The following is a 111,601-nucleotide window of genomic DNA, read 5'->3' as shown; positions in this document are numbered from 1 at the left end:
CCATCGTCCTCATTGCACTTGGTGCAATATTGGCCTTCGCCGTCGCGGATAATCTGGTGAACTTCATCGACCTCACCCTCGTGGGTTACATCCTGATGGGAGTCGGCGTTCTGGGGCTCATCATCTCGCTCCTCATGAACGCGCCGCGCAACCAGAAGCGGGTCAGCGAGTCGCGTACCGTCCAGGATCCCAACACCGGCGAGCGGATCACCCGAAACGAGACCCGCGACGGCGGGATCTGACCCAGCCTTCCTCTTGGACTGACCCGCAGTCCAGACACCTGAGAAGCCACCCGCGCCCCAGCGCCGGTGGCTTCTTCTTTTTTCTCCGTTTTTCGTTGACAACCAAACATAAACACAGATATAGTCACTGAAACGGAAATGGTTGTGACGATAGTCACCCAGCGAGGAGGGCCAGTGTTCGCCGAGGAACGCTACAACAGGATTGCCGCGCTGGTTGCGTCCGAGGGCCGGGTCACTGTGGCCCAGCTGGCAGCTCGATTCAACATCACCAAGGAAACCGTCCGGCGTGATCTCGCACTGCTGGAGCAGGACGGGCTCCTGCGTCGGGTGCACGGCGGTGCCGTTCCCGCGGCGAGCGCGAGCACCACCGAGCTGAGCCTCACAAGCCGTGAAGGCCGCAATCAGGCAGAGAAGACGCGAATCGCCAAAGCCGCGCTGGCGATGGTTCCCGCCGAAGGGTCAATCGTGCTGGACGGCGGCACCACCACGAGCGCCCTCGCTGCGCTCCTGGTGCAGGAGGCGGCGGATCAGCTTCTCGTCATTACCCACTCCGTGCCGGTTGCCTCCACGCTCATCGGCTCGGCCCTTCAGCTCGAATTCATCGGTGGCCGGGTCCGCGGCCTGACCAGCGCCTGCGTCGGCAGCGGCACTGTCGCACGGTACAGCGGATTCCGCCCGGACGTCGTTTTCATCGGAACCAATGGAGTGCACCCGGAATTCGGGCTCAGCACTCCCGACCCGGAGGAGGCCTCAGTGAAGGCTGCAATCGTTCGATCAGCGCGCCGCGTCGTCGTACTGGCGGACGCGTCAAAACTGAACGCAGAGACGCTCGTCGGGTTCGCTGAACTCAGCGAGATAGACGCCCTCGTCACCGACGTCCAGCCGGACGCCGGACTCACCCGCGCCCTCGCCGAGGCGGACGTCGAGCTGGTGGTCGCATGATCATCACGCTCACGGCCAATCCCAGCCTGGACCGCACCATCGAGCTCGCCGCTCCCCTCGCCCGCGGCGCGGTGCAGCGTGCAACGGCCAACCGCCAGGAATCCGGCGGCAAGGGGGTCAACGTCTGCCGGGCACTGTCCGCAGGCGGCGCCGAGGCCCTCGCAATCCTTCCCGGCCGCGAGGATGATCCGGTTCTCACCGGCCTCCGATCCGCGCAGGTCCCCTACCGCAACCTGTCCATCGCGGCGGCACTGCGCAGCAACGTCACCCTGACTGAGCCTGATGGCACCACCACCAAGATCAATGAACCCGGTCCGGCACTGAACCAGCGCGAAGCCGACGCCCTCATTGACCTGGTGGTGGAACTGTCGACAGGCGCACAGTGGCTGGTTCTCGCAGGATCCCTTCCACCGGGCCTTGCATCCGACTATTACGCTGCAGTCGTTCGCGCAGTAAGGGACCGCCACGGCGACCGCGCTCCGCTGATCGCACTGGACGCATCCGAAGCGGCGCTCATCGCGGCGATCGACGGCAACGCCGCTCCGGACCTCCTCAAACCGAACGCCGAGGAACTCTCCCAGCTCACCGGGCTTGGAGTGGGAGACAGTCTCGAAGACCAGGAGGACCTTGCGGTGGAAGCAGCCACGCGACTGCTTGCCCGCGGCGTCCGCACCGTCCTTGCAACCCTCGGCTCCAAGGGCGCACTGCTGGTCACAGCCGACGGCGCGTGGCACGCACAGCATCCACCCATCACCGCGATCTCCACCGTCGGCGCCGGAGACTCCGCGCTTGCCGGCTACCTCCTGGCGCATACCCGAGGCGCCAGTGCCCCCGACTGCCTCCGTCAGGCGGTGGCCCATGGCTCAGCCGCTGCGTCCCTACCGGGATCCACAGTGCCGGCAATGCACCAGACCACACCGGACGCCGTCACAGTCCAGGCGATTGTCACAGCCCACACCTCCCCCAATCACCCATAACCTCCAAAGGAAATCCCATGTCCGCAATGATTACGCCCGAACTTGTCGTCCTCGACACGTCGCTGGGCAACGACCGAGCCGACGTCATCCGGCGGCTAGCCGAACTTGTGGTGGCGCAGGGTCGCGCCGACCAGGTGGAAGGGCTCTTCGCTGATGCACTGGCCCGCGAGGAGAAGACAGCCACCGGGATTCCGGGTGGAATCGCCATCCCGCACTGCCGGTCCACCGCCGTTCTTGAACCGACCCTGGCGATGGCGCGCCTCGAGCCGAAGGTGGACTTCGGCGCCAAGGACGGCCCGGCAGACCTGGTGTTCTTCATCGCGGCTCCGGAAGGCGCCGATCAGCAGCACCTCAAGCTCCTGTCGAAGCTCGCCCGCTCCCTGATCAAGAAGGACTTCACCGCCGCGTTGCGCTCCGCATCCACCGAGCAGGAGGTCGTGGCCCTGGTGGAGGAAGCACTCGAAGCCGCTCCTGCCAGGAAAGAAGGCGGCGCTACTGCCGTGAACCCTGAGTCCGCGGACCCGGGAACCACCACGCCTCCCGACGCGGCACGGACAAAGCGGCTGGTAGCCGTGACAGCGTGCCCCACCGGCATTGCCCACACCTACATGGCAGCGGACTCCCTGGTCGCGGCTGCGAAGGAACGCGGTATCGACCTGCAGGTCGAGACGCAGGGTTCCTCAGCATCCACTCCCCTCGACCCGTCAGTGATCGCTGCTGCGGACGCGGTGATCTTCGCCGTCGACGTCGACGTCCGCGACAAGCACCGCTTCGCCGGCAAGCCGGTCATCAATGCGCCGGTCAAGCGCGGTATCGACGAGCCCGGAGTCATGGTCGAGGAAGCGCTTGCGGCGGCGGACAACCCCAACGCCCGCCGCGTCGCTGACTCCTCCATGCCGGGCTCCGATGACGACGGCCCACGCGAAGGAGTCGGTGGACAGTTGAAGCGTGCGCTGCTCACCGGCGTCAGCTACATGATTCCGTTTGTTGCAGGCGGCGGGCTCCTCATCGCTCTGGGCTTCCTCCTCGGCGGTTATGACATCACCGGCTTCGCTGACGACATGGTGGTCAACAACAGCCTCTGGAACCTCCCCACCGAGTTCCCCGAGACAGCGCAGGGCGCTCTGGGCGCGTACCTCGGTGCGGTGTTCTTCAAGATCGGCTCCCTGTCGATGGGCTTCCTGGTTCCCGCCCTTGCCGGCTATATCGCCTATGCGCTCGCTGATCGTCCCGGTATTGCTCCGGGCTTCGTTGCCGGTGCTGTTGCAGGCTTCATGGGTGCCGGGTTCCTGGGCGCGATCGTCGGCGGCCTCCTGGCCGGCTACGTCGCCATGAAGATCGGCAAGCTGGCAGTTCCCCGCTGGCTGCGAGGCCTGATGCCGGTGGTCATCATTCCGCTGGTGGCCTCCATCGTGGCCTCCGGGCTGATGATCCTGGTCCTCGGTGGCCCGATCGCCGCCCTCACCGTTGCGCTCAACGACTGGCTGTCCGGGCTGACCGGCACCGGCGCTGTTCTCCTCGGCATCATCCTCGGACTCATGATGGCAATTGACCTGGGCGGCCCCATCAACAAGGTCGCCTACGCCTTCGCCGTGGCCGGCCTCGGTGCCGGCGCCATCGACAACCAGGCTCCGTGGCAGATCATGGCAGCCGTCATGGCCGCCGGCATGGTCCCGCCGCTGGCGATGGCCCTGGCAACCGTGATCGACCGTCGCCGCTTCTCCCTTGCAGAGCGCGAGAACGGCAAGGCTGCGTGGCTCCTCGGTTCGGCATTCATCTCCGAAGGCGCCATCCCGTTCGCTGCGGCTGATCCGCTGCGCGTCATTCCCGCAGGGATGCTGGGATCCGCGGTCACCGGCGCGATGATCATGGGTACCGGCGTCACCTCCCAGGCACCGCACGGTGGAATCTTTGTATTCTTTGCGATCGGTAATGTCGCTATGTTTGTTCTATCGATCCTCGTGGGCATGGTCATCTCAGCCCTTGCCGTGGTGGCCCTGAAGCGGTTCGCCGTGCGCAAGCCGGCCCCGGCCGCTGCCTCCGAGTCGGTTGCCGTCTAGTCCCTGACTGAGGAGTTGGACCATTGAGCACCTTCACCGGCGTAGGAGTGAGCCCCGGCAGGATCATTGGACCGGTGCAGCAGATGCCGCGCCCGGTGGCAGAACCATCCGCCGGGGAGAAATGGTCCAACACCACGGTCGATGATGAGACGGCCCGGCTGAAGACTGCAGCGAAAAAAGTCCAGGCCGAGCTCCAGCGACGCGCCGACTCCGCAACCGGAGACGCGAAGGCAATCCTTGAGGCTACGGCCATGATGGCGGCGGACCCCATGCTCCTGAAGTCTGCGAACGCGCTCATTGTGGCCGGCACCTCGGCCGAGCGCGCGGTGTGGGAGGCCGGCGCCCAGGTCGCAGACATGCTGAGAGGCCTCGGCGGTTACATGGCCGAGCGCACGCAGGACGTCCTGGACGTCCGTTCGCGGGTCGTCGCCGAGCTGCGGGGACTGCCCGCGCCCGGTATCCCGACAGCCGACCATCCGTTCGTCCTTGCGGCGGAGGATCTGGCCCCGGCCGATACCGCCACGCTCAACCCGGAGCTGGTCATCGCTTTGATCACCAGCTCCGGGGGCCCCCAGTCCCACACGGCGATCCTCGCTCGTGCGCTGGGGCTGCCCGCCGTCGTCGCCGCCCGGGGCGTCGAGGATATCGACGACGGGACTGAAGTGTTTGTCGACGGAGCAGCCGGAACCGTACTCACCGGACCTGGCGACGCCGAACGGACGGCAGCGGCCATCTGGACGGAGCAGGCACGCTCGCTCGGTACCTACAGCGGAACCTGCACGACGACGGACGGGCACCGGGTGCCGCTCCTCGCCAACGTGGGGTCCGGTGCCGACGCCCGCAAAGCAGCCGAGGCAGGAGCTGAGGGCGTCGGACTTCTGCGCACCGAGTTCTGCTTCCTCGACCGCGAGACCGAGCCGACGGTGGCCGAGCAGTCGGTGGCCTACCGCCAGGTCTTTGACGCGTTTCCCGCCGGCAAGGTAGTGGTTCGCACGCTCGACGCCGGCGCAGACAAGCCCCTGCCTTTCCTTACTGACGCCTCGGAACCGAACCCGGCGCTCGGTGTTCGCGGCTACCGCACCGAGCTCTCGACGCCCGGTGTGCTGGACCGTCAGCTGAAGGCAATCAGCGAAGCAGCCGACGGCGCAACCACGGATATCTGGGTCATGGCACCGATGATCTCCACCGCGCAGGAGGCCCAGCACTTCGCTGAATCGTGCGCAGCAGCGGGGTTGAAGGTGCCCGGCGTCATGGTGGAGGTGCCGTCCGCAGCCCTGACGGCAGGGGCAATCCTGCAGCGTGTGGACTTCGCGTCAATCGGAACCAATGACCTCACGCAGTACGTCATGGCGGCAGACCGCCAGCTCGGACCTCTGGCCGCCCTCAACGACCCCTGGCAGCCGGCTGTCCTGCAGCTGATTCGGCATACGGTGGCCGGCGCCGAGGCTGCCCGTGGGAGTGAATCCTCGAGCAAGGAACTCAACAGTGACAACGGCAAGTCTGTGGGCGTATGCGGCGAGGCGGCCGCCGATCCGGCCCTCGCCGTCGTGCTGGTGGGTCTGGGCGTCACTTCGCTGTCCATGAGTTCACGGGCGCTGGCCGCCGTGGCCGCCGTGATCGGTTCGGTGTCCCTCACCGAAGCACAGGGGCTGGCACAACAGGCTCTGGCGGCACCCACCGCGCTCGAGGCACGCGCAGCTGTGCGTGCCGGTTTGCCGATCCTCGGAACCCTGGGCCTGTAGGCTCGCACAAAAGCAACCGGAAGGAAGATCATGATCGAACGCAAAGCAACCGTAGCCAGCCGGGTGGGGCTCCACGCCCGGCCAGCCGCCATCTTCGCCGAAGCGGCGGGAGAACTCCCGGCTGAAATCACTATTGCCCTGGAGGGGAGCCCGGCGGACGAAGCCCTGGACGCATCAAGCATCCTGTCGCTGATGAGCCTGGGCGCCGAGCACGGCAACGTTGTGGTGCTCCGCTCCGAGGACGACGGCGCGGGGGACGCACTCGACTCGCTGGTCCGTATCCTCGAAACCGATCACGACGCCTGACAGCGGGCTTTCAGGCGGGGATGACCCCGCCTGAAAATGAAATAGGTGCGTCCACCCGTTCTAATGGACGCACCTATTGCTGTGTAACCCGTTGACCCCCCACGGACACCGGGAGTTACATAATCATAATTTTGACACACCATGATGAAAACGTGAACAGTGTGAGCGATATTGGTCGAAATAATCCGGCGAAGAGACTAAAGGTCGATCAGTTACGCCGGTGTTCCTTTGCCAGGAAGTTGGCGGACCGGTCGCGGACGGCACGCCTGCGGGACAGCCAGATCATGGTGAGGCCGGTAGTGACGAGGACAATTGCACCGAACGGCAGAATGAGGTCCGCCGCCCCGGTCCTGACCCCGGTGAACTTGAGGACGGTATGGGCCAGCACCATCGCGAATCCGCATGCCATGAACGCCGCGGCAACACGGTGGAAAGCACGTGCCGACGTGTCCCGCGCGCTTGCGATCGCCGGGCCAAGCAGGCAGGCGCCGACAAACGCCGGGTAAATTCTCCCCAGATGCGAGTACCAGTGCACGGTGGGTTGGTCCGCGTATTCCCGCAGCCCCGTTGAGGATTCTGGAAGATCACTCAATCCGAACAAAATCACCGTAGCCAAAACCGTTAGGCCCAGTACAGCAGTACCCAGTGGCCCGCTGATGAGCCTCAGCGCCCGTTCAGAGCTGAACGCAGCCGCGCCACGCAGCCCCAGGAGCAGCATGATGGCGTACAGGCTGAACCGGATGAGGAGATTGGCAAGATTGGCGCCGCCGAGCAAGCCGTCCACAAAGAGGTAAATTGGCGACAGGCTCAGGCCCACGGCCACGCACAGCAGCACCAGCACGGCGAAGACGCTCCGTCCTTTGCCCCGTATGGCGTCAGGGAGGCGTGTAGCCGCGAAGATCACGCACAGCGCCAGCGCCAGCCACTGGATAAATGTTCCGACGCTCATCCGAGGTTCTCCCATAAGGTCTGGTCACGAGTGTTGTCCTGCTCCTGTTTGCGGAGCCGCTTGCCCAGCCCGTCAAGACGGTCCCGCGCTATCAGGATGAGTCTTGAATCCGGCAGGGAGCTCAGCACCTGCTCACGGCCGTCGCCTGCCCAGCCGCCTTCCTGCGGGGTGAGCAGCCCGGTGACAACCAGGCCGTTCGCGAGCGAAACCCCGGACACCCTGGCAACTTCGACGCACAACTGGGTGCTCAACCGACCGGCACTGAGTTGCGCCGAAAGGTTCTGCGGAGCAATCCCGGTGCGCGCCGTCAGCGCCTGGCGGAGTTCACCGTCGTCGACCGAATCGAACCACGAGCGCACGGAATAGCGGTGAGGCAGGGGTGCGAGCTGGAAACTCAGCGGACCGCCCACCCAATCGGTTTCCTCACTGCGCCCGAGGATCAACCGCAGCAGGTCCATCGAGGAAACCTGGCTGAGATATTCCCCGGAAGTCGGGGGCAGGAGCCCTTCCGCGAGATCCCGGTAACCGTCGAACCCGCTCAGTGCCTGAACCGGCGGAACCCCATAGGCGCGGGCGATACTGATGACCGTCTCGATTGAAACTTTGCCGCGAACCAGCTGCTGCGCGAGGGTGGACCGTTTGATGTCCGCTTTCCGGCAGAGATCGGAAACGGTCGCTTCCGGAGCTATCTGGGTACGCCACAGCTGGAATGCTTTAGCTGTGACTGTCATCATCACCCTTCAGGCGGATTCGACTGGACTTTTTACCCCTACTGTGAAGTATAGTTGGAGAGCTGGCTCCCCATTCTGCGATTCCCCCATACGCAGAACGCGGAGCCAGTTTCACTTTAACCTCCCCTGGGACGCATCAGCTAAGGCTGCCGCCCTACCAGCGCACCTTCTTCTCCCGCTTTCCCTGCCGGTTGCTGGCATGAACGGATTTGTTCCTGCGCCCCGTGCTGTGTGCGCTGTCCAGCTCCCCAAAGGCAGGGTTCTTCCGGGCCAGCGCATCGCGCGCACGAGGATCGTCCACCAGTTTCTTTGCAGCGTCTTCGGTGAGGTGTACGTTGAGCGGCTGTTGGTCTTCTTGCTGGGTCATGGCTCTCCTTCAATGGCTTCGACCGGCTGGGCCACTCACCTACAGGCAACGACGACGGCGCTTGCCGGCCGCTGCTGCTCTGCCGATTCCGTAGGGGATCCTGATGCACTGACCGACCGGTCCGGGCAAACCCCGAACCGTATGTCACACAGGAGAAGTGGAAACAAACATGGAGGCGAAGGCCTCAACACGGTCTTTTTTCGAATGGTTCTGTTGTTGTTTGGACGGGTGCGCCAAGCACCCGGCCGGCACAATTACTCGAAAATTATTGTTCCCATGCGTTTCAACCTACACGAGCATCCGGAGCCTTGGCCAGAGGACCGGCACTTTTTGGTCCAGCGGGCAGCGGCCACTTACCCCGGCGCAGCAGAACTAGTAGATTTCCAACAGAGGGCCAGGGAGGCACAATGGGCGAGAACACGCCGAACATCGACAATCGGTACAGTTCCATCTATCAGCGGGGCGGCGGCGCATCGTCAGCCTCCCAGGGCGGCCGCTGGTCCTCACCGAAGGAAGCGCCGCAGCGCCCGGCAGTAGCCGAGGAGGCGCCCGCACCGTCCTCGCCCGACGAGCCTGCGAATGTCGTTGAGGTCATGCCGACAGGAGCGGTCCGGCCGGATACCGGGCCGGCGGATAAGTGGATCAACCCATTCGTGCTGGTGCTCTGGCTGCTCGGGGCAGCAGTGCTTGCGCTGGGGTTGTGGGCGGTGTTTGCACCCCTCCAGGTCGACCAAACAGCGATCAACGGGCCATTCCCGCAGTGGATCTTCATCATCAGCCAGTCGGCTGGCGGGATCGTTGTCAGCGGCAGCATCCTGCTCGCCACGGCAGGCGCGCTCAGCGCGGTCTTCTGGGACCGGCGGCGCCGGCACACATCCAATCAGCGGGAATGACTGGGTTTTCCGCAGTTTCCGACAACTTCGGCTGAAACGATCGGGTCAGCGCTTCTTGACGTCGACATCGACGTACACCAGCCGGTGGTCGCTCGTGGGGAAGGGGAAAATGCCCGTGAGCTCTGAACCGGGCGTCCCTGCCCGCGGCCAGAAGATGCCGGCGCCGCGCACCTTGAGGGACTTGGACGGCAGCACGTAGTCCACCCGGATGTTTCCGGCATCAGCGTCCTCGAAGTCGGCGGTATCCAGGGCGGGGTCGCCGCGGTGCTCCGAATTCACCCGGCCCTGCAGGACTGAGGCTTCAGCAGCGCCTTCCGCCGCGGGCTGGGGGTCCTGGAGTTGCTTCAGCCCGAGCAGCTGGCTGATCGAGCCCGGGCGGGAATCGCCGTCAGCCGGATCACTGTTGAGGTCTCCCAGCACAACAAAGTCGGCGCGCCGATCGAGTCCACCGCGGTCGCCGTCGTCGTCATAGATGTAGCGCGCCTTCCCGCCGCCATGGATGTAGTCCGCCCAGAAGCGGATCTCATCGCTGTTCCGCCTGCCGTTGCGGTCTTCCTCAGCGTCGAAGACCGGCGGCGTGGGGTGGCTGGCGAGAACATGCACCGTAGAACTACCGACGGTCACCGGTACGTTCCAGTGCGATTTGCTGGACAGGCGGACAGCGGCCAGTTCCTCCTCGGTGAACCAGTCAGCGGCGCGGTCTGTAGCAGGGTCATCGGGCAGGAGCGCACCCGGCATGTCAGCCCAGAGGAAGTTCTGGAAGGTGCGGACATTCCCGGTATCGATGGGGTACCTGGAGTAGAGAACCATTCCGTACTGGCCCTCGAACTGGCCGAATCCCAGCGCATCGTCCGGACCGCCCACGGTGCCGTCATTGTTCAGGTCCATCCCGCTGGGAACACCGGTGTTGGACGGGGCCGTGTAGACGTACGGGTAGCGGACCGGAGCCTTACCGTTCTGGCCCACCTCAAGGTAGTTGGTCCGGAAGAGTTCGGCGGCCTCGTGGCCGGGGTCGTAATCGAATTCGTTGAGCAGCACCACGTCAGGGTTGTTGATCTGGATCACCTCGGCGATCCGCCCGGCCTGCTCATCATGGCCGGTGCTCAGGTCTTCGACGAGCGCACCCTCGGCGGACCGGTTCAGGCTTGCGTTGTAGGTGGCGAAGCGCAATTCCTGCTTGCCCTGGCCCTGCTGCGCAACGTTCGGTTTGTGGGCAGCTGTCGCCGTTGACGGCACCGCCACGCCAGCAGCGGCGACGGCGAGCGTGACCAGAATGGCTGCCGCCCTACGGCGAGGTACACGTGCTGAATACATTTACTTCCCCCTCCGATCCCCCAGTGACCGGTCCAGCCTAACTGTCCCGGCGGTGAGGGGTCGAGTGGGCACCGGCAGCGCGCTCGGCCTTCTCGAAGGCCGCCTCCAGGTCGGTGACCGCGGACGCATAAGCCGGCGCAGCGCCGCCGTCGTCCGTGTTTTTCTGTTCCGTGTCTTCCTGCTCGCGCAGCACCGCCGCTTGCCGCATGGCGCGCACCAACTGCGCGGTCTCCGGACGCTTCACGTCAGTCATGTCCGGGTAGTCGATGGCGACGGCCGGATCCAGTTCATAGCTCACCCACCGCTGCAGCACCGATTCATGGCGCGCCCGCAGCGCTGAGCACGCCTCTTCCACCGACCGACGACGACGGCGCGCCGCCCGCTCCTGCTCGCCGCGCCAGACCCAGCCTCCGGCCAGTCCGACGCCGAGCACACCTGCCAGCCCGGTCACCGCCGCGGTCTCGGGGATGAGCACCATTGCTCCCATGATGGCGCCGAGGCAGGCGAACCCACCCGTGAAGCCGTACCAGAAGACGCCGTCGCGGTCCTTGTCCGTAACCAGCCCGCGTGACACCGCAAAGGCAGTCAGCGCGATGAGCGCACCAATCACTGCGACGGCGAGCGTCGTCTGAACGGGTAACGCCAACAGTGCGGGCATCGGATTTCCTCCCGGCACTTTCCCGTGCCGCTTGATGGAAAGGATCTGCCCTTCCAGTACAGGCTTCCGGAGCGCGGGAGTCAATGGCTGTTGCGGGAAAGCAACCTGGGGAAGCGGACTAACTCCCACGAAAAAGCGCGCCCTCACCGATACCTCGGCGGGGGCGCGCTCCTCGTACTCGCGGGTGGGCCCTGTGGGACTCGAACCCACGACCCACGGATTAAAAGTCCGATGCTCTACCAACTGAGCTAAAGGCCCACGTCACCCGGGCAGGCCCGAACAACGTGTCTACTTTATCGCACCCGATCGGGCGATAAGGCAAGCCGGACCGGCGGAGGTCGCGCGTTGAGTGATCCGGACCTCGGCGGGAGCAAGCTGGACCTCCACTGGAGCAAGCTGGACGTCCACTGGAGCAACCCAGACGCAGGTGAGGGAAATTTCGCCCACCCCGGTCCAGGTTGCTCCCGCCGGCAAGTCCGAGGCATCGGTACACCGCAGGACCCCAGGGATCACCTGTGCCATGGGTGCGAACCCGCGGGGGTTTCGTGAGCGCCTAGCCCCTCAATAGGCGCAGGAGTATTCTCGATCCATGGACGGCGAATATGTAGACAACAGCCCTCGGCATCACAAACCCAAGCCGTTCGCGCCCGTAGACTTCGAGGTTTTCCCCGGCGGCGCTGACCCCTCGCGGGTCTCTGAAGCCGCCCACCTCGCCGCGCACGCACTGGTACACCACGGCCGGGAGACCGATGACCCGGTGGTGACGCAGCGCCTGGTGCAACTGGCTGACCAACAGGGGCTGGAGGCCATCGCCGAACTGTGGGCCGAGAGCCCTGCGCGCTCGCTTCCCGGTGCGCTGTGGCGCCTCTACGCCCTTCGTGCCGCTACCCAGCAGAACCCCGAGAAGATTGCCGCCTTTTTCAATGCCGGCAAGGAAGTGTCCCAGGTGTCGAAGGTTGTCGCGGGAGTCGCCGAGCCTCCCGGCGCTGACGAGGTCCAGCAGATGGCGGACACCATTCTGTCCGGCGCGTTTGACGGCGAGTTCGACGTGGCGCTTGAGCGCTTCGCCGCCTTCTGCCGGGTGGTGGCGCTCGGTCAGACCAACCACGCCGACGACGCCGACACCTCCAACGGCGCCCACGCCACCAAGCTCACCCGCAGTTCACACCAGCTGGTCAAGACCGCTGAGGACCTGGAGCACGCTGCCGCTTCGTGGCGACGCGGCGAGCTGGACTAGCGCTCCGCTGCACGCCCGGCCGCCGGCCCTGTCCCGGTGATGACGTCCTTGAGTCGTTCTCGCTTCCCCTCTTTCCGTGGCAGGCGGGAAAGAAAGATCGGTTTGTGCGGATCGTTCCGGATTCCGTTTCAGGCCGGCGATTCCCCGTGGTTGAGCCGAAGACCTGGTGGACTCCGGAGTCCGATGCCACCCGTTCTGCTGCCGAGTAGACGGTGCTCGTTGACATGCACGCGGGTCAGTAGCAGACTGAAACTGGTGTCGGACCGTGGAACCCCCGGGCTTCAACATTTAGCCGCTTCGAGCGGCCTTCCGCCGAGAGGCGCTCCCGGTTCGGCGCCACTTTTGTGCCCTCAGGGGGCCGGCCGCACAGGGCCGGTCACCTGAGTGAGGCGCAGGTAGTCTTAGGTGGCAACCGTCCGTGCGACCCTAGGTGACTTTAGTGAAGCTCCGCCTCTTTCCCCAGGAAAACGCAGGACTTGAACTGCTCTCCAGCATGGCCCAGCAGCTGGTCCTCGGAGTCCGCAGCATGTCCGGCATCCTTGGTGCCGCACCCCAGGACTATGATCAGCTGGCCGAAGAGCTGCATCAGTATGAAGGCACCTCAACGGACCTGCACTTTGCCCTGTTGACCTCGATGCGCACGAGCTTCATCAACCCGCTTCCGCGTGAAGACCTTTATTCCATGTCACGTCTGTTGAGCGAAGCCATGGAGAAGCTCGACGGCGCTGCGGAGCTCATCGCCCTCTATAAGCTGACCAAGCTCAGCCGGCGCGCAACCGAGCAGCTCGAGGTGATCACCCGGCAGGCGGAACTGACCGCCGAGGCGATGCGGCAGCTCAATTCCCTCGATGACCTCGAGGATTACTGGATCGAGATCCTGCGCCTCGCCAAGCGCGCGGAACGCACGCACCGGATCTGGTGCTCGGAACTGCTGGCCGACCACAAGCCGCTCGTCTACGCGCGGCACCGTGACGTCGCCAACCAGCTCGTCGACGTCACAAAGGACATCCGCAAGGTGGCAACCCACGTCGGAGCGATCCTCGTCAAGGAATCGTAGGTGGAGGTCTTCCTCCTCGGCGCCGTCGTGTTCCTGGCAGGCGGTTTCGCCTTCATCAATGGATTCCACGATGTCTCCAACTCCATTGCCACGTCGATCCGAACCCGCGCACTGACGCCCACTGTCGCCGTCCTGCTCGCCGCGCTGTTCAACCTCGTGGGTGCCCTCATGAGCGCCAGCGTGGCCACGCTCTTCACCGGCGACAGCATCAGCCTCCCCACCGGGCAGAGCGGATTGGGCATCCTGCTCGCCGCCCTGCTGGCAGCGTGCGCCTGGGGGATCTTCACCTGGTACCGCGGCAAGCCGTCGTCATCCACGCATGCATTGATCGGCGGGCTGATCGGGGCCGGCGGCGCTGCGGCAGTGCTTGGCGGGGAGTCTATTGCCGGGTCCGGCCGCGTGTTCCTCCTCGAGATCGGGCTGCCGCTGCTGCTCTCGCCGCTGATCGCGTACCTGCTCGCCTACGTGGTTGTCTTTCCTGCCACCTGGCTGCTGCGGCACAATTCCCCGCGCAAGGTCAACAACGGGAACCGGATGGCCCAAGCCGTCCTGACCGCCGCGTTTGCCCTGGGCCACGGGCTGCAGGACGGCCAGCGCACCATGGCCGTGATCGTTCTGGCGCTGGTGGGGGCCGGCCTCTACTCCGGGAGCGATATTCCGCTCTGGGTCCAGGTCTTCGCCGCCGTGCTGCTGGCGGGCGGATCACTGCTTGGAGGCTGGCGCATCACGCACACTCTTTCCAACCGGCTGGTGCGCATTGATCCCCTCCGCGGAATGGCGGCCCAGGGCGTCAGCGCCGTCATGCTTTTTGTCGGCGCGCTGTCGCTGAACATGCCGCTCTCCAGCACGCACACCATGACCTCGGCGATTGTGGGCGCCGGCGCGAACCAGCGCTACGCCACCGTTCGGGGACGCGTGGTGCGCTCGGTATTGCTGGTCTGGATTACGACGGCGCCAGCCACCGCGCTGCTCGCAGCCATCCTCTTCCTAGCGATGAGCCCGCTGCTCTAGATTGCCGGCTGGGCAGGGCCCTCTCCGAAGGGGGAATGGTTTCTATTCTTCTCGCACCGCGTGTGATTGACGGCCTCTGATGGCAACAATTACTCCCCATACTCCGAGAACCAAGAACGCTACTGCTGCCAGTACACGCCACCAGACAACTGGAGACCACGTCGCAAAAAGGATCGCGGCGGCGACGAAGGTGATGCTGATAAATAAGGTCGGTGGCGCTGCTTTCATTTCTGACCTCGAAGCTCTTCCTCTTCAGTGCTTACGCAGGGCCTCATCCGAAGCGGCCGGAGACGTAGTCCTCGGTTGCCTTCTCCGAGGGCATGTTGAAGATGTTCGTGGTCTCGCCGTATTCAATCAGCTTGCCGGGCTTGCCGGTGCCGGCGATGTTGAAGAACGCCGTCTTGTCCGAAACGCGGGCTGCCTGCTGCATGTTGTGGGTAACGATGACCACGGTGTACTCGCTCTTGAGCTCGTTGATGAGGTCCTCGATAGCGAGGGTGGAGATGGGGTCGAGTGCCGAGCAGGGCTCATCCATGAGGATGACCTCGGGAGAAACCGCGATGGCCCGCGCGATGCACAGGCGCTGCTGCTGGCCGCCGGACAGGCCGGAACCGGGACGGCCGAGGCGGTCCTTCACCTCGTTCCAGAGGTTGGCGCCGCGCAGCGACTTCTCGACCAGTGCGTCCGCGTCTGACTTCGAGATCCGCTTGTTGTTCAGCTTGACGCCGGCCAGCACGTTGTCGCGGATGGACATCGTGGGGAACGGGTTGGGCCGCTGGAAGACCATGCCGATCTGGCTGCGGACCGTCACGGGGTCCACCGCGGAGTCATACAGGTTGTCTCCATCGAGCAGCACTTCCCCCTCAACCCGCGCACCGGGAATGACCTCGTGCATGCGGTTCAGGGTGCGCAGGAAGGTGGACTTTCCGCAGCCCGACGGGCCGATGAAAGCCGTGACGGAACGTGCGTCGATGCTGATGTTCACATCTTCCACAGCGAGGAACTTGCTGTAGTAGACGTTGAGGTCCTTGACGTCGATTCGCTTGGACAATGGGGATCCTTCTGGGTTGTGCCGGCGGGTCAGCGGCTGGTCTTGGGAGCGAAGAGGCGGGCGATCAGGCGCGCCGCGAGGTTCAGGAGCATGACCATGATGATCAGCACCAGCGCGGCCGCCCAGGCACGCTGCGTGCTGGGGTCTGTGGCCGTCGGCGAGGTGGGCGTGAGGATCTGGTAGTAGATAAAAGTGGGCAGGGTGCTCATCCAGTCACCGAAGACGTTCCAGTTGATGGAGCTTGCAAAGCCCGCAGTGACCAGGATGGGAGCGGTTTCGCCGATCACCCGGGCGATGGCCAAAGTGACACCGGAGGCGATACCTGAGATCGCAGTCGGAATGACCACGCGGGTGATGGTGCGCCACTTGCGAACGCCCAGCGCGTAGGCCGCTTCACGGAGTTCATTAGGAACGATCTTGAGCATTTCCTCCGTGGAGCGCACAACAACCGGGATCATCAGGACGGACAGCGCGACGGCGGCAACAAAGCCTGTGCGCGTGCCCGGCCCGAACAGTTGGCCGAACAGCGCGGCAGCGAAGAGGCCAGCCACGATGGACGGGATACCGGTCATGACGTCGACGAAGAACGTGATGGCCCGGGCAAGCTTCCCGCCCGTGGAGTACTCCACCAGATAGACCGCCGACAGCAGCCCGATCGGCACGGAGATAAGGGTTGCCCACAGGGTGATCTGCAGGGTGCCGACGATGGCGTGGTACGCGCCTCCCAGAACCGGTGTTCCTTCTTCGACAACCTGGTTGTCAATGGCTCCGGTGACGCCGTTCATCGACGTGAACAGGAAGTTGTAGGTCAGGCCCGGAACGCCGCGCTCCAGAACGGTCCAGATGACCGAGAGCAGCGGCAGGAGAGCAACGAGGAATGACCCGTAGATCAGGAACGTGGCCAACCGGTTCCGGGCCTTGCGCGAGCCTTCGACGACGCCGGTGACGGCTGTCCCGGCAACGATGAAGATGAGCGCGCTGAAGAGGGCGAAGGGAACCAGGCTGAAACCGACCAGCGCGGCCAGTGCGGCCCCAACAACGATCGAAGCGGCCAGGACCACCCAAAGCGTGTAGGAGGGCATCCTGCCCTTGGTCAGCTGGGAGCGGCGAGGAGTCAAGGTGGCGTTGGCCATTAGTTAGCCCCTGAGAATTCTTTGTGACGGCTGATGATCCACCGCGCCACGATGTTGACGGCTAGCGTGATGACGAAGAGGACCAGGCCGGCGGCGATGAGTTCGGCCAACCGGAGCCCGTAAGCCTCCGGGAAGTTCAGCGCGATCTCGGCTGCGATGGTCTGGTTGCCGGACTGGATGAGGCTGGCCGTCAGGGCGCCGCCGGAGAGCACCAGCGCAACGGCCATGGTCTCACCCAATGCGCGGCCGAGGCCGAGCATTGCGGCGCTGATGATGCCCGGACGGGCGAAGGGCAGAACCGCCATGGTGATCATTTCCCAGCGGGTGGCTCCCATGGCAAGCGCCGCTTCCTCATGGAGTTTCGGCGTCTGGAGGAAAATTTCCCGGCTGAGCGAGGTGATGATCGGGAGGACCATGACAGCGAGCACAATGCCGGCGGTCAGCATGGTGCGTCCCGTCTGGCTGGCGGGACCCTCGAAGATTGGAATCCAGCCGGCGTTGCGCGCCAGCCAGTCATACGCGATGGCCAGCTGCGGTGCGAGGACGGCGTAGCCCCACGCTCCGTAGACCACCGACGGGATGGCCGCGAGCAGGTCGATCACGTAGCCGAGTCCCTGCGCGAAACGGCGCGGAGCGTAGTGCGAAATGAACAAGGCAACGCCGATACCGAGCGGCGTGGCGATCAGCAATGCAATGGCCGCCGCTATCACGGTTCCGATGACGATCGGGAAGATATAGGTGAAGAAGCCTTCCCCGCCGGTGATGTCCGCTGGGTCGGCGCCGAAGACCGGCAGAGCCTCAATGATCAGGAAGACTGCGACGCTAAAGAGCGCTGCCAGGATCAGGCAGCCTGCGGCCAGGCTGGCGCCGGAGAAAATCTTGTCTCCGGATTGACCTGCACCGCCTGCTCGTTTCAGTGCATTCGTGGACACGGGGGACCTTTCGGCGCTGCGCGGGGACGTCTGGAACAGTGCTCACGCAACTGTCCCGCTCTTACAAGGTACCTGCAACCCTGCCGGGACGCAGACAGCCAACAGCCCCGCCAGGGCCTTCTCGGCCTGGCGGGGCGTCTGTGGCCTGTTAGGAAGCAATCTGGATGGAATCAATCGCTTCCATGGCCTGCTCGCGCAGGGTCTCGGAGATGGGCGCATTGCCCGCGGAGGATTCCGCTGTGGCCTGCCCCTCTTCGCTCACTGCATAGCCGGCGAAAGCCTTGACGAGGTCCACGGTCTCCTGGTCCTCATACGCGCTGCAGTAGAGGTGGTAGGAAACGAGCACGATCGGGTAGGCACCCGACTCGGTGGTGTCCCGCTGCAGCTCGAGGGACATGTCAACTTCGCTGCGTCCTTCAACAGGCTCCGCAACCTCCACTGCGCGGGAGGCGGCTTCAGCGCTGAGCGGCACGTATTCCTCGCCAACCTTGACGAGGGCCTGCCCGAGGTCGCCGACGGCGGATGCGTCGGTGTAGGTGATGGCACCTTCGGTGGAGGAGGTGGTGGAGACGACGCCGTTGGTGCCCTGTGCATTCTCTGCGACGATCTCGGCCGGCCAGTCACCGGAAACCTCGTAGGTCCAGACATCAGGTGCCGCCGCAGCCAGGTACTCGACGAAGTTCTCGGTGGTACCCGAGTCATCCGCGCGGTGCACAACGGTGATCGGCAGATCGGGCAGTTCCACGCCCTCATTCTGGGAGGCAATTGCCTCGTCATTCCAGTTGGTGATCTCACCGGCGAAGATGGAGGCGATGGTTGTTGCGTCCAGGTTCAGTTCCTGAATCTCGGGAAGGTTGAACGCTACCGCGATGGGAGATACGTAGGCGGGGATGTTGATCGCGCCGTCAGGACCGCAGATCTCCTTGGAAGCCTCGTATTCCTCATCGTCCAGGAATGCGTCCGAGCCGGCGAACTGCACGCCCTCGGCGAGGAACGCTTCGCGGCCTGCGCCGGATCCGTCCGGAGAGTACTGAATGGTTGCTTCCGGATTCAGTTCCTCGAAGCCGGTCTTCCACGCGGTCATCGCCGCGTTCTGGGAGGAGGCTCCCGCGCCGGTCAGGGTACCGGATACCGTGCTTTCGGGAGCAGCGCTTGCGTCGCCGTCGGTACCGGGGTTGACGGCGGCGTCGGAACCGCACGCCGTGAGGGCCAGGGCGGCCACAGAGATAACTGCCGCTGCGCGGCCAAAGCGAAGAGCCTTCACGTGAATATTGCCCCTTCCAGGGTTTTGAACAGTCGGTGCTCGGATGTCACCCGCGTTGTGTGTACGAGATCGGGTACTCACCACACGCTAGGCACCGCAGGTAACGAGATTGACGGGTCAAAGTGAACGGAAGATGAACGCCGGGAGGACATTGGCCGTGATCCTGCCGCCAACCCTTGTGCTTTGGGCGGAATGAGTTATTGAGCTGTCACCTTCGTCCTCACTGCCAGCCGCTAGCGTTAGGGGTATGACCACGGAAAGCAGCCTTGACGGCGGGTACGCGGAGCACCAGGATGCCGCCGCTGTGCGCCCGGGTCATCCGTTGCGGTGGCGCCGCCTGCTCGTAGGTCTGGGACTGGTTCATGCGCTGGTTGTCGGATTCAGCCTCATCGCACCACTACTGACCGGTCAGGCAAGAGGCGAAACCCTCTTCAGCGTGTATTTCGATGTCAACTATGAGGGCAACTTCCCGACCTGGTGGGCAGTGGTGCAGCTGGCCGCGGCAACGACAACCCTCAGCTTCGTGGCCGTACTCGCCCGGCATCAGAGAATCAAGGGGGCTGCTGCCTGGTGGATCCTCGCCGGCATGGTGTTCCTCCTGTGCCTCGACGAGGGAACCTGGCTGCATGAACGCCTCGACGCCCTTGCAGGGCAGTTCGTTGACGTCGCTGATTTCACCTTCGTCTGGCTCGTTTTCGGCATCCCCATCGGCCTTGTAGTTCTCCTGCTGGCGGTGGTCAGCGCCCGCCACCTGCCGGAAGGGTCAACCCGACTGATCGTGCTGGGCATAGCAACCCTGTTGTTCGCCGCCGTCGGGCTTGAATTCGTGGCAGGGGAGGTTATCCGCCTTGGTGCTCCGACCGCAGCACTGGCAGTGCTGTACCACCTGGAGGAATTCCTGGAGCTGGTGGCAGGCGCGCTCCTGCTCGTTGCGCCGCTCGCGGCCGTTCGGACGCGGACTGCGGGCAGGTCCACCAGCTTCACCCTGATGGATCGTTCCCGGCGGTAGGGTCAGGCGTATGACCCGGCGCTCGCGACTGGACCGCGCACGTTCCTTTCTGCGCAACCGATCCCGCGTCGGCCTGCGCCGCAGCCGCTCTTCCGTGCTCCCGGCCGTCCAGATCACCGTCGGCGCGGTGGGCGCCTATGCGTTTGCCGAGCAGGTGCTCGGACATGATGGACCGCTTTTCGCCGCCACCTCCGCGCTCATCGCGCTGGGGTTTTCGCGGGATCCGCGGCTGCGTCGGGTGCTGGAAGTCGGGTTCGGGTGCACGCTCGGCATTGCTGTGGGTGACGTGCTTCTGGCGGTACTGGGCACGGGACTGTGGCAGGCCGCCGTCGTTCTTTTCGTGTCGGTGCTACTGGCCCGGTTCCTGGACAGTGGGACCATCTTCACCACCCAGCTGGCTCTGCAGTCCCTCCTCGTTGTGCTCCTGCCTGCCCCGGAAGGAGGACCGTTCACGCGCAGTGTGGACGCCATCATCGGCGGTGCGTGCGCGCTGCTGATCACTATGGCCATACCGCGGGATCCCCGCCGTGAACCGAAGGGCGACGTGCGCAAGCTGCTCGGAGAGCTCTCCGGGGTGCTGCGCGAGAACTCAAGCGCGCTGTCCGCGAGCGATCCCACGCAGGCCTGGCACGCGCTGATCCGGGCGAGGAACTGTCAGCCGCTCATGGACGGACTGTCGGGTTCGATGCGGGCGTCCGCTGAAGTTGCGCGGTTGTCACCGGCATATCGGCGGCACCGGGGTGAACTCGGAGAGCTGCGCGGTTCGATCAGCTACATCGACCTGGCAATCCGCAACAGCCGCGTGTTCTCACGGCGGCTGACCTCGGTGATCAATCACGCTGCGCTCTCGGACGAAGCGGTGCAGTCCCTTGCCCAGGTGATCGAGGAAACGGCCGACGCCGTGGATGTGCTGGCGCTTGCCCTGCACTCCTCCTCCACGGCCGAACGCGATCAGCACCTGCGCAGGGCGCGGGAGGAGCTGGCTGCCGTGGCCACCGTCCTGCACCCCGCACGCCTCAATGTGAAGCGCCTCGAGGGTGAGGGCCTGGTTGTCCTGTACCGGCCGCTTGTCGTCGACCTCCTTGAGGCCACCGGCCTCTCCCATGAGGACGCCGCCGGCTACCTGCCCAAACTGTGAGGATCAACGGCTGAGCCTCAGCGGGACTGTCAGTTGCACCCGGTACGTTTGAGCCATGGCTACAAAGACCGCGCGATCGCGCACGCAATCCCCCGCCTACCGTTGCGGTGAGTGCGGCTGGACCACGGCCAAGTGGGTGGGCCGGTGCGGTGAATGCCAGGCGTGGGGCACGGTGGAGGAGGCCGCGGCGGCAGGAGTGGCGCGTACGACGGCGGCCACTACCGTCGCGCGCCCTGCCCTCCGGATCGCTGAGGTGGACTCCACCGCGGCGTCCTACCAGCCCACTGAGATCGGTGAGCTGGACAGGGTCCTCGGCGGCGGGCTGGTTCCGGGCGCAGTGATCCTCGTGGCCGGCGAGCCCGGAGTCGGCAAGTCCACGCTGCTGCTGGACGTCGCCGCCAGGGTCGCCCGGCTGGGACGCACCGTTCTCTACGTCACCGGTGAGGAATCGTCCGCGCAGGTGAAGTTGCGGGCGGAACGCATCGGCGCGCTGGCGGACACGCTGTACCTCACGGCGGAGTCGGACCTCAGCCAGGCCCTGGGTCAGGTTGAGAAGGTGGATCCGGCTTTGCTCATCGTGGACTCGGTGCAGACGCTCAGCAGCCCGGACGTGGACGGCAGCGCTGGCGGGGTCACGCAGGTGCGGGAAGTGGCGGCCTCCCTCATCAACGCGGCGAAGACCCGCGGGATGACCACGCTGCTGGTCGGGCACGTCACCAAGGACGGCTCTATCGCGGGCCCACGGCTGCTTGAGCACCTCGTTGATGTGGTGTGCCAGTTCGAGGGTGAGCGGCACTCGCGCCTCCGCCTGATGCGGGCGGTGAAGAACAGGTACGGACCTACAGATGAGGTGGGGTGCTTCGACCTGACCGATACCGGGATTGTGGGCCTCGCGGATCCAAGCGGGCTGTTTGTATCCCGCACCAAGGAACCGGTGGCCGGAACCTGCATCACGGTCACCCTTGAGGGCAGGCGTCCGCTGCTGGCGGAGGTCCAGGCCCTGCTCGCCGAATCGGCAAACTCACAGCCGCGCCGTGCGACCAGCGGCCTGGACAGCTCGAGGGTCTCCATGCTCCTCGCCGTCCTGCAGCGCCGGGCATCGCTGCAGCTGCACAAGGATGACAGCTACGTGGCCACGGTAGGCGGCGTAAAGCTGAGCGAACCTGCAACGGATCTCTCGGTTGCGCTCGCCATTGCCTCCGCCAAGACCAACCAGGCGCTTCCCTCCCGCATGATCGCGTTCGGGGAAGTGGGACTCGCCGGTGAGGTCCGTCCGGTTCCCGGAATCTCACGGCGCATCCAGGAGGCCGAGCGCCTTGGATTCACCCACGCCGTCGTGCCCGAGTCCCCCAATGGGCCGGGCCGCATACCGGCCGGCTTCACCGTGAAGCAGGTCAGCACCCTCACGGAAGCCCTCGAACTGCTCTTCTGACGCTTCCCGTCGCCTTTCCGAAGCCCCAGCACCCCGAACGTTACGCATTTGAGCGGAAACTGGGCCGTCAGCGCAAGCCGTGCTCCCATAGGATTAGGAACTGCCGGGCTGTGCATTCGCCTGTCCGGCTCGAAGAGGGAGTGAGATGGTACGCAGTCCGGAGGACGCGCTGAAGGCAACCCTGGCGCGGGTAGCCCCGGGTACGCAGTTGCGCGACGGCCTTGAGCGGATCCTGCGCGGCCGCACCGGCGCCCTGATCGTCCTTGGGTTCGACCGCACAGTGGATTCAATCTGCTCGGGCGGCTTCGACATCGGAATCGACTTCTCCCCCACGCGGCTGCGCGAGCTCGCAAAGATGGACGGTGCAATCGTCTGTGACCGGGACGCGGGCAAGATCCTGCGTGCCGGCGTGCAGCTGGTGCCGGACCACCGGATCGAGACGCAGGAGTCGGGAACCCGCCACCGGACGGCCGAGCGCGTAGCCATCCAGACCGGCGTTCCCGTCATCTCCGTCAGCCAGTCCATGCAGATCATCGCGCTCTACATAGACGGCCTCCGCTATGTACTGGAAGGATCCGAACCCGTACTCGCACGCGCCAACCAGGCGCTCGCCACCCTCGAGCGTTACCGTGCGCGCCTCGACCAGGTCACCGGATCACTCTCGGCACTGGAAATCGAAGCCATGGTGACGGTCCGCGACGTCGCCGTTACCCTGCAGCGCCAGGAAATGGTGCGCCGCATCTCCGAGGAAATTTCACAGTACGTGCTCGAGCTTGGCATCGACGGCCGCCTTCTCTCCCTGCAGGTCGAGGAGCTGACAACCGGCCTGGGCCCGGGCAGCGAAATGGTGCTCCGCGACTACTCGGGACTGGGCGCAAGTTCCACGCCGGTCGAGGACCAGTTGGCACGCCTCCAGGGGTTCAGCTCCACCGACCTCATTGACCTCGGCACCATCGCAAGCGTGCTCGGCTTCAACCCGTCAACAGACTCCCTCGACGCGGTGGTGCAGCCCAAGGGTTACCGACTGCTCTCAGGGATCAAGGCCATGCCTCCCACGGTCGCCAACCGGCTCGTGGACCACTTCGATGGATTGCAGAACCTCATGGCCGCCAACATCGATGACCTCATGGCGGTGGACGGCATCGGCGAACAGCGGGCGCGGACCGTCCGTGAGGGCCTTTCACGGATCGCGGAAACCAGTCTGCTCGACCGCTTCATGTAGCCCGCGTGAGCCTGAAGTTCAGCGCTACTGAAGCGTGAACGCAATCTCGTCGCTAGTGCGTTCGCCGAGGCGGGTCTGGAAGGCATACTGGCCGGGGCCTGGCACCCCATCAGCTGCTGCGCACTCGGGCGCGCTCCGGATCCGCTCCCAGGTGAAGCGCGCGGTCTCGGATTTTCCTGGTTTTATGGTCACCTCGAGGTCCTCCGCGCCCTCCTGGCAGTCCCGGGACGAGAAGACCCGGTCCTCGCCGCTGGTGATCAGGAACTCCATCTGCGAGGTGCCGACGTTCACCGGGCAGGGAACCTCGCCCGTGTTGCTGACCGTGAGGGACAGCATCGGATTCTGGTCCGGCGCATAGGTTTCGGCGTCCAGACTGCCGGTGACCTTGATCGACGCCGGGTTGCACACCGGTTCGGTCGGCGTCGCCGTGGGTGTCGGCGTCGGCGTCGGTGTCGGGGAAGCTGAGGCGGTCGCAGTCGCCGAGGGAGTTGATGACGCAGGCGGGCCAGCCGCAGCACTGGTGGGACCCGCGGCTGCCGGCGCGGGACCCGGATCCGCACGGAAGAGCCCGGCAATCGCGATACCTGCCCAGACCAGGCCTCCGATGAGCAGGAGCGCAAGGACTGCGACCAGCCAGCGGCGCCGCTTGTAGACCAGGGGGCTCGGTTTCCGCCGGGGATTATTCACCCGGCTGCTGCCTGTACCTCCTGCCGAGCTCATGATTCAAGGCTAAGAGATCCGGCGCCGGCAGGTGTGCGCACCACGCCGCGGGCAATCACATCCGCAGACGCTTCGGTAGGGTGGATCCTGCCGATTCGTCGAACATTTGGAGTTTCACCGTGGACGCCGCAGTGCTGCATGCTCGCCTGAGCGACTGGTTCGACGACGCCGCCCGCGACCTACCCTGGCGGCTCCCCTCCCGCACCCCCTGGGGCGTTCTGGTGAGCGAGTTCATGCTCCAGCAGACTCCCGTGGCGCGGGTCCTGCCCGTGTGGGAAGACTGGATGTCGCGCTGGCCGACGCCGGCGGATCTCGCCGCAGCCCCAACGGGGGATGCCCTCCGCCACTGGGGGCGCCTGGGCTACCCTCGACGGGCGCTGCGCCTTCATGCGGCGGCGACCGCCGTCGTCGTTCATCATGAGGGCAGGGTGCCCGGTTCCTATGGGGAGCTCCTTGCCCTGCCGGGCGTCGGCACCTACACCGCTGCCGCCGTCGCGGCGTTTGCCTTCGGTCGTCGCGAGACGGTGGTAGACACGAACATCCGCCGTGTCCAGGCGCGCCTGGTGGGCGGTGCCGCGCTGCCTGCGCCGACGCTGACCGCCGCCGAGATGAAACGGGCTGCCACACTCCTGCCCGACGACGACGCCGCCTCCGTCCGCTGGAACGTGGCCGTGATGGAGCTGGGCGCGTTGGTCTGCACTGCGCGCACGCCATCCTGTGAGCGGTGCCCGGTCCTCGAGAGATGCGCCTGGGTGGCGGCCGGGAAGCCGGCGCCGACGTATGTGCCCAAGGGCCAGTCGTGGGCGGGAACGGACCGGCAGGTGCGCGGGGCGATCATGCATGTGCTGCGGCATGCAGACAGCCCCGTGCCGCGGCCGCTGATCCGCGAGCGCCCGGTGGACCTGGCGTACGGTACGCCGGCGGCACTCGAGAAACTGTATGGGTTGAACGCTCCGCTTGAGCAGCTCGAGCGTGCCCTGGACGGCCTTCTTGCGGACGGACTGGCCGAGGAGACTCCGCGCGGGTTGCGGCTCCCCGCCTGACCCCGGGGGAACTTCTGCGCACATCCTGGGAACTTTTGCGCACCTCCGGCGACTTCCGCCGCCCGGAAGCCGCCGAACCTGCGCAAAAGTTCGGCTAGAGCTCCCCGAACCCCGCCGTCACCTCACCGCCGATATACTCGATGGCCTTGTGTGCGTCCGGGCCGGTGGCCTCAGCGTGGAGCTCCTTGCCCTCGCCGAGGGCAAGCGACATCAGCAGCATCACCGACTTGCCATCCACGCCGTTGATGGTCACTTCGGCGTCCAGATCCGTGAGCGCCCTTGCTATGACGGCGGCAGGACGAGCATGCAGGCCCATCTTGTTGGGCAGCGTCCACGCACCCGTCACCGCCGGCTCGGCAGCTGCTTCCAGCGGCGCCGGCGGGCCGGGAGCGGCGGCTCCGTGGGAGACGAACGGCTCAAGCGATTCAGGATCAATGGAAACGATGGCACGCTCGGCAGCGGAAGCGACCTCGTCCACCGTTCCGCCCGACTCCGCCTGCACAGCCGCCGCCACCGCTCCTTCAACCAGCGCGGCCTGCGGCAACCGGATCCTCGACCGGGTATCCGGGGAGAGGAACTCGAGGGTCATCTCCGCAGTCATGACAGCCGAACCGAGGTCGGTGAGAACCACGACGCCGTCGCCCCGCTCAGCCTCCTCAAGCGCCGACTGCACCTTCTCGAGGCTGGTGCCGATCCGCGACGGTGAATCGCTGGTTCCGCCCGCAGCTGCCATCTGGACGTTGGGCGCCATCTGCGCAGCCAGCTCGATCACGCCCTCGGCGATCTTGCTGCTGTGCGAGACGATCACCAGGCCAACCGTCACTGTTGACGCCCTGCGGTGTCAGCTGCTGCCTGGAGAATCAGCGCCGAGGACTGCGCGCCCGGGTCACGATGCCCGGCACTGCGCTCTCCCAGGTAGCTGGCCCGGCCTTTCCTGGCAATGAGCGGCTCGGTTGCGTGGGCCCCGGCCTGGGCGGCATTGGCTGCAGCCGCAAGCACCTCAACACTCGATGCACCGGCCGACTGCGCAGTGCCGGCAGCCTCGACTGCCGGAGTCCACGCATCGATCATGGTCTTGTCCCCCGGCTCGGCTTTGCCGCGCGCCACCACGCCGTCGCGTGCTGCAGTCAGGAAGACGACGACGGCGGCAGGATCGATCTCGGCCACGTCACCCAGCGCTGTGGCCGCGCGAAGGAACGCGGTGCCGTACAACGGACCGGCCGCACCACCCACGGTGGACATCAGGGTCATGGCGGTCAGTTTGAAGACGGCGCCCGGTGTTTCCTGGCCACTGTCGTCGAGCTTTCCTACCACCGCGGCGAACCCGCGCTGCATATTCTCGCCGTGATCAGCGTCGCCGATCACCCGGTCCAGCTCTATCAGCTCGGAACGATGCTCGGTGAGGACCTGTGAGCACTCCCGGATCCAGGCTTCAGCCCACTGCACAGTCAACGCCATTTACACTCCCCATCGCAGGGCCGGCGTCCACACCGGCGTGTCCCAGAGTTCCACCATTTCATCGTCCAGCTTCAGCACCGAAATCGATGCCCCCTGCATTTCCAGCGCGGTGATGTAGTTCCCGACCAAGGAGCGTTCAACCGAGATACCGCGCTCGGCGAGTACCTGACGCGCGCGTCGGTACACGATGTAGAGCTCACTGGCAGGGGTGCCGCCCATTCCGTTGACAAAGAGCAGCACGCGATCGCCTTCTGCAGCCGCGAGGTCAGCGAGGATCGGCTCGAGGAGGCGGTCGGTGATGCCGTCCGCATTCTCCATGGCGATCTTGTGCCTGCCGGGTTCGCCGTGAATCCCTATGCCGATTTCAATTTCTTCCTCGGTCAGATCGAAGCTGGGCACGCCGGCGTGCGGAACCGTGCAGGCCGAGAGCGCAACGCCCATCGAGCGCACGTTGTCATTGACCCGCTGGGCAATGCCGGTCACGCCATCGAGGGAGTCACCGCGCTCGGCTGCGGCTCCGGCGATACGTTCAACGAGCACTGTCCCGCCCACACCCCGGCGGCCTGCGGTGTACAGCGAATCTTCCACGGCGACGTCGTCGTTGATCAGGACCGACCGGACCTCCACACCCTCGGCCTGAGCCATCTCGGCTGCGGTCTCGAAGTTGAGGACGTCGCCCGTATAGTTCTTGACGATGTGGAGCACTCCGGCGCCGCCGTTCACGGCAAGCGTGGCGGGAATGATCTGATCCGGAGTCGGCGAGGTGAACACTGCACCGGGAACCGCGGCGTCGAGCATTCCGCGGCCAACGAACCCGGCGTGCAGGGGTTCATGGCCGCTTCCACCGCCTGAAACCAGCCCCACCTTGCCCTGGACCGGAGCATCCTTACGGGTGATGAACAGCGGGTCTGTATGCACCTCGACCAGGTCGGCATGGGCAGCACCAAACCCCTCGACGGATTCAGTTACCACTGACTGCGGGTCGTTGATCAGCTTCTTCATGCGAGTCTCCTTGGACGGCGATCGACTGCTGCAAAACCGGTTGGCCATTGAACAGTACTCTGCGCCAGCGACGGTTGCCCAGACCTTTCTCCCAGTAGCCCCGGAGATAACTGTGGGAAGGACCCCACACGGGTCCTTCCCACAGCTGGCGGCCCGATGCCACCAATGTTCTGCCGGCTACTTCTTGAACGCGTCCTTGATGTTCTCGCCGGCATTCTTGAGGTCGGCCTTGCTCTGGTCCTGCTGGCCCTCGGCTTCCATTTCCTTGTTGCCGGTGGCCTTGCCCAGGCCTTCCTGAACCTTGCCGCCCAACTTCTCGGCGTTGTTCTGTGTCTTGTCGTCTGCACCCATGGCTTTCCGCCTTTCGTCGACGTTCCGTCCCCCTGTGGGGAGGACTCACCTGGCGTTTACATACCAAGCACCCTTAGCTTATCGGCGCTGCACGCCGCTGGCTAGTTCACTGTCAGAGCGTGCGGATCATCCTCGTGTTGCCGAGCGTGTTTGGTTTCACGCGCGCCAGGTCCAGGAATTCCGCTACCCCTTCGTCATGCGAGCGCAGGAGCTCCGAGTACACGACGGGGTCCACCGCCGACTGATCCTCCATCACCGTGAACCCGTGACGGCGGAAGAATGCCTCCTCGAAGGTGAGGCAGAAAACCCGCCCCACCCCGATCACACGCGCTTCGTCCAGCAGCGCGTTGACCAGGGCGCTGCCGACTCCGGTGCCGCGCGCCTGGGCAGCGGTGGCCAGGGTGCGGATCTCCGCGAGGTCCTCCCACATGACGTGGAGGGCTCCGCACCCCAGCACGCCGCCGTCGTCGTCTTCGGCGATCTTGAACTCCTGGAGGCCTTCGTAATAGGCGACCGTCTCCTTGGCAATCAGGATGCGCTCCTCGGCGAGCGGAGCCACCAGCTGCTTGATCACTGGTACGTCAGCGGTGGTTGCACGGCGAATTCGGAAGGATTGGCTCATCCGACCCAGTCTAGAGACCTTGAAGGCCCCTCAGATTCCCAGCTCCGCAGGCAGGTCCACCTTTTCGCCCAGCAGATGCCGGGCCAGGAAATGCTCGACGACGGAGTACCAGATCTTCGCGTGCTGCGGCTTGAGGATCCAGTGGTTCTCATCGGGGAAGTACAGGAACCGGTGCTCGGTCTCGCCGTCGGGGCCGGCGGGCAGCTGCGACTTGGACAGGAGCTCGTACCAAAGCCTCAAGCCTTCGCCGATGGGAACCCGGTAATCCTTGTCACCGTGGATCACCAGCATCGGAGTACTGATGTTCCCCACGTGCGTGTGCGGGGAATTTTCGAGCGCCATCTCGGGCGTCATCTCCTTCTCCCAGTAGAAGGAGGCATCGGTTGTGGGCCCGAACTGGTCCAGCGCCCACAGGCTGGCATGCGTGACGATCGCGTTGAACCGGGCGGTATGCCCGGCCACCCAATTGGCCATGTAGCCGCCGAAGGAACCGCCCATCGCCGCCGTGCGGCTCTCATCGATGTCCGCACGCGCCACCACGGCGTCCGTCGCGGCCATGAGATCCGTGTACGGAGCGTCTCCCCACGCGCCCCAGCCGCGCTCGATCATCCGCTGCCCGTAGCCCGTTGAAAGGGCGGGATCCGGCAGGAGGACAGCGTATCCCCTGGCGGCCAGCAGCCACGGCGACCAGCGCCAGGTCCAGGCGTTCCAGGAACCGAGCGGGCCGCCGTGGATCCAGAGCAGCAGCGGCGCCGGGTGGGATGCATCGGCTCCCTCCGGCAGAACCAGATAGGACTTCACGGCATGCCCGTCCGCGCCGATAGCCTCAACCCGCTCCAGCGTTCCCGGAAGCGCCGGGCGCTCACTCGGTGCTGGCAGCGGCGCAACCGTTCCCGTGGCGAGCTCGATGCGCACGGCCTCCGGCGGGAATTCGTAGGAACTGCGCAGCGCGTAGGCGGTCGAGCCGTCAGGTGAAATAACGACGTCGGTGTAGGCCGCCGCGTCCATCGTCACCTGCGTTACCCCGCCCGTGGCGACGTCGATCGTGAAGACCGGAGAGGCGCCGTCGTCGTCTGCTGTGACCACCAGTCCGCTTCCGTCCGGAAGCCAGGCGGCAGGGGCCGGCCAGCGGTCCCAACCGGAGGCAAGGGGCGCGAGGGAACCTCCGTCGGCGGGAAGCAGCCCGAGCTCCACGTTCGGCGGGGTATCAGGGCCGGTCCGGTGCCGGACCACCACGACGGCGGTTGAGCTGTCAGGGCTGACTGGGCCCGCATCGTAGTCATAATCAGGATGTTCGAGGATGACCGAGCGCTCCCCGGTGGCAGTGTCGACGCGTACCAGCACCGACCGCTGGTCCCCTCCTCCCACGGGCACGGTCTGCGAAGTGAGCAGGAAGGTGCCGTCCGGGCTGATGCGCGGGCTCGCGTTCCTCAACGCGGAGCCGATGCCCCCGGTCACATTGCGGAGCGTGAGGTGCGGCTCGTCGTCAACCGTGACCGGACCGGCATCATCGGGCTCACCCTGCTCGATCAGGAAGTAACGGGGCTCCGAGGGGCCGAGGTCAGCGTCCCAGTGGCGGACCGGGTAGCCCGTGTGCAGGATCGCGGCAACCCCTGCGTCCTTACGGGCCTTGCGGCGCTCTTCATCGTCCGATTCATCAGTCGATCCGGCCAGCACCTCAGCGACGACGACGACGGCGTCCGCCTCCGCTGCAGCGACGACTGACTTCACTCCTCCCGGACGGGTGTGCACAACCCGGGCTTCGCCGCCGGCTGCCGGAAGCTTCCAGAGCGCGGGAACCGGCTCCTCGTCTGAATTTTCCGGGTCCGGCCGCGCGGAAGTGAAGAGGAGGTCGCCGCTCCTGAGGAAGGAAGCACCCGACTCTCCCTTTGCGCTGCGGGTGATGCGCCGGGCGGGCTGACGTCCGGACGGATCAAGTTCCCACAGGGCCGAGGCATAGGCAGTGCCTTTGGTATTCAGGGTGGCCACCGAGGTGACCAGGCGGGTGCCGTCGGCGCTCAGTGAAAGCCCACTCAAACGCGGCAGGGCAACGAAACGATCCAGGTCGTGGAAGGCAGAGGTGTTCGCGGGGGTGGGCGAATCGGGTACGAGAGTCATGGAATATCTCTATCATCCGATGTGCTCCAGCTCACAACCCGGATGCGCGCGGAAGAGTTAAACAAGCCTGCCCGTGCCGGCGAACCGGTACGGGCAGGTGTGCTTGCGCGTCCTCGACCTACTCGGGGACGACCGCCTCGATTGCCGGCGGCGAATCCTCGATTTCCTTGGGTGCGCCATGCCCCACGAAGGTGAACTGCGCTTCGTCGCCCTCGCCTTCGACGTCCACCGAGACAAGCTCACCGGACTTGATCTCTCCGAAGAGGATCTTCTCGGACAGTTGGTCTTCGATCTCGCGCTGCATTGTCCTGCGCAGCGGGCGTGCACCCATCGCCGGATCATAGCCGCGGGTGGCGAGCAGCACCTTGGCTGCGGGGGTGAGCTCGATGCTCATGCCCTTGTCAGCCATGCGCTTGCTCAGTCGGTCAAGGAACAGATCCACGATCTGGACGATCTCGTCCTGGGTCAGCTGCGGGAACACCACGGTGTCATCCACACGGTTGAGGAACTCGGGACGGAAGTGCTGCTTCAGCTCCTCCGTGACCTTCGCCTTGATACGGCTGTAACCCGTGTTGGTGTCAGTGCCGGACTGGAAGCCGGTCATGACGCCCTTGGAGATGTCCCGGGTGCCGAGGTTGGTGGTCATGATGATGACGGTGTTCTTGAAGTCCACCACACGGCCCTGGCTGTCGGTCAGGCGGCCATCCTCCAGAATCTGCAGCAGCGAGTTGAAGAGATCTGCGTGAGCCTTCTCCACCTCGTCGAAAAGGACTACCGAGAACGGACGGCGCCGGACCTTCTCCGTGAGCTGACCGCCCTCTTCATAGCCCACATATCCGGGAGGCGCACCGAAGAGCCGGGACACAGTGTGCTTCTCCGAGTACTCCGACATGTCCAGTGTGATCAGGGCGTCTTCATCTCCGAAAAGGAACTCGGCGAGCGCCTTGGCGAGCTCGGTCTTACCGACGCCGGTGGGGCCGGCGAAGATGAACGAGCCACCCGGACGCTTGGGATCCTTCAGGCCGGCACGGGTACGCCGGATAGCCTGGGAGATTGCCTTGATGGCGTCATCCTGACCGATGACCCGCTTGTGCAGTTCATCTTCCATCTTGAGCAGGCGCGAGGACTCTTCCTCGGTGAGCTTGAAGACGGGGATACCGGTGGAATTGGCCAGGACCTCAGCGATCAGCTCCTCATCAACCTCGGCGATGTCATCGAGACCACCGGACTTCCACCGGCGCTCCTTGTCCATACGCTCGTCGTGAAGCTTCTGCTCCCGATCACGCAGCCGGGCGGCACCCTCGAAGTCCTGGGCGTCGATGGCGGATTCCTTCTCCCGCTTGACGGACGCGATGCGCTCGTCGATCTCCTTGAGTTCCGGCGGAGCTGTCATGCGGCGGATGCGCAGACGCGCTCCGGCTTCATCGATGAGGTCGATTGCCTTATCCGGCAGGAACCGGTCGGAGATGTAACGCTCGGCGAGGTTGGCGGCGGATGCCAGCGCGGCGTCAGTGATCGAGACCCGGTGGTGCGCCTCGTAGCGGTCCCGGAGCCCCTTCAGGATTTCGATGGCGTGCGCAACCGAAGGCTCCTGGACCTGGATCGGCTGGAAGCGGCGCTCAAGCGCTGCGTCCTTCTCAATGTGCTTGCGGTACTCATCCAGCGTGGTGGCACCGATGGTCTGCAGCTCCCCGCGGGCCAGCATGGGCTTCAGGATAGACGCGGCGTCGATAGCGCCTTCTGCCGCGCCGGCGCCGACGAGGGTGTGGATCTCATCGATGAACAGGATGATGTCGCCGCGGGTGCGAATCTCCTTCAGGACCTTCTTGAGGCGTTCCTCGAAGTCACCGCGGTAGCGGGAGCCGGCAACCAGTGAACCGAGGTCCAGGGTGTACAGCTGCTTGTCGCGGATGGTCTCGGGGACATCGCCGCGCACGATTGCCTGGGCGAGGCCCTCGACGACGGCAGTCTTGCCGACGCCGGGCTCACCGATGAGCACAGGGTTGTTCTTGGTGCGCCGGGAGAGGACCTGCATGACGCGTTCCATCTCCAGCTCACGGCCGATGACCGGATCAAGCTTGCCCTCGCGGGCCGCCTGGGTGAGGTTGCGTCCGAACTGGTCCAGTACGACGGACCCGGCAGGGGTACCCTCCTGCTGCTGTCCGCCTGATGCCACGGGCTCCTTGCCCTGGTAGCCGGAAAGCAGCTGGATGACCTGCTGGCGGACCCGGTTGAGGTCAGCGCCGAGCTTGACCAGAACCTGCGCGGCTACGCCCTCACCCTCACGGATGAGACCGAGCAGGATGTGCTCGGTGCCGATGTAGTTGTGGCCGAGTTGAAGCGCCTCGCGGAGGGACAGCTCAAGCACCTTCTTGGCACGCGGAGTGAAGGGGATGTGACCGGAGGGCGCCTGCTGGCCCTGCCCGATGATCTCCTGCACCTGCTCGCGCACAGCGCCCAGGGAAATGCTGAGCGACTCTAGCGCCTTTGCGGCGACGCCCTCACCCTCATGGATCAGCCCAAGCAGAATGTGCTCGGTGCCGATGTAATTGTGGTTGAGCATGCGGGCCTCTTCCTGGGCCAGCACTACAACTCGACGGGCACGATCCGTAAATCTCTCAAACATGAGGCACACTCCTAGCTAACGCGTAATTCGATGCTACGTGCCTACGGAAGCCTTGGGGAGCGTGTTCGCCACAGGCGAGATAGGCCGGCAGAGCCCTGCCGTGGAAATGCGCTAGCGCTGGGCCGCGCGGTATGCCTCGATGATCTGGGAATTAACGCGGCCGCGTGAAGAGACGCTGTAACCGTTGGCCTTGGCCCATTCGCGGATCTGCGCGGCTTCCTGGTTCCGGGCAGCGGGCGCGCCGCCCTGCCGCTGCTTTGCCTGGCTCTCGCGCCGGGCTGCCGAGACATAGGTGGACAGGGTGCTGCGCAGTTCCTCCGCGTGCGCTGAGGAAAGATCGATTTCATACTGCGTTCCGTCGAGGCCGAACCGTACGGTTTCATCTGCCTCCCCGCCGTCGAGGTCGTCAATCAGAATGATTTTGACTTTCTGCGCCACAACAATCTCCTCAATCGGCCGATTACCTATTCAAGAGACATTATCGTCCGCATTAAAGCCAAACGTCAAAGAGCGAAAAGGATGAGCGGACGTTTACTGCCCGCCGGGCGCATCATCCTGCGACGGAGGAGGTTTTGCCAATGAATTTTCCCTGTTGTTGCGTTCTGCGGATTCGGCCTCACGCTCAGCCCGGTCCGCGTTGAAGATCGACTTCATCACGAAGTAGAAGATGAGTCCAACGGCAAGGGAAGGAAGAAGAACAGCCAAATACTCCATGAATTAACCCAGCTCCGGCTTCAGCAGCGGGAATAGGATGGTTTCCCTGATTCCCGTGGAAGTGAAAAGCATGACGAGCCGGTCGATGCCCAGGCCGATCCCGCCCATCGGCGGTGCGCCGTATTCAAGGGCACGGAGGAAGTCCTCGTCCAATTGCATGGCTTCCTCGTCGCCGGCAGCAGCCCGACGTGACTGTTCGGTAAGACGTTCCCGCTGGATGACCGGATCAATCAATTCGGAGAACGCCGTTCCGCGCTCCATGCCGCCGATGATGAGGTCCCACGCCTCTATCAACTGCGGCTGGTCGCGGTGCGGGCGGGCCAGGGGCTGCGCTGACGGCGGGTAGTCATAAACGAACGTCGGCTGCAACAAAGTCGGTTCGACAATTTCGCTGAAGAGTTCGAGGACAAGCTTTTCCTCGTCCCAGGCCTGGTCGACGGAGATTTCATGTTCTCCGGCTACCGTCAGCAATGTTTCTTTGTCAGTATCCGGAGTGATTTCACGGCCGATAGCCTGGGAGAGCCCGGGATAAACTCCAAGCCAGCGCCATTCGCCGTCCAGATCAATGGTCCCGGCTTCGGACTCGATCTGGCGTGACCCGAGAAGGTCCGCACAATTCAGGATGACCTCCTTCATTCGATCAGCCATCACGAACTGGTCAGCATAAGCCTCGTAGCACTCAAGCATCGTGAATTCGGGGCTGTGCGTAGAATCTACGCCCTCATTGCGGAAAATACGCCCGATTTCATAGACGCGGTCAATTCCACCGACAACAGCCCGCTTCAGGTAGAGCTCCAGCGCGATGCGAAGCGTCATCTTCTGGTCGAAGGCATTCACATGGGTCTCGAAAGGGCGCGCGGTGGCGCCGCCGTGGACCAGTTGGAGGATCGGCGTTTCCACCTCGATGTACTCGTGGGAGTGAAGGGTCTCCCGGATACTGCGGGTGATCATTGCCCGCGTCCGGACCATCTGGCGCGCTTCCTCGCGCACCAGTAGATCGACGTAGCGCTGGCGGACGCGTGTCTCCTCGTTGACGCCGGCGTGCAGTGTGGGCAACGGGCGCAGCGCCTTCGAGGCCATCGCCCAGCCTGTTGCCATGACTGACAGTTCGCCGCGGCGTGAACTGATGACTTCCCCTGCGACCTGCACGTGGTCACCCAGGTCCACCGTCGACTTCCACTCCGCCAGCGGTTCCTCACCGACGGCAGCGAGGCTCAGCATGGCCTGCAGACGCGTTCCGTTACCCTCCTGGAGCGTCGCGAAGCAGAGCTTCCCGGTATTCCGGAGGAAGACGACGCGGCCGACCACGCTGACGTTCTCACCGGTTGAGTCACCCGCCTCGATACCCGAAAAGCGGTCCCGAATCTCAGCCAGGGAGGACGTCCGCTCCGGCTTGACCGGGTAGGGCTCCTCACCGCGCTCCAGCAGGCGGGCGCGCTTTTCCATGCGGATGCGCATCTGCTCGTTGAATTCTTCGGTGGAGAGGGCTGGCTCAGTGGTCACGGTATCTAAGGTTACCGGTTCAGCCCCGCGTGCCCGCCGGGTCCGCCTGCAGCGGTTGATTGTCGATGAGCCTGACGCTGCCCACCCGTGCGGCGACCAGCGCGAGCCCCTCCCCTGCGAAGGGAGTCTCGCGGCAGTTGAAGGCCAGCGGCTCCAGGGTCTCCGGGTCCACCACCTCGAAATACTCCAGCTTCACGAGCGGCTGGCTTTCGATCAGTGCGACGGCGGATTCCAGGTCCAGCGGTTCACAGCGGACAGCCCGCTCCGCCAGCAGGCGCAACGCCCGGGACAGGACGAGGGCCGCCTCCGACTCCTCCGCCTTGAGGAACCGGTTCCGGCTCGAGAGCGCGAGCCCGTCGGGAGACCGGACGGTAGGTACCGCACGGATGTCCGCCGAGAAGCTGAGATCGCGCGCCATCCGGCGGATCAGCACCAACTGCTGTGCGTCCTTTTGCCCGAAATAGGCACGATACGCAGCGTCGGCGGCGGGCCAGGCCAGATGCAGCAGCTTGGCGACGACGGTGAGCATTCCGTCGAAGTGTCCCGGCCGGAATTCACCCTCAAGCTTCTCGCCGAGGCGTCCCGCGGAGAGCCGGACCAGCGGTTCGCCGCCCGGATACACCTCCTCCCGGGAAGGCACGAACACCAGGTCGACGCCGCAGTCCCCCAGGATCTCTACGTCGGCCTCCAGCGTTCGTGGGTACCGGTCAAGGTCTGCCGGGTCACCGAACTGGAGGGGATTCACGAAGATGCTGGCAACAACGACGTCGTTCTCTTTCCGCGCTGCACGGGCAAGTGCGGCGTGGCCCTCATGGAGTGCGCCCATGGTGGGAACGAGTCCCAGGCTGACGGGGCCGGGACCTGCAGCGGCCAGCTGTTCGATGAGCGCGGCACGCAGCTCTGCCGTAGTGGTGAGAACCCGGGGACTCATTCGTTTCCTTCCTTTCCGGGCGCCGCGAGCGCGTCCGTGATTGCGCGTACCTGTTCCGGCGTCAGGAGACCGCGCTCAAGTGCGCGCGAGGCGGTCACCGCGGCCAGCCGGCCGTAGGCACCGGAGATGTCGTCCGGCGCGCCGGCGAGGGCAGCCGCGTGGGCCGCGACCGTTCCGGTGTCACCTCGGGCAACCGGTCCCGTCAGCGCACCCTCACCTGCAGCGAGCGCGTTCTCAAGTGAGGCACGCATCAGCGGCCCGAGCATCCGGTCCGGCCGCTCCACACCGATGCTGCCGAGCAGTTGGGTTGACTGCGCGGCGAGGGTGACCAGGTGATTGGATGCGTGCGCAAGCGCCGCGTGGTAAAGGACGCGGTCCTCCTCCTCGATGACAACGGGCTCGGCGCCCATCTCCACCACCAGTGCCTGCGCCACGGGAAGGACGGCGGTGGGCGCGGTAACGCCGAAGGTGCAGTCGGGCAGGCGCGTGAGGTCCAGGCTCATGCCGGTGAACGTCATCGCCGGGTGCAGCGCGAGCGGGATGGCGCCAAGCCTGCGCGCGGGCTCCAGGACCGCCGTTCCATAACGGCCCGATGTGTGGGCGACGAGTTGCCCGGGTTGCCAGGCATTCACGGCGGCGAGGCCGGAGACGAGGTCCGGCAGGGCGTCGTCGGGCACTGCCAGCAGGACAAGCTCCGCCCGTTCCACGATCTGCTCGATCCCAAGCACCGGGACCCCGGGCAGGAGGTTCTCGGCGCGCTCCCTGCTTGCTTCGGAAACAGCGGAAACTCCGACGACGGCGTGTTCAGCCGCGCGCAGCGCAGCACCAAGGACGGCACCGACCCTGCCGGCGCCGATCACTCCGACCCCGAGCCTCCCGGGTTTCCGGCGCGGACCTCCGGGACGGACCGGATGCTCAGGAACGCTCATGGTGTGGATCTTCCAGATAGGAGGGCGGTGCCGGCATGACGGCGGCATCGGTAGCCGCACCCGTCTCCTCCGCCGGCTCCTGCACCGGAACGGGCCGCATCCACTGCTCGGGACCGCTGCGGCGGCGGGCGTCGGCCGCCCGTCCGGCCTGTTCGGAGAACAGCCGCCAGGCTTCCGCTTCAGGGATCTGGCGAACGCGGGGGGATACGGGGCCCGGAGTGGTGTGCAGGATGAGGTCCGCAACCCCGAAGCGGCGCGCCAAGGGCCCCTGATGGAGGGCCAGGGACTGCGTGCGCTCATGGGGTACGACGGCGACCTGCCGCCACCACGCACCCGAGCGGGCCAGCAGCGCGGTGTCGGTAACGGCCACCCCGTTGCGCCGCCAGGCGAGCGGAGCAATGAGTCGAGCACGCCGCGGGGTGGTGATGAATCCGGCGTCGGAATCCCGGCCTGACAGGCCTGCCGAGAACACCTCGACGGGCGAGTCCGTTCCCGGATCAGGAAGCACCAGCGCGATCACCTGAAGAACCTCATCAAGGGTTCCCACCGGAAGGAGAGTGGCGCGTGCCTGGGCCTCTCCGGTGGCGGACGCGCCGTAGCCAGCCACATTCACGGTGACCTTGTACCAGCCCTTCAGGCGCCACAGCGGCGACTGCACAACGCCGACTGCCTGCACCCGCCCGGGCGGCACCGTCTGGGTGCGGGTGTCCAGAAGGCCGTAGCGGATGCGAATACCGTCCGGCGAAATGGCTGCACGGAAGTTGAACCCCGTGTTCAACACGTTCCAGTAGCCGCTGACCACGCCGATGAGGATCGGAACGAAAGCCGCCAGCAGCGCGCCGGTCTCAAGGATGAAGGCAAAGACCACCACACCGATCAGGCCGAGCACCACCGCCACGGTGTTCCCGGACAGCGCCGCGGCGCCCAATACGCGGGCGGGCGTGAGGGCAAGGACCTCCCGTTCGGGTGCCTCGGGAATGTCCTGCGGGTGCTCTGGATCCATGACGACGCCGGCCGCCCGCGCCAGAATGGTTGCGCGCAGTTTCTGCGCCTCGCCCAGTTTCAGGAAGGAGAGCCGTACGGCTGATTCGCCGGCGTCGGCCACGTCGAACTTGAGCTCCGCGAGCCCGAACAGCCGGGCAAGGAACGGCTGGACGACGTCGATGGCCTGCACCCGGTCCAGCCGCGCCTGCCGGTGCTGGCGGAAGATCACCCCCGAGTTGACCCGGACGTGCTCCTCGGTCACCTGGTAGCGCGTGTAGTACCAGGACAGGAAGAACCCGCCCGCTATCAGCAGCACGACGCCGACGACGATAGCAATGGCAAGAGGCAGGCTGCCTACGGCATCTCCCCGGAAGCCTCCTCCCGGTTCTCCGGTCAGGAATCCCTCGAACCAGTCGCGGCCGCCGAAAAAGATCAGCGCAGCAATGGCAATCCAGCCGCGGACCAGCGGCGAGATGATGTGGACGCGCTTCCATTCTTCGGGAGAGGCGGAGAGCATCACCGGGTCAGATACGGGGCCGGTCACAGCCCTGCCAGCTTCGCTTCACCGCGGGCCGATAGCTGTTCACGCAGCCGTGCTCCCTCGCTGGAAGGAAGCCCGGGAATCTCGGCGTTGGTGCCCGGCGAAGCCGTGTGCAGCTTGAGCGTACACAGGCCGAGGGCGCGTTCAATCGGCCCTACCGCGACGTCGACATACTGCATCCGGCCATAGGGCACCACCATGGTGCGCTGGAAGAAGAGGCCCTGCCGGACCAGCAGGTCCTCGTTGCGCTCTGCGTACCCGATCGCGCGCACCTGACGGGGCAGCAGGAGTCCACGCCACCCGGCAAACAGGACGACGACGGCGGGCAGCAGCCACGCGAGCAGGAACGGGAAGCGGGGCAACACTCCCGTCAGCAACAGGACGAGCGGAACGGAGAAGATCACCAGGAAGATGAGGCTGCCGATCGCCCACCCGACAAGGCGGACCCTGAGGTATTTGGGTGACACCCGTGTCCACTCGATTCCTGCCGGGTCTATCGGTTCCCTACGCATACTCCCCCTCGCCGCTCTCGCGTGTCGTGTCGGATCCGGCCTCATCATCCGGTGGAAGCCTGCAGAAGCTCTCCACGATCAGCCCGACTGCAATCATGACTATGCCACCGGCGATCACGGCCAGCGAGCCCCATAACGGACCGAGATTGCTGCGGACGCCCACCAGGGTCAGCTGGTCCGCGAGGATCCCCGCGTGCCAGCCGGTTGTCAGGGCTCCGGCATAGGCAGTGGCTTGCGCGAGCACGACCGTGCGTGCCGCCAGGATCGGGTCGAGGACCCGCTTGCGGTTGCCGGCGCGCCAGCGCCTCACCCGGAGCCCGAAGACAAGCGTCACCGCGACGACGACGGCAATGGTCAGGAGGGAGCTCAGCGGCAGCGACGGGGTGGGGTATCCGTTCCGGGTAGCCCACCAGTTGACCAGCCACCCGGCGGCGCCGAACACCAGACCGATCAGAACCAGCCAACCGATGCGGATTGATCCCACGGGTCTGCTAGGCCCCCTCGAACGGTACGAGGCCGGGGAGGTCTTCCGCTTGTTGGACAAGCTCGGCGACCGGGCGCCCCGACAGCGTAGCTGTTCCGTCCATCCACGCCCAGGGCTGCAGGACGAAGGCGCGCTCTGCTGCGCGGGGATGCGGCAGGGTCAGCTTTTCATCATCCGAGACGAGATCGCCGTAGGTGATGATGTCGACGTCGAGAGTGCGCGGCCCCCACCGCTCGGCACGGACCCGGTGGTGCTTGTTCTCAACGGCCTGGCAGTGCTCAAGCAACTCATATGGCCCCAGGGTGGTTTCAATTTCGATGACCATGTTGAGGTAGTCCGGCTGCTCCGGGCCGCCGACGGCCTTCGTCTGCACGATCGGCGACACTTCACGCAACCGCACGTTCGTGGAGTCAACGAGGTCAGCGACGGCAAGGGACAGGGTGTCGCGGCTTTCGCCGAGGTTGCTGCCCAGCGCGAGGATGGAGCGCACGGTCCCGCTCATGTGCGCTCCCGGTAGATAGAGACGGCCACATCGCCGAACGGCACTTCTATGGGCGCCTTGGGTTTGTGCACGGTGACCTCAACGGCGTCCACAGGGAAGGAGGAAAGGATGGAGGAGGCAAGGCGCTCAGCGAGTGCCTCAATCAGGTTCAGGGGATCACCCGTAATGAGTTCCGTGACCTGTTCGGCGAGTTCGCCGTAGTGCGCGGTGCGCGTGAGGTCATCGCTCTGGCCCGCCGGCCGCAGATCGAGGTGAAGCACGACGTCGACGACGAACGGCTGGCCGTCCCGGCGCTCATGCTCGAAGACCCCGTGGTGCCCGACGGCGGTTATCCCCGTCAGTGTGATCCTGTCCCGCTGGGCGGGGAGACTGTGTGTCATGATCCGCCTACCTGGTCCAGGCTGCGGCGACCTTGACCGCATCCAGGCTCGGTGCCACGTCATGCACGCGGACGCACCAGGCGCCGTGCGCAGCAGCGAGGGCGGAGACCGCGACACTGGCGTCCCCGCGTTCAGCGGGCGCTGCCGCCTTGCCCGCAACGCTGAGCAGCGTTCCGAGGAACCGCTTGCGGGAGGCGCCCACCAGGATGCGGTGCCCGAGCACCTCGAATCGATCCAGTGCGCGCAGCAGTGCCCAGTTGTGGTCTTCCTTCTTGGCGAAGCCGATACCGGGATCCAGGATGATCTGTTCCGGGGCCACACCGGCGGCGTAGAGCGTGTCCCGGATTCCCGTGAGCTCGGAGATGACGTCCTCGACGACGTCGTCATAGTCCGCGAGGGAATCCATTGTCTGCGGATTGCCCCGCTGGTGCATCAGGACGTAATGGACGCCGCGTTCAGCGATCAGCGCCGGCATGGCGGGGTCGAAGTCCAATCCGGACACGTCGTTGACGATGGCGGCGCCCGCGTCGATCGCTTTGGCGGCCGTGGAGGCATGCATGGTGTCGACGCTGACCAGCGCACCGGCTTTCACCAGTGCCTCCACAACGGGGATGATGCGCTTCTGCTCATCCTCCACCGTGATGCGGTCGGCGTTGGGGCGGGTGGACTCTCCGCCGACGTCCACGATGTCTGCTCCCGCGTAGTGCATGCGGAGCCCTTCAGCAATGGCGTCGTCCGCCGTGGCGAACTTGCCGCCGTCACTGAAGGAGTCAGGGGTGACGTTCAGGATTCCCATCACCAGCGCCCGGTCGGTGGGCAGGTCCGTGAAGGACTTGCGAACCCGGGTTGGCCGCAGGACGGGGATGGGAGAGGTCGCCGGTCCGGTTCCTGGGGCTGCCGCGAGTGAATCCATAAAGTTGCTGTGTCCTATCTTCCAAGTATCAGGCTCATGGCCTCGGCGCGTGTGGCGGCGTCCCGCACCTGTCCGCGCACTGCTGAGGTGACCGTCTTGGCCCCCGGCTTGCGGATACCGCGCATCGACATGCACAGGTGCTCACATTCGATGACCACAATGGCACCCTTTGGCTGCAGGTGCTCCATCATCGCATCGACGATCTGTGTGGTGAGGCGTTCCTGCACCTGCGGACGCCGCGCGTAAATCTCCACCAGCCGCGCCAATTTGCTCAGGCCCGTGATTTTTCCGTCGTCTGAGGGAATGTACCCGATATGCGCTGATCCGTGAAACGGCACGAGGTGGTGCTCGCACGTTGAGTAAAAGGGGATGTCCTTGACGAGGACAAGCTCTTCGTGGTCCAGGTCAAAGGTGGTTGAGAGGACATCCCTGGGGTGCTGGTGGAGGCCCGCGAAGAACTCCGCGTACGCCCGGGCAACCCGCTTGGGTGTCTCCAGCAGGCCGTCCCTGTCCGGATCATCACCGATAGCGGCAAGGATCTCGCGGACTGCCCGCTCGATTCTCGGCTGGTCCACCGTTGAACCACTGGCCGCCAGGGCGACATCAATCATCTGATCGTCAAAATCGGTCACGCCAAGAATCCTATCCCGGCCCCTGTGGCCGCCCTGCTAGTGGTTACGCGGCTGTGCGTGCCCGTCCTGGTCATTACCTCCGGTGTTCCCGGTTGTCCCGCCCTTGTCATCCGGCTCGGTCTCCGGCTCCGGCAGGGCGTCGCCCGTGACGTCGAAGCCGCTCGGCAAGTTGGCATCGGCGATCTGATCCTGCGGTGAAACGCTCTCAGGGTCAGGTTCTCCGGCTGCCTCCGCCTCCTGGCGCTCCTTGGCGGAGACCACGGGAGGCAGGGAGTGCACGGGCCGGCTGTCCTTCGAGAGCCAGATGCTGCGGGCGTCGCGCTTGCGGATGTCGGTGAAGACCTGGGCGATCTCGGCCTGGTTCAGTGTTTCGCGTTCCAGCAGTTCGAGAGCCAGTCGGTCCAGGACGTCGCGGTTCTCGGTGAGGATGGCGTACGCCTCATCATGGGCGTTGTCCACGAGCCGCCGCACCTCCTCATCGACGATGTAGGCGATGTGGTCCGAGTAGTTGCGCTCATGGCCCATGTCACGGCCGAGGAACGGCTCGCCACCGCCCTGCCCCAGCTTCACGGCACCGATCCGCTCGCTCATCCCGTATTGCGTGACCATTTTCCGGGCGGTGGCGGTTGCCTTCTCGATGTCATTGGACGCACCGGTCGAGGGATCGTGGAAGACGATCTCCTCCGCGACCCGGCCGCCCATGGCGTAGGCCAGCTGATCGAGCAGCTCGTTGCGGGTGATGGAGTACTTGTCATCCGCGGGCAGCACCATGGTGTAGCCCAGCGCCCGGCCGCGCGGCAGGATGGTCACCTTAGTGACGGGATCGGTGTTGCGCAGGGCAGCGGCAACGAGGGCGTGGCCGCCCTCATGGTAGGCCGTTATTTTCCGCTCCAGTTCCTTCATGACCCGGCTGCGCTTCTGCGGTCCGGCGATGACGCGGTCGATCGCCTCGTCAAGGGCGCGGTCGTCGATGAGTTGGGCGTTGGAGCGGGCGGTCAGCAGCGCTGCCTCATTCAGGACGTTCGCGAGGTCAGCACCGGTGAACCCCGGAGTCTTCTTGGCCACCGACTTCAGATCGACGCCGGGAGCCATGGGCTTGCCCTTCGAGTGGACCTGCAGGATGCGCAGGCGTCCGCCCATGTCCGGCGCCTCAACGCCGATCTGGCGGTCGAAGCGGCCCGGGCGCAGCAGCGCGGGGTCCAGTACGTCCGGGCGGTTGGTTGCTGCGATGAGAATGACGTTGGTGTTGGCGTCGAAGCCGTCCATTTCCACCAGGAGTTGGTTCAGCGTCTGCTCGCGCTCATCATTGCCGCCGCCCACGCCGGCACCGCGGTGGCGTCCGACGGCGTCGATCTCGTCAACGAAGATGATGGCCGGCGCGTTGGACTTTGCCTGTTCAAACAGGTCGCGGACCCGCGAAGCGCCCACGCCGACGAACATCTCAACGAAGTCCGATCCGGAGATCGAGTAGAACGGCACTCCGGCTTCACCCGCAACGGCGCGGGCCAGGAGGGTCTTACCGGTTCCGGGAGGCCCGTAGAGAAGCACGCCCTTGGGGATCTTGGCTCCGAGGGCCTGGAACTTGGCCGGCTCCTGCAGGAATTCCTTGATCTCGTGGAGTTCCTCCACTGCCTCATCGGCGCCTGCGACGTCATTGAACGTGACCTGGGGCATGTCCTTGCTGATGAGCTTGGCTTTGGACTTGCCGAACTGCATCACCTTGGAGCCGCCGCCCTGCATCCTGCTGAGCAGGAACCAGAAGATTGCACCGAGGATCAGGATGGGCAGGATCAGGCCGAGGATGCTGGTGAACCAGTTGTTCTCGACCGGCTGGTCGGTGAAGCCGTCCACGTCCGAGGTGTTGATGGCGTCGACGACGTCCTCGGCACGTGCGGTGCTGAAGAAGAAGGAAACGCTGCGTCCGAGGTCTTCATAGTCCTCGCGCAGGGTGAGGTCGACGCGCTGCTCGCCGTCGTAGATTTTTGCCTGCTCCACCTGATCACCCTCGAGGAGTTCCAGGCCGATGTTTGTGTCCACACGGGCACCGCTGCTGTTGAACACGGAGGGCAGGATGACCAGAAGTGCGGCAACTGCCAGCACAATCCAGAAAATGGGTCCTCTGAAAATGCTCTTCAATTTCATTCAACTCAGGGCGCAGTGCCCTGTCCCTCCTGATTAACTGCCACATAGCGCTTGTCCGACACCTGCGGATCGCCCAGAGCGGCGCGCCCGAAACGTGCTACCAGCTTTACATTCTCTTCAGAATCCACGCGCACGCGCGGTGGAAAGTTCCCTCTGGGCGTACAGGCGGGCCACGGCCCGCCGGCGGAGCTACTCGTAGACGTGCGGCGCCAGAGTACCGATGAAGTCGAGATTGCGGTACTTCTCGGCGAAGTCAAGGCCGTAGCCCACCACAAACTCGTTCGGAATGTCATAGCCGACGTATTTCACGTCGATCGCTACCTTCGCGGCGTCGGGCTTGCGGAGCAGCGTGCAGATCTCCACCGAAGCCGGGCCGCGTGAGAGCAGGTTGGCCTTCAGCCAGGACAGCGTCAGCCCCGAATCGATGATGTCCTCCACGATCAGGACGTGCTTGCCCATGAGGTCCGTCTCGAGGTCCTTGAGAATCCGGACGACACCGGAGGACTGCGTTCCCGAACCGTAGGAGGAAACGGCCATCCAGTCCATGGTGACGTGCGAGTGCATGGCGCGTGCCAGATCAGCCATGACCATCACCGCGCCCTTGAGCACACCCACGATGAGGACTTCCCGGCCGGCGTAATCGCGGTCGATCTCCGCGGCCAGTTCCTGGACCCGCTGCTGAATCTCTTCCTTGGTGTAGAGAACGTGCTTGAGGTCCGACTGGACGTCTTGTGAATCCACCAATTACTCCCGGATTGTGAGGTTTTTTCCAAGGACAAGACTGCCATAGCTTGGGTGGCCTTGGGGAACCCGTGCACCCCTGACCTGCCGGTAGGCACTCACGCTGCCGCCAAGCTGCACGGGGCCCGCCGACCCGGTGCGCCGCAGCAGGTTCTCCGCGGCCAGCAGGCGTTCGAAGCTTGGCTGAATTCCGCCCAGTTCGAAGACGGCGAGGGCCAGAACCCGCTGCCGGAGGGCGGGCGGGAGGGCACGCAGGCCCGCTTCGGACAGCAGGAGGGTGCCGCCGTCGTACTCTTCTTTCCCCGGCTCACTGCCTGCAGTCCTTCTGAGCCGCCCGTACTCAACCTCCGCGAGCTCGTCCAGGTAGGCGGCGTCCTGGGCGAGGATCCGTGACGTCCGGTACAGGGACTCGGCGATACCGGGGCCCAGCGCGTCCTCCAGGTACGGCAGCACCTGGGTGCGCACGCGGGAGCGCACCAGGGAGGGGTCGGCGTTGGTCGGGTCATGCCACGGGTCAAGGCCATTGAACCGGCAGACCTCTTCCGTCTCTGCACGCCGGAGCGCGAGGAATGGCCGCAGGTAGACCCCCCTGCGCGACGGCATGCCGCTCAGTGAGCGCGTGCCGGAGCCGCGGGTGAGGCCGAGGAGTACCTGTTCGGCCTGGTCGTCAAGGGTATGGCCGAGCAGCACTGCTGACGCGCGGTGCTGTTCAACAGCGGCATCGAGTGCCTCGTAACGGGCAGTCCGTGCTGCGGCTTCCGGGCCCATTCCAGCTGTTGCCACCTCAACCCGGCGCACCTCCACCGGTTCAAGGCCCAGACCCGCCAGTTGGGAGCGCGCGGCCTCCGCTACGTCCGCACTGCCCTGCTGCAGACCATGATCGACGACGACGGCGCCCACCCGGTACTGCCCGTTCTGCGCGAAGTAGGCCGCCGTCGCGGCGAGCGCGAGTGAGTCGGTGCCGCCGCTGCAGGCAACCAGGAGCAGTGATCCTTCGGGAACCTGCGCATCTTCGAGCGCGGCGCGGATCAGGTTCCTCGCCGTGCCGACTGTAGGGCTGAGCCGCGGCCGGCGGCTCACAGCCCCATCCGGGTGATCCACTCCCCGGGGGCGTGGATCTCCTTCTCGGTGGGCAGGTTCTCGGCCCGCTCCCACACCCGGTTGAACCCCTCCATTCCGACGGCGTCCACGACCGCACGGACGAAGCGTGCCCCGTCGCTGTACTGGCGCATCTTCGCATCCAGGCCCATCAGGCGGCGGATGAACTTCTCGACCGGTCCACGGGTTTTCCCTCGTGCGTTGAAACGGCGACGAATGGTCTTCACGGTGGGCACGATGCTGGAATCCACGGCGTCCATCACCACATTCGCGTGTCCTTCGAGCAGGCTCATGACGGCTGTGAGGTGGGAGAGCCTGGCCTTGTCTTCCGGTTCCTGCAGCAGCGAGAGGATGCCGCCGTCGCTCGGGGGCACGCCGTCGTCGTCCTGGTCCTTTCCGTCCTGGGTACGTGTCGGCAGGGACTTCAGCGCGTTGGTGAGCCGCTCAGCCAGTGTCTCGGCCTTGTCCGCCAAACCGACGGTGAGCTCGGAGATGTGCTCCATCATGTGGTCCTTGAGCCATGGCGCGGCAGCGAACTGCACACGGTGGGTCTGCTCATGCAGGCATACCCAGAGCCGGAAGTCGGCGGGCTCCACATTCAGTTCACGCTCAACGGAGACGATGTTGGGCGCCACGAGCATCAGGCGCCCGCCGGGCCCGCGGCTGGAGGCAACGAACGGATCATACTGGCCGAGGACCTTGCTCGAGAGGAAGGCCAGGATGGCACCCATCTGGGCGCCTGTCACTGCACCGCCAAGGGACGCATTGGCAGCCTTCAGCTGCTCGGCTTTCGTCTGCGCGAGGTGCTCGATCGCGGGCGCCATCAGCACCTTGAAGCTCTGGGTATTGGCCTTGGCCCACGATGCGCGGTCCACGATGATCAACTCTGAATCACGCAGGTCCCGCGCGGCTTCGAGCCCCGTGATCCGGTGAACGTGCTCAACGGAAAGATCGGCCAGTTCCCGGAGGTTTGCTACGGCATCCCGGACTTCCGCGGCGCTCAGTCTGGGACCCGGAGGCGCCAGTTTCGCCGCGCTGCTGGCGGCCAGATCCCAGTTGACGAGCTGAAGAGGGGCGTTGCTGTCCATGGTGGCCATTCGACCACAGTAGTCTGGGAGGCCGCTCAGCGGTGTGTCCGCCCGGCGCGCGCACCGGGGTTCAGCGGCATCCGCAGGCGGCGAGAACAGCGGCAGCTTCGTCTACGGCCGCCCGTGCCGGCTCCGTGGTTCCGTCAAGGCCGCTCGCAATGAACGAGAACACCAGCAGGCGGCCGTCCGCGGATACAACGTGGCCGCTCAGGGCAGTCACCGCGTTGAGGGTTCCGGTCTTGGCACGGACCAGGCCAGCGCCGGCGAAAGTGGGGGCGTCGTCGTCGTTGTAGCGGTCCGCCAGCGTGCCGGAGAGGCTGGCCACGGGAAGACCGTGCAGCACATGGCGCAGAACCCGGCTGTCGGAGCGGAGCAGCGTGCGCACCACACCGGAAAGTTGCCGTGGGCTGATCCGGTTCCTGGGCGAAAGGCCGGACGCATCTCCCAGCACCATACCCTCTGTCTGCACATCGAGTCCGGTGATCACCTCGGCGATCGTTTCGAGCCCCCCGCCGAACGACGCCGGCCTGCCGCTGGCCTCCGCCGCAAGCCGGGCGAGCACCTCGGCAAGGTAATTGTCGGAGGTGCGGAGCATGTGTTCGACCAGCGCTTCGAGGGTGGCCGACTCGACGGACGCCACCTCCACCGCGTCCTCACCGGCAACCTGCCGCTCGATGCCCTCCTGTACCTGGACGCCCGAGGCAATCAGTGCCTCCCGGAACGCGGTGGCCGCTGTGAGTGCGGCATCTGCGGCCCTCACGCCGGACTGCTTCGACTCATCGGTCCAGGACGAGTTGATGGCGAGGGGATAGATCGGCGCAATTTCACCGGCCTGCACGTCACCGGGCTGCCAGCTGGGGTTGAGGACGTCGCCGACGAAGAGCGAGTCGTCGATCACCAGGCGGTACGGGACATCGCCGTCGAGCTGGGCGGCCGTCTGCCGGGCGAGCGTGGTGAGACCGGCATGGCCGATGACGCTGTCCGGATTGGACTCACCGGATCCGAGCAGCACGTCCCCTCCTCCACGCAGCACCAGGGCGCCTTCCCCGCCGGCGCCTCCGGTGAGGACGGTGGTGGCCAGTCGCCGGTTGGGATCCAGCTTGGCGAGTGCCGCGGTGGCTGTGAGGATCTTGATGTTCGACGCCGGAAGCTGCAGTTCCCCTCCGCCCCGGTCAAAGAGCACCTCACCGGTGAGTGCATCAAGAACGACGCCGGTCACCGGCGTCCCACCCGGAACCTCCAGTGCGGCGGCGAGCAGGGGGGCAAGAACGTCCGCCACGGGCACCGGTGCCTGTGCGTCTAGCTGGCTAACGAGCGTGGGGGCGGCGACGTCGTCCGGAGTTTGCTGGATAGGCGGTATTTCCGGCTCCGCTTGTGGAGGCGGAGCGGTGACCAACCGAGCAATCTGCGGGCCGTAGTGGAAGCCGACAGGAACCGCGAGCACTCCGAGAACCAGGGTGAGCAACAGGGCAGTGAACACCCTGGCGCTGCGGTTCATGGTGTCCTCTCGGCGAACTGGTGCTCGGAACTGGTTGGATCGGCTCCGGACACGAATCGATGATGCGGGCGGCGGCCTATATCTTTAACAGTAAATGGGGGCTGTGGGTTCAGCAGCCCCACCGATGTCTTCACCCGCTCACCAATCCGCTGACCGCAGGAGTTCCACATGGCCATGAAGCTCGACGTCACTATTGAGATCCCCAAGGGATCACGCGTCAAGTATGAGATCGACCACGAGACCCACCGCCTCCGGCTGGATCGCGTGCTCTTCACCTCGATGCAGTACCCCACGCACTACGGATACTTCGAGAACACGCTTGGCGAAGACGGCGATCCGCTGGACGCCCTGGTTCTGCTGCAGGACTTCGACCTCATCCCGGGCGTCCTGGTCGAGTCGCGCCCGATCGGCGTTTTCAACATGGTGGACGACGGCGGCGGCGACGCCAAAGTGCTGTGCGTCCCCGTCGATGCCCGCTTCGACCACATCCAGGATCTCGGGGACGTCTCCACGTTCCTGCTGGATGAGATCGAGCACTTCTTCCGCAAGTACAAGGACCTGGAGCCGGGCAAGTGGGTTGAAGCCGCTGACTGGGAGGGTCGCGAGGCCGCAGAAGCAGAAGTGGAAGCATCCCTGAAGCGGTTCCAGGCCCTGGGCGAGGCGAGTGAAGAGGACGAGCCGCAGGGCCGTGCCGTTGACACGGACGCAGACAACGCCGACAACGAACCGCAGGGTCGCTAGACACAGATCAAACAAAGCCGCCGAATCAACGTAAATCGGTTGATTCGGCGGCTTACTCGGTCATACTGGGGTCATGCTGTTCGTGGTCACCATTAATCAGCGCGATTCCCGCGACGTCGGCGACCTGGTGCCCGATCTGCTGCGTGAGTTCCGGTTCGTGGACTCCGTGGTGCCTTTCCAGCGATCCGTGGGCGACGAGCTGCAGGGGGTTGTGGGCAGCGCAGGGGTCGCCGTCGATGTGGCGCTGAAAGCTATCCGGTTCCGCCGGTGGCATGTCGGGATCGGCGTCGGCGAGGTCCACTCCCCTTTACCGGAACGAATCACCGACGCCGAGGGGTACGGCCTGGTCTATTCACGCAGGGCGGTGAACCGTGCCCAGAAAACAGGTGAGCGGATCCCGCTGGCAATCGAGGGCCCCGACTCGGAGGTTTCAGCCGAAGCGGAAGCGGTGCTGCGGCTCCTGGGGCAGATTGTCTACACACGCACCGAGGCGGAGTGGAACGTCCTGGACCTCATGACACCGGGAGCCCGCGGGCAACAGAAACTGATCGCCCAAGAGCTGGGAATCACCACCCAGGCAGTGAGCAAGGCCGTCATCCGTTCACACTGGATGGAAGAGTGGGCCACCCGTCCCGCAGCCGCCCGGCTGCTGGACCTGGTGTACGGTCCGGCGGCGCTGCCGCCGGCAGCGCTGGCGTACTAGCGCTCGTCCTGCCCCGCCCGGGTGAGCGAGCGCAGGATCTTGGCGGCGCCGTCGTCATACACCGAAGCCGTCACCTCGGAAGCCGCGGCCAGTACCTCTTCCGGGGCCTGGCCCATCGCAACCCCGCGCGCCGCCCAGGAGAGCATCTCGATGTCATTGCGGCCGTCACCGATGGCAACGGTTTCGGAGGGGTCGACGTCGAGCCTCCGGCGTACCAGCTCAAGCGCGCTGGCCTTCGTGACGCCCGCCGCTGCGATGTCCAGCCAGGCGGTCCACCCCACGGAGTAGGTCACGCCGTGGAGTCCGATGGACTCGACTGCCTCGCCGAACTCCTCGGCCGTGCTGTCCGTGCTGAACACCACCACCCGGACGGCCCTCGCCCGCAGCATCCGCTGGAAGTCCACGCTTTCAGCCTCGGCTCCGAAACTCGCGTCCTGGAACCGCTCGGTGGAAAGGAACCGGCCCTCGTCGTCTTCGAGTGCGAACTTGGCTGAGGGAAGGCACTTGCGGAGAGCCACCAGCGCCGGCCGCGGGTCGAAGACCACCCGGTTGATGACTTCATAGCCGTCCTCAAACTCGTCCACATCGATGCGCAAAGTGACGCCGCCGTTTGAGCACACCGCGTGGCCGCGTGTGAGCCCGATCTTCTCGATGATGGGCAGGGTGGCGCCGAGCGACCTACCGGTGGCAATCACCACCTCGTGGCCGGCGTCCACGACGGCGCCGGCGGCAGTGCGGACCTCGTCCGACATGTGCCCCTCGTGGTCTACGAGGGTCCCGTCAACATCGAGGGCAATGAGTTTACGCGTTGTCTGCTGCTGGTCATCGATGCCAGCGGAAAATGTAGTTGTCATCGTTAAAGTGAACCAGAAAGCCAATGATCGCGGGTAGGTTTTTGATCACAACTAGGCCAACGAGCGGTTACGGGAGCACAGATGAACGTAGATACGCGAAGCATCGACGAAGCCGTCTCAAAGGGAGTGTTCACCGGCGTCATCGCTGTCGATGTCGGGGACCAACGCACGCTTGAGCGCTGCGAGGGCTTCCTCCATCGCGCCCTCCGCGTGCCCCTGTCGGCCCACACGCGCATTGCGATTGCGAGCGGCAGCAAAGCGTTCACCGCCCTGGCGGTCATGCGGTTGGTCGAAGACGGCCGCCTGCGGCTCGACCAACCGGTGCGGACGCTGCTGGACGGGGACCTGCCGCTGATCGCCGGCGGCGTGACCGTGGAGCACTTGCTCACGCACACGTCGGGTATGGGCGACTATCTGGATGAGGATGCCGGCTGGGAGGTGTCCGACCATGTGCTCACCCTTCCCGTGCACACGCTCACTACCTCGGAGGCTTTCCTGCCGATGCTCGACGGGCACCCGCAGCAGTTCGCTCCAGGGGAAAGGTTCGAGTACTGCAACGGGGGCTATATGGTGCTGGCGGTGCTGTTGGAGCGGGTTACCGGACAGAATTACCACGACGCCGTTCAGCAGCTCGTGTTTCAACCGGCGGGCCTGGAGGAAACGGCCTTCCTGCCGCTGAATGACCTGCCTGCCGATGCCGCGCCCGGCTATGTCTTCGACGAGGGCAATCTTGTGAACACGCTGCATCTGCCGGTTCTCGGCAACGGCGACGGCGGGGCGTTCACCACGGCATCCGACCTGCACCGCTTCTGGCTTGCCTTTCTGGAGGGACGGATCGTCTCGCGCGAGACGGCAGCGGAGATGGTCCGCCCGCGCCATGAAGTACCGGCCGAGCAGATGCGGTACGGGATGGGGTTCTGGATCCACAAAAAACACCCGGCGCTGATCCTCGAGGGGTATGACGCGGGCGCTTCCTTCCGGTCGACGCACATCCCGGGAAGCCGGACCACCGTCAGCGTCCTCGGCAACAGCTCCGAGGGGGCGTGGCCGGTGATTTCGGCACTCGCACAGATGATCGACGCGGAGCTCGCTTGAGCCTGCGCCTACAGGACCGGAAGAACCTCAAGGCCTCCGAGGTAGGGGCGTAGCGCAACCGGCACGTTGACCGAGCCGTCGGGGTTCTGGTGGTGCTCAAGGATGGCGACGATCCACCTCGTTGTCGCGAGGGTGCCGTTCAACGTTGCGACGGCGCGGGTAGCCTTGGCCCCCGCAACGCGTTCGCGAATGTTGAGCCGCCGCGCCTGAAAGCTGGTGCAGTTCGAGGTGGAGGTCAGCTCGCGGTACGCATTCTGGGTGGGCACCCAGGCCTCGCAGTCGAATTTGCGTGCGGCTGACATCCCGAGATCTCCGGCAGCGGTGTCGATGACGCGGTAGGGCAGCTCGACCTTCGTCAACATCTCTTCCTCCCAGGCGAGCATGCGCTGGTGCTCCGCGTGGGATTCCTCAACCGTGGTGTAGGTAAACATCTCCACCTTGTTGAACTGGTGCACGCGGATGATCCCCCGGGTGTCTTTCCCGTGTGAGCCGGCTTCCCTCCGGTAGCAGGATGACCAGCCGGCATACCGCAACGGCCCGGTCGAGAGGTCCACGATCTCATCCGAGTGGTACCCGGCCAGCGCCACCTCGGACGTGCCGGTCAGGTAGAGGTCGTCTTCCGGGAGCCGGTAGATCTCCGCGTCATGGGCGATATCGAAGCCGGTTCCCTGCATGGTCTCGGGCCGCACCAGCGTGGGCGTGATCATGGGCGTGAAGCCGGCCTTGATTGCCTGGTCCATGGCCATGTTGAGCAGCGCAAGCTCCAGGCGGGCGCCAACGCCCTTCAGGAAGTAGAACCGCGACCCGGATACCTTGGCGCCGCGCTCCATGTCGATCGCGCCGATCAGCTCGCCGATTTCCAGGTGGTCCCGCGGCTCGAAGCCGAACTGCCGGGGCTCCCCCACTGTTTTGAGAACGACGAAATCTTCCTCACCGCCCGCCGGTACGCCATCGAGGATGGCGTTGGGCAACCGACGCAGCAGGGAGTCCGCTTCCGACTTCGCTTCCTCGGCCTGGGCAGCGGCAGCCTTCACCGACGAGGCCAGCTCCTTGACCTCGGCAAGAAGCGCCTGCTTTTCCTCACCCTGCGCCTTGGCAACACGCTTGCCGAAGGAGTTCTGCTCGGCCCGCAGCGATTCCGCGCTGGTGACCGCCTCACGACGCCGGGAATCAGCCGCGATGATCGCATCAACCAGGGACTCATCAGCCTTCCGCGAGCGCTGCGAAAGGCGGAACTTTTCAGGATTGTCGCGGAGTTCGTTTACGTCGATCACCTCCCAAGACTACCGAATGGGATCAGCGCGCCCGGCACACACGCGCTGGGCGATAGTCTGGGGAAATCATGCCCCTTGAGTGGATCATCGCCGCCCTTGCGGTTGTCGCCGCAGCCGCGTCAGCGTTCAGCTGGTGGGGCGTGCGAAAGCTGCGCCGCGAACGCTCCCCGCAGTGGGAGGAACCGCGCACCACCCTTTCGGCGACAGGTGAACACCAGCGGGTTGCGCTGGTCCTCAACCCGGTCAAACTCAGCGCTCCGCTCGCCCGCGAGCAGGTTGAGCAAGCCTGTTCAGACGCCGGATGGGAACCTCCCCTGGTGCTGGAGACTACGGTGGCGGAGCCGGGTGCCGCCCAGGCGAGGCGCGCTGTCACGGACGGTTACGACGTCGTTATTGCGGCCGGCGGAGACGGCACAGTCCGCGCTGTGGCAACCGGGCTGGTTCATAGCGACGCTGCGCTGGGACTGCTGCCGCTGGGGACCGGCAACCTGCTGGCGCGCAACCTCGGTATTGCGGTGAATGACGTTCCACGCAGCGTCCGGCAGGCGCTTCACGGTGCCGGCCGGCGGATCGATATGGGCCGGGTCGAGCTTCGCAATGAGCGGACCGGTGTCAGCGGTGAGCATACGTTCCTGGTGATGGGCGGCGTCGGGCTCGATGCGGTGGTGGTGGCCGCCACGAAAGACGCGCTGAAAAAGAAGTTCGGCTGGCTGGCCTATAGCGAGGCCGGCGTGCGCAGCCTGCCCGGCAAGCGCCAGCGCATGTCGATCAGCATTGACGGCGGACCGGCGCAGTCCCGCAAGGTGCACAGCGTCCTGTTTGCGAACTGCGCGCGGCTGCCCGGCGGCATTACCTTCGTTCCCGGCGCCACGATAGACGACGGTTACCTCGATGTTGTGATCACCAGCCCGCGCAGCATGCTCGGCTGGCTGTGGGTTGCCGCGAAGATCCTCTTCCGGCACCCGGGGCCGATTCCGGTGATCACCTACCACCGCGTGAAGCGGGTGGACGTCCGGGTATCGGAGGCAACCGGTACCCAGCTCGACGGCGACACCTCCGGCGATGTCACTTCCCTGAGCGTGAGCGTGGCTCCCGGCGCACTGATGGTCCGGGTCCCTGGACGGACAACCGGACCATCAGCTGGAATGTTCAGCGACGCGCCTGCGCCATAGCGGTGCTGCTAGCGGCGCTCGGTTCCCTCGGCGTCGCCGCGTTCCTGGAGGGACGGGACCGAATCGGCGTCGGTGTACTCACCCTCGAGGTTTGAGTCAGCGTCCGTGGTGCCGTCCTTGTCGGTGTACTCGCCTTCGTCAAGCTGATCCTGACCTTCGGTGTACTCGCCGACGCCGTTCGCGCGCTGCGCGCCGGTGTAGCCGCCGGTAGCGGTGCCGGTTGTCTCGCCCACCGCATCCGCGTTCTGAGCCTGGCTGTTGATCAGTTGCTGCTCCTCAGCGAAGCGCAGGTCATTGCCCTGGTCGCCGGCGTCGCCGTGCCAGTTCGGGTCAGAGGTTGATCCGTCACCCTTGTTCGGGTTGACCTCGTTGTTCTGTGGCTGCTCGCTCATGGTGCCTGCCTTTCCAAAAAGGGTCGCCCACTGGCCGGGCGCTCACCATCAGCCTACTTAGCAGCCGGTCCGTGGGAAAGGATTCCTACGCTTTAAGCAGCTCGCGAACAGCCTTCTCCGACGCGGAGTAGCTCGCCACGGGAATGGCCTCCCCTGACATGAAGCGGTCCACCACACGCGGATCCACATACGAACTGCGGGCAACCGCGGGAGTATTGCCCAAGTGTTCAGCGACCGAGCGCATGGTCGCGGCGACCGCCTTCTGCCGTGCTGTTCGGCTGGTGGCTTTCAGGTCCATCCGGGAGAGCTCCATGGCCGCAACGACCGTGGCCTGCCAGGTACGGAAATCCTTCGCCGTGAAGCCTCCGCCCGTGACCTGGCGGAGGAACTCGTTGAGCTGGGAAGCATCGACCGGGTGCCAGGATTCGTCCGCGGCACGGTACGCCAGCATCGTCTCCGCGCCCTCCCTGCGCACCATCGGCCGCAGTGCCGCCGCGAGATCCGCGTCCTCGATGGTGGTGTCCCACTGCTGGCCGCTCTTTCCCGGGAACTGCAGGGTGATGACCGAACCGCTGATGGTGACATGCTCGACCAACACGGTTGTCACTCCGAAGGAGCCGTTCTCTGCGGCATACTGCGCGGAGCCCATCCTCAACGCACCGGAGTCCACAATGCGCAGTGCTGCGGCGAAGGCCCGCTCCTTGCCGCTGCCGTTGCTCCGCAGGTGCTGCGTGATGACCCGCCGCGCACCGGGGAGCCGTTCGCCGAAGTCCAGCGCACGATCGAACTTCTCGCGGTCCTTTTTCTCGCGCCACGCGGTGTGATAGATGTACTGGCGCCGGCCGGCGTCGTCCGTGCCTACCGCCTGAATATGCCCGGTGGGGTACGGGCTGATCCAGACATCCTGCCAGGCGGGCGGGATGACGAGTTCCCGGATCCGCTCAACCTCATCCCGCTCCAGCGGCTCGCCCTGCTGGTTGCGGTAGCTGAAGCCCTTCCCATGGCGACGGCGGGTGTAGCCGGGCCTGTTGCAGTCGCTGCGTCGAAGTCGTGGCACGCCGCCTCCTCTGATACCTCCTGCGGGGAAGACCTAGCCTATGCTCTCCGGATCAGCCGTGGGGGAACGCAGCAGAGAGTCAACCCACTCCTGGGCTGACTGGAACGCCTGATCGGAGGTGTGCCGGGCGACGTCATATTCGCGTCGGTCCGCCCGGGCGTACGAGCCGAGGAACCGCAATCCGGGACTGATGCGGTGAAGTCCCTGGAGGGCGTCGGCTACGCGGGCATCCGCAACGTGGCCGTCCGCGTCGATGCTGAAGAAGTAGTCCCCCAGGAACAGTCCGGTTGGGCGTGATTCGATCCTGCTGAGGTTCACGCCGCGTGCGGCGAACTGATCGAGGATCTCCATCAGGGCGCCCGGGTGGTCTTCCGGGAGGGGAATGACCAGGGTGGTTTTGTCCGCCCCGGTCCGTGCCGGCAGGGTGTCAGGCCGGCTGACCAGGATGAACCGGGTCACCGCGTCGGCAACATCACCGATGTGCTCGGCGAGGACGCGCAGGCCAAGCCGGTTGGCTACGAGGGGTGAGCAGATCGCGGCGTCGTGGGCGGCGCCGTCGTCGAGCAGTGCGTGGGCGGCTGCCGCCGTCGAGGAGGAAGGCATGTATTCCGCAGCTGGAATGTTCTGTTCGGTCCAACCCCGGCACTGTGCCCAGGCGTGTCCATGGGTTGCCACGAAACGGATGCCGGCGAGTTCCACACTCGGACGTCCCACCAGAACAAAGGAAACCGGAACGAGGATCTCGCGGATGATCCGCAGGGGCTCTCCGTTGGCGATCGCATCGAGGGTGGCTGAAACGCCGCCCTCCACCGAATTCTCGATGGGTACCATCGCGGCTGTGACGCGGCCGGCGCGCACCATGTCGAGAGCAGAGCTCACCGTGGTTGCGGGTACCCGTTCCGCCTTGTCCGCGCCGGGCACCTGGAGAAGCGCTGCCTCAGTGAAGGTACCCTCGGGGCCGAGATATGCGTAGGAACTCATAGAACGCGCGGCTCCTCGCCGGTTTCGGAGACCATGGGCCGCGCGGCCTCGACCCAGGCGTCCATTCCGCCGCTGACGTTCACCGCTGAGTATCCGTTGGCGACCAGCCATTCGCTTACCCGGAACGAGCGCCCGCCGGTCCGGCAGATGACGTGCAGGTCTTCATCCGGATCGAGGTCGTCGAGCCGGGCCGGAATATCGTTGACAGGAATGTGGAGGGCTCCTTCGATGTGTCCCGCCTCCCACTCATAGTCCTCACGCACGTCCAGGACGGCGGTGCCCTCACTGATGGCGTCGATGGACACGTTTTCGCTGTTGGTCACTGCAAGCCCCATTTCTCTTCCTCATCCGATACGCCTGAATCCAAGCCTATAGTGGGGACCGCACCCACCCCACCCCTGAGGAAGGCCCTCCCATGAGCTCCCTTTCCGAGCTGACCGCACTCGAACAACGGGAGCTCCTTCGGCGCGGTGAGCTCAGCTCCCGGGAACTCACTGCGCATTACCTGGAGCGGATCGACGCCCGGAATCCGGAGCTGGGTGCGTTCGTCACCGTGACGGCTGACGCGGCCCTGGCGGAAGCCGGGGCCGCTGACCAGCAGCAGGCGAGCGGGGCTGACCTGCCTCCACTGCATGGGCTGCCGCTCGCGCACAAGGACCTGACCGACGTCGTCGGCGTTGTGACCACGCACGGAAGCGCAGCGCTGCGGCACACAGTGGCGGCCGCGGACTCACCGCTTGTCGCCGTTCTCCGGAGGGCCGGCACGGTCAGCCTGGGAAAGACGCAGGTCCCGGAGTTCGGTTTGAGCTGCTACAGCGAGAATCTCATCGCGCCGCCGTCGCGGAATCCGCTCAACCCGGCGCTCAGCTCAGGCGGTTCCTCCGGTGGCAGCGCCGCGGCCGTCGCTGCAGGCCTGATTCCCTTTGCGCCGGGCACGGACGGCGGCGGTTCGGTCCGGATTCCGGCTGCTGCAACCGGACTGATCGGCCTCAAACCCAACCGCGGAAGGGTGCCTTCCGGTGCAGGTCAAAGCGACCTCGGTCAATTTGTGGTTGCCGGACCGCTTGCGCGGACGACGGCGGATGCCGCCCTGCTGCTTGACGCCATGGTGGACGAGCCCAACTTCCACGCAACCAGTGCGGCCGCCCATGGTTCATTCCTTGACGCGGCGCTCCGGGCGGACGGCAGATTCCGGATCGGTGTCAGCACACTCTCGCCGTTCGCCGCTGCCTTTCCCATCGAACTAGACGACGCCGCGCGGGCCGGTTTCGACGCCGGTGTACACGCACTCGGCGCGGTGGGGCACGACGTGATGGAGACGGACCTTCGCTACGATCCCCGGTACCACGAGGCCTTTCAGACGGTATGGACCGCGGGCCTGGCCGTCGCACGCATTCCGGCTGACCGGGAGAAGGACCTGACGACCCTCGCCCGTACCCTTCGGCACCGCGCGCAAGGCAAGTCAGCTCCGGACCTTGCCTCCGCCGTCGATATCCTGCGGCAGTTCGAGCAGGACACCATTCAGCAGTACTCCGCCTTCGACATCATCGCGACCCCGGCACTGGGCATGGTGCCGCGTCCGATCGGTTGGTACCTTGATGCGGATGCTGACACGGACTACCTGCGTCAGTGCCAATACTCCCCCTACACGTCGATGGTCAACGTGTGCGGACTGCCGGCCATCTCGGTGCCGGTGTTCACCACGGCCGAGGGCCTGTCCATGAGCATCCAGCTCATCGGAAGGCCCAGCGCGGAGGCGGATCTCCTTACCGTGTCAGCCCAGCTTGAGGACCACTACCGCACGAGCCAAAACCCAATAGCATAACTGTTTGTTCGCATTTTGGATATGACAGTCCAAAAGGTGGCTGGCATCATGGAGTAAATGAGCACAACTCACAATCAAACAGCCACAACGGAGGGCAAGAAGTTTCTGGGTCACCCCCGGATGCTTGCGAACCTGTTCAGCGTAGAACTCTGGGAGCGCTTCTCCTTCTACGGCATGCAGGGAATCCTCCTCTACTACATGTACTACTCCGTGGCCGACGGCGGCCTCGGCATTGACCAGGGAATCGCCACCGGCCTGGTGGGGGCCTACGGCGGCGGCGTCTACCTCTCCACCATCCTTGGAGCATGGCTGGCTGACCGGGTCATGGGATCCGAGAAGGTCCTTTTCTACTCCGCCATCATGATCATGTTCGGCCACATTGCGCTGGCGCTGCTGCCGGGCGGAGTAGGCCTCGCGGTCGGTCTTATTCTCGTCGGTGTCGGATCCGGCGGCCTCAAGGCCAACGCGACCTCGCTGGTTGGAACCCTCTACGCCGAGGGAGATGAGCGGCGCGACGCCGGCTTCTCCATCTTCTACATGGGCATCAATATCGGCGCCCTCATCGGCCCACTGCTGACAGGTCTGGCCTGGACGGAGTTCGGTTTCCACTATGGCTTCGGTCTCGCGGCGGTCGGCATGGCGATCGGCCTGACGCAGTACGCGCTGACCCGCAAGAACCTGCCGGAGACAGCCCACGCGGTGACCAACCCGCTGCCCTCCGGCCGACTGGGGCGAATGGGCCTGATCGCTGCGGCCGGCGTCGTCGTGATCATCCTTGCCTTCACCACCGGTCTGGTCACACCTGCGAATCTCGCCCAAACCATGGCGTACGTCGCCATCGCGGCGTCGATCGCCTACTTCACGGTGATCCTGCGCAGCAAGCGCGTGACCGCCATCGAACGCAAGCGGGTCTACTCCTTCATTCCGCTGTTCATTGCGAGCGCTGCCTTCTGGGGGCTGTTCCAGCAGCAGTTCACCGTCGTCGCGATCTACGCGGACCGCAGCCTGGACCGTAACCTGTTCGGCTGGGTCATGCCGCCGAGCTTTGTGCAGTCGATCAACCCGATCTTCATCATCATCTTTGCCGCCGTATTCGCTGCGCTGTGGACGAAGCTGGGAAGCCGGCAGCCGTCGTCGCCGCTGAAGTTCGCGCTGGGCCTCGTGTTCATGGGTGTCGCGTTCCTGCTGTTCATCCCGTTCTCCGGCGGCGGCCCGAACAGCACCCCGCTGATCGCTCTCGCGGTCATCCTGCTGTTCTTCACCTGGGCGGAGCTGTTCCTGTCACCGATCGGGCTTTCGGTTGCAACCAAACTTGCGCCGAGCGCCTTCCGGACGCAGATGGTTGCGCTGTTCTTCCTGTCGATCTCGCTGGGAACCACGGTGGCCGGCATTCTGGCGGGGTACTACAACCAGGACAACGAGGTGCCGTACTTCTCCTTCAGCGGCATCACGGCAATCGTGCTCGGCATAGCCCTTGCGCTGGCTACGCCCGCCATCAAGAAACTGATGAGCGGCGTCCGCTAGATCCCATAGCGAACGACGACGGCGCCCTCCTTTCGCGGGAGGGCGCCGTCGTCATTTGTACTTTAAGAGCCGTCTTCTGCGGAATCGGCGTTGCCGGTCTCGTTCTCCGGGCCTGGTCCGCCGTAGTCGCCGCCACTTTCGGTGTTGGCCTTGCCTGCAGCCTGCTCGGCGTCCTGCTCCAGCTTTTCGTCGTCAGTGTCGTCAATCTCGTCGCTGGTGGGGTTCTCGCTCATGACACAACCTTTCGTTGACGGGTGTTCTCAACGTACCGCCCGGCAGGCCTGTGCACTAGGGCCTGCCGGTGCCACACTGGGCGCATGGGGAAGTACTGGCCGGGCGCCGTCGTCGTTATTTCTTCGATGCTGCCTGCGGGGTGCGCCGGGCCCGGTGGGCCGTCTGTGGTGTGCCCGGCGATTGGCTGGCTGAACAACCTTCTGGTGGAGCTGGAGGGCAACGTTTCGGCCGTTGCCGAGGTGCAGGGCTGCGTGGACGGCGAGTGTTCGCGGGTTGTGCGCCCGCCGACTGAACCCGAGGTCCCGCCGGAGACCATTCCTCCCCCAGCGCCTGGTGGAACAATCGATGAAACCGGCCAGAAATCACACCCTCCGCGCGAGTTCTTCTCGCCCTACATGGCCACGCCGCTGGACGAGGACAGTTGGGCGATAAACCTCGACATGGACACCCCCGAAAGCGTCACCGTACGGGCTCTCGCTGCAGACGGGACCGTCCTCGTCGAGGGCGAGTTCGCGCTGGAGTGGGTCCGGGTAGGCGGCTCCGAGCAGTGCGGCGGTCCGGGTGAAGCCGGGCCGGTGACGCTCACCGTTTCGTAGCTGAAGTCCCGGTAGGTAGCCGCGTCTACCTCCACTCCAAGGAGGCACTGCCGTAGCGCTGGGGAGGATACGGATACTCAATCTGCCTGCCGTCAATCACCAGCGGCGGCGGCACGAAGACCAGCTCGCCGTAAGCACTGTCTGAACGTCGGAGCGGCGTCTCCGCCTCCGCAGACGGCGCGATGCCCGGTACGCGCATCCGGAGTAGTTCAGTCGCTGTGCGGGCCAGTGAAAGATGCGCTGAACCACTCAGGCCGCGGCTGCGGGCAGTTACAAGCCCGACGGCGGAGGCCGCCATTCCCAGACCCGTTGCGTAGTCGAGAGCCTGGACCGGAAGGGCGCCAGGCCGGAAATCAGTCCCCGATCCGGTGCCGTAGACCTGTGCGATACCGGTGGCCGCCTGCACGATGCTGTCGAACCCGCGCCGGTCCGCCCAAGGACCGGCATCACCCCAGGCATCCAGGACGACGACGGCGAGGCCCGGGAAGTCCGCGCGTAAAGAATTGATGCCTAGCCCGTACCTGTCCATCGCTCCTCCACGGTAGGCGCTGAGCACCACATCCGCGGCGGGAAGAAGCGCCCGCAAGCGCGCAAGCTGCTCAGGATCGTTGAAGTCCGCCACTGCGCTGCGCTTCGCGAACCCGGTTTCCACGTGCTGGTGCTCCAGCTCCGGAAGCGTCACCGGGTCCACCCGCAGCACATCTGCGCCCAGCGCACCGAGAAGCCTGCTGGCGGAGGGGCCGGCGATGACCCTGGTCAGGTCCAGGACGCGGACTCCGTCCAACAGGCCTTTGCTGCCTCCGAAGGTTCTTGTTCCGCGCCGGAAAGTGCTCGTCGACAGCCGCGCGAATGGTTCGTCAGCGACAGCCCGTCCGGCCGGGGTTGTAGCCCATTCCTGCGGTGTCCGAACCGCCGCGGCCAGCCCGCCTCGGGCGGTGACGGCCTCTTCGATGGCAGCTGCCGGATATTCCAGTAGCGCAGCATCGACATCCTCCACTGCGGACACACCGAGCGCGGTCAGCAGCGCCTGTTCGTGATGCGGGTAGTTCCCGTGAAGTCTCACCCAGCCGTCCGCTGCCCGGCGAAACCCTGACAGGGGCGCAAACGCCTGGATCGGCGACCCCGCGATCCGAAAATGGGTGAAGGAGTCGAACCACGCAGCCACCCCCGGTGAAGTGAACGTAACGTTCCTGCCCGGTGACGCAGCGGCAAGAGATGTGGCAACTGCCTGCACGGAGCCGAGCGCAAGTCCCTCGACATCGAGCGGCCCTTTCCACCACCAGCGAGGACCGGACCACGACGCCGGTTCGGTCAGCTCCGGAAGGAGCGGAGCGAAGTACCCCCATAAGCCAGGCACCGGATCATCGCCGGGCAGGAAGCAATCCATGAGTGCATTATGCGCTCGTTTGATGCTCACATGGCCTAATGGGGGCGCGTTAGAGCGCTACCGGTTCATTCTCCGCTGATGGGCTTGCGCTGAGCGTGCCGATCGACACTACGGCGGCGACGACGAGAACACCAGCAGCCACAATAAGTGAGGTGCTGTATCCGGCGACGAGCGCCTCACCCGCCCGCATCGCCTCGTTGTGCGGCATCGCCGTGACGGTCGCAGCGACGCCGGCCAGCACGGCCAGGCCAAGAGCAACACCAATCTGTTGGGCAGTATTGAGGAGCGCGGAGGCAATCCCGGCTTTGTCGGGATCAATTCGGTAGACCGCAGCCTGCGTGAGAGCGATAACGCCCAGTCCGAATCCAAGGGCGAGAACAAACATCGCTGGTGCCAGATGCAACCAGTAGCTCAGCTCGAGGGTAATCCCCGAGAACCAGAGAGCGGCCACGGCGCTGAGGAGGGAACCGAACGCGGCAATGGTTCGTGGAGCGATTCGAAGCAGGAGCTTTGGCGCCGCGCCGGCACCAAGAATCAGGCCAGCGGCGAAGGGCAACCATGCCGCACCCGTCCGCAAAGGATCAAACTCCAGCACCTTCTGCAGGTAGAGCGTAATCACATAGAAGGTACCCATTGGGCCGATAGCCAAGAGAAGCATGCTCAGGTACGCCCCGGAACGATTCCGGTCGCGGAAAAGGCTCAATGGCACCAACGGGCTGCTGCTGCGCCTTTGGTTAAGGACGAACAGTGCAATCAGCGCGGCGGAGGCGCCAAGAAGAATCAAAGCGACCGGATCCGCGAAGCCATCTTCTCCAAGGCGCGTGATGGCGTAGACCAGGGCCACCATCCCGCCGGTCCCCAGCACTGCTCCGGGTGCCCCGAGTTGGCCCGTGTGGCGCTCGGCTGCGACGAGTGTGCGGCTACCGAGAAGGACAAGCAGGCCGATCGGGATATTGATGAAGAACACCCACCGCCAGCCAAGGGTCCCGGCGAGGACCCCGCCCAGAAGCAGGCCAATGACGATCCCCAGGCCGGACATCGCCCCGTAAAGGGAAAGTGCGGTATCCCGGGATTTCCGGTCGGAGAAAGTCGTTGTAATCAACGCCAGCGCGTTCGGTGCCGCCAGCGCAGCCCCAAGACCCTGAACGGCTCGGGCAATGATGAGCGTCATCGCGTCCTGGCCAAGTCCGCCGATAAGGGAAGCGACGACGAAGACGGCGATACCCAACTGCAGTGTTCGCCGGCGTCCCCACAGGTCACCAATCCGACCTCCGAGCAGAAGCAAGGCACCGAACGCCAGGATGTAGGCATTGACGACCCACGGCAACTCCACAGGATCGATCCCCAGCTCATCCTGAATGCTCGGCAACGCGATGTTCACAATCGAATCGTCGAGCACCAACATCAGCTGCGCCGTGGCGATCACAAATAGTGGTATTAGTCCGCCACGCTGGCTCGTCTTTCCAGTCACCACATCTCCTTACGGGCCACTAGGTACCCCCGGGGGGTACCCATTTCTCCGTTCACTATACCCATGGGGGGTATATTCAGCAATGTAGTGAAGGTGAGAAGGAGCACTGTCAAGAAGCCGGGCACGTGTCACTGGAGCAGCTCGATCATCCCCGTCGAAGCGCCCTCCGGCACTTCCTTCCGCTACGAGATGAAGCCCCTAATGCTGTTGGGTAGTGGCATGCTTGATCCCATGGCTAATCGAGCAGGCACCGTTGCCCAATCCAGCGACCTCGTTGATGTGAGCGCCCTTCTGGACGCGTACTTCGATTCCACTCCGGATCTCTCCGACCCCGCGCAGCGCGTTGCGTTCGGAACCTCCGGCCACCGCGGATCGTCGCTGAAGTCGTCCTTCAACGAAGGGCACATCGCCGCGATCACACAGGCGATCGTCGAGTACCGGGCAGGGCAGGGCATCACCGGACCGCTCTTCGTGGGCAAGGACACCCACGCGCTGTCGGAGCCCGCTCAGAACACGGCGCTTGAAGTGCTCGCAGCCAACAACGTCGCCGTGCGGATCGACGCCCGCGGTGCCTACACGCCCACTCCGGCTCTTTCGCACGCCATTCTTGGCTACAACGGGTCGCGGACAGACCAATCGGACGGCATCGTGATCACGCCGTCGCACAACCCGCCGGCCGATGGCGGCTTCAAGTACAACCCTCCCCACGGCGGTCCTGCCGACTCGGATGCCACCAACTGGATCGCGGACCGCGCCAACGAACTACTGGAGAACGGGCTGCGGGATGTCAAGCGCATTCCCACCGCAAAGGCGCAGCAGGCGGATTCCGTCAGCACCTATGACTTCCTCCAGCACTACGTCGAAGACCTCCCCAATGTTCTCAATCTTGAGGCAATCCGCAGCGCCGGGGTACGGATCGGCGCCGATCCGATGGGCGGCGCGTCAGTGGATTACTGGGGAGCCATTGCAGAGCGGCACAACCTCGACCTCACGGTCGTGAACCCCGCCGTCGATCCGCAGTGGGCGTTCATGACCCTGGACTGGGACGAGAAGATCCGCATGGACTGCTCCTCTCCGTATGCCATGGCGTCCCTGATCAAGCGGGCTGGAGACTTTGACATTTCCACCGGGAACGACGCCGACGCCGACCGACACGGCATAGTCACCCCGGATTCCGGCCTGATGAATCCAAACCACTACCTCGCCGTCGCCATCGACTACCTGTACCGGAACCGTCCCCAGTGGCGCTCGGATGCGATGGTCGGCAAGACCCTCGTTTCGTCGTCGATCATTGACCGGGTGGCCGCGGATCTGGGCCGTGTGCTTGAAGAAGTTCCCGTCGGCTTCAAGTGGTTCGTGCCGGGGCTGCTGTCCGGTGAGGTGGCGTTCGGCGGAGAGGAATCTGCCGGGGCATCCTTCCTCCGTCACGACGGATCAGCCTGGAGCACTGACAAGGACGGCATCCTCCTTGCACTGCTCGCCTCCGAAATTACCGCCGTCTCAGGACGCACACCGTCGCAGCACTACGACGGTCTCACGCAACGGTTTGGGGCACCGGTCTACGCGCGGATCGATGCTGCCGCCACACGCGAGCAGAAGTCGGCGCTCGGGAAGCTGTCGCCGTCGGACGTCTCAGCCACCACGCTGGCGGGCGAAGATATCACCGCACGCCTCACCGAAGCGCCCGGCAACGGTGCACCAATTGGCGGGCTGAAGGTCACCACCGAGAATGCCTGGTTCGCTGCCCGCCCGTCCGGAACCGAGGATGTCTACAAGATCTATGCAGAATCCTTCCTCGGCCAGGATCACTTGAGGCGGGTGCAGGAGGAAGCGAAGGCTCTGGTCGATGGCGTGATCGCCTAGCCCGGCTGGAAGTTTTTGTCGCCTAACTGTTGTTTCGGAGGGGTTTTAACAACAGATAGGCGACAAAAAGTGCAGGGTAAGATTTCCTGCGGATCCCCACCATCTCTGGAAGGCACACAGCCATGCGCAGACTCGGAATGAACTGGACGCTGCACGGAGACGGACGGAACGTCCAGCCGGGTCGGTTCGTCGCCCCCGATGAGAGGCTGAGCTGGCCACGGACCATCGGCATCGGTGCGCAGCACGTGGTTGCGATGTTCGGCGCCACCTTCCTGGTGCCACTGCTGACCGGCTTCCCGCCGTCCACCACGCTGCTCTTCTCCGGCCTCGGCACGCTGATCTTCCTGGTCATCACTGCCGGCCGCGTACCCAGCTACCTTGGCTCGAGCTTCGCTTTCATCGCGCCGATTGCGGCGGCGCAGAGCGAGCACGGCCCTGCCGGGGCACTCGGCGGCGTCGTTCTGGCCGGTGCCGTGCTGGCGCTCATCGGGCTGGCGGTGCACTGGGCAGGCGCGCGATGGATACAGCTGCTGATGCCGCCAATCGTCACCGGCGCGATCGTTGCCCTGATCGGCCTGAACCTTGCGCCGACCGCCAAGGCAAGCTTCGAACAGGCACCCCTCACCGCACTGGTGACGGTAATCTCGATCCTCCTCGTCACCGTCCTTTTCAAGGGGATTCTCGGCCGGCTATCCATCCTCATCGGCGTCCTCGTCGGCTATCTCGTGGCCGTACTGCGCGGAGAGGTGGACTTCGCCGCCATCAACGACGCCGCGTGGTTCGGTCTGCCGCCCTTCATGGCTCCCGAATTTCACCTTTCAGTCATCGGGCTGTTTGTCCCGGTGGTCCTGGTTCTGGTTGCGGAGAACATCGGCCACGTGAAATCCGTGGCCGCCATGACCAACCGCGACCTTGACCCCATCACAGGGCGCGCCCTCATGGCGGACGGACTGGCCACCGTTCTGGCCGGTTCAGGTGGCGGTTCCGGCACCACCACGTATGCCGAGAACATCGGCGTCATGGCCGCCTCACGGGTGTACTCGACCGCCGCGTACTGGGTGGCCGGAGTCATCGCGGTGCTCCTGAGCCTCTTCCCGAAGTTCGGTGCGCTCATCGCAACGGTTCCGGCGGGAGTACTGGGAGGTGCCGGCGTCGTTCTCTATGGCATGATCGGCGTCCTCGGCGTGCGGATCTGGGTGCAGAACCGTGTCGATTTCTCGAACCCGATCAACCTCTCGACGGCGGGTGTGGCGCTCGTAGTGGGTATCGCGGACTTCACATGGACGATCGGCGACCTGACGTTCGCAGGCATTGCACTGGGCACGGCGGCTACCCTCATCATCTTCCATGGCATGAGCGGGATTGCCCGCGTCCGCGGCAGCGAGCACGTTGCCGGGCCGGAGCAGCTCGAAGCGGAAGACCACGGCAGCCGCCCTTCCAAGCTGGGGTAGGTTCCGCTAGGAACGCTCGGGCAGCGGTCGCGGCCACTCATGCTCAGGCAGCAGCTCGCGTAACAGCTTCACACGGTCGACGCCGAGAACCACCTCCGTGTCCAGGTTCATGGGGTCGATCTGCCGGATGAACTCGCGGCACCGACCGCAGGGCGGCAGTACGAACAGTCGTCCGCTGTCATCCCTCCACACAGCAGTAATCGATTGAATACGGTACTCACCAGCCGTCACCATTGCTCCAATGGCCCCCGCCTCCGCGCAGAAACCAGTACCCGAGCCCGTGTCAATGCACACCCCGTAGTGAATTTTGCCGACGTCGGTGATGAGGGCGGAAGCGACGTCGCCGAACAGGCGGTCACCGTTGACATGCGGATTCAACCGCTTTGCTGCGGCAAGGATCAGCTCCGAGGAGTCCATCCTGACACCGTAGCCTGAGGCCTGCCATGATGAGACCATGTTGCGTATTGGCCTGCTCGGCGGCATGAGCTGGGAAAGCACCGCCGAGTACTACCGCGTTATCAACGAAATGGTTCGGGACCGTCTGGGAGGCCTCCACTCAGCGGACTGTCTCCTCAGATCGGTCGACTTCGCACCCATCGAAGAGCTCCAGGCCAAGGGCCTGTGGGAGGAGGCCGGCGCAGCGCTGGCTGCTGCCGCCGTCGAGCTTGAACGGGGCGGAGCCGAGCTTCTCGTGCTCTGCACCAACACCATGCATAAAGTGGCCCCTGCCATAGAACGGGCCGTCAGCATACCTTTCCTCAGCGTCATCGACGAGACCGCACGCGCAGTCACGGCAACTGGTACGACGACGGTGGGCCTGCTGGGGACGGCCTTCACGATGGAGCAGGATTTTTATCGTGACGGTCTGGCCGCGCATGGCCTGGAAGTGCTTACTCCCAACCCCGACGACCGCGCGATTGTCCACCGGGTCATCTACGAGGAGCTGTGCCTCGGGATCATCTCGAATGAGTCCCGGAAGGAATACCAGCGCATCATCGCCCGGCTTGCGTCGCGCGGTGCGGAGGGAGTGATCCTCGGCTGCACCGAGCTTGAGCTGCTGATCTCGCAGCATGATGCGGACATTGCCCTGTACCCGACGACGTCGATACACGCGCAGGCGGCAGTGGACGCTGCCCTGGCCGGCTGAAGATCCATCGGCGTCAGGTGAACCCCGGAGATTCCAGGACTGGTCCGTGGCCGTACAATTCAAGGACTCGTACTTGAATCTTGAATAAAATGGGGGAACCGTGTTCACACCGGTTATCAAAAAGTGGTGCGCGCTTGGCGTCGCCCTCGGCGCGCTGTCCGTCACAGCCTGCAGCCCATCTGCTGATGCCACGACCGGTCAGGTAGTCCGCGTTGTCGACGGCGACACAGTGATTGTGAAAATTGCCGACGTCGACACGAGAGTCCGTCTGCTCAACATCGATACGCCAGAAACCAAACACCCCGACAAGGCGGTGGAATGCTTCGGTCCGGAGGCGACCGCCTTCCTTGCGGAGACGCTGCCGGCAGGCACTGAAGTAGGGCTGGACTTCGACGTCGAACGTGTTGATCAGTACGGCAGAACTCTGGCCGCACTATTCCTGGAAGATCGCACTCTGGTGAACGCCGAGATCGCGCGACGGGGGCTTGGTTCAGCGGTCATCTTCGAACCGAATGAGAAGTACTACGACGCCGTCAGAACCGCCCAGGAGGAAGCGCAGCAAGCGGAGCTCGGGGTATTCAGCGTTGACTCCGAATGCACCCTTCCCGCAGAAGTCACTGCGGCTGTCGATTCGCTGGCGGCCGGTGTGGAGCAGCCCGTTGCCTCCACCTCCGGCGCGGTGGCAGCCGGTGCGGCCGCCGTGGCAGCTGCTCTGGCGACGGCCGAAGCACTCCATGCGGCGCTCGAAGCGGGCGAGGACTCCATCCGTTGGGCTGCCCTGGGAGCCGCAGGTACTGCCGCGCTGAGTGCCAAACTCATGACCTCGATTGACGCAGGGCATGCAACCCTGGCCACGCTGGAGCAGGAGACCACCAGGCTCAAGGCAGCGGAGGACGAGGCAGCAAGAGAGGCAGCTGAAGCGGCGAAGCGGGAAGCCGAGCGGGTAGCAGCCGAAGCCGAAGCACGTCGCCTTGTAGCCGAAGAAGCAGCAGCAGCGGCCGCGCAAGCTGAGGCTGCGCGGGTAGCCGCCGAGGCAGAGGCTGCGGCCGAAGCTGAGCGGATCCGGAACCTTCCGGCTCCGTATGTCCCACCGGCGCCCGCACCCTACGTACCACCAGCGCCCGCACCCTACGTCCCACCGGCTCCGGCCCCAGCTCCGCCGGCCGAGCAGAATCCGTATCCCGGCTATAACGGACCACGCTGCTACGCACCGGGAGGCAAGACCTGGAAACCGTGCCCGTAAGGCGCGTCAGACCAGCGAGGATGACACAATAATCCGGTGAACTCCCCCACGCCCCACCCGGTCGAGCTGTGGAAAAGCGCTGCCTGGAAGTCTCAGGTGGAGTCCTGGGTGTCGCAGGTCCTGGCCACCTTCAACATTGAACACACGGGCCCGGTGAGCGAGCCGCGGATCCGCTTCTGGTCGGTGCTGCTGACCATTCCCACGGACCACGGCAAGCTCTGGTTCAAGGAGAACAATCCGGGGCAGTTCCAGGAGGCGTCGATTGTGGCGGCGCTGGCGGAGATCGCCCCGGAGCACGTTGTCACGCCGCTGGCCATCGAGCCAACCAGGGGCTGGCTGATCTCCCCGGATCACGGTGCCACGCTCGCCACTCTCGCGTCGAGGGACTACGCGCTGTGGGCCCGCGTGGTGACCGATTTCGCGGAGTTGCAGCAGCGGACAGTTCAGCACGGGCAACGGTTGACGGATGCGGGACTGGCTTCGCTGGATCCGGGGATCGCAGGCAACTTCGTCAGCAACCAGCTTCTCCTTCACGCGGGCCTGCCCGAGGAGCACCCGCTGCACTTGAACGCGGAGCAGGCGGACAGCATCTACACCAGCGTTCCGGCGATCGAGAGCGCCGCGGCGCAGCTGAACGCCCTCGGTGTACCGCTGTCCCTTGAGCACAACGACCTCCACCCGAACAACGCCTTCATCCCGGGCTCAAGCACGGATCCGCTGCGGTTCTTCGACTTCGGCGACTCGTACTGGGCGCATCCGTTCAGCTCGCTCTACGTTCCCCTTGGCGTGATGAAGGAGAACTGGGAAACCGGGTACGACGACGCCCGCATCCGGCGCGTGGTCAGCGCCTACCTTGAGCGGTGGACCGGCTACGCGCCGCTTCCGGAGCTGCGGAAGGCGCTGGAACCGGCGCTGCAGCTGGGCCGGCTGAACAGGTATGCCTCCTGGCTTCGGCTGCTGATCCACGCCGACGACGAATCGATGCGCACCTACGGTCCGCACGCCCTGCAGTATCTGCAGACGATCACCGACCCGGTTCTGTAGAACCCTCAGGCGCCCTTCGCCGCGGCGATCACTTCGCCCATCATCCGGTTCAGGTCCTCGGCCTGCTCTCGCGACAAGCCGAGCTTTTCCATCATTGTGCCCGGCACGGACAGCGCCCGCTCGCGCAACGAACGCCCCTCGACGGTCAACCCGACTGCGAGGGCGCGCTCATTGCCGACAACCCGTTCCCGCGTGACAAGTTTGTTGGCTTCCAGGCGCTTCAGCATCGGTGAAAGAGTTGCCGGTTCCATGGCGAGCGCGTCGCTGATTTCACGGACGGTCCGCGGGCTGCTCTCCCACAGGGCGAGCATGACGAGGTACTGCGGATGGGTGAGATTTAGCTCCTCCAGCACAGGCCGGTAGGCACCGATGACGCTTCGTGAGGCAACCGACAGGGCGAAGCACAACTGCCGCTCCAGGAGCAGGTCATTGTCCTGGGACAGTTCCCGGGAAGACTCCCGGACCGCCGAATCTGTCACTTGTCCCCACCCTCGCGCTTCACCAGGTACGTGGTGCCGTCAGCGTTCCGGACAACGTCCCACTGCTGAAGATCCTGTTGGCGTTGCTGGTGCGCAGCGCCGTCCGCGTACTTGACCGGACCCTCCAGCCCGCCCTGGTCCGCAGGTCCAAGGAACATCCTCAACTTACCCGTAGCCCGCATGAACCGTTGCGACCACGACTTCCTGTCCGCCATTCCTGAGCCTCTCTCGCCGTGGGCAAGCAGTCGCCTAAGAGACAAGCATAGCGAGCTAATTGTTAGGGCACTAATCAACTAACGGCCAGTGCCCCCGCCCGCGCATCACCTCAGCCAACAGATTCGCCCGGTCCGACACCAGACCGCTGACCCCGAGGTCCAGCAGCGCCTCCATCTCCGGCCGCTCATTGATGGTCCACACATGAACCGGTATCCCTGCAGCAGCGCAGCGTCGAACAAAGCCGGCTGTGACCACCGGGAGGCCGCGGTAGTGCCGGGGAACCTGCAGGCAATCGACACGTGCCAGCCGCGCGGCCCACCCGGTGAGTCCCAACGGAGACATCACCTTGAGGAGTGCGTTCACTGCCATTCCGGCTGACGACGCCGTTGGCCGGCTCAGTAGCCGCAGAACCCTCAGCCGCCGCCGGTCGGAGAAGGATGCAACCAGCACACGGTCATGCGCGCCCGCCTGCTCAACCACGTCCACGAACGGCTGCACCGACGCGTCGTCCTTGATATCGATGTTCAGACGCGCGTCCGGCCACCGCTCAAGCACCTCGGCAAGGGTGGGAATCGGCTCAACCCCGCGAATCCGTACGGAACTCAGCTCCGCCAGGGAGTGATCCGCGAGGAGGCCCGCCCCATCCGTCACACGCTCAAGGCGCTCATCGTGGAAAACCATAACGACGCCGTCGCTTGTGGTGCGCACATCGATCTCCAGATAGCGAAAACCCAGTTCCAGAGCCGCCTCCATCGCGGTCAGCGTATTCTCAAGGCCCTCCGGTGAGAAGCCGCGGTGGGAAAGCGCAAGCGGACCGCCAGATGCGAAGTAGGGCTTGGCCACGGCGGCTCAGGCCGACTTCAGCGCGGCCAGCCGCTCCTCGAGAACCTGCGCCACGCCGTCGTCGTCGAACGCTGGTGCGCGAAGATTTGCCGCTGACAGTGCGTCGGGGTGACCGGAGGCCATCGCGTAGCCGTGGCCCGCCCAGCCCAGCATCTGGATATCGTTCGGCATATCACCGAAGGCAATGACATCCGTCTGGTCCACGCCCAATTGAGCCGCGTACCTGGCAAGCGTCACCGACTTGTTGATCCCGGGAACGCTCATCTCAAGCAGCGGGACGCTGGGCGCCGAATGTGTGGTGGCAACCAGGTGTTCGACTGCCGGGCCCACACCGTGCAGAAATTCGTCAGGCGTGATGTCACGCTCCCTGGCGAGGAACTTGATGACGCCCGAGCCGTTGAGCGACTCACGAAGCGGCCGCGGCTCGGCGGCACCGAGCAGCTCGACGGAGCCCGGATCCGCAAACCCCGGTTCGATGAGGAAGCTGTCCACGGTTTCCGCGGCGAACCGCACTGCCGGGTAGAGCTTCCGGATGATGTCCTGGGCCTCGAAGATGCTCTCACCGTCGAGGAGGTGTGAGTCGAGGACTTCCTCGCGTCCGAGGTCATAGGTCAGTGCTCCGTTGGAACAGATGACGGTTCCCTTGAAACCGAGATCCCGCAGGGGCTGAAGCCAACGCGGCGGGCGTCCGGTAACAAAGACCACTTCGATGCCGGCATCAAGGCATGCCTCAAACGCGCGAACTGTCCGCTCCGAGATCCGGCCGTCGTGGCCGACGATGGTGCCGTCCATGTCGCTGGCGACCAAACGCATGCGAAAACTCCTAGCCTGGGTGAGTATCCAGCCTACCCAACAGCCGTGGAACGATGGGCCGGTGAGCCTACGCCAGCGCGTTCTTCTCGCTCCTGGACAGCTCGGCCGTGACGCCGCAGTATGCGCAGGTCCGCAGGTAGCGGCGACGGGTGGTGAAGAGCGGGATGAAGAACACCGTGAACTTCGAGGAGCGCTCGTCAACCCGCTGGGAAGCATGCTGGCCGCAATTGGGGCACACGGCCTGCCTGCGGAACAGTTCCTTCACCGCGGTCCTGAATCCAAACAGAATCAGCATGCCGGGCCTCCTGCGTGTATGTGCAACCTATTGTTCGTAGGTGCCCACGATACGCGCGCGGCCCAGGGTGTGGGAGAAGAGATTGAAGCCGAGGTAGGCGTTCGAGGCCTCTGCCGGGATCTCCAGCTGCTCAACATCGACCGCGTGCACCACCACGTGATAGTGGTGCGCGCCGTGTCCAGGTGGCGGTGCCGCGCCCACAAACCCGGGAAAGCCGCCGTCGTTCTTCAACTGCACTGCGCCTGCAGGCAGGCCTGCGCCGTCTTCGGTACCGGCGCCGGCAGGCAGCGACGTGGTGCCCACAGGAATGTTGAACACGGCCCAGTGCCAGAATCCGCTGGCGGTGGGAGCGTCCGGATCATAGACCGTGACGGCGAAGCTTCGAGTTCCCTCCGGGAATCCGCTCCAGCTCAGCTGCGGCGAGACATCTTGCCCGCCTGCACCCATCCGACCCGACGCCTGCAACGCGTCCAGGGGCTGGTTGTCGGCGATGTCGGTGCTTGTCAGCTCGAACGATGGAACTTCTGGAAGGTCTGCGTAAGGATCGCGGGTCATGCGTACACTCCTTGTGCTCTCAGTTCATCTCGGGTGGGCGGATTGGCGCCGGCACGTGACACGGTTACGGCCGCAGCCGCAGCGGCGAACGCCAGCACGCCCTGCACTTGCTCAACGGACAGGGCGCGCAACTCATTCCGCCGCTGCCCGCCGTCCAGTTCCCGGTCCACCAGGGCGCTGAGCAACGCAGCCATGAAGGAGTCGCCTGCCCCGACGGTGTCCACCACGGAGGTTGCCGGTGCCGGAACCTCACATTCCCCGCGGTCCACCACGGCCCACGGACCTTTGGAACCACGCGTCACGACGACGACGGCGGGGCCCAGCCCCAGCCACCGGCGCGCCGACTCGCGGTGGTCCTGTCCCGGATACAACCACTCGAGGTCCTCATCCGATGCCTTGACCACATCCGCGAGCGCGACGAACTTCTCGGCCTGCGACCGCGCATAGGCGACGTCCTTGATGATGGTCGGCCTGCAGTTCGGGTCATAGCTGACGGTTGCGAGGGGACGCGCGTGCTGGATCGCGGCCAGCACATCGTGTGCGCCGGGAGCCAGCATCGAAGCTATGGACCCGGTATGGACGAGGGTGGTTCCGTTGAACAGTTTGTCGTGCCCCGCGACGTCAGGCAGTTCCCAGGTGAGCTGGAAGGTGTAGTTCGCTCCGCCTGCCGGATCGAGTCTCGCTGACGCCACGCTGGTCGGGTGCGAGTCCGGCGGCAGCGGTGCAAGCACTGAATTGTCGGCAAGGTGCTGGTGGATGCGGCGGCCGAACTCGTCATCCCCGAACCGGCCCAGGAACTGCGCCGAGTGTCCGAGGCGGGCCAGCCCCACAGCCACGTTGAGCGGGCTTCCGCCAACGTGCGCTCGCGGAGGCGCGGTATCGCTGAGGACTTCGTCGATGAGGGCTTCGCCGATTACTGTGAGCACCGTCTCAACCTAGCATTCCGGCGCGGGCTGAACCCGGCCGCGGACAAATCCCGGCGAAGACGCTATCGGAAGCGGCGGATGCTGTAGACGAGGAGGGTAAGCGCGATGATGGCCGAGAGCACCAGGCTGAGCCCTGTGCCCCAGCCGCCGATCAGCCACAATTCGTCCTCCAGCGGCCACCAGTCCGGTGCCGGGGGCTTGACCATCCAAAAAATCCCCAGCGCCATGAAGCCGAAGGCGCTCAGCGCACTGACGGCAATCCGGGGCCAGGTCTTTACACCGATCCGCGCGGCCTTGTAGGCCTGCTTCTTGATGGGATGCAGTTTGCGTTCGGCCCACTCATATTGCTGGGACAGGACGGCAAGCCCGCCGACCAGCATCAGGAGGCCCGGGCCGGGCAATACCAACGCAGCGAATCCGAGCACAACGAGGGTCCAGCCGAGAATTTCCAGGCCGGTACGGTGGGCAGCCCGGTGGAACCGGGATCGCGCGCTCATTGGTGCAGGATCCCACACTTCCCTGAATTCCCCATTAACGGTTCCCCCACCGTAGTTATCCGAGACGCTCAACGGCTGCGACTACCTGCGCCCAGGCGTCCGTCCCGGGGGTGATCATCGCGAAGTGGTCTCCGGGAATCTGCACCAGTTCAGCCGACCCACCTGCGGCCAGTGCCGCATTGACATACGACTCCGACTGGCTGAGCGGGACGGTCGTATCATCCTCCCCGTGCAGGGCCAGCACCGGCACCGGGAGCGGAATCGCCGTCATGGGATCAGCGAGGCGGTACTTCTCCCCGTCGCGTTCACCCAGGAGGTCCTGCACAGCCCCGTTGCCAAGCCCCTCTTCGTGGGCACGCTGCAGGTTCAGCACCCCGGACTGACTCACGACGCCGGTGATCGGCACAGCAGGCATGCCGCCTCCCGGCGCATCCTGCCGCAGCGAGGACCGCCCGGCTGCCCACACCGCAAGGTGACCGCCTGCGGAGTGGCCGAGCGCCGTCGTCGTACTGGTGTCCAGAGTGTGTTCCTCCGCCGCGGAGGCGAGCAGGTCAATTCCCGCTGCGACATCCTCGAAGGTCTGGGGCCAACCGCCACCGTTGCCGACGCGACGGTACTCGAGGTTCCAGCAGGCGAATCCGCGGGAGGTGAGGTCTTCGGCGAGCGGGACCCCGAGTTCGAGGGTGTAGCGACTGCGCCAGAACCCGCCGTGAATGATGACGACGACACCGGGCCGCGGTTGCCCCAGCGGGAGGTAAAGCTCGGCGAACTGCTGCGCATCGCTGCCATAGGTGTAGCGCTGGGGTGCCATAGCTTCCTTGCTCGTCGTCCTGTCCTCCGGCGCCGCGAAGGGGTTCGGTTTGCAGCCGGCGAGTGCCGCCGCGCCCAGCGCAGCCGCAGCTGCAGCCCCACCGAGCATTGCGCGTCGTGGGAGGCCGGTCACCTTCAACAGCGTAGCCGCTGTCAGTGCAGGGTGTTTAGATGGGTTGGTGAGCGCATGGGATGAGTTGGACGAGAGGCTGCGGCCGGCCGTCGAGGAAAGTGTCCGCGAGTATGAGCGCGTCCGGCCCGCGCTTGAGGCTGTCACCGCCGATTCGCGCGAGCGGATCGAGAACATTTTCGTCGGCACTGAACTCCGGCCGTTGTTCGTCACGGCGCGTACCAAGACCATCGAGTCTTTCCGGGACAAGGCCTCCCGGATGCTCGTTGACAGCGACGCGGCGCCCAGCCTGGTCTTCCCCGATCCGCTACGGAATCTGACGGACCTGGTGGGCGTCCGCGTCATCACCACGCTTCCGCATGAGGTTGATACCGCCGCCAACCTGATCAAGCGCCAGCGCAACGAGTTCGACTGCCGGGGTGACCGCGAGAAAGACATCGGCTCCATTGAATCCGGCACCTACGGCTATTCCAGCCGGCACCTGATTCTGCGCACGATCCAGAACGACGCCGTCCGTGCCTACCAGCAGCTGCTCGGTTCCGATTCGGGGAGCTATCTGTTCGAGACGCAGATCCGCACCGTCCTTGCACACGCTTGGTCGGAGATCGAGCATGACATCCGGTTCAAGTCCTTCAATCCGAAGGCGTGGAGCCCCTACTTCGACCGGCAGTTCACTGCCACGGCAGCCATGCTGGAGAGCGTCGAATCGACGTTCGCCGACCTGCATTCCCGGTACCAGAAAGTCACCGGCTTCTGGGAACCGGAGGGTGAGGGCGGCGTCGAACTCACACCGGACCGCATCCGTGAGGTGTGGCAGACACTGCTGCCGCACGTGGACCGCAAGTCTGATGATGACTGGCGCTGGGCGGCGGAGCTGCTGGCCGCCCACGGACTGACCACGACGACGGCCCTCGCCTCACTGCTTCAGGCGGACACCATCACGTCGGTTCGGCGCGCGCTCGATCACCGCTACTCACCCGGCCCGGACCGCCTGCTGGACGACGTCCTGCTCTGGAACTACGGCGAGCGGCATATCGAGCTGACGGCCGATCCGTCGTCGGAATCCGGGGCATCCCGCCGCGACAGCCTGGTCCGGCGGTTCCGCCAGATCCGGACGTTCCGCTCACGTACGTAACTCCCGTACGGCTCAGCGGGAGCTGACCCTGCCGAACAGCCCCGCGATGGGTGCCAGCACAATGGGCCGGGCCGCGATCCAGGCGCCGATGACCAGCAGCAGCGACACGAAGAAGATCCAGAAACCTGCCCAGTTCACCGCATCCTGACCGCCATACATGTGGTTGAGGTTGCGCAGTGCGCCGGTCGCGAACACCAGCGCCACGTGGCCGATGATGAAGACCACGAAGTAAAGCATCACCGGGAAGTGGACGGCCCTTGCCCACTCCAACGGGTACGCCTTGTTCAGCGCCTTGGCGTCCTTGGGCCAGATCCCCGACATCCGTGCGCCGCTGATTGCTGCCAACGGAGCGGCGATGAAAATGGTGACGAAGTACGCGAGCATCTGGAGGCTGTTGTAGTTCACCCACCCGTTCTCCGTCGGCCAGTCCAGCGACACGTACTGGATGAAAGCCGACAGTGCGTTCGGGAACACCTCCCAGGTGGTGGGCACCAGTCGCGCCCAGTGACCGGTGACAAAAAGCAGCACCACAAAAACCAGCCCATTCAGGAGCCACAGGATATCGAGGGCCTGATGGAACCAGAGGTTGATGCTGATTTTTCCGTCACCGCCCTTGGACCATTTCGGTGTCCAGTACCCTGGCGGCCGGGTTTCCCTGCGGACCTGCAGGCCGGAGCGGATGATGAGGACGATCAGGAAGAAGTTGAAGAAGTGCTGCCACTGCACCCACGCGGGGAAGCCCTGCTGGGTGCCGGCGGGCAGGGGCGTTTCACCCGGGTAGGCCTGCAGGAAGTCCTGCATGAAGCCGAGCGTGACAAGCCAACGCGTGAAGAACACCGCGGCCAGCGCGATCACCAGGAGTCCGAGCGCGCCGAGGAGCAGCTTGGTTGCGCGGCCGGGTGGCTTGCCGGCCTTCGCCGCCTTCACAGTCTTCGGTTGGTTTTCGCGTACCGCCGGCTTCCGGGTCGCCGGCGTTGGTGCTCCGCTGGCAGGTGCCGCGCTGGTCGGTGCCGCGCTTGCTGATGCCGCGCTGGTTGGTGCCGCGCTTGCTGATGCCGCGCTGGTTGGTGCCGCGCTTGCTGATGCCGGCGTAGCGGCTGCTACAGCGGCCGACGACGGCGCCTCCTCCTCGGCGGGCGCCGGTTCCATTGCTGCCCGCGCTGGAGCCTCGGTCTCCTGCTGAGCTGGAGCCTCCTCCGGTGCGGAAACTTCCGCATCCTTGCGGGGAGCTTCGCTGCTGGCTGGTTGGCTCGCTGCGGCGACTGGGTTCTCCGCGGCGACCGGGCTCTCCGAGGCGGTGACCTGCTCCACGGCGACGGTGGTTTTGGGCGGCCACGCTTCGCCACCCGGGACGCGCGGCAGTCCGCGACGCAGCAGGCGCGTGTTCCCGGCTGCTACTGGCGCCGCTGGTGCAGAACCTGTCGCCTCTGCGAGGGCAGGATCGGAAACTGCGGCTGGGGATAGCGGCTGGTCGGCAGGGGCTGCCGCTGTGGGCTTCTCTGCCTCTTTGATGGACTCCCCTACGGAAGCGGGGGCGGTTCGGGCCTCTTCCGTGTCCGGAGCTGCGGTATGCGATCGAGTTGCTGCCGGTGAATTGCCGGCGGGAGGCCACGGTTCTCCTCCGGCAACGCGGGGAAGACCGCGCCGGATCCCGCGGGCAGCCGGCTGTTCTGCTGGTTTCGGCTGGACCGCACGTTCCGCCTGCACTGCTGGAGCGGCCACCTCGGCAGGAGGGGCCACGGTCGCTTCAACCGGCGAGACCGTCGTCGTTGCGTCAGCAACGGCGCCGGCGCCGCTCGGCACGGGAGGCTCCGCGAAAGTGTCCGAATCGACGCCGTCGTGCAGGTCAGCGGGCGCGGCGCCCGCCGGCGGCCAGGCTTCCTCACCGCTCCGCCGGGGCAGTCCGCGCCGCAGCGTGCGACCGTGCGTCGCCATGTCTTACTCCTTCCGCGCCGAAAGCGACGCGATCAACTGCGGGACTACATCGAAGAGGTCACCGACGACTCCGAAATCGGCGATCTCGAAGATCGGTGCGTCAGGGTCCTTGTTGATGGCGACGATCGTCTTCGCGGTCTGCATGCCTGCCCGGTGCTGGATGGCACCCGAGACGCCCAGCGCCACATACAGCTGCGGCGAGACGGAGATTCCGGTCTGGCCGACCTGGTAGCTGTTTGGAACCCACCCGGCGTCGACTGCGGCACGCGATGCGCCGACAGCAGCGCCGAGCACGTCCGCCAACTGGTCGACGAGGGCAAACTGCTCCTGTGAGGTCAGGCCGCGGCCGCCCGCTACAACCTTGGCGGCGCCACGCAGCTCGGGGCGGGTCGAGGTCACCGCCTGCTCCTCGAACGACTCGATAGACGCTGTTGGGACGCCGGAGGGCGGAACGTCGAGCGGTGCAATTTCAGGGCTGACAGGCTCAGCTCGGACATCGATCGACCCCTCGCGGACGGTGATCACCGGCGCACCGAAGGTGGGCGCACAGTCGACGTTGTAGGCGCCTCCATAAACAGAGTGGTGGGCGACAATCCCCTCGTCATCGCGCGAAACTCCCACGGCATCGATGGCAAGCGCGGAGCGCGTCCGCGCCGCAAACCGTCCGGCGACATCCCGGCCGTTGACGGAATTGGAGATCAGAACGGCGTCCGGGCGCACCAGGTTCGCAGCGGCGGCAAGTGCATCGACGGCGGGAACAGCCAACAGTAAGTCAGCCCCCTCTGGTTCAGCAGTCAGCACATGCTTCGCTCCGAGGGAGGCCGCGTCCTGGGTCGCGTCGGCCGCTGCCCCAGGCGCGCGTACCAACAGCGCGACCGGCGTACCCACCAGGGAGGCCGCGCCGAGCAGTCCGGCTGCGCTCTTGGCCAGCCCTCCCGACGGCGTGGTTTCGACAAGGACGAGGATGGAGTCTTCCGGGAATGTCGTCATGGTCATTCCTTAGGCCAATCGGTTCTGAATCAGGAACTCCGCAAGCTTCTCGCCGGCGTCGCCCTCGTCCACGATCTTTCTTCCGGCCGAACGCGCGGGCCGCTCTGATACGGCAAGCATGATGGACCGGGGAGTCTCCAGCCCTTCCGGGTCAATATCCAGATCGGCGGCCGTCAGGGTCTCAACGGGCTTCTTCTTGGCCGCCATGATGCCCTTGAAGTTGGGGAACCGGCCCGCAGGGAAACGTTCGGTGATAGAGATGACCGCTGGCAGCGGGGCTGCGACCGTCATGACCCCGCCGTCGGTTTCCCGTGTTCCGCTCACCCGATCGGAGGAGATGTCAACGGTGGTGAGGGCGCTCGCGTACGGCACGCCGAGCAGTTCGGCGATCATAGCGGGAAGCACCCCGCCGTAACCGTCAGTGGAGAGGTTTCCGGCAATGACGAGATCAAAGCCGGTACGGCGGATCGCAGCTGCCAGCACTTCAGCCGTAAGACCGAGATCCGCGCCGACAAGATTCTCATCTGCGATGTGGACCAGCTTGCCCGCACCCATGGCGAGTGCCTTCCGAAGCGTTGCCGTCGCTGTTTCAGGGGCCATTGAGACAACGGTGATCTCGGCATCCTCAAGTGAAGCCGCCTGTGTCAGCGCCAGCTCAAGGGCACGCTCACCGATTTCATCGAGCACAGCCTCGCTGGCTCCCCGCTCGGCAAGCCCAGTCTCGAGATTGAGCTTGCGTTCGCCGTAGGTGTCCGGCACCTCTTTCATCAGAACGATGATCCTCATTGACCCTCCTATGGTTCTGACGATTTCCCCGCAGCACCTGAACCAACTCAGTGAAGGAGCGTTAACCGAAAACCGTCTGCACCGAGAATACCGCGAGAACCCCTAGGGATGAATGTCGGATGATCCGGCGGCCGGCGCCTTGGTGCCGTTACTGCCCCAGTTGCGGAGCATCTCGACGGCGTCAAGCCCCGTGGTGTCCTTCAACAGCTGGAAAGTCTGCTGCAGGCCGCCGCTGACGTTCTTGCTGAGGTGGCTCGCACCGTCGGTGGAGATCACTGTCATGTTGTCGATCGATGACATGGGAGCAGCAATCTCGCGTGCCACGAGCGGCAGCATCTCCATAACCTTGTTCAGGACAGCGGCTTCGTTGAACTGCTCGTAGGCGCGGGCCTGAGCCTCAATACCCTGCGCTTCTGCAATGCCCTTCTGACGGACGACGTCCGCTTCCGCCTCACCGCGGACCTTGATGATCTCAGCCTCCGCCGAACCGTTGGCACGGGTGACTGCGGCCGCAGCGTTACCCCGCGCCGTATTTGCGGCGGCTTCTGCCTCCGCGGCAACCCTGTCGCCCTCGGCCGTCAGCCGGCGCTTGGACAGCAGGACTTCTGCCTCGACCTGGTCGGCCTCCGACTGGCGCTTGCGCTGCTCGAGTTTGGCGGCCGCTTCCTGCTCCACGCGGTACTTGTCTGCGTCCGCAGGCTTGCGGATCTCGATATCCAGCTCGCGTTCGCGCAGCTCTGCCTGACGGGAGGTCACCTGCTGCTCCTTGAGCAGGATCGCCTCCTTCTGCTCCGCGGCCGCAAGGGGTCCGGCGGCATCAGCCTGCGCCTGGCGTGCGTCCGCTACTTCCTTGAGCTCGGCGCGCCGGATGGCGAGTCGCTGTTCGGCGAGCGCAACCTGCTCGTCGGCAACGGCTTTGGCCTGCGCGGCTTCCTGAGCCGCATTGGCTTCGGCGATCTTCGCGAGCTTCTCCGCGAGGGCGGCCTCTGGGCGGCCCAGGTTCCGCAGGTAGTCAGAGCTGTCCGCCACGGACTGGATCTGGAAGGTGTCGATCACCAGGCCCTGGTTGTGCATGGAGTGCTCGGCTTCTTCCTTGACGCTCTTCGCGAAGGAAGCCCGGTCCTTGATGATCGAGTCGACGGTCAACGTGCCCACAATGGAACGCAGCGAACCCGAGAGGGTCTCCTGCGTGTAATGGTCAATCTGCTCCTGCTGGTTCAGGAAGCGCTGGGCGGCACGACGGACAGCCTCTTCATCCCCGCCGACCTTGATTTGTGCCACTCCGGTCAGGTGCAGCGCAATGCCGTTCTTGGAGATGCCCTCGATCTGCAGGGTGACCTGCCGGGATGCCAGGGAAATCGAGAACGCACGCTGGCTGAACGGGTTGATGAAGGTCCGTCCGAACACCACCCGCTGGCTTTCCTGACTGCCCTTGCCGGTGATGATGAGCGCTTCGGCCGGGCTTGCGATCCGCAAAGCCATCCGGGCGATGATCGCGGCGATCAAAGCCAGAACAACGACGACGCCGGCGATCACCCCGAGCGTGATCAAGAGACCAATGTCCACAGTTCCCCCATATATAGGACTGATATGTGACGGCGGTTACCGCCAGCACAGACGCTACACGATGGGGTAGGAGAACATCAGCCGCTGTGGACAGCCGGTGATTCTCAGGCGCCTTCGCGCCGGGCGTCAGCCCAGCTCTCGGCAGCTGCAAGCTGGCGTCGGGCAGCTGCCACCACGGCATCGGGACGAGGGTTCCGCCAAGCCAGTTCGAGGTCGTAGAGTGCGTCCGTCACGGCACGGCGGGCGGCCACCAGAATGCTTGATTCATCCGCCGTAGCGGTCTGCGTTACCTGGATCGTGCTCATAACACTTATTCGTACCCGCGGCAACTTGGGATTTGTGTGTGCCCGCACGGGAATCAGGCGTCGTCGGGCGAAGCCTCCTCCAGCATCCAGCCGGTCACGGCGTCGATGTCCTTGCCGACATCACGCGTGTACTGCCAGGCCCGCTGCCGCTCGTCCTGAAGGTGCTGCCGCAGCCCCGCCTGCGTGGAGCGAAGCGACGGCACCCGGTCGATCACGTCCATCGCCAGCTGATACCGGTCGATCTGGTTCAGCATGGCCATGTCGAACGGCGTGGTGGTGGTCCCCTCCTCCTTGTAGCCGCGCACGTGGATGTTGTCGTGGTTGGTACGCCGGTACGTCAGCCGGTGGATCAGCCACGGGTAGCCGTGGTAGGCGAAGATGACGGGGCGGTCGCGGGTGAAGAGGGTGTCGAAGTCCCGCGCGGGCAACCCATGCGGATGTTCGGCATCGTCCTGGAGCCGCATCAGGTCCACCACGTTCACCACGCGCACTTTCAGCGCCGGCAGCGTGTCCTTGAGCAAGTTCGCGGCGGCCACCACCTCCACCGTCGGCACATCTCCTGCACACCCCAGTACGACGTCGGGATCCTGCCCTCCGCGCGGATCCTCACTTCCCGCGAAGTCCCAGACCCCGATACCCCGCTCGACGTGCAGGCGGGCCTCCCCGGGTCCGAGCCACGTCATGGTCGGCTGCTTGCCCGTGACGATCACGTTCACCCGGTCGCGCGTCTGGAGGCAGTGCTCAGTGACTGCGAGCATGGTGTTGGCGTCCGGCGGGAGGTAGACGCGGATGACGTCCGCCTTCTTGTTGACCACATGGTCGATGAACCCGGGATCCTGATGCGAGAACCCGTTGTGGTCCTGCTGCCACACGTGGCTGGAGAGCATGTAGTTCAGCGAGGCGATCGGCTGCCGCCACGGCAGGTCCTGATGCACCTTCAGCCACTTGGCGTGCTGGTTGAACATCGAATCGACGATGTGCACAAACGCCTCGTAGCAGTTGAACACACCGTGGCGCCCCGTCAGCAGGTATCCCTCGAGCCAGCCCTGGCACAGGTGCTCACTGAGGACCTCAAGGACGCGGCCTGAGCGCGCAAGGTGCTCGTCGACGTCGTCAATCCGTTGCTGCCATGCCTTGTCGGTGACGTCGTAGACGTCCTGCAGGCGGTTCGAGGCGGTTTCATCCGGTCCGAAGAGCCGGAAGTTCTCCGGGTTCAGCCGGATGATCTCCCGCAGATAGCCGCCTGCGGTGAGCATGGGGCTCACCTTTTCCTGTCCCGGTTCATGAACGACGACGGCGTGGTCCCCGTAGGTGGGCAGCTTGAGGTCCTGCAGGAGCCGGCCGCCGTTGGCGTACGGCGTGGCGCTCATGCGCAGGTCTCCCGGAGGCGCTTGAGCAGCTACCTCTTTCCTCAGCGTGCCGTCCTCGGCGAAAAGCTCCTCAGCGCGGTAGGAGCGCATCCATTCCTCGAGCTGCTGAAGGTGTGCGTCGTCGTCGTGCACTCCTGACAGCGGAACCTGGTGCGCCCGCCAGGTGCCCTCTACCTGCTTGCCGTCCACAGTCGCCGGGCCCGTCCAGCCCTTCGGCGAGCGCAGCACGATCATGGGCCACGGCGCGTATTCTGTTCCGGCGCGCGGCTCCTGGCGAGCCGCGGCCTGCACGTCGGAGATCCTCGCGAGGCAGGTGTCCAGCACCTCGGCGAAATCCCGGTGTGCCTGCTCCGTCGCGTGTGGGTCGGTAACGGTGACGAAGTGCGGCTCGTAGCCATAGCCGCGCATCAACTGCTCCAGCTGCGCCTCGGGCATCCGGGACAGGATGGTGGGGTTGGCGATCTTGTAGCCGTTCAGGTGCAGGATCGGCAGCACCGCGCCGTCGTGCCTGGCGTCCAGAAAGCTGTTCGAGTGCCAGCTCGCGGCCAGCGGACCGGTTTCTGCCTCGCCGTCGCCGATCACGCAGGCAGCAATCAGGTGGGGATTGTCAAAGACCGCACCGTATGCGTGGGCGAGTGAGTAGCCCAGTTCGCCGCCCTCGTTGATGGAACCCGGCGTTTCGGGCGCGGCGTGGGACGGAATCCCGCCGGGGTAGCTGAACTGTTTGAACAGCTCCTTCAGGCCCGCCTCGTCCGCGCCCACGTGACTGTAGGTTTCCGTGTAGGTTCCCTCAAGCCACGCGTTGGCGACGTTCGCGGGACCGCCATGGCCGGGGCCGGTGATGAAGAGCATCTCCTGCCGGCGCTCGGTGATGATCCGGTTCAGGTGGGCGTAGATGAAATTCAGGCCGGGAGTGGTTCCCCAGTGTCCGAGCAGGCGCTCCTTCACGTCCTCCCGGCGCAGCGGCCGGCGCAGGAGCGGGTTGTCCCGCAGGTAGATTTGGCCGACGGACAGGTAATTGGCGGCCCTCCACCAGGCGTCGAGCTGGTCAATCTGCATAGTTGCCTCTTTCCTTGATCGCATCGACCGGGACTCAGATTCAGATGTCGACGATGACGTCGGACGGCTTCTTGTCCGGCCGCCACCCCCGCCAAACCGGGTGGCGCAACTTGCCGCCGGAGGTGCGTTCGCTGAACTGCACCTCTCCGACCAGCGCCGGCCGGACCCAGCGTGCGTCGGACGCATCGGGGGCAGGAACGTCGTCGAGCGGTGCGGTTTTGCGGCCCATCTTCTTCAGCCGGGACCCGATCTCCGCCAGTTCACGCTCCGTCAGGCCTGAACCCACCCGGCCGATGTACTTCAGGTCCACGCCGTCGGGAATGGCCACGAGCAGCGAACCGACCTTGTGCGCCCGGCTGCCCTTGCCCGGCCGCCAACCAACTACCACCACTTCCTGCGTCAACGCGTGCTTGATCTTCACCCACGATTCCGAGCGTCGGCCCGGCGAGTAGGTGCTGTTTACCCGTTTGGCCATGATGCCTTCGAGGCCGAGCTCCTTGCTGGCGTCAATTGCCTCGTCGAGCGTCGCGTCGAGGGCGGGCGGCACCTGGATGTGGCCGTCGTCGGGTGCGTCCACCGCCTGCTCAAGTACCTCGCGGCGCTGGGAGTACCCAAGGTCCAGAAGCGAGTTGCCGTCCAGATGCAGCAGGTCGAACAGCAGGAAGTGAACCGGCGTCCGTCTCCGGGCCGCTTCGATGTCCGACTGCTTGGTCAGGTTCATGCGCCCCTGCAGCAAGCCGAAGTCCGGACGGCCGGCCTTGTTGATGGCAACGATCTCGCCGTCAAGCACCGCCTGCTCCGCGTTGACGTAGCTGCCGAGATCAGCCAGCTCCGGGTACGCCTTGGTCAGGTCATTCCCGTTGCGGCTCAGCAGGCGGGTTCCCTCCGGCGTCACGGTGGCCACCGCGCGGATGCCGTCCCACTTCATCTCGAACGCCCAGTCTTCCTCGGAGCGCAACAGTCCCGGAGCTCCCGTTGTGGCCAGCATCGGTTTCGGCATGGGCAGGTCCTCAGCGGCCCGCGGTAGGAACGCCGGCGGTGACGGCTGGCCGGGCTGCTCCTTCATCAGGTGGATGAGCCAGTTCTTCTCAGCCGAGTCTGTCGCGCCGCCGGTGTGGATGAGGGCGAACCGCCGAACCGCGTTGCCTCCCTTGGCCAGGCCGCCGTCCTTCCGGCCCTGCAGCGTGCAGATGACTTCCTTTCCCGGCCGCCATTTCTCGGCATCGTACGTCCCCGAGTCCCAGATGTAGACCTCGCCTCCCCCGTACTCGCCCTTGGGGATAGTTCCCTCGAAGGAGCCGTAATCCAGCGGATGGTCCTCGGTCTGGACGGCGAGGTGGTTCTCGCCCGTGGACGTCGGCGGTCCCTTGGGGATGGCCCAGGAAACCAGGACCCCGTCGCGCTCCAGCCGGAAGTCATAGTGCAGCCGCCGCGCGTGGTGTTCCTGAATGACGAAGCTGTTTCCGCCCGGCTCCCCCACCACATCCGGGACGGGTTCCGGCGTCTTCGAGGCGTCCCGCATGGAACGGTAGGTGTGCAGCCGGTCCCGGCCGTCGTCGTCGTGCTGTGAGTTCGGGGAGATTGCCTCAACGTCAGCCTGCCCGCGATCCATGTCGGCCAACAGGTCGCCGTGCTCGTGGATGCGCTGAATCACCTGTTCGTAGTCGACGTGGGCCAGGTCCGGATCGTCGAGTTCTTCCCAGGTGCGCGGCGCCGCGACCATGGGGCGGGCCTTCCCCCGAAGCGAGTACGGCGTGATGGTGGTCTTGTTCCGGTGGTTCTGGCTCCAGTCCAGGAGCACCTTCCCGCCGCGCAAGGACTTCTTCATATCGCTGACCACCAGCTCCGGGTGATCAGCCTCGAGGATACGAGCCAGTTCCTTCGCGACGGCGGATACCTGATCCGAGGTCTGTTTCCGGTCCAGCGCCGCGTACAGATGGATCCCCTTTGACCCACTCGTCACCGGACGCGGATCCAGGCCCATGTCGTTCAGGATCTCCCGGGCGAGCCGCGCCACCTCGGCACATTCGGGAAGGGAAGCACCGGGCCCCGGATCAAGGTCCAACACCATCCGGTCCGGGTTATTGAGCTCCCCGCCCGTGCCGAACTGCCACTGCGGAACGTGGATCTCGAGGGCGGAGATCTGCCCCAGCCACGTCAGGGTGGCGAGGTCATTGAGCATCGGATACACGTTGGTGTGGTCGCTGTGCTCGATCCCGTGGCGCTCGATCCACGACGGCGCCGACTTGTCGAGGTTCTTCTGGAAGAACACTTCGCCCGGTGAATCCTCGGTGCCGACGCCGTTGACCCACCGTTTGCGGGTAACCGGGCGGTTGCGTGCATGCGGAATCAGACAGTCGGCGACGGCGGCGTAATAGGCCAGCACGTCAGCCTTCGTGGTTCCCGTTTCCGGATACATCACGCGTTCGAGGCTGGTCAGTTTCAGGCGGCGCCCATCGACGGTAACCGTCTGCTGTGCGCTGCCCGTCGCCATTTGCCCAGTCTTGTAGGGATGCGGCGATTACGCCAGTGGCTCAGGCGCCGAGCTGGTCCTCATACCGAGCCACGTACTGATCCCAGAGTGCCGGGTCCTGCCCGAGGGACCGTTCATTCAGGTAGTCGTCCAGGCCCATGAGCGTCAGGTGCCAGCCGGCCGCCGAGCGGGCGATGTCCTGACCCTCCGCCAGGGTGTTGGTGAGGGTGAGCAGGCTGCCGCCGTCGTCGTCGTCCTCGATTTCCCAGCGCAAAACTTCCTCATCCCAGGTGTAAGCGAGCAGCCGCGGCTTTTCCGCCTCCAGGACCGTGCCCTCCATGGGTCGCTGGCTGGGGAACGTGAAGGTGACCACCGCGCCGGGACGCGGCAGGATGTCCAGCTCGCACGGGAACCAGTACTTGAGCTTCGCGGGATCGACCAAATGCTTCCACAGCACCCGGGCCGGCGCGTTGAAGCGCATCTCGAACCACAGGGCAGGTTCTCCATCGGCAAGCGTTTTGGTAACCATCGGTTCGGAGTTCACCTAAGCAATCGTAGACCGGCACGGGCAACACTGGTTCACTAGGAACATGAGAGCCATCTGGAAAGGCGCAGTAGCGTTTGGGCTGGTCAACGTGCCGGTCAAGGTCTACAGCGCCACCGAGGACCACGACATCAGCCTCCATCAGGTCCATGACAAGGACGGCGGCCGCATCCGCTACCAGCGGCGCTGTGAGATCTGCGGCGAGATCGTCGAGTACAAGAACATTGACAAGGCGTACGACGACGGCGAGCGCACCGTTGTGCTCACGAGCGAAGACCTTGCGTCCCTTCCGGTGGAAAAGAGCCGCGAGATCGAGGTGGTCGAGTTTGTTCCCAGCGACCAGATCGATCCGATCATGCTCGACCGCGCCTACTACCTTGAGCCCGACTCCAAATCAACGAAGGCGTATGTGCTGCTCCGGCGCACGCTCGAGGAGACGGACCGGACGGCGATCGTGCAGTTCTCGCTGCGGCAGAAGTCGCGGCTGGCGGCGCTGCGGGTACGCGGGGATGTCCTGATGATCCAGACCCTCCTGTGGCAGGACGAGGTGCGTGAGGCCACGTTCCCGTCGCTCGATGAGAAGGTGCGCATCTCCGCCAAGGAGAAGGAGATGTCAGCGGCCCTTGTTGAGTCGTTCTCCTCGGATTTTGATCCCGAGAATTTCAAGGACGACTACCAGGAACAGCTGCGCACGCTCATCGAGGCGAAACTCGAGAAGGGTGAGGCCCTGGACACTGACGAGACCTTCGGCGAGACCGGGGAAGAAGAGGGCGGAAATGTCCTCGACCTCATGGAGGCCCTCCGCCGGAGCGTGGAAAAGAACCGGGAGAAAAAGGGCTCCTCGGGAGCCAGCAAGCCCGCTAAATCAGCATCGAAGAAAGGCGCGTAATGGGATTCATCAGGAACGACTTCGGACAGCAGACCCTGGCAAAGCGGCCCAATGCCCCCATCGTGGGGTGGGCACTGCTGGGTATCGGTTCGATGATGGCACTGGACGAGAAGAACCGGCAGGCGCTGTCGGCCGCGAGCACCGCGTGCCTGATGGTGTGGGCCGCGCTGGAGCTGGCTGAGGGTGACAGCGGTTTCCGCCGGACCATGGGCACACTGACGCTGGGTTGGCTGGCCCGCCGCCACTAGCCGGGAGCGCTGCCTGGGGCCTTGGGGTCTGCCGGGGCTTCCTCCCGCTCACGTTCCACGAGCTTCCGGTCGCGAACGAGCCTCAATGCCGTTACCAGCAGTATGCCGCCGATGACGTTGAGTACCACCGTGTAGCTGAACCAGCCCAGCCAGTCCAGATAGCTGATGTCGGCTCCGGTCTGAATGGCACCGAAGATCAGCAGCGAGTCCAGAATGGAGTGGAAGAGCTGCAGCCCGGACAGCAGGAAACCACCAACGACGGCGGCCGCCAGCTTGCCGCTCATGGCCTCCGTCCCGTGCTGCATGCGGGTCATCAGTGTGATGGTGCTTCCACCGAGCAGCGCAAGGCACGCAGTCTGCCAACTCAACTCTGCGTTCGCGTAATGTTCGGCAGACGTGGTGATCGTTTCGGTCCACTGGGGAAAGGCCGTCATCACCAGCATCATGAAGAGCCAGCCCCCTACGAGGTTGGCGAACAGTGTGCCGCCCCACAGTTTTCCGAGCTGTCCGACAGTGGCCTGCTTGGCCGTTACCGCGGCAATGGGAACGAGGAATCCTTCAGTGAACAGCTCACTCTTGGCAAGCAGCAGCGCGATGAGACCGGCACTGAAGGCAATGCCCGCAAGCAGGTGGTTGTCTGTCTCGTGGAGGACAGCCAGGTAGGCCATGACACCAATGCCTATTTCAAAGCCGCCGAACAGCCCGGTGATCAGGACGTCCGGGAACGTTCTGTGCAAGCGCTGTGCGCCTTCATCCACAGTGCGGTCGAACGATTCCTCGATTTCATCCTCAACCGGCTCGGAACTGTCGCCGAGTTCGCGCCGGCGGGCGTCACCGCCGTCGTCGTCTTTCACCATGTTGCCTATTTTCTGCTGACTTCACCGAATGAGCAGGACACACCCCTTTTGGGACCCCTTTCGGGGCGTGTCCTGCAAACTCAATGCTAGGGAGCTGGGTAGGGGGCCACCTTGAGCGACTTTGCGAGGTGGACAGCATTTGCGGTCATACCGGAGATCGTCGAGGCAACCGGGTCAGGCACCTTGTCCAGATCCTTGAAGTCCACAGTCTGCATTGCTTCCCCGACCCAGTAGACGCCACCTTGCGCAGCGACGGTGAATCCGATGTCGTTCAGGCCCTGATGCATCTCGGCAGTGACGTGGTGGGCGCCGTCCTCGTTCCCGACCACAGCCGTCAGGGCAACCTTGTTGTACATGATGGGGCGGCCCTCATCGTCAGTCGAGGAGAGGTCGGCGTCCAGCCGTTCGAATACCCGCTGTCCCAGGCTGCTCATGTGGCCCACCCAGATAGGTGCGCACAGGAGGAAGATGTCCGCATCGAGGATCTGCTGACGGAGCTGCGGCCACTCATCCCCGTTTCCCATGTCGATCTGCACACCAGGGGCGACGTTGTGGTCGACTACCCGGGCCGACGACGTCGTCACTCCCTGCTCCTGCAGCTTGCCGAGGATGTGGTTGGCCATGACATCACTGCTCGAGGCGTCGGGCGAAGGGGTGAGGGTACAGATCAATGCAAAAGCTTTGAGGTCGTCCATAGGTGTTCCTTCCATAGAGTCGTGTACTTACTGGCGGTAGCCCTCAACCTGGTCGATGGGCCGCGGCTCCGCCTCCTGGGGGCTTTCTCCTGCGTCTTCCTTGGCCCGCCGCTGACGCAGCAGGTCCCAGCACTGGTCGAGTTGTTCCTCTACCCGCCGAAGCCTGCTCCGGCGGTCGTCGCCTGGAGCATCGTCACCCGAGGGTGAATCCCGCAGCTCGTGTTCCTTGTCTACCAGCGCCTGGATCCGCGCCAGAATGTCCTCATCGTCCATGACCAATCTCCTTCGCTGACTTCGAGAAGTGGATATCTCGTCTGGAACAGCCTGAAATAGTCAGGCTACTTAGTGTTTGCCTGAATATCTACCGGCCTTCGCGTTTGCATGATCCGTCCACCCATGACCTAAACTGACTGGGAACTATTCGCCTGTGTAGCTCAGTCTGGTAGAGCATCCGCTTCACACGCGGAAGGCCCGGGGATCGAGGCCCCGCGCAGGCACCGTGACAGCCCGTCCCGCATCACGCGGGGCGGGCTTTTTTGTGCCTTCAAAAGTTCGTTTTCAGCGAACAAAAACGGTTAGCACTCCACTAATGCGAGTGCTAATCTCTTGTCAGGTTGAGCGAACCGCACTCAACCCTAATAGTGAAGATTATCGACTCATAGGGAGTGAACCATCATGGCAATGAAATTCGACCCATTCCGTGAACTGGACCGCGTGGCCGGCGCACTTCTGGATCCGCGCCAAGGTCTGCGGCTGATGCCGATGGACCTGTACCGCGAGGGCGACCACTACATCCTGAGCGCTGACCTCCCGGGCATCGATCCGGGATCTGTTGACATCGACGTCGACGGCCAGCTGTTGACCATCCGCGCCGAGCGCACCCTGCGCAACGCCGAGGGCGTCAAGTGGCTGACCCGCGAGCGTGAGAGCGGATCCTTCCTACGGCAACTGAACCTCGGGCAGGGTATCGACCTCGATGCCATCTCGGCGCGCTACGAAAACGGCGTCCTCAGCGTGACCATCCCGGTCAGTGAGCGCGCAAGGCCCCGCAAGATCGAGGTGGTCTCCGGCGAGGACGCCCAGCCGGTGCGGACCGACCGGGCAGTGGAATCCTAAACCGTTCGCAGAAAGCTACACACACCAGAAACAGAACGACGACGGCGGGTTGCGGCCCGTCGTCGTCGTTCTGTTTGTCTATAGCTTCTTGGAGCCGCGACTACCGATCCCGAACGGTGCGGTGCTTGTCCCGCAGTGCGAGCGCCAGCCCGATCATGCCGATCGCCAGACCAAGGTGAAGGATGTTGTCCGCAGCATCGAGCGGAACGAAGTTCGCTGCGGAATCACTCGGGATGATGAGCCCGTAGATGAAGAGCACCGCGTAGATAACGCCGCCCCACAACAGGAAGTTGTAAGCGCCGGTTGCCGTCTTCGCCATCGCGACGCCCGCGACGCCAAACAGCAGGTGGACGATGTTATGCAGAATGGAAACCTGGAACAGACCAAGCAACTGTGCCTCAGACTCGGGACCAGCGAACTGAAGCGTGTCGTAATTGCTGGTAATACCGGGAATGAAACCCAGCACTCCGACCAGGAGGAACACCACGCCCACCGCGAGTGCGGCCTTCTGAATGTTTGTCCGGGTGCCAACACCCGATCCTGAATGTGTTGATGCCATTGCACTATCCCCTCTAAAGTGGCCGGACTGGCGGGCTCCGGCGCGTGATCCTGCGAGTTGTGGACAATATGTCCCGCCATTTGTAATGCCAGCGTGCCATAGGCTCGGCGGAATAGAAAGCGTGCTTAGCTATCTATTCGATAACCTTTGCCTAACCGTCAGGTAATCACCCAGTTCATATTCACCAAACATTCAGGAACGGCCCATAGTGTGGCGTCAGTCACACTTCAGGAAGGGCCTTTCCCATGACCTCACAGCACTCCTCGCTCGCCGACTTCTCAGCACTCAAGCGCGGCCAGCAGATAACCCTTCGGCACCCTTCCGGAGACCAGTTCTCCGGTGTACTCGAGGATCACGCCGATGACGCCTCCGTAGTCTGGATCCGTTCCGATGACGGCGCGGGTCGCCGGTTGTTCCACCGCGAAGACGGCTACAGCATCGGAGTCTGATCCGGTGACTGCCTGGCAGACTGCTTCGAGAACAACTGCCGGATCCCGCTCGCTCCTAGAGCTTGCTGGCGATACTCGTCCCTGAGCACGCCCAGCACGTTCTGCGCGTATTGATCATTGGTCGAGGCGACCGCTTCCTCGGCATACACCACGCGCAGGTTGTTCGCATACGCGTCCGCACCGGTCTGCGCCACGCAGTTGTGTGTTGAAACCCCAGCAAGGACAACCGTATCCACGTTGAGGTTACGCAGGCGCTGAAGCAGGTCGGTCCCGAAGAAGGCGCTGTCACGCGTCTTCACCAATTCAGGAAGACCCCCGGCACTGAGACCGTCAACAAATTCCGCTTGCTCAGTGCCGCTGAAAAGGAACCCCTGCTCATCGTCGAGCATGCTCACCGTCCAGGTTGACTTGTCCCGCTGGTGCTCCGTGCGGATCAGATAGACGGCAATGCCGGCTTCGCGCGCATCCGCGATAGCTGAGTTGCAGGCCGCAACCAGGGAGTCCTGCTGCTTGCCCAGAGAAGCGTCTTCAAAAAATGCCTTCTGCATATCGATGATGAGCAGTGCAGCCGTCATGTTCTTCCTCCCTGCGAAGGTTCCGTGCAATCCAATTGACAGCTTACGTATGAATTGTCCTTGAGGCGTGCGCCGGTGAGGTCTAGCGTTGAGGCCACGGAGGTGATCACCGTGCGGACGACTCTGCCGGGCGTAACGGCGTTGCTCGCCGTCGTCGTTCTTCCAGGCTGCAGTGCGGAGGCGGCCGCAGCGCCGACACCACCCTACTTCCAGCCGCTGCCGGTCACCGTTGAACCGGGTGATGTGTTTCCCCTGCGGACCGCTTACAGCGGATGGTGGGACACGACGGCGCTCTCGCCCGGAACACCGGGGCTGCCGCTGCGGGTGGGCCTGGTGCGTGCTGACACAGGAGACTTCCTTGCCGGGTACGACCGCTCGGCCGCGCGCCAGATCCCGGGCTCAGACCGGGGCCCGGACGCGGGATGGCCCTCCGGCACGATTCTCGCGGTCGACCTGTCGACCGGCGCGGTGTGGGACTGGTTCATTGTGGACGATGGCGGCCTTCCCGCCGCCGGCTTCCAGGGCCGGGTCTCCGCCGAACAGGGCTTCCCGCCGATTGCCGGCAGCCTCACCCCCGGGACTTTCCACACGTTCCTGCGCGACGAAAACACCGGTGACGTGATCTATCTCGGCACCGCGCCGGAAACCCTTTCCAACAACACCCACATCGAACTGGACTGGTAACCAACCGCACTACAAAAGGAGAACTGGCCGTGAAGTCCCTCTGGCTTGAATCATCACCGCGCATTCCCGCTGACGTCTTCCAGGACGACGGCCAGTACGACTCCGTGGTGGTCGGCGCCGGCATCACCGGTTTGACCACTGCCACGCTGCTCGCGCGGTCCGGCCAGCGGGTCGCAGTCCTGGAGGCCCGCACGGTTGGTGCAGTGACCACCGGGAACAGCACGGCGAAAGTCTCCCTGCTGCAGGGCACGCAGCTGTCGTCGATCATCAGACACCACGGAGCGGACCTGGCCCGCCACTATGTCACCGGGAACCGTGAGGGCCAAAGCTGGCTGCTCCGGTTCTGCGATGAGAACAGCGTCAGCTATGACATCCGGGACGGCCTCAATTACGCCATCACTGACGACGGCGCCCGCCTTCTGAGTGAGGAACGCGACGCATGTGCCACTTCGGGACTCAACGCCGTCCTTGAGAACTCCTCCGAGCTCCCGTTCCCGGTGACCCGTACGCTGCGCGTGGCCGGCCAGGCACAGGTGCATCCCATGCAAGTCCTTGCCGCACTCGCAGCAGATCTGCGCAAGCACTCCGGTCAGTTGGTTGAGGGCGTTCGGGTCACCGGCGTGAAGGCAGGCAGCACCAAGGGCGAACGGAGCACCATCCAGACCTCGCTGGGCGAGATCTCGGCGGCCAACGTCATCCTCGCCACGGGAACGCCTATCCTGGACCGCGGCGGGCATTTCTCGGTCCTGCAACCGCACCGTTCCTATGCGGTCGCTTTCACGGTGCAGGATGAAATTCCACAGGGCATGTACCTTTCGGTGGACTCTCCCTCACGCACGCTGCGCAATGCCACGGTCGAGGGGCGTCCGTACCTGATTGTGGGCGGCAATGGGCATACCGTGGGGCGCCAGGCGCACACGCAGTCCCTCGTCGACGACATCATCCGCTGGACCCAGGAGCACTTCCCCACCGCGCAGGCAGCGTTCAGCTGGTCCGCACAGGACTACCAGCCGGCGTCGTCGGTTCCCTATGTCGGCAAGATGCCCGTCGGTGGCCAATCCATCTACGCGGCGACCGGTTTCAACAAGTGGGGCTTCACCAACGGGGTGGCTGCAGGGCTGGCTCTGTCAGCTGAAATCCTCGGCGGGCACATGCCGTGGGCGAAGGAACTGTACAAAACCCGGGTAGGCAAGCAGGACGCGCTCAGCACCGCAAAGGCCAACGCCGGCGTCGGCGTCGAGATGGTCACCGGCTGGCTGGGCGGGCTGGCGCGAACCTCCCACGCCCGGCCGGACGAGGGGCAGGGTGTAATCGTGCGGGAAGGTGCACGTCCGGTGGGTATCTGCCAGATCGCCGGTGTGACTCACCGGGTCTCAGCTGTCTGCCCCCACCTCGGCGGAGTGTTGAGCTGGAACGACGCCGAACAATCGTGGGACTGCCCGCTCCACGGATCCCGCTTCAGCCACGACGGGGTGCGGCTCGAAGGCCCCGCCACACGCGACCTGCAGGCGCCGTAGGCGATGCGGGATGATGGCAGGAACTGTGCTCGGTGCGATCAGCCAGTACGTCGGTGACGGCGTCCCGGGCGCTATTGTCGGAGTGTTGGACGGGGGTGGAATGTCGATCGAGGCCACTGGTTGCACCGAACCTAGCGGTGTAACTCCAATGGCCGCGGATAGCTTGATGCGGATCAGCTCGAACACAAAACCGATGGTGGCGGCTGTGACTCTGCTGCTCGCAGCAGACGGGCTGTTTGCCCTTGACGAGCCGGTTGATCGCTTCCTGCCTGAACTGGCCGATCGCCGGGTACTGCGACGACTGGACAGCCCCTTGAACGACACGGTGCCAGCCGCGCGCCCCATCACGGTCGAGGATTTGCTGACCATGCGGCTGGGCTTCGGGTTCGTCTTCGAAAGCGAATGCCCGGCCTTAAGGGCCGCGGCGGACGCCGACCTTGGCATCGGTCCACCAGATCCGGCCGTTTCGCTCACCCCAGACGAGTGGATCAAGCGCTTCGCCGAGTTGCCGCTGCTTGAACAACCCGGCACGGTATGGCGGTATGAACTCGCCTACGCCGTGCTCGGAGTCCTGCTCGCCCGCGCCACCGCACTTCCTCTTGAGGTCCTCCTCAGACGGCGGCTCTTCAATCCCTTGGGAATGCACGACACCGCGTTCATCGCCCAGCCGAAACGGCTTCCGCCGGCCTTCGTTGCCGACAGTTCCGGGCTGTCCCTGTTCGACACGGCTCCCGACAGCCGTTGGGAACGGAGGCCGGCTTTCCCTGATGCGCGGAATGGGCTCGTCTCGACCGCGACGGATCTGCTGCGCTTCGCCGGAGCACTTTTGAGGAAGGGCGATGAAGGGGTCCTCAGCAGGGACATTATTGAGGCAATGACGACGGACCGGCTCAGCGCGGAACAGCGTACCGGGCCGTCAGCTCAGATTTTCCTCGACGGTGGCGGCTGGGGCTACGGTCTCCAGATAACTGGTCCGGGCTACGATCCCGCCGTGCGGGCCCCGCGTTACGGATGGGGCGGCGGTCTAGGCACGCTTTGGTACTCATGGCCCGAACAGGAAACGGCCGCAGTCCTGCTTACCCAGGTGCTCCCACCGTCCCCGGAATTGATCAGGGCGTTTACCAACGGCATCGAAAACGTGCTCGTCCAGTGAGCGGGGTGGGACGCGTAGAGCGCAGCTGTCTGCCGGGCAGTGCAGCCGGGGCTGTTCATTCAACAAGGGTTCACCCAGTATTCACCTGTATCGTGGGTGTGTGATTTTTCGTCGCGTGCTGACCATCGCCCTGAGCTGTACCGCCGGCCTCACTGTTGCATCCTGCGGTTCGGACTATCCGCTGGGGCCGGAGCAGGAAGCCGCGGCGCAGAACGCCACCTCTACCCTGAGCGGGACCATCACCGGCGCAGGATCCTCGGCACAGGGACCGGCCATGAATGCCTGGCAGGCGGAGTTTGCAACGATGCATCCAGACGTCCGTGTGCAGTATTCCCCGGACGGGTCCGGGGCAGGGCGCGGTGCCCTTCTGGCCGGAGCCGTGGATTTCGCCGGATCGGATGCCTACCTCAGCGAGGAGGAGCTCGAGGAGTCGCGGGAAGTGTGCGGGCCGGAGGGTGCGTTCAACATCCCGGCTTACGTGGCGCCGATCAGCATCGCCTTCAACCTGCCCGGAATCGAAGAGCTGAACCTCGACGCGGAGACGATTGCCCGCATCTTCCGCGGAGAAATCACGCGCTGGAACGACCCCGCGATTGCCAGCCAGAACGAGGGCGTCGCTCTTCCCGACACCCGCATCACTCCGGTGAGCCGCTCCGATGACTCAGGGACAACGGAGAATTTCACCGACTATCTCCATGCCGTGGTCCCGGACATCTGGACCAACGAGGCCGACGGCACCTTTCCCTCCGGTTTGTCTGGGGAGAACGCCAAAGGCAATGCCGGCGTCGTCAGCACTGTTACCAGCACCGAAGGAGCGGTCACCTACGCGGACGATTCCGCCGTCGGGCCTCCACTCGGCAGGGCAAAACTGCTGGTGGGTGATGAGTACGTAGCAGTCAGCCCGGAAGCGGCCGCTGCCGCCGTCGACGTGGCTGAACCGGTGGAGGGCCGCGCCGAATTCGACATCGCCCTGAACCTGGACCGGAAAACTACAGCCCCCGGCGCCTACCCGCTGGTGCTGGTTTCCTACCACATCTTCTGCTCCACCTACGAGGACCAGCAAACCGCAGACCTGGTCAAGACTTTCGGTTCCTTCGTGGTCAGCGACGAGGGGCAGCAGGCAGCGGCCGAAGCCGCAGGCAGTGCGCCCATCTCCGAGAGCCTGTCGGAACGGGCAACCGAGGCGATCAGCACGATCAGCGTCGAGCAGTGACGCCTTCATCGCGTTAGCCCTTAACTGAGGAAGGCCCTCCCTAAATGAGGACCCTCCCTGTGCACACTTCCTAGGCCGGATTGGCGGCTCGAGGCCCGCCCGACTCCGGATCATCCAGTGACGGATCGGCAAGGCCTGCTCCTCCGGCCAGCGGATCGGGTGTCCGGCCCGCTGTAGCCGAACCGGAACCGGGAGCGTCCACATCACCCCGCCAGGAGCCGGTTTCGTTGCCGGTGTTCTCAATGAACTCCTTGAAGCGCGCAAGGTCGGACTTCACCTGCCGATCATCGGCACCCACCGCTGCACCGATCTTCTCGGTGAAACTGTCCGGATCCCAGTCCAGCTGGACGGTGACGCGCGTGGTGGTGTCGTCCAGCCTGTGAAAGGTCACGACGCCGGCATGGGACTTTCCGTCGGTACTCTTCCACGCGATCCGCTCGTCGGGGTGCTGTTCGGTGATCTCCGTATCGAACTCACGCTCAACTCCCCCGATCTTGGTCACCCAGTGGTTGTGTGTATCGGAGATCTGCGTGATCGACTCCACTCCCCCCATGAACTCGGGAAAGGTTTCGAACTGCGTCCACTGGTTGTAGGCGGTGGACACCGGCACTGAAACGTCGATGAATTCCTGGACTGTTGTCATTGTCTGTTCCTCCTGGTTTTGCTGAAACTTTTCGTGGAACATCACGGATGAACTGACCGCTTGATCGCCACGCTAACCCACGGTTCATTCCGGATCAACACAATGCTAAGTTTACTTAGAGTTTTCCCGGCAACTGGATCTGGTGGAAAGCGCAGCGCTAGGCTGAAGCTGATGCTGGCGGCGAAAAGCGGCCGGATTTCCGTCACGAGTGGAGGAACTATGAAGGCGTCAAAGACCCTGACCGACAACATGCAGGCTGTGCTGGTTGATCTGGTGGAGTTGCACTTGCAGGGCAAGCAGGCCCATTGGAACGTCGTCGGCAAGAACTTCCGCGACATGCACCTGCAACTCGACGAGATCATCGAGGATGCGCGCCTTTTCGCGGACCAGATGGCCGAGCGCATGCGTGCCTTGCACGCAGTGCCGGACGGACGCAGCGCCGTCGTCGCCAAGGGAACCTCACTGAACGAGTTCCCGTCCGGTCTGGTGGATACCAAGGACACCGTTTCCATGGTGGTTGCCATGCTTGAAACGGCCGTCGGCCGGATGCGAGAGGTTCATGACCAGGTGGACGAGGAAGATCCCACCACCGCGGACATCCTCCATGGATTCATCGAGAAGCTGGAGCAGTACGCCTGGATGGTCGATGCGGAGAACATGACCGCCACGGCCAACGTGGTGAAGCCCGCAAAAAAGTAGGCAAGCACAGACAGGGAGGGTGGCGGTCGCCAGAGACTGCCACCCTCTTCGTGTTGTCAGCGGTACTCCGAGCCACCCCTGGTCATGCCCGGCAGGAACTCCTCGGGCAGTTCCGCAACCGGCACGATCACCATGTCCTGTACTTTCCAGTCCATGTCCACGCACGCATCCCGGGCCTTCTCGATCCTTCTCAGCGTTGCCCGCGGCCACGTCCGCGGTACCACGAACGATTCGACGTGGAACACGTGCCCCTCATCACGCACCCTCGATCTGGCTTCCCGAACCCAACCCAGGCTCCGGAGATAGGAGTCGATCCGGTCACCGACGGGGTCCGGCTCGGAATCATCGTAGGTTCGGGCACGGGTGTCAGTCAGACCTCCGATCGCTCCCCGCAGATTCTTGAGCCCGTCGTGCAGGATGCTCGTGGAAATGAGGAGCGCTGCCACCGAGTCCGCCCACCACAGGCCCACGCCGATGCCCAGAACGCCTACCGCCGCGGAGAGCGCCGTCATCCAGTCAGCCTTGTTCATGTCCGCGTCGGCGTAGAGAACCTTGTCGTGAAGCGTCCTGGCGAGCTTCATTTTGATGATTCCGAGGACCACTGGGGGACCGGCGGTCAGCAGCATGGCGAGTACCATCAGCCATCCCAACCAGAAGGTGCTCCCGAAAAGCGTGACCCCACCGATTGTCGGGTGCTCGGCGGTGACAAGTCCGATTCCGGAATCGACGATGAGGTACGCACCCATCACCACCAGCGCTACCGCCGCCACCAGGTGCGCCACACCGACCGCACGATGGTAGCCATAGGGGTGGGACTCGGACGGACGACGACGAATCACCCGCGTCGCAACGAGAAACGAGATCGGCGGAAGGAAGGACAGCAGGTCTTCGATCCACGCGGCCTTCATGGCCTGTGAATTACCCAGCACCAGATACACCAGGAAAGTGGAGACGGCCAGGAAAATTATGGTGATCCATTCCCACTTGATCGCCTTGCGCAGGGCCTGCTGCTGTTCCTCGGGCAATTCCGTATGGCCGAACCTCGCTGTGTTTTTCTCGCCCGTGGTGCTCACAATTCCACCTCCTGCGCCTGCAGGAACTGGTCGAGCTCCAGCAGGAAGGCATTCTCGCCCAGGGGAACAAGCATGACGTGCTTGATCGGCTTGCCGCGTTCATCGGTGGTTTCCGTGTAAGGCCGCGTAATGCCGGCCTCCTTGACCCACGGAGTATCGGCGCCGAATCCGCCGATGGCCATATCCAGTTCTCCGTGGAAGAGATCGCTGGCCAGTTCGTGTTCTGCGCCGGGGACCCACTCGATCGTGGCGTCCAGCGTGTCCGCGAACTTCTCGACCAGGCCCGGTTCGATGCCCTGCGGATCCCCGGTGGGCGGCAGCTGAACCCACTGCTCATTCTCGCTCACGCCAACCCTGAGAATGCCGCCGGATACCTTCTCCAGAGTCCCTTCCGGATCCTGCGGAATGGTGATGCCGCACGAGGTCAGCCCGAGGAGGAGCACCAGTCCCGGGATCACCGCACCCATCTTCAGCATGCTTGGCAACATACCCCTTCTCCTACCATTTCCGCAGGTCAGGATGGGTTCGTCAGCGTCCGGGGAAGCTGGGATGCTCTTTGGCGAGGAACGCACGGGTTCCCTCAGCCTTGTCTTCGGTTGCGAAGGCGGCGCGGAATGCCTCCGCCTCGATGGCAAGGCCTTCATCAGTGGGCAAGCCGAGGGTCGCGATAAGCGTCCGCTTGACGAGCGCGACGGCGGCAGGAGACTGGCGCGCCACCAGCGCCAGGGTGCTGTGCGCACCGTCAAGCAGATCATCGACGGTATCGAAAAGGGCTGTGACGAGACCTGCCCGCTGCGCTTCCCCGGCATCCAGACGGCGCCCGGTGAAGAGAAGCTCACGAGCCAGGCCCGGCCCAACGTACTGCGGCAGCCGCACGGAACCCCCGAATCCCGGAACCAGGCCCAGACTGACTTCCGGCTGCCCGAAGGACGCGCCCGACGCCGCGTAGATGACGTCGCAGGCCATCGCCAGTTCGCAGCCACCACCCAGGGCGAACCCATTGACGGCAGCGATGACCGGGACCGGCAGCTGCTCGATCGCGAGCGTAACCCGGTGCATGCGGGAGCTGTAGGCGTGGGCATCGTCCGGTGACATTGCCGTCATTTCGCGGATGTCCGCGCCCGCGACAAACGCTTTGCCCGCACCGGTGATGATGACGCCGCGAACCGGCCACGCGCCGTCGTCGTTTGTCAGGACGTCCGACACTGCATCGAAGCAGTGCTCAAGATCCTCGATCACCCTGGAGGACAGGGCGTTGAGGGCGTCCGGCCGGTTGACCGTGATGGTCAGGACGGTGTCGCGGATGTCTGTCAGGAGCGTGGCGTACGCGGGAAACTGCATGGTCCCAAGCGTAGCGACCAGGGTAACCAGAATGTCGGAGCGGGATGACACCTTTGCACCAGGCACATCGAAGGAGCGCACATGACCGACCTCATCTTCCACCCGCACTGCTCGTCACTGGAGTTCACAAACCTTCGGCGGAACGATTTCAACCGCGAACGCATTGAGGCGCAGCTGGCGCGGGAAGACGTCCTGGTTCGCTTCAGCCAGGCCCACGGTGAAGTGCCTTGCGCCTACACCGTGGGCCTTACCGGGCAAGGGCTCCCGGAACTCATCCTGTATGGCCAGAGTCCGGGTCACGTGCATCATGCGTGGTCGTTGATCGAACCTGCCCTTCATCTACTCACGCAGACAGGGGTGAGGGTCTTCCACGGCCAGTTCGATGGGCAGACTGTCGAAGTGCGCCAGGCGTCCCTGCGGAGGCTGCGGGACGCGTTCCAGCTGTACGGACAGGAGGGGTTCAGTGCGCTGCAGGTCTACTGGACGGTCGGTTCGGACAACCATCTCCCTCAGCAGTGGGAGATCCGGTTCCTTGCGGCGCAGCCCTTCCTTGGCGGCGGATCGCTCGGTGACCTGCTCGGCGGGAAAGGCAGCACGTAGTCAGGGAAGCAGCTCCGGCGGAACCAGCAGCAGCAAACCCACGCCGGTGCCGTTGAACACAATGTGGGTCACTATGGCAGCGCCCAGGCGTCCGGTGATCACGGTCAGTACGCCGCACATCAACCCCACCGTGAACGTACTGAGAAGCAGATAGACGGAGGATCGGAGGTCCGGCACGGCCCCGGTATGCAGCAGACCGAAGGCCAGGGAACTCACCAGGAGGGCAATAACGGTGGACGTCATCAGAGACCGCCGCTGCACCGCGGGTGTGACGGCATCGCGCCGGTTGCCCGTGCGTCGAAGCCACAGTGCGTTCTGGATCCCGCGCAGCACCAGGCCGCGATTGAACAGCTCCTCCAGGAAGGGCGCAATCAGAACACCGCCGAGGACGCCGTTGATGAGCAGCCAGACGGTATCGCCAGTGAGGAAAAGTTCCGCGTTGCCCTGAATCACTTCGTCGTCCTGCAGCGGCCAGAGCAGGGTGAGGATCGCCAGGATCACGGCCAGCACAATGCGCGCGGCGATCCCCACTCCCAGTCCCACGGCGAGGTCGATCCACCGGAACCGCAGACCGAAGTCGCGGGCAAGGGAACGGAATCCGTGGCGCCGCGAAGCGTAGAAGGTCACTCCGAACATCGCCGTCCAGGTCAGCAGCAGGGACGCGAGAATCAGTGGTGGCCCGAAAGGAAGCACCTCAACCAGCGCAAGGGTTCCCAGCAGCGGCACCAGCACCACAAGCACCAACCCGGTCAGCGCCAGTCCGGCACCCCACCGCGGCGCGAGGAGCCCTTCCGGAGCCAGCTGGGTGGGGTTGGCCAGGCGAAGCGTTGTTCGCTGCCCTGCGGGCGGGGGAAAGGATCGGGCCATGCAAGCACCTTATCCGGCTCTGCCGGGAAGAAACTGGGTCCGGGCAGTTGACGGGTGAGGGTGGAAGCTCTTTAGTGAAGAGACATCGAGATCAGGGAGTGCGGATGAGCGAGTTCGGATTGCCGGCGGGGTTCGTCTTCGGGACCTCGACGGCGGCAGCGCAGATCGAGGGTTCAGTCAATGAGGGCGGGCGCGGACCGAGCATCTGGGACGAATACGCCAGCCAGCACAGCAACATCCTCGATGCCTCGAGCCCTGCCATCGCGTGCGACCACTACAACCGGTATGAGGAAGACTTCGACCTCCTCAGGCAGTTGGGCGGCAAGGCCTACCGGATGTCCATCGCCTGGCCACGCATCCAACCCACCGGCCGTGGGCCCGCTCATCCGGAAGGGCTGGCTTTCTATCATCGGCTCCTCGATGCCCTGTTGGAACGCGGGATAGAACCATGGGTCACGCTCTATCACTGGGACCTTCCGTTGGCGCTTCAGGACGCCGGCGGCTGGCAGAACCGGGACACGATCGATGCTTTCGCCGACTACACGCGCATTCTCCGCGACGAGTTTGGGGGCAAAGTTGCCGCCTGGATGACGGTCAATGAACCGGTGGTGCATACCGGCGTCGGGCATGCGATCGGGCGGGCGGCACCCGGGCTCATGCTGCTGGGCAGCGCGTTCTCCGTTGCGCATCACCTGCTGCTTGCGCATGGGCGCGCCGTCCGGGTGTTGCGCGAGACACTGGACACCCCTATCGGCGTCGTCAATAACCACTCTCCCGTGGAGCCGGCGAGCGACTCGGAGAAGGAGCGCAACCTCGCCCTTCTCTACGATCACTACCACAACGGCCAATTCGCGTCGCCGTTGCTCACCGGTGAGTATCCGGCTGATCTAGCGGAGATCGAGGGCATGTCTTTCGGGGTCATTCAGGACGGGGACATGGAAATCATCTCCACTCCCCTGGATTTCTACGGAATCAACTACTACTTCCCAACAAAGGTCGGCGCCGCTCCGCCGTTGTTTCCGGTCCCGTTCATGCAGCGTGAGTATTCGGACGTACCGAAAACCGACTTCGACTGGCCGGTCATTCCCAGCGGGCTGACCACCATCCTCAAACAGCTCAAGGAGCAGTACCCCAACATTCCGCCGATCTACATCACCGAAAACGGCTGCGCCTACGACGATGGTCCCGGTGGAGATGTGGAAGACACCCGCCGGATCGAATTTCTGGAGAAACACCTGGCAGCGATCGGTGATGCAATTGCCGGCGGCGTCGACGTGCGCGGCTACTTCCACTGGACACTCGTGGACAACTGGGAGTGGCAGGAGGGCTACACCAAGAAGTTCGGCCTGATCCGCATGGAGCCGGCCACGTTGGACCGGGTTCCACGGGCTTCCTTCCACCGGTACGCCGAAATTATCGCGCAGCACGGTGAAGCCACGGTGAGCGCTGAAACCGCTACCACGCCGCTGGCCGCCGAAGCGTCCTGAAACCCACCTAACGACGGCGGCCGCGGCCGCGAGCGTTCGGCGCACCTTTAGCGGTCGGCTTGTTCCTGGTCCTGCCGGGCGCAGACCCGCCCTTGGCAGGCTTCGCTGCCTTCTTCGGCTCGCTACGGGTTTCCTTCTGCTTGGGTGCTTCCTTCTGGGCCGACGGCTGCCGTGAGCTGCGCGCTGTCCTCCCCCGCACGATGCCGATGAATTCCTCGATGTCATCCGTGGTGTTCTCGGCAATCCAGGCGACGGCGATCGTGGTGGAAGGTGCGTCCGGTACAACCCGACCCTCGACATCGCGCCGGTTGTAGTGCCGCGCAACGGACATGGGCAGCATCACCACGCCGGCTCCCGACGCAGCGATTTCGATGGCCATCCGCGCACCGCCGCATTCCTGCACGTCGAGGACATTTTCGTCGCCCAGTTCGGCGAGTGGGACCTCATCAAGCAGGGAGAGCTCGTTCTCCTTCGAGACCACCACGACTGCGAGCTCCTCGTAGAGCGGAATGACGCTGAGCGCTTCCCTGTCCACGGGCAGGCGGACAAACGCAAGGTCCACTGAGCCGCCCCGAAGCGCCGAAGCCAGCGCGCCGTCGTCGTACTCTGTTGCTTCGATCGGAAGATGGGGATTTCGCTCGCGCCAGCGTCCCACCCACTTTCCGGGCGTTACCCCGGAAACAAAGCCGACATGCAGCGTGGAAGATTGGGGCTCGGGCACGTCTTCACCGTAACCCAGTCGCGGTTACGCTGAGAGGATGACCCCAGCGAAGTCCCCGCAGACCATGAAACCGGCTACAGCCGCGAAGAAACTTGGCATCTTCCTGCCCGCAACACCACAGGAGTTCCAGGACAACGACATCTCCCGTGGAGACTTCAACCAGCTCCAGGAGAACCCGCCCGAGTGGCTTGCCGAGCTGCGCCGCACCGGCCCCCACCCGCGTCCCGTAGTGGCGCACAAGCTGGGTGTCTCGATCAGCGGCCTCTCCCGCGGTGGAATCACAGACCCGCTGACGACGGCGGAAATCACCGCGCTGCTCCAGTCACCGCCCGAGTGGCTGGTGGCGGAGCGCTCAACCATGGCGCGGGTGCGCGATGAGGAGAAGCGGGCCAAGGAAGCGCGACGCGCGAAGAGCTAGCTCCTACGCCGGGTTCAGCGGCTTGATCAGCAGGGGACTGTCATCCCGCACCGGCGCCACCTCGTGGAACTGCAGCTGTTCGGCAACGGGAGTGGCGGCGGCTACCGCTTCATCAGCAAGCTCCTGCGTTCCCTTGGTGGTGGGATCCAACCACTCGTTCCAGAATTCGCGGGGAAGCGTCACCGGCGTGCGGTCGTGGATTTCAACCACTGGCCCCACTGCTTCACGGGTCAGGATGGTGGAGGAGAGAACCCATCGGTTGGGGTGGTCATCCGGCAGCTCCCGGTTACGCCACCATGCGTACAGTCCCGCGAACACCACTGGCTCTCCCGGCAGGTGGATGTAGAACGGGATCTTGGTTTTTCCTTCGGTTCGCCACTCGTAGTAGCCGCTGGCCGGAATGAGGGCACGGCGGCTCTCGAGGGACGGCTTGAAGGTGGGTTTGCTGCCCACCGTTTCCGACCTGGCGTTGAAGGTGGGCGCCTTGGTTTTCAGTTCCTTTGAGAACGACGGCGTCAACCACCATCGCGCGGCCTCCATACGCCGGGTGACTTGCTCGTTTTTGAGCGATTCGAGGACTACCCGAACGGGGTCGGTAGGGCTGATGTTCCACGACGGTTCTGGAAGGTCATCGCCCACCGTGTCAACGTCGAAAAGGTCCACCAGATCCTTGTTCGAGCCTGCCACCACAAAGCGTCCGCACATGGAGACAGGCTACTGGAGTACCGGTTGACCATGAAGTCCTCCACAGCATGGAAGGCCAATTGACTTAATCGAACACGCGTTCGAACATTAAGTGTGAGGTCACCAGCAGCAGCCGTAGTCCAGGCCGTACCCCCGGGTCAGTTCCCCGACGGTACCCGCCGGGCGCTGTCTGCCGTGGACCAGGCTGCTGACAAAGCCCGGCTCAAGGCGGAGCTACAGTCCAAAATCAACGGCATGCAGAACAGCAGGCCCTCTTCCCGGCGGCTGCCCACCGTGCCGGTATTGGCCGGGATTCTTCCGGGTGGCGGGCTCCAGGCGGGTGCTGCGTATTCGGTGACCAACTCCACCACCCTGGCCATGGCATTACTGGCAGGCCCATCGGGCGCCGGAGCCTGGTGCAGCGTCATCGGCATGCCCACTTTCAGCGTGGAAGCCGCTGCCGGCTTCGGCATAGCGCTGGACAAACTGGTTCTGGTGCCCCATCCCGGGGATCAGTGGCTCACAGTGACTGCAGCAATGGTGGATGTGGTGTCAATTGTTCTGACCTGCGCTCCACAGCACGTCGCTCCATCGGATGTCTCCCGTCTGATGGCGCGCCTGCGCCAGCGCGGTGCTGCACTCGTGACCATGGGCCCGTGGCCGCACAGTGAGGCAACGCTCAGCGTAACCGGGAGCAACTGGCAGGGTTTGGGTTCAGGGACCGGGCATCTTCGAAGCCGCAGGATGCGGATCACAGCGCACGCTTCCACCGGCCGTTCACGCACCGCAGATCTATGGCTGCCGGACCTTCACCGTGGACCGTGGTCCACCTCCCTGCCTGAATCCGCGCCCGCTGAGCATCCGGAGCCCGGGCAGCAGGAATTTTTCTCCAGACCGGCCCGCGCATCATGAAATTTTCCCGTTCCAACCAGGCTGCGCCGGCATCCCCCACCACTACCCGCACCATGGCTCTCTGGTGCCCGGACTGGCCCATTACTGCAGCACTCAGGGAATACCTCCTGCCGGCGGAACACCCCGTGGCATTGATGGAAAGGGGCGAGGTTTTCGCCTGCTCCCCCTCAGCCCGTGAACAGGGAGTCAAACGCGGCCTTCGCCTGAGGGAAGCCCAGGCCCGGTGCACCACCCTTACTGTTCTTCCCTATGAACCGGCGCTGGATGCGAGGAACTTCGAACCCGTCATAGCCGCAATAGAGAAAATCATGCCCGGGGTGCAGCTTGTTCGCCCAGGGCTATGTGTGCTTCACGCCAAAGGTCCCGCCAGGTATTACGGCAGCGAAGAACGCGCTGCGGCTGTCCTGCTCAAGACCCTCGCCACGATCGGCCTCACGGCCGCCCGGGTGGGAGTTGCAGACAGCCCCTTTGCTGCTGAACATGCTGCCCGTGCAACAGAGTTCCTGGAGGATCCGGGGACCGATCCCGCATGGATCCTTCCACCCGGTGAATCGGCCTCTTTCCTCGGCAGCTTCCCCCTGGAAGTTCTGGAGGAACCAGCGCTCGCGGTGGTGCTGCGCCGGCTTGGAATCCGTACGCTTGGCGATTTCGCCGCCCTTGCCCGTGCTGACGTGCGCAACCGGTTCGGCGTGGAAGGCGCGCTGGCCCATCTCAAGGCAAGTGGATTTGACCACCACAGCGTGGTGGAGAGAAAACCGCCGGCGGAACTCGACGCCGTCGTGCACTGTGAACCGCCGCTGGCACGCATCGACGAGCTGACGTTCACCCTGCGCCTGTCCGCGGAGGAATTCGTGGACCGGCTGCGGGAATCAGGGCTGGTGTGCACGGTTCTGGTGGTACGGCTGCGGTCGGAGTCCGGTGAGGAATCGGTTCGGCTCTGGCGGCATCCCCGCTGGTTCGACGCCGATGACGTGCTTGACCGCGTCCGCTGGCAACTGCAGGGCAGCGGGAATGTTGAGCATGGGTTGAGCTCCGGAATCAGCAAGGTCCAGCTTCAGCCGGAGACGGTGGAGGATCTCAGCGACCACGCGGACGGGCTGTGGGGAACGGGGCCGGATGAAAGCATTCACCACGGCCTTGCCCGGGTGCAAAGCATGCTGGGGCATGGTGCGGTACTGACGGCCATGGTGGCCGGAGGAAGGATGCTTACCGACCGCCGGGTGTTCATTCCCTGGGGAGATCCGCCGTCTGAAGCTGCTGCCAAAAGCCGGGGTCTCCCGTGGCCTGGCCAGCTCCCCGGCCCTGCTCCAGCCACCGTCTTCGACGAGCCGCGTCCCGTCCAGGTGCTGGACGGCGCAGGTAGCACCGTAGACGTTGACCGGCGCGGACTGCTCACAGCCGTTCCTGCCGTGCTTGTCGCGGCACCTCCGAGGCAAGCCGCCATTTCCTCCTGGGCGGGGCCGTGGCCCATTGTTGAGCGCTGGTGGGATTCGAACGGGCGCACCCTCAACCGGTTCCAGGTGGTGGATGAATCAGGAACGGCCTGGCTGCTGCTTCTTGAGGATCACCGCTGGTGGGCGGAGGCCAGCTATGACTAGGCCTTCCGCATGCCCGCGTGCAGACACGGACGGGGAGCCCTGACATGGGTTTCAATAACCCCCCGATTCCCTGGTCGGAGTTTGAGCGGACCCTCTCCGACCGGCGCCGTCCCGGTTCCCCTCCCCTGGGTGCTGACGGCGGGGACAGCCCGGCCTGGTCGCTGAAACGGCATCCGTATTCCCCGCCGGAAGAACCGGTGAGCATGCCTGATGGTCCGGTGGTGCCGTACGCGGAACTTCACGTGCATTCGAATTTCAGCTTCCTTGATGGTGCCGCCAGTCCCGAGCAGCTTGTCGAGGAAGCACACCGTCTCCGTCTCCATGGGCTGGCCCTGACCGATCACGACGGCCTCTACGGTGTTGTCCACCTGGCAGAAGCAGCGGAGAAACACCCCGGGCTCTCCACCGTCTACGGCACCGAGCTATCCCTGGAACTGAGCAAACCCCAAAACGGTGAGCCAGACCCGGAGGGCCGTCATGTGCTCGTCCTCGCCCGCGGCGCCGAGGGCTACCATCGGCTGGCCGCGGCAATCACCGAAGCCCAACTGAAACCGGAAGCCGAGAAAGGCAAGCCCCTGTACAACCTTGCCGAGCTAGCAGACAGGGCAGGGAACAACTGGATGATCCTGACCGGGTGCCGTAAAGGAGCCGTCCGCCATGCGCTACTCAACGGCAGCCTTCAGGACGCGGAAGAGGAAACCCGGCGTTTGATGGACCTTTTCGGTCCGGGCAACGTCGCCGTCGAACTCTACGACCACGGCAATCCACTGGACAGTACGCACAATGATGCCCTCTGGGACATCGCCACGCGGCTGAAGCTGCCCGTCGTTGCCACCAACAATGTGCACTACGCCGTGCCTGAGCAGCACAGGCTCGCCACCGCGGTGGCCGCCGTCCGCGCACGCAGGTCACTGGATGACCTGAACGGGTGGCTGCCAGCATCGGGTTCTGCCCACCTGCGCAGCGGCGCGGAAATGGCAGCCCGCTTTGCCGCCTATCCGGGCGCGGTGGAACGGACGGTGGAACTGGCCGATGAGCTGGCATTCCGGCTCAGCAGCGTCAAGCCCGGCCTGCCCAAACTGAACCTGCCGGAGGGCCACACACAAATGAGCTGGCTGAAAAAGCTGGTCTGGGAAGGCGCCGACAAGTTTTACGCCGGCCGGGATGATGTCCGTGAGCGCATTGAGAAGGAGCTGCGTGTAATCGAGGAGAAAGACTTCCCGGGCTATTTCCTGATCGTCCATGACCTGGTCGCATTTGCGCGCAACCGGGGAATCCTCTGCCAGGGCCGCGGATCGGCGGCAAATTCAGCCATCTGCTACCTGTTGGAAATCACCGCCGTCGATTCCATCCTGTATGACCTCCCCTTTGAACGCTTCCTCTCCAGCCTGCGGGATGAGGAACCGGATATTGACGTCGATTTCGATTCAGACCGCCGCGAGGAGGTCATCCAGTACGTGTACAACAAGTACGGCCGGTTCAATGCCGCGCAGGTTGCCAACGTCATCACCTACCGGCCCAAGTTCGCGGTCCGCGACATGGCCAAAGCGCTGGGGCACAGTCCCGGGCAGCAGGATGCCTGGTCAAAGCAGGTGGAGCGCTGGGGTGCACTTGTCTCCAGCG

At 64.7% G+C, this 111,601-nt stretch carries 115 protein-coding genes, 2 tRNA genes and 1 pseudogene (2 of these 118 running past the window's edge); 44 read left to right on the top strand and 74 right to left on the bottom strand.

The genetic code is table 11. From position 1 onward, the window contains the following. The 6 genes from JOD47_RS08495 to JOD47_RS08470 form a co-directional block, all read left to right on the top strand. On the top strand, positions 1–242 hold the 3' portion of the coding sequence (locus JOD47_RS08495) for a DUF6458 family protein (protein ID WP_204533555.1). The gene continues 16 nt to the left of window position 1, outside the view; the window shows 242 of its 258 coding nt (coding positions 17–258); its start codon lies beyond the left edge, outside the window; the stop codon is at positions 240–242. Between the two features lie 174 nt (positions 243–416). Further along, complete coding sequence (locus JOD47_RS08490) at positions 417–1,184, top strand: DeoR/GlpR family DNA-binding transcription regulator (protein ID WP_204533553.1); 768 nt, start codon at positions 417–419, stop codon at positions 1,182–1,184. Further along, a complete protein-coding gene (locus JOD47_RS08485; RefSeq protein WP_204533551.1) occupies positions 1,181–2,161 on the top strand; it encodes a 1-phosphofructokinase family hexose kinase in 981 nt (326 codons plus the stop codon). The genes JOD47_RS08490 and JOD47_RS08485 overlap by 4 nt, the downstream gene beginning before the upstream one ends. Positions 2,162–2,178: 17 nt before the next feature. Further along, complete coding sequence (locus JOD47_RS08480; RefSeq protein ID WP_204533549.1) at positions 2,179–4,221, top strand: PTS fructose transporter subunit IIABC; 2,043 nt, start codon at positions 2,179–2,181, stop codon at positions 4,219–4,221. 23 nt (positions 4,222–4,244) lie between these two features. Beyond that, a complete protein-coding gene (gene ptsP, locus JOD47_RS08475; protein WP_204533548.1) occupies positions 4,245–5,963 on the top strand; it encodes a phosphoenolpyruvate--protein phosphotransferase in 1,719 nt (572 codons plus the stop codon). 30 nt (positions 5,964–5,993) lie between these two features. Further along, positions 5,994–6,269 carry an HPr family phosphocarrier protein gene (locus tag JOD47_RS08470; RefSeq protein ID WP_204533547.1) on the top strand — a complete coding sequence of 92 codons (276 nt, stop codon included), beginning with the start codon at positions 5,994–5,996 and terminating at the stop codon, positions 6,267–6,269. 208 nt (positions 6,270–6,477) lie between these two features. Here JOD47_RS08470 and JOD47_RS08465 read toward each other — a convergent pair whose 3' ends face one another. The 3 genes from JOD47_RS08465 to JOD47_RS08455 form a co-directional block, all read right to left on the bottom strand. Continuing rightward, positions 6,478–7,218 (bottom strand): hypothetical protein, encoded by a 741-nt coding sequence (locus tag JOD47_RS08465; RefSeq protein ID WP_204533546.1) that lies wholly within the window; start codon positions 7,216–7,218, stop codon positions 6,478–6,480. Then, on the bottom strand, positions 7,215–7,949 hold the full coding sequence (locus tag JOD47_RS08460; RefSeq protein ID WP_204533545.1) for a helix-turn-helix domain-containing protein: 735 nt from the start codon (positions 7,947–7,949) through the stop codon (positions 7,215–7,217). Before JOD47_RS08460 ends, JOD47_RS08465 begins: the two co-directional genes overlap by 4 nt. Positions 7,950–8,103: 154 nt before the next feature. Next, positions 8,104–8,316, bottom strand: a complete 213-nt coding sequence (locus JOD47_RS08455) for a hypothetical protein (RefSeq protein ID WP_204533544.1) — start codon at positions 8,314–8,316, stop codon at positions 8,104–8,106. A 407-nt stretch (positions 8,317–8,723) separates the two neighbouring features. Between JOD47_RS08455 and JOD47_RS08450 the strand changes: the two genes are divergently transcribed. Further along, on the top strand, positions 8,724–9,209 hold the full coding sequence (locus JOD47_RS08450; RefSeq protein WP_204533542.1) for a tetraspanin family protein: 486 nt from the start codon (positions 8,724–8,726) through the stop codon (positions 9,207–9,209). Positions 9,210–9,254: 45 nt separating this feature from the next. Here the strand turns inward: JOD47_RS08450 and JOD47_RS08445 are convergent, their stop codons facing one another. From JOD47_RS08445 to JOD47_RS08435, 3 genes are all read right to left on the bottom strand, one after another. Further along, positions 9,255–10,523, bottom strand: a complete 1,269-nt coding sequence (locus JOD47_RS08445) for an endonuclease/exonuclease/phosphatase family protein (RefSeq protein ID WP_204533541.1) — start codon at positions 10,521–10,523, stop codon at positions 9,255–9,257. A gap of 37 nt (positions 10,524–10,560) precedes the next feature. Next, positions 10,561–11,181, bottom strand: coding sequence for a hypothetical protein (locus JOD47_RS08440; protein WP_204533539.1), 621 nt, complete (start codon positions 11,179–11,181; stop codon positions 10,561–10,563). A gap of 185 nt (positions 11,182–11,366) precedes the next feature. Next, positions 11,367–11,439 (bottom strand) — tRNA-Lys (locus JOD47_RS08435). A gap of 331 nt (positions 11,440–11,770) precedes the next feature. Here JOD47_RS08435 and JOD47_RS08430 point away from each other — a divergent pair. From JOD47_RS08430 to JOD47_RS08420, 3 genes are all read left to right on the top strand, one after another. Then, positions 11,771–12,418 (top strand): hypothetical protein, encoded by a 648-nt coding sequence (locus JOD47_RS08430; RefSeq protein WP_204533537.1) that lies wholly within the window; start codon positions 11,771–11,773, stop codon positions 12,416–12,418. Between the two features lie 439 nt (positions 12,419–12,857). After that, a complete protein-coding gene (locus JOD47_RS08425) occupies positions 12,858–13,475 on the top strand; it encodes a DUF47 domain-containing protein (RefSeq protein WP_204533535.1) in 618 nt (205 codons plus the stop codon). After that, the gene (locus JOD47_RS08420; RefSeq protein ID WP_204533533.1) at positions 13,476–14,486 is read left to right on the top strand and encodes an inorganic phosphate transporter; all 1,011 of its coding nucleotides are present in this window, start codon (positions 13,476–13,478) and stop codon (positions 14,484–14,486) included. Between the two features lie 271 nt (positions 14,487–14,757). On the opposite strand, the gene pstB is transcribed toward JOD47_RS08420, so the two are convergent. The 4 genes from pstB to pstS (JOD47_RS08400) all read right to left on the bottom strand — a co-directional run bounded on the left by pstB (position 14,758) and on the right by pstS (JOD47_RS08400) (position 18,866). Then, on the bottom strand, positions 14,758–15,537 hold the full coding sequence (gene pstB, locus JOD47_RS08415; protein ID WP_056545807.1) for a phosphate ABC transporter ATP-binding protein PstB: 780 nt from the start codon (positions 15,535–15,537) through the stop codon (positions 14,758–14,760). A 29-nt stretch (positions 15,538–15,566) separates the two neighbouring features. Further along, on the bottom strand, positions 15,567–16,670 hold the full coding sequence (pstA, locus tag JOD47_RS08410) for a phosphate ABC transporter permease PstA (protein WP_204533531.1): 1,104 nt from the start codon (positions 16,668–16,670) through the stop codon (positions 15,567–15,569). Next, positions 16,670–17,602 (bottom strand): phosphate ABC transporter permease subunit PstC, encoded by a 933-nt coding sequence (gene pstC, locus JOD47_RS08405; RefSeq protein ID WP_204533530.1) that lies wholly within the window; start codon positions 17,600–17,602, stop codon positions 16,670–16,672. The genes pstA and pstC overlap by 1 nt, the downstream gene beginning before the upstream one ends. 148 nt (positions 17,603–17,750) lie before the next feature. After that, the gene (gene pstS, locus JOD47_RS08400; protein ID WP_204533529.1) at positions 17,751–18,866 is read right to left on the bottom strand and encodes a phosphate ABC transporter substrate-binding protein PstS; all 1,116 of its coding nucleotides are present in this window, start codon (positions 18,864–18,866) and stop codon (positions 17,751–17,753) included. A gap of 247 nt (positions 18,867–19,113) precedes the next feature. Between pstS (JOD47_RS08400) and JOD47_RS08395 the strand changes: the two genes are divergently transcribed. The 4 genes from JOD47_RS08395 (at position 19,114) to disA (ending at position 23,667) form a co-directional block, all read left to right on the top strand. Continuing rightward, positions 19,114–19,875, top strand: coding sequence for a DUF8692 domain-containing protein (locus JOD47_RS08395; protein WP_204533528.1), 762 nt, complete (start codon positions 19,114–19,116; stop codon positions 19,873–19,875). A gap of 10 nt (positions 19,876–19,885) precedes the next feature. Continuing rightward, the gene (locus JOD47_RS08390) at positions 19,886–21,013 is read left to right on the top strand and encodes an FUSC family protein (protein WP_204533527.1); all 1,128 of its coding nucleotides are present in this window, start codon (positions 19,886–19,888) and stop codon (positions 21,011–21,013) included. 55 nt (positions 21,014–21,068) lie between these two features. Beyond that, positions 21,069–22,445, top strand: coding sequence for a DNA repair protein RadA (gene radA / locus JOD47_RS08385; RefSeq protein ID WP_204533526.1), 1,377 nt, complete (start codon positions 21,069–21,071; stop codon positions 22,443–22,445). 145 nt (positions 22,446–22,590) lie between these two features. Next, the gene (gene disA, locus JOD47_RS08380) at positions 22,591–23,667 is read left to right on the top strand and encodes a DNA integrity scanning diadenylate cyclase DisA (protein WP_204533525.1); all 1,077 of its coding nucleotides are present in this window, start codon (positions 22,591–22,593) and stop codon (positions 23,665–23,667) included. Between the two features lie 24 nt (positions 23,668–23,691). Here disA and JOD47_RS08375 read toward each other — a convergent pair whose 3' ends face one another. Beyond that, positions 23,692–24,387, bottom strand: coding sequence for a hypothetical protein (locus tag JOD47_RS08375; protein ID WP_204533523.1), 696 nt, complete (start codon positions 24,385–24,387; stop codon positions 23,692–23,694). Positions 24,388–24,506: 119 nt separating this feature from the next. Here JOD47_RS08375 and JOD47_RS08370 point away from each other — a divergent pair, with 119 nt between their 5' ends. Beyond that, positions 24,507–25,430 carry an iron-sulfur binding domain-containing protein gene (locus JOD47_RS08370; RefSeq protein WP_307836236.1) on the top strand — a complete coding sequence of 308 codons (924 nt, stop codon included), beginning with the start codon at positions 24,507–24,509 and terminating at the stop codon, positions 25,428–25,430. A gap of 94 nt (positions 25,431–25,524) precedes the next feature. On the opposite strand, the gene dhaM is transcribed toward JOD47_RS08370, so the two are convergent. From dhaM to dacB, 24 genes are all read right to left on the bottom strand, one after another. After that, the gene (dhaM, locus tag JOD47_RS08365) at positions 25,525–26,253 is read right to left on the bottom strand and encodes a dihydroxyacetone kinase phosphoryl donor subunit DhaM (RefSeq protein WP_204533521.1); all 729 of its coding nucleotides are present in this window, start codon (positions 26,251–26,253) and stop codon (positions 25,525–25,527) included. Further along, positions 26,250–26,888, bottom strand: coding sequence for a dihydroxyacetone kinase subunit DhaL (gene dhaL / locus JOD47_RS08360; protein ID WP_204533518.1), 639 nt, complete (start codon positions 26,886–26,888; stop codon positions 26,250–26,252). Before dhaL ends, dhaM begins: the two co-directional genes overlap by 4 nt. After that, on the bottom strand, positions 26,889–27,890 hold the full coding sequence (dhaK, locus tag JOD47_RS08355) for a dihydroxyacetone kinase subunit DhaK (protein WP_204533516.1): 1,002 nt from the start codon (positions 27,888–27,890) through the stop codon (positions 26,889–26,891). Between the two features lie 177 nt (positions 27,891–28,067). Continuing rightward, positions 28,068–28,241: a CsbD family protein gene (locus JOD47_RS08350; RefSeq protein WP_204533514.1), complete on the bottom strand. Its 174-nt coding sequence runs from the start codon at positions 28,239–28,241 to the stop codon at positions 28,068–28,070. Between the two features lie 112 nt (positions 28,242–28,353). Next, the gene (locus JOD47_RS08345) at positions 28,354–28,863 is read right to left on the bottom strand and encodes an amino-acid N-acetyltransferase (RefSeq protein ID WP_204533512.1); all 510 of its coding nucleotides are present in this window, start codon (positions 28,861–28,863) and stop codon (positions 28,354–28,356) included. A 30-nt stretch (positions 28,864–28,893) separates the two neighbouring features. After that, positions 28,894–30,981, bottom strand: coding sequence for a S9 family peptidase (locus JOD47_RS08340; protein WP_204533511.1), 2,088 nt, complete (start codon positions 30,979–30,981; stop codon positions 28,894–28,896). Positions 30,982–31,099: 118 nt separating this feature from the next. Continuing rightward, a complete protein-coding gene (locus JOD47_RS08335; protein WP_204533510.1) occupies positions 31,100–33,607 on the bottom strand; it encodes an ATP-dependent Clp protease ATP-binding subunit in 2,508 nt (835 codons plus the stop codon). 111 nt (positions 33,608–33,718) lie between these two features. Next, positions 33,719–34,045 carry a histone-like nucleoid-structuring protein Lsr2 gene (locus JOD47_RS08330; protein ID WP_204533509.1) on the bottom strand — a complete coding sequence of 109 codons (327 nt, stop codon included), beginning with the start codon at positions 34,043–34,045 and terminating at the stop codon, positions 33,719–33,721. A 93-nt stretch (positions 34,046–34,138) separates the two neighbouring features. Further along, entirely contained in the window at positions 34,139–34,321 is a 183-nt protein-coding gene (locus JOD47_RS08325; protein ID WP_204533508.1) for a hypothetical protein, read from the bottom strand. Positions 34,322–34,324: 3 nt separating this feature from the next. Further along, entirely contained in the window at positions 34,325–35,779 is a 1,455-nt protein-coding gene (gene lysS / locus JOD47_RS08320; RefSeq protein WP_204536556.1) for a lysine--tRNA ligase, read from the bottom strand. Positions 35,780–35,843: 64 nt separating this feature from the next. After that, entirely contained in the window at positions 35,844–36,755 is a 912-nt protein-coding gene (panC, locus tag JOD47_RS08315) for a pantoate--beta-alanine ligase (protein ID WP_204533507.1), read from the bottom strand. Further along, positions 36,752–37,684 carry a Rossmann-like and DUF2520 domain-containing protein gene (locus JOD47_RS08310; RefSeq protein ID WP_204533506.1) on the bottom strand — a complete coding sequence of 311 codons (933 nt, stop codon included), beginning with the start codon at positions 37,682–37,684 and terminating at the stop codon, positions 36,752–36,754. Before JOD47_RS08310 ends, panC begins: the two co-directional genes overlap by 4 nt. After that, positions 37,671–39,212 (bottom strand): PH domain-containing protein, encoded by a 1,542-nt coding sequence (locus tag JOD47_RS08305; RefSeq protein ID WP_307836235.1) that lies wholly within the window; start codon positions 39,210–39,212, stop codon positions 37,671–37,673. Before JOD47_RS08305 ends, JOD47_RS08310 begins: the two co-directional genes overlap by 14 nt. Beyond that, positions 39,209–39,721 carry a PH domain-containing protein gene (locus tag JOD47_RS08300; protein WP_204533504.1) on the bottom strand — a complete coding sequence of 171 codons (513 nt, stop codon included), beginning with the start codon at positions 39,719–39,721 and terminating at the stop codon, positions 39,209–39,211. The genes JOD47_RS08305 and JOD47_RS08300 overlap by 4 nt, the downstream gene beginning before the upstream one ends. Further along, positions 39,714–40,205 (bottom strand): DUF3180 domain-containing protein, encoded by a 492-nt coding sequence (locus JOD47_RS08295; RefSeq protein ID WP_204533502.1) that lies wholly within the window; start codon positions 40,203–40,205, stop codon positions 39,714–39,716. Before JOD47_RS08295 ends, JOD47_RS08300 begins: the two co-directional genes overlap by 8 nt. A gap of 7 nt (positions 40,206–40,212) precedes the next feature. Continuing rightward, positions 40,213–40,707, bottom strand: a complete 495-nt coding sequence (gene folK / locus JOD47_RS08290) for a 2-amino-4-hydroxy-6-hydroxymethyldihydropteridine diphosphokinase (RefSeq protein ID WP_204533500.1) — start codon at positions 40,705–40,707, stop codon at positions 40,213–40,215. After that, the gene (gene folB, locus JOD47_RS08285) at positions 40,704–41,087 is read right to left on the bottom strand and encodes a dihydroneopterin aldolase (RefSeq protein WP_204533499.1); all 384 of its coding nucleotides are present in this window, start codon (positions 41,085–41,087) and stop codon (positions 40,704–40,706) included. Before folB ends, folK begins: the two co-directional genes overlap by 4 nt. A gap of 7 nt (positions 41,088–41,094) precedes the next feature. Beyond that, positions 41,095–42,000 carry a dihydropteroate synthase gene (gene folP, locus JOD47_RS08280; RefSeq protein ID WP_204533498.1) on the bottom strand — a complete coding sequence of 302 codons (906 nt, stop codon included), beginning with the start codon at positions 41,998–42,000 and terminating at the stop codon, positions 41,095–41,097. A gap of 14 nt (positions 42,001–42,014) precedes the next feature. Further along, complete coding sequence (gene folE, locus JOD47_RS08275) at positions 42,015–42,632, bottom strand: GTP cyclohydrolase I FolE (RefSeq protein ID WP_372432797.1); 618 nt, start codon at positions 42,630–42,632, stop codon at positions 42,015–42,017. Positions 42,633–42,668: 36 nt separating this feature from the next. After that, the gene (gene ftsH, locus JOD47_RS08270; RefSeq protein WP_204533497.1) at positions 42,669–44,774 is read right to left on the bottom strand and encodes an ATP-dependent zinc metalloprotease FtsH; all 2,106 of its coding nucleotides are present in this window, start codon (positions 44,772–44,774) and stop codon (positions 42,669–42,671) included. A 189-nt stretch (positions 44,775–44,963) separates the two neighbouring features. Further along, positions 44,964–45,515 (bottom strand): hypoxanthine phosphoribosyltransferase, encoded by a 552-nt coding sequence (hpt, locus tag JOD47_RS08265; protein WP_204533496.1) that lies wholly within the window; start codon positions 45,513–45,515, stop codon positions 44,964–44,966. A gap of 3 nt (positions 45,516–45,518) precedes the next feature. After that, on the bottom strand, positions 45,519–46,595 hold the full coding sequence (tilS, locus tag JOD47_RS08260; protein ID WP_307836234.1) for a tRNA lysidine(34) synthetase TilS: 1,077 nt from the start codon (positions 46,593–46,595) through the stop codon (positions 45,519–45,521). Then, the gene (locus JOD47_RS08255; protein WP_204533495.1) at positions 46,592–47,710 is read right to left on the bottom strand and encodes an Rv3626c family coenzyme F420 biosynthesis-associated protein; all 1,119 of its coding nucleotides are present in this window, start codon (positions 47,708–47,710) and stop codon (positions 46,592–46,594) included. The genes tilS and JOD47_RS08255 overlap by 4 nt, the downstream gene beginning before the upstream one ends. 61 nt (positions 47,711–47,771) lie before the next feature. Beyond that, the gene (gene dacB / locus JOD47_RS08250; protein ID WP_204533494.1) at positions 47,772–49,199 is read right to left on the bottom strand and encodes a D-alanyl-D-alanine carboxypeptidase/D-alanyl-D-alanine endopeptidase; all 1,428 of its coding nucleotides are present in this window, start codon (positions 49,197–49,199) and stop codon (positions 47,772–47,774) included. A gap of 174 nt (positions 49,200–49,373) precedes the next feature. Here dacB and JOD47_RS08245 point away from each other — a divergent pair, with 174 nt between their 5' ends. Together JOD47_RS08245 and JOD47_RS08240 are read left to right on the top strand one after the other, a co-directional pair. Next, on the top strand, positions 49,374–49,940 hold the full coding sequence (locus tag JOD47_RS08245; RefSeq protein ID WP_204536548.1) for an inorganic diphosphatase: 567 nt from the start codon (positions 49,374–49,376) through the stop codon (positions 49,938–49,940). Positions 49,941–50,016: 76 nt separating this feature from the next. Continuing rightward, the gene (locus JOD47_RS08240) at positions 50,017–50,643 is read left to right on the top strand and encodes a hypothetical protein (RefSeq protein WP_204536546.1); all 627 of its coding nucleotides are present in this window, start codon (positions 50,017–50,019) and stop codon (positions 50,641–50,643) included. On the opposite strand, the gene JOD47_RS08235 is transcribed toward JOD47_RS08240, so the two are convergent. Continuing rightward, positions 50,640–51,497, bottom strand: coding sequence for an HAD family hydrolase (locus JOD47_RS08235; protein ID WP_204533492.1), 858 nt, complete (start codon positions 51,495–51,497; stop codon positions 50,640–50,642). The genes JOD47_RS08240 and JOD47_RS08235 overlap by 4 nt on opposite strands. Positions 51,498–51,578: 81 nt before the next feature. Here JOD47_RS08235 and JOD47_RS08230 point away from each other — a divergent pair, with 81 nt between their 5' ends. Continuing rightward, positions 51,579–52,592, top strand: coding sequence for a serine hydrolase domain-containing protein (locus JOD47_RS08230; protein WP_204533491.1), 1,014 nt, complete (start codon positions 51,579–51,581; stop codon positions 52,590–52,592). An 8-nt stretch (positions 52,593–52,600) separates the two neighbouring features. On the opposite strand, the gene serS is transcribed toward JOD47_RS08230, so the two are convergent. Beyond that, on the bottom strand, positions 52,601–53,866 hold the full coding sequence (gene serS, locus JOD47_RS08225; RefSeq protein ID WP_204533490.1) for a serine--tRNA ligase: 1,266 nt from the start codon (positions 53,864–53,866) through the stop codon (positions 52,601–52,603). A gap of 68 nt (positions 53,867–53,934) precedes the next feature. Here serS and JOD47_RS08220 point away from each other — a divergent pair, with 68 nt between their 5' ends. After that, entirely contained in the window at positions 53,935–55,038 is a 1,104-nt protein-coding gene (locus JOD47_RS08220; RefSeq protein ID WP_204533489.1) for a diacylglycerol/lipid kinase family protein, read from the top strand. A gap of 8 nt (positions 55,039–55,046) precedes the next feature. Here JOD47_RS08220 and JOD47_RS08215 read toward each other — a convergent pair whose 3' ends face one another. From JOD47_RS08215 to JOD47_RS08200, 4 genes are all read right to left on the bottom strand, one after another. Next, positions 55,047–55,430 carry a hypothetical protein gene (locus JOD47_RS08215; RefSeq protein WP_204533488.1) on the bottom strand — a complete coding sequence of 128 codons (384 nt, stop codon included), beginning with the start codon at positions 55,428–55,430 and terminating at the stop codon, positions 55,047–55,049. 85 nt (positions 55,431–55,515) lie between these two features. Continuing rightward, positions 55,516–56,487 (bottom strand): DNA topoisomerase IB, encoded by a 972-nt coding sequence (locus JOD47_RS08210; protein ID WP_204533487.1) that lies wholly within the window; start codon positions 56,485–56,487, stop codon positions 55,516–55,518. Between the two features lie 33 nt (positions 56,488–56,520). Next, the gene (gene pheA / locus JOD47_RS08205) at positions 56,521–57,468 is read right to left on the bottom strand and encodes a prephenate dehydratase (RefSeq protein WP_204533485.1); all 948 of its coding nucleotides are present in this window, start codon (positions 57,466–57,468) and stop codon (positions 56,521–56,523) included. Then, positions 57,465–57,791, bottom strand: coding sequence for a rhodanese-like domain-containing protein (locus JOD47_RS08200; RefSeq protein ID WP_307836396.1), 327 nt, complete (start codon positions 57,789–57,791; stop codon positions 57,465–57,467). The genes pheA and JOD47_RS08200 overlap by 4 nt, the downstream gene beginning before the upstream one ends. 92 nt (positions 57,792–57,883) lie before the next feature. Here JOD47_RS08200 and JOD47_RS08195 point away from each other — a divergent pair, with 92 nt between their 5' ends. Both JOD47_RS08195 and JOD47_RS08190 read left to right on the top strand, forming a co-directional pair. Beyond that, positions 57,884–59,293: an amidase gene (locus JOD47_RS08195; RefSeq protein WP_204533481.1), complete on the top strand. Its 1,410-nt coding sequence runs from the start codon at positions 57,884–57,886 to the stop codon at positions 59,291–59,293. 57 nt (positions 59,294–59,350) lie between these two features. Further along, a complete protein-coding gene (locus JOD47_RS08190) occupies positions 59,351–60,817 on the top strand; it encodes a peptide MFS transporter (protein ID WP_204533479.1) in 1,467 nt (488 codons plus the stop codon). A 62-nt stretch (positions 60,818–60,879) separates the two neighbouring features. Here the strand turns inward: JOD47_RS08190 and JOD47_RS08185 are convergent, their stop codons facing one another. Next, complete coding sequence (locus JOD47_RS08185; RefSeq protein WP_204533477.1) at positions 60,880–61,050, bottom strand: hypothetical protein; 171 nt, start codon at positions 61,048–61,050, stop codon at positions 60,880–60,882. Between the two features lie 84 nt (positions 61,051–61,134). Here JOD47_RS08185 and JOD47_RS08180 point away from each other — a divergent pair, with 84 nt between their 5' ends. Beyond that, entirely contained in the window at positions 61,135–61,647 is a 513-nt protein-coding gene (locus tag JOD47_RS08180) for a hypothetical protein (protein ID WP_204533476.1), read from the top strand. Between the two features lie 25 nt (positions 61,648–61,672). On the opposite strand, the gene JOD47_RS08175 is transcribed toward JOD47_RS08180, so the two are convergent. Both JOD47_RS08175 and JOD47_RS08170 read right to left on the bottom strand, forming a co-directional pair. Continuing rightward, positions 61,673–63,034 carry a CoA transferase gene (locus JOD47_RS08175; RefSeq protein ID WP_204533475.1) on the bottom strand — a complete coding sequence of 454 codons (1,362 nt, stop codon included), beginning with the start codon at positions 63,032–63,034 and terminating at the stop codon, positions 61,673–61,675. A 49-nt stretch (positions 63,035–63,083) separates the two neighbouring features. Beyond that, the gene (locus JOD47_RS08170) at positions 63,084–64,505 is read right to left on the bottom strand and encodes an MFS transporter (RefSeq protein ID WP_307836233.1); all 1,422 of its coding nucleotides are present in this window, start codon (positions 64,503–64,505) and stop codon (positions 63,084–63,086) included. Positions 64,506–64,736: 231 nt separating this feature from the next. Here JOD47_RS08170 and pgm point away from each other — a divergent pair, with 231 nt between their 5' ends. Continuing rightward, on the top strand, positions 64,737–66,368 hold the full coding sequence (pgm, locus tag JOD47_RS08165) for a phosphoglucomutase (alpha-D-glucose-1,6-bisphosphate-dependent) (protein ID WP_204533474.1): 1,632 nt from the start codon (positions 64,737–64,739) through the stop codon (positions 66,366–66,368). Between the two features lie 122 nt (positions 66,369–66,490). Beyond that, the gene (locus tag JOD47_RS08160; RefSeq protein WP_204533473.1) at positions 66,491–67,819 is read left to right on the top strand and encodes a uracil-xanthine permease family protein; all 1,329 of its coding nucleotides are present in this window, start codon (positions 66,491–66,493) and stop codon (positions 67,817–67,819) included. Between the two features lie 6 nt (positions 67,820–67,825). Here the strand turns inward: JOD47_RS08160 and JOD47_RS08155 are convergent, their stop codons facing one another. Then, the gene (locus tag JOD47_RS08155; RefSeq protein ID WP_204533472.1) at positions 67,826–68,236 is read right to left on the bottom strand and encodes a cytidine deaminase family protein; all 411 of its coding nucleotides are present in this window, start codon (positions 68,234–68,236) and stop codon (positions 67,826–67,828) included. Between the two features lie 37 nt (positions 68,237–68,273). Here JOD47_RS08155 and JOD47_RS08150 point away from each other — a divergent pair, with 37 nt between their 5' ends. The 3 genes from JOD47_RS08150 (at position 68,274) to JOD47_RS17760 (ending at position 71,253) form a co-directional block, all read left to right on the top strand. Then, positions 68,274–68,966 carry an aspartate/glutamate racemase family protein gene (locus tag JOD47_RS08150; protein ID WP_204533471.1) on the top strand — a complete coding sequence of 231 codons (693 nt, stop codon included), beginning with the start codon at positions 68,274–68,276 and terminating at the stop codon, positions 68,964–68,966. Between the two features lie 100 nt (positions 68,967–69,066). After that, positions 69,067–70,209, top strand: coding sequence for a thermonuclease family protein (locus tag JOD47_RS08145; protein WP_204533470.1), 1,143 nt, complete (start codon positions 69,067–69,069; stop codon positions 70,207–70,209). A 36-nt stretch (positions 70,210–70,245) separates the two neighbouring features. After that, positions 70,246–71,253: a phosphotransferase gene (locus tag JOD47_RS17760; RefSeq protein ID WP_204533469.1), complete on the top strand. Its 1,008-nt coding sequence runs from the start codon at positions 70,246–70,248 to the stop codon at positions 71,251–71,253. 5 nt (positions 71,254–71,258) lie between these two features. Here JOD47_RS17760 and JOD47_RS08135 read toward each other — a convergent pair whose 3' ends face one another. From JOD47_RS08135 to JOD47_RS08095, 9 genes are all read right to left on the bottom strand, one after another. Beyond that, entirely contained in the window at positions 71,259–71,732 is a 474-nt protein-coding gene (locus tag JOD47_RS08135; RefSeq protein ID WP_204533467.1) for a MarR family winged helix-turn-helix transcriptional regulator, read from the bottom strand. Continuing rightward, positions 71,729–71,947 (bottom strand): hypothetical protein, encoded by a 219-nt coding sequence (locus JOD47_RS08130; protein ID WP_204533465.1) that lies wholly within the window; start codon positions 71,945–71,947, stop codon positions 71,729–71,731. Before JOD47_RS08130 ends, JOD47_RS08135 begins: the two co-directional genes overlap by 4 nt. A gap of 70 nt (positions 71,948–72,017) precedes the next feature. Then, positions 72,018–72,791, bottom strand: a complete 774-nt coding sequence (locus JOD47_RS08125; RefSeq protein ID WP_307836232.1) for a glycerophosphodiester phosphodiesterase family protein — start codon at positions 72,789–72,791, stop codon at positions 72,018–72,020. A gap of 6 nt (positions 72,792–72,797) precedes the next feature. Next, positions 72,798–73,604 (bottom strand): HAD family hydrolase, encoded by an 807-nt coding sequence (locus JOD47_RS08120; RefSeq protein WP_204533463.1) that lies wholly within the window; start codon positions 73,602–73,604, stop codon positions 72,798–72,800. Positions 73,605–73,671: 67 nt separating this feature from the next. After that, positions 73,672–73,899 carry a zinc-ribbon domain-containing protein gene (locus JOD47_RS08115; protein ID WP_204533461.1) on the bottom strand — a complete coding sequence of 76 codons (228 nt, stop codon included), beginning with the start codon at positions 73,897–73,899 and terminating at the stop codon, positions 73,672–73,674. Positions 73,900–73,926: 27 nt separating this feature from the next. Further along, on the bottom strand, positions 73,927–74,454 hold the full coding sequence (locus JOD47_RS08110) for a YbhB/YbcL family Raf kinase inhibitor-like protein (RefSeq protein WP_204533459.1): 528 nt from the start codon (positions 74,452–74,454) through the stop codon (positions 73,927–73,929). Continuing rightward, entirely contained in the window at positions 74,451–75,380 is a 930-nt protein-coding gene (locus tag JOD47_RS08105) for a carbohydrate kinase family protein (RefSeq protein WP_204533458.1), read from the bottom strand. Before JOD47_RS08105 ends, JOD47_RS08110 begins: the two co-directional genes overlap by 4 nt. A 62-nt stretch (positions 75,381–75,442) precedes the next feature. Beyond that, a complete protein-coding gene (locus JOD47_RS08100; RefSeq protein ID WP_204533456.1) occupies positions 75,443–75,877 on the bottom strand; it encodes a PGPGW domain-containing protein in 435 nt (144 codons plus the stop codon). A 55-nt stretch (positions 75,878–75,932) separates the two neighbouring features. Then, positions 75,933–76,688 carry an alpha/beta hydrolase family protein gene (locus tag JOD47_RS08095; protein ID WP_204536540.1) on the bottom strand — a complete coding sequence of 252 codons (756 nt, stop codon included), beginning with the start codon at positions 76,686–76,688 and terminating at the stop codon, positions 75,933–75,935. Between the two features lie 175 nt (positions 76,689–76,863). Here JOD47_RS08095 and JOD47_RS08090 point away from each other — a divergent pair, with 175 nt between their 5' ends. After that, entirely contained in the window at positions 76,864–77,952 is a 1,089-nt protein-coding gene (locus JOD47_RS08090) for a GTP pyrophosphokinase (protein ID WP_204533454.1), read from the top strand. Positions 77,953–77,964: 12 nt separating this feature from the next. On the opposite strand, the gene JOD47_RS08085 is transcribed toward JOD47_RS08090, so the two are convergent. The 8 genes from JOD47_RS08085 to JOD47_RS08050 form a co-directional block, all read right to left on the bottom strand. Continuing rightward, on the bottom strand, positions 77,965–79,887 hold the full coding sequence (locus JOD47_RS08085) for a cytochrome b/b6 domain-containing protein (RefSeq protein WP_204533452.1): 1,923 nt from the start codon (positions 79,885–79,887) through the stop codon (positions 77,965–77,967). Between the two features lie 3 nt (positions 79,888–79,890). Continuing rightward, the gene (locus JOD47_RS08080; protein ID WP_204533450.1) at positions 79,891–80,877 is read right to left on the bottom strand and encodes an electron transfer flavoprotein subunit alpha/FixB family protein; all 987 of its coding nucleotides are present in this window, start codon (positions 80,875–80,877) and stop codon (positions 79,891–79,893) included. Between the two features lie 9 nt (positions 80,878–80,886). Next, on the bottom strand, positions 80,887–81,663 hold the full coding sequence (locus tag JOD47_RS08075; protein ID WP_204533448.1) for an electron transfer flavoprotein subunit beta/FixA family protein: 777 nt from the start codon (positions 81,661–81,663) through the stop codon (positions 80,887–80,889). Between the two features lie 102 nt (positions 81,664–81,765). Then, complete coding sequence (locus JOD47_RS08070; RefSeq protein WP_204533446.1) at positions 81,766–83,229, bottom strand: flotillin family protein; 1,464 nt, start codon at positions 83,227–83,229, stop codon at positions 81,766–81,768. Between the two features lie 104 nt (positions 83,230–83,333). After that, positions 83,334–83,534: a hypothetical protein gene (locus tag JOD47_RS08065; protein ID WP_204533445.1), complete on the bottom strand. Its 201-nt coding sequence runs from the start codon at positions 83,532–83,534 to the stop codon at positions 83,334–83,336. Between the two features lie 53 nt (positions 83,535–83,587). Then, entirely contained in the window at positions 83,588–85,987 is a 2,400-nt protein-coding gene (locus tag JOD47_RS08060) for a phosphoketolase family protein (RefSeq protein ID WP_204533443.1), read from the bottom strand. Between the two features lie 16 nt (positions 85,988–86,003). Next, positions 86,004–88,457: an ATP-dependent DNA ligase gene (locus tag JOD47_RS08055; protein ID WP_204533441.1), complete on the bottom strand. Its 2,454-nt coding sequence runs from the start codon at positions 88,455–88,457 to the stop codon at positions 86,004–86,006. 40 nt (positions 88,458–88,497) lie between these two features. After that, positions 88,498–88,980, bottom strand: coding sequence for an SRPBCC domain-containing protein (locus tag JOD47_RS08050; RefSeq protein ID WP_204533439.1), 483 nt, complete (start codon positions 88,978–88,980; stop codon positions 88,498–88,500). 46 nt (positions 88,981–89,026) lie between these two features. Here JOD47_RS08050 and ku point away from each other — a divergent pair, with 46 nt between their 5' ends. Together ku and JOD47_RS08040 are read left to right on the top strand one after the other, a co-directional pair. Beyond that, the gene (gene ku, locus JOD47_RS08045) at positions 89,027–89,869 is read left to right on the top strand and encodes a non-homologous end joining protein Ku (protein ID WP_204533437.1); all 843 of its coding nucleotides are present in this window, start codon (positions 89,027–89,029) and stop codon (positions 89,867–89,869) included. After that, positions 89,869–90,117 (top strand): hypothetical protein, encoded by a 249-nt coding sequence (locus JOD47_RS08040; RefSeq protein ID WP_204533436.1) that lies wholly within the window; start codon positions 89,869–89,871, stop codon positions 90,115–90,117. The genes ku and JOD47_RS08040 overlap by 1 nt, the downstream gene beginning before the upstream one ends. Here JOD47_RS08040 and JOD47_RS08035 read toward each other — a convergent pair. The 3 genes from JOD47_RS08035 to JOD47_RS08025 all read right to left on the bottom strand — a co-directional run bounded on the left by JOD47_RS08035 (position 90,114) and on the right by JOD47_RS08025 (position 91,942). Beyond that, positions 90,114–90,974 (bottom strand): formate/nitrite transporter family protein, encoded by an 861-nt coding sequence (locus tag JOD47_RS08035; RefSeq protein ID WP_204533435.1) that lies wholly within the window; start codon positions 90,972–90,974, stop codon positions 90,114–90,116. The genes JOD47_RS08040 and JOD47_RS08035 overlap by 4 nt on opposite strands. Before the next feature lie 86 nt (positions 90,975–91,060). Next, a complete protein-coding gene (locus tag JOD47_RS08030; protein WP_204533434.1) occupies positions 91,061–91,669 on the bottom strand; it encodes a flavodoxin family protein in 609 nt (202 codons plus the stop codon). Positions 91,670–91,696: 27 nt separating this feature from the next. Continuing rightward, the gene (locus JOD47_RS08025; protein WP_204533433.1) at positions 91,697–91,942 is read right to left on the bottom strand and encodes a DUF2630 family protein; all 246 of its coding nucleotides are present in this window, start codon (positions 91,940–91,942) and stop codon (positions 91,697–91,699) included. 150 nt (positions 91,943–92,092) lie between these two features. Between JOD47_RS08025 and JOD47_RS08020 the strand changes: the two genes are divergently transcribed. Both JOD47_RS08020 and JOD47_RS08015 read left to right on the top strand, forming a co-directional pair. Then, positions 92,093–92,166 (top strand) — tRNA-Val (locus JOD47_RS08020). A 178-nt stretch (positions 92,167–92,344) separates the two neighbouring features. Beyond that, complete coding sequence (locus JOD47_RS08015) at positions 92,345–92,785, top strand: Hsp20/alpha crystallin family protein (protein ID WP_204533432.1); 441 nt, start codon at positions 92,345–92,347, stop codon at positions 92,783–92,785. Between the two features lie 100 nt (positions 92,786–92,885). Here JOD47_RS08015 and JOD47_RS08010 read toward each other — a convergent pair whose 3' ends face one another. Next, positions 92,886–93,344: a DUF4383 domain-containing protein gene (locus JOD47_RS08010; RefSeq protein WP_204533431.1), complete on the bottom strand. Its 459-nt coding sequence runs from the start codon at positions 93,342–93,344 to the stop codon at positions 92,886–92,888. A 245-nt stretch (positions 93,345–93,589) separates the two neighbouring features. Between JOD47_RS08010 and JOD47_RS08005 the strand changes: the two genes are divergently transcribed. Beyond that, positions 93,590–93,793 (top strand): hypothetical protein, encoded by a 204-nt coding sequence (locus JOD47_RS08005; RefSeq protein ID WP_204533430.1) that lies wholly within the window; start codon positions 93,590–93,592, stop codon positions 93,791–93,793. Here JOD47_RS08005 and JOD47_RS08000 read toward each other — a convergent pair. Then, positions 93,775–94,368 (bottom strand): cysteine hydrolase family protein, encoded by a 594-nt coding sequence (locus JOD47_RS08000; RefSeq protein WP_204533429.1) that lies wholly within the window; start codon positions 94,366–94,368, stop codon positions 93,775–93,777. The two genes, JOD47_RS08005 and JOD47_RS08000, sit on opposite strands and share 19 nt — an antisense overlap. A 75-nt stretch (positions 94,369–94,443) precedes the next feature. On the opposite strand from JOD47_RS08000, the gene JOD47_RS07995 reads away from it, so the two are divergent. From JOD47_RS07995 to pstS (JOD47_RS07980), 4 genes are all read left to right on the top strand, one after another. Continuing rightward, a complete protein-coding gene (locus tag JOD47_RS07995) occupies positions 94,444–95,052 on the top strand; it encodes a hypothetical protein (RefSeq protein WP_204533428.1) in 609 nt (202 codons plus the stop codon). A 29-nt stretch (positions 95,053–95,081) separates the two neighbouring features. After that, the gene (locus JOD47_RS07990; protein WP_204533427.1) at positions 95,082–96,569 is read left to right on the top strand and encodes an FAD-dependent oxidoreductase; all 1,488 of its coding nucleotides are present in this window, start codon (positions 95,082–95,084) and stop codon (positions 96,567–96,569) included. 10 nt (positions 96,570–96,579) lie between these two features. Beyond that, positions 96,580–97,722 (top strand): serine hydrolase domain-containing protein, encoded by a 1,143-nt coding sequence (locus tag JOD47_RS07985; RefSeq protein WP_204533426.1) that lies wholly within the window; start codon positions 96,580–96,582, stop codon positions 97,720–97,722. A 100-nt stretch (positions 97,723–97,822) separates the two neighbouring features. Next, positions 97,823–98,935: a phosphate ABC transporter substrate-binding protein PstS gene (gene pstS, locus JOD47_RS07980; RefSeq protein WP_204533425.1), complete on the top strand. Its 1,113-nt coding sequence runs from the start codon at positions 97,823–97,825 to the stop codon at positions 98,933–98,935. 193 nt (positions 98,936–99,128) lie between these two features. Here the strand turns inward: pstS (JOD47_RS07980) and JOD47_RS07975 are convergent. Beyond that, a pseudogene (locus tag JOD47_RS07975) lies at positions 99,129–99,578 on the bottom strand (SRPBCC family protein); the annotation flags it as partial. A gap of 219 nt (positions 99,579–99,797) precedes the next feature. Between JOD47_RS07975 and JOD47_RS07970 the strand changes: the two are divergent. Further along, on the top strand, positions 99,798–100,277 hold the full coding sequence (locus JOD47_RS07970) for a Dps family protein (RefSeq protein ID WP_204533421.1): 480 nt from the start codon (positions 99,798–99,800) through the stop codon (positions 100,275–100,277). 56 nt (positions 100,278–100,333) lie between these two features. Here JOD47_RS07970 and JOD47_RS07965 read toward each other — a convergent pair whose 3' ends face one another. From JOD47_RS07965 to JOD47_RS07955, 3 genes are read right to left on the bottom strand one after another with little or no spacing between them, the layout of a single operon-like run. Then, positions 100,334–101,350, bottom strand: coding sequence for a cation diffusion facilitator family transporter (locus JOD47_RS07965; RefSeq protein WP_204533420.1), 1,017 nt, complete (start codon positions 101,348–101,350; stop codon positions 100,334–100,336). Then, positions 101,347–101,838 (bottom strand): transporter substrate-binding domain-containing protein, encoded by a 492-nt coding sequence (locus JOD47_RS07960; protein WP_239548046.1) that lies wholly within the window; start codon positions 101,836–101,838, stop codon positions 101,347–101,349. Before JOD47_RS07960 ends, JOD47_RS07965 begins: the two co-directional genes overlap by 4 nt. Before the next feature lie 40 nt (positions 101,839–101,878). Further along, positions 101,879–102,691 (bottom strand): enoyl-CoA hydratase/isomerase family protein, encoded by an 813-nt coding sequence (locus JOD47_RS07955; RefSeq protein ID WP_204533418.1) that lies wholly within the window; start codon positions 102,689–102,691, stop codon positions 101,879–101,881. An 81-nt stretch (positions 102,692–102,772) separates the two neighbouring features. Here JOD47_RS07955 and JOD47_RS07950 point away from each other — a divergent pair, with 81 nt between their 5' ends. Further along, positions 102,773–103,291 (top strand): DUF4262 domain-containing protein, encoded by a 519-nt coding sequence (locus JOD47_RS07950; RefSeq protein ID WP_204533416.1) that lies wholly within the window; start codon positions 102,773–102,775, stop codon positions 103,289–103,291. On the opposite strand, the gene JOD47_RS07945 is transcribed toward JOD47_RS07950, so the two are convergent. Further along, entirely contained in the window at positions 103,292–104,158 is an 867-nt protein-coding gene (locus JOD47_RS07945; protein ID WP_204533414.1) for a CPBP family intramembrane glutamic endopeptidase, read from the bottom strand. Between the two features lie 104 nt (positions 104,159–104,262). Here JOD47_RS07945 and JOD47_RS07940 point away from each other — a divergent pair, with 104 nt between their 5' ends. Continuing rightward, complete coding sequence (locus JOD47_RS07940; RefSeq protein ID WP_204533412.1) at positions 104,263–105,645, top strand: GH1 family beta-glucosidase; 1,383 nt, start codon at positions 104,263–104,265, stop codon at positions 105,643–105,645. Between the two features lie 7 nt (positions 105,646–105,652). On the opposite strand, the gene JOD47_RS07935 is transcribed toward JOD47_RS07940, so the two are convergent. Then, positions 105,653–106,366, bottom strand: a complete 714-nt coding sequence (locus JOD47_RS07935; protein WP_307836231.1) for a LysR family transcriptional regulator substrate-binding protein — start codon at positions 106,364–106,366, stop codon at positions 105,653–105,655. A 37-nt stretch (positions 106,367–106,403) separates the two neighbouring features. Between JOD47_RS07935 and JOD47_RS07930 the strand changes: the two genes are divergently transcribed. After that, entirely contained in the window at positions 106,404–106,784 is a 381-nt protein-coding gene (locus JOD47_RS07930; protein ID WP_307836230.1) for a DUF5997 family protein, read from the top strand. Between the two features lie 3 nt (positions 106,785–106,787). On the opposite strand, the gene JOD47_RS07925 is transcribed toward JOD47_RS07930, so the two are convergent. Then, positions 106,788–107,489 (bottom strand): SOS response-associated peptidase, encoded by a 702-nt coding sequence (locus tag JOD47_RS07925; RefSeq protein WP_204533411.1) that lies wholly within the window; start codon positions 107,487–107,489, stop codon positions 106,788–106,790. A 93-nt stretch (positions 107,490–107,582) separates the two neighbouring features. On the opposite strand from JOD47_RS07925, the gene imuA' reads away from it, so the two are divergent. The 3 genes in view from imuA' to JOD47_RS07910 are tightly spaced (at most 44 nt apart) and all read left to right on the top strand, a layout consistent with a single transcriptional unit that may run on beyond the window. After that, positions 107,583–108,380 (top strand): DnaE2-dependent mutagenesis accessory factor ImuA', encoded by a 798-nt coding sequence (gene imuA' / locus JOD47_RS07920; protein WP_204533410.1) that lies wholly within the window; start codon positions 107,583–107,585, stop codon positions 108,378–108,380. Next, positions 108,377–109,978 (top strand): DNA polymerase Y family protein, encoded by a 1,602-nt coding sequence (locus JOD47_RS07915; RefSeq protein WP_204533409.1) that lies wholly within the window; start codon positions 108,377–108,379, stop codon positions 109,976–109,978. Before imuA' ends, JOD47_RS07915 begins: the two co-directional genes overlap by 4 nt. A 44-nt stretch (positions 109,979–110,022) precedes the next feature. Then, positions 110,023–111,601: the 5' end (the start) of an error-prone DNA polymerase gene (locus JOD47_RS07910; RefSeq protein ID WP_204533408.1), read on the top strand. Its footprint extends 1,826 nt past the window's final position; the window shows 1,579 of its 3,405 coding nt (coding positions 1–1,579); the start codon lies at positions 110,023–110,025; its stop codon lies off the right edge, out of view.

Origin of the sequence: Arthrobacter tumbae, assembly GCF_016907495.1 — a bacterium.
Taxonomy (GTDB): Bacteria; Actinomycetota; Actinomycetes; order Actinomycetales; family Micrococcaceae; genus Arthrobacter_D; species Arthrobacter_D tumbae.
This window is presented reverse-complemented; position numbering and strand designations above follow the sequence as displayed.

What these genes read in the sequence shown, in the direction of transcription:
- JOD47_RS08485 (WP_204533551.1), top strand. Translation starts at nt 1,181, where the DNA reads ATGATCATCACGCTCACGGCCAATCCCAGCCTGGACCGCACCATCGAG.
- JOD47_RS08480 (WP_204533549.1), top strand. Translation starts at nt 2,179, where the DNA reads ATGTCCGCAATGATTACGCCCGAACTTGTCGTCCTCGACACGTCGCTG.
- JOD47_RS08470 (WP_204533547.1), top strand. Translation starts at nt 5,994, where the DNA reads ATGATCGAACGCAAAGCAACCGTAGCCAGCCGGGTGGGGCTCCACGCC.
- JOD47_RS08465 (WP_204533546.1), bottom strand. Translation starts at nt 7,218, where the DNA reads ATGAGCGTCGGAACATTTATCCAGTGGCTGGCGCTGGCGCTGTGCGTG.
- JOD47_RS08460 (WP_204533545.1), bottom strand. Translation starts at nt 7,949, where the DNA reads ATGACAGTCACAGCTAAAGCATTCCAGCTGTGGCGTACCCAGATAGCT.
- JOD47_RS08455 (WP_204533544.1), bottom strand. Translation starts at nt 8,316, where the DNA reads ATGACCCAGCAAGAAGACCAACAGCCGCTCAACGTACACCTCACCGAA.
- JOD47_RS08450 (WP_204533542.1), top strand. Translation starts at nt 8,724, where the DNA reads ATGGGCGAGAACACGCCGAACATCGACAATCGGTACAGTTCCATCTAT.
- JOD47_RS08445 (WP_204533541.1), bottom strand. Translation starts at nt 10,523, where the DNA reads ATGTATTCAGCACGTGTACCTCGCCGTAGGGCGGCAGCCATTCTGGTC.
- JOD47_RS08440 (WP_204533539.1), bottom strand. Translation starts at nt 11,181, where the DNA reads ATGCCCGCACTGTTGGCGTTACCCGTTCAGACGACGCTCGCCGTCGCA.
- JOD47_RS08430 (WP_204533537.1), top strand. Translation starts at nt 11,771, where the DNA reads ATGGACGGCGAATATGTAGACAACAGCCCTCGGCATCACAAACCCAAG.
- pstA (WP_204533531.1), bottom strand. Translation starts at nt 16,670, where the DNA reads ATGGCCAACGCCACCTTGACTCCTCGCCGCTCCCAGCTGACCAAGGGC.
- JOD47_RS08395 (WP_204533528.1), top strand. Translation starts at nt 19,114, where the DNA reads ATGACCACGGAAAGCAGCCTTGACGGCGGGTACGCGGAGCACCAGGAT.
- JOD47_RS08390 (WP_204533527.1), top strand. Translation starts at nt 19,886, where the DNA reads ATGACCCGGCGCTCGCGACTGGACCGCGCACGTTCCTTTCTGCGCAAC.
- radA (WP_204533526.1), top strand. Translation starts at nt 21,069, where the DNA reads ATGGCTACAAAGACCGCGCGATCGCGCACGCAATCCCCCGCCTACCGT.
- disA (WP_204533525.1), top strand. Translation starts at nt 22,591, where the DNA reads ATGGTACGCAGTCCGGAGGACGCGCTGAAGGCAACCCTGGCGCGGGTA.
- JOD47_RS08375 (WP_204533523.1), bottom strand. Translation starts at nt 24,387, where the DNA reads ATGAGCTCGGCAGGAGGTACAGGCAGCAGCCGGGTGAATAATCCCCGG.
- dhaL (WP_204533518.1), bottom strand. Translation starts at nt 26,888, where the DNA reads ATGGCGTTGACTGTGCAGTGGGCTGAAGCCTGGATCCGGGAGTGCTCA.
- dhaK (WP_204533516.1), bottom strand. Translation starts at nt 27,890, where the DNA reads ATGAAGAAGCTGATCAACGACCCGCAGTCAGTGGTAACTGAATCCGTC.
- JOD47_RS08350 (WP_204533514.1), bottom strand. Translation starts at nt 28,241, where the DNA reads ATGGGTGCAGACGACAAGACACAGAACAACGCCGAGAAGTTGGGCGGC.
- JOD47_RS08345 (WP_204533512.1), bottom strand. Translation starts at nt 28,863, where the DNA reads ATGAGCCAATCCTTCCGAATTCGCCGTGCAACCACCGCTGACGTACCA.
- JOD47_RS08340 (WP_204533511.1), bottom strand. Translation starts at nt 30,981, where the DNA reads ATGACTCTCGTACCCGATTCGCCCACCCCCGCGAACACCTCTGCCTTC.
- JOD47_RS08335 (WP_204533510.1), bottom strand. Translation starts at nt 33,607, where the DNA reads ATGTTTGAGAGATTTACGGATCGTGCCCGTCGAGTTGTAGTGCTGGCC.
- JOD47_RS08325 (WP_204533508.1), bottom strand. Translation starts at nt 34,321, where the DNA reads ATGGAGTATTTGGCTGTTCTTCTTCCTTCCCTTGCCGTTGGACTCATC.
- lysS (WP_204536556.1), bottom strand. Translation starts at nt 35,779, where the DNA reads ATGCGCATCCGCATGGAAAAGCGCGCCCGCCTGCTGGAGCGCGGTGAG.
- panC (WP_204533507.1), bottom strand. Translation starts at nt 36,755, where the DNA reads ATGAGTCCCCGGGTTCTCACCACTACGGCAGAGCTGCGTGCCGCGCTC.
- JOD47_RS08310 (WP_204533506.1), bottom strand. Translation starts at nt 37,684, where the DNA reads ATGAGCGTTCCTGAGCATCCGGTCCGTCCCGGAGGTCCGCGCCGGAAA.
- JOD47_RS08300 (WP_204533504.1), bottom strand. Translation starts at nt 39,721, where the DNA reads ATGCGTAGGGAACCGATAGACCCGGCAGGAATCGAGTGGACACGGGTG.
- folK (WP_204533500.1), bottom strand. Translation starts at nt 40,707, where the DNA reads ATGAGCGGGACCGTGCGCTCCATCCTCGCGCTGGGCAGCAACCTCGGC.
- folB (WP_204533499.1), bottom strand. Translation starts at nt 41,087, where the DNA reads ATGACACACAGTCTCCCCGCCCAGCGGGACAGGATCACACTGACGGGG.
- folP (WP_204533498.1), bottom strand. Translation starts at nt 42,000, where the DNA reads ATGGATTCACTCGCGGCAGCCCCAGGAACCGGACCGGCGACCTCTCCC.
- ftsH (WP_204533497.1), bottom strand. Translation starts at nt 44,774, where the DNA reads ATGAAATTGAAGAGCATTTTCAGAGGACCCATTTTCTGGATTGTGCTG.
- JOD47_RS08255 (WP_204533495.1), bottom strand. Translation starts at nt 47,710, where the DNA reads ATGGCCACCATGGACAGCAACGCCCCTCTTCAGCTCGTCAACTGGGAT.
- dacB (WP_204533494.1), bottom strand. Translation starts at nt 49,199, where the DNA reads ATGAACCGCAGCGCCAGGGTGTTCACTGCCCTGTTGCTCACCCTGGTT.
- JOD47_RS08245 (WP_204536548.1), top strand. Translation starts at nt 49,374, where the DNA reads ATGAAGCTCGACGTCACTATTGAGATCCCCAAGGGATCACGCGTCAAG.
- JOD47_RS08235 (WP_204533492.1), bottom strand. Translation starts at nt 51,497, where the DNA reads ATGACAACTACATTTTCCGCTGGCATCGATGACCAGCAGCAGACAACG.
- JOD47_RS08230 (WP_204533491.1), top strand. Translation starts at nt 51,579, where the DNA reads ATGAACGTAGATACGCGAAGCATCGACGAAGCCGTCTCAAAGGGAGTG.
- JOD47_RS08220 (WP_204533489.1), top strand. Translation starts at nt 53,935, where the DNA reads ATGCCCCTTGAGTGGATCATCGCCGCCCTTGCGGTTGTCGCCGCAGCC.
- JOD47_RS08215 (WP_204533488.1), bottom strand. Translation starts at nt 55,430, where the DNA reads ATGAGCGAGCAGCCACAGAACAACGAGGTCAACCCGAACAAGGGTGAC.
- pheA (WP_204533485.1), bottom strand. Translation starts at nt 57,468, where the DNA reads ATGAGTTCCTACGCATATCTCGGCCCCGAGGGTACCTTCACTGAGGCA.
- JOD47_RS08195 (WP_204533481.1), top strand. Translation starts at nt 57,884, where the DNA reads ATGAGCTCCCTTTCCGAGCTGACCGCACTCGAACAACGGGAGCTCCTT.
- JOD47_RS08190 (WP_204533479.1), top strand. Translation starts at nt 59,351, where the DNA reads ATGAGCACAACTCACAATCAAACAGCCACAACGGAGGGCAAGAAGTTT.
- JOD47_RS08185 (WP_204533477.1), bottom strand. Translation starts at nt 61,050, where the DNA reads ATGAGCGAGAACCCCACCAGCGACGAGATTGACGACACTGACGACGAA.
- JOD47_RS08180 (WP_204533476.1), top strand. Translation starts at nt 61,135, where the DNA reads ATGGGGAAGTACTGGCCGGGCGCCGTCGTCGTTATTTCTTCGATGCTG.
- JOD47_RS08175 (WP_204533475.1), bottom strand. Translation starts at nt 63,034, where the DNA reads ATGGATTGCTTCCTGCCCGGCGATGATCCGGTGCCTGGCTTATGGGGG.
- pgm (WP_204533474.1), top strand. Translation starts at nt 64,737, where the DNA reads ATGGCTAATCGAGCAGGCACCGTTGCCCAATCCAGCGACCTCGTTGAT.
- JOD47_RS08160 (WP_204533473.1), top strand. Translation starts at nt 66,491, where the DNA reads ATGCGCAGACTCGGAATGAACTGGACGCTGCACGGAGACGGACGGAAC.
- JOD47_RS08155 (WP_204533472.1), bottom strand. Translation starts at nt 68,236, where the DNA reads ATGGACTCCTCGGAGCTGATCCTTGCCGCAGCAAAGCGGTTGAATCCG.
- JOD47_RS08150 (WP_204533471.1), top strand. Translation starts at nt 68,274, where the DNA reads ATGTTGCGTATTGGCCTGCTCGGCGGCATGAGCTGGGAAAGCACCGCC.
- JOD47_RS08130 (WP_204533465.1), bottom strand. Translation starts at nt 71,947, where the DNA reads ATGGCGGACAGGAAGTCGTGGTCGCAACGGTTCATGCGGGCTACGGGT.
- JOD47_RS08120 (WP_204533463.1), bottom strand. Translation starts at nt 73,604, where the DNA reads ATGCGTTTGGTCGCCAGCGACATGGACGGCACCATCGTCGGCCACGAC.
- JOD47_RS08115 (WP_204533461.1), bottom strand. Translation starts at nt 73,899, where the DNA reads ATGCTGATTCTGTTTGGATTCAGGACCGCGGTGAAGGAACTGTTCCGC.
- JOD47_RS08110 (WP_204533459.1), bottom strand. Translation starts at nt 74,454, where the DNA reads ATGACCCGCGATCCTTACGCAGACCTTCCAGAAGTTCCATCGTTCGAG.
- JOD47_RS08100 (WP_204533456.1), bottom strand. Translation starts at nt 75,877, where the DNA reads ATGAGCGCGCGATCCCGGTTCCACCGGGCTGCCCACCGTACCGGCCTG.
- JOD47_RS08095 (WP_204536540.1), bottom strand. Translation starts at nt 76,688, where the DNA reads ATGGCACCCCAGCGCTACACCTATGGCAGCGATGCGCAGCAGTTCGCC.
- JOD47_RS08085 (WP_204533452.1), bottom strand. Translation starts at nt 79,887, where the DNA reads ATGGCGACGCACGGTCGCACGCTGCGGCGCGGACTGCCCCGGCGGAGC.
- JOD47_RS08080 (WP_204533450.1), bottom strand. Translation starts at nt 80,877, where the DNA reads ATGACGACATTCCCGGAAGACTCCATCCTCGTCCTTGTCGAAACCACG.
- JOD47_RS08075 (WP_204533448.1), bottom strand. Translation starts at nt 81,663, where the DNA reads ATGAGGATCATCGTTCTGATGAAAGAGGTGCCGGACACCTACGGCGAA.
- JOD47_RS08065 (WP_204533445.1), bottom strand. Translation starts at nt 83,534, where the DNA reads ATGAGCACGATCCAGGTAACGCAGACCGCTACGGCGGATGAATCAAGC.
- JOD47_RS08060 (WP_204533443.1), bottom strand. Translation starts at nt 85,987, where the DNA reads ATGCGATCAAGGAAAGAGGCAACTATGCAGATTGACCAGCTCGACGCC.
- JOD47_RS08055 (WP_204533441.1), bottom strand. Translation starts at nt 88,457, where the DNA reads ATGGCGACGGGCAGCGCACAGCAGACGGTTACCGTCGATGGGCGCCGC.
- ku (WP_204533437.1), top strand. Translation starts at nt 89,027, where the DNA reads ATGAGAGCCATCTGGAAAGGCGCAGTAGCGTTTGGGCTGGTCAACGTG.
- JOD47_RS08040 (WP_204533436.1), top strand. Translation starts at nt 89,869, where the DNA reads ATGGGATTCATCAGGAACGACTTCGGACAGCAGACCCTGGCAAAGCGG.
- JOD47_RS08035 (WP_204533435.1), bottom strand. Translation starts at nt 90,974, where the DNA reads ATGGTGAAAGACGACGACGGCGGTGACGCCCGCCGGCGCGAACTCGGC.
- JOD47_RS08030 (WP_204533434.1), bottom strand. Translation starts at nt 91,669, where the DNA reads ATGGACGACCTCAAAGCTTTTGCATTGATCTGTACCCTCACCCCTTCG.
- JOD47_RS08025 (WP_204533433.1), bottom strand. Translation starts at nt 91,942, where the DNA reads ATGGACGATGAGGACATTCTGGCGCGGATCCAGGCGCTGGTAGACAAG.
- JOD47_RS08015 (WP_204533432.1), top strand. Translation starts at nt 92,345, where the DNA reads ATGGCAATGAAATTCGACCCATTCCGTGAACTGGACCGCGTGGCCGGC.
- JOD47_RS08010 (WP_204533431.1), bottom strand. Translation starts at nt 93,344, where the DNA reads ATGGCATCAACACATTCAGGATCGGGTGTTGGCACCCGGACAAACATT.
- JOD47_RS08005 (WP_204533430.1), top strand. Translation starts at nt 93,590, where the DNA reads ATGACCTCACAGCACTCCTCGCTCGCCGACTTCTCAGCACTCAAGCGC.
- JOD47_RS08000 (WP_204533429.1), bottom strand. Translation starts at nt 94,368, where the DNA reads ATGACGGCTGCACTGCTCATCATCGATATGCAGAAGGCATTTTTTGAA.
- JOD47_RS07985 (WP_204533426.1), top strand. Translation starts at nt 96,580, where the DNA reads ATGATGGCAGGAACTGTGCTCGGTGCGATCAGCCAGTACGTCGGTGAC.
- JOD47_RS07970 (WP_204533421.1), top strand. Translation starts at nt 99,798, where the DNA reads ATGAAGGCGTCAAAGACCCTGACCGACAACATGCAGGCTGTGCTGGTT.
- JOD47_RS07960 (WP_239548046.1), bottom strand. Translation starts at nt 101,838, where the DNA reads ATGTTGCCAAGCATGCTGAAGATGGGTGCGGTGATCCCGGGACTGGTG.
- JOD47_RS07955 (WP_204533418.1), bottom strand. Translation starts at nt 102,691, where the DNA reads ATGCAGTTTCCCGCGTACGCCACGCTCCTGACAGACATCCGCGACACC.
- JOD47_RS07950 (WP_204533416.1), top strand. Translation starts at nt 102,773, where the DNA reads ATGACCGACCTCATCTTCCACCCGCACTGCTCGTCACTGGAGTTCACA.
- JOD47_RS07945 (WP_204533414.1), bottom strand. Translation starts at nt 104,158, where the DNA reads ATGGCCCGATCCTTTCCCCCGCCCGCAGGGCAGCGAACAACGCTTCGC.
- JOD47_RS07940 (WP_204533412.1), top strand. Translation starts at nt 104,263, where the DNA reads ATGAGCGAGTTCGGATTGCCGGCGGGGTTCGTCTTCGGGACCTCGACG.
- JOD47_RS07930 (WP_307836230.1), top strand. Translation starts at nt 106,404, where the DNA reads ATGACCCCAGCGAAGTCCCCGCAGACCATGAAACCGGCTACAGCCGCG.
- JOD47_RS07925 (WP_204533411.1), bottom strand. Translation starts at nt 107,489, where the DNA reads ATGTGCGGACGCTTTGTGGTGGCAGGCTCGAACAAGGATCTGGTGGAC.
- JOD47_RS07915 (WP_204533409.1), top strand. Translation starts at nt 108,377, where the DNA reads ATGAAATTTTCCCGTTCCAACCAGGCTGCGCCGGCATCCCCCACCACT.